The sequence below is a fragment of the Klebsiella sp. CN_Kp073 genome (assembly GCF_040065495.2).
Classification (GTDB): domain Bacteria; phylum Pseudomonadota; class Gammaproteobacteria; order Enterobacterales; family Enterobacteriaceae; genus Klebsiella; species Klebsiella aerogenes.
The window spans coordinates 1,893,439-2,007,767 of record NZ_CM198051.1 but is presented as its reverse complement, the minus strand read 5'-3'; the positions used below and the strand labels follow the sequence as shown (position 1 = coordinate 2,007,767).

Here is a 114,329-nt window from a genome sequence, read left to right as displayed (position 1 = left end):
GGTACGCAGAGCAGCGCCTGATGCTGATAATCAAATGGGCTGGGCAACAGCAGCGTCTGCGCGTCATCAATGCCGAGACGAGCGGTAAAGTGGTGGAGATCGTCGTTCACCGACAGCGTCGCCGAGGTAAAGATCCAGCTCCCCGACTTTTGCGCCATCACCTCTTTAAACTTCTCTGCCACCGTTAACGGCGTCAAGGCGAGGGTAAAATGACGCGACGTGCATTCATACCAGTAGCTATAGCCAGGCTGATTGATTTCTTTGAGCCGCTTCAGGCGCCCGCGGTAGAGCGTCGCGCGCTCGAAGGCGGCGTCGAGCAGCGCCGAGCGGCCAAGGGAGAGTTTGGCAACGTCGTAACACAGTTCAAGCGCGTCATCGAGCAGCAGCAGCGCGCGCTGAATGTGGCTATCCGCCAGCAGATCGCGCAGGTTGCCGCGATAGCCCGGATCGCCCAACTGCAAACGGAAATCCTGCGCGCTTTGCGCCAGACGATCGGCGCATTTTTGCAGCTGTTGGGTATCTTTTAGTTCGGTACGGTAGGCAATGGTGATGTCTTTGGCCAAATCCAGTAGCTGGCGGCTGGAGAGCGACTGGCCAAAATACTGGCTGGCGATATCCGGCAACTGATGGGCTTCATCGAATATCATTACTTCCGCTTCGGGGATCAGTTCGGCAAAGCCGCTCTCCTTCACCACCATATCGGCAAGGAACAGGTGATGGTTGACCACCACTACATCCGCATCCATCGCCTTCTTACGCGCTTTCACCACAAAACAATCTTTGTATAACGGGCAGTCGCTGCCGAGACAGTTATCGTTAGTGCTGGTCACCAGCGGCCAGGCCTGAGAATCTTCGGCGACGCTGGCGCAGGTGCTGATATCGCCATCCTGCGTCTGATTAGACCAGGAGCGCAGAAGAATAACGTCACTTAACGTTTGTACCGGCAGATCGCCGCCCGCCAGCGCCTGCTGCTCAAGGCGTTCAAGGCACAGGTAGTTTGAGCGCCCCTTTAATAGCGCCAGTTTACCGGTGAATTTCAGCGCTTTGGCGACGGTCGGCAGATCGCGGCTATAGAGCTGATCCTGCAGCGCTTTCGAACCCGTGGAGATGATCACCTTTTTCTTCGCGCGCAGCGCGGGCGCCAGATAGGCGTAGGTTTTACCGGTGCCAGTCCCTGCTTCCACCACCAGCGGCCGGGAGGCTTCAATAGCTTCACTCACCGCTATCGCCATCTGGCGCTGCGGTTCACGCGGCTTAAATCCCGGTATCGCCATGGCCAGCTGGCCGTCTGCTGCAAAATCGTCGATCACGTTGCCCCCTGGTTATTTGGACAGTGATTATGTCAGGGAGGATGGCGTTTCGCCAGCCCGGGTAGTGACGCGGGCGGAACATTGTGGCAGTCTTGCCGCAGCCAAATGGATAGAACAAAGAGGAAAGATAAATGACAATTACGCGTATTGATGCCGAAGCCCGCTGGTCTGATGTGGTGATTCACAACCAGACTATCTACTACACCGGGGTGCCGGAAAACCTCGACGCCGACGCGTTTGAGCAGACCGCCAATACCCTGGCGCAAATTGACGCGGTGCTGGAAAAACAGGGCAGCAATAAGTCACGTATTCTTGATGCCACCATTTTCCTGGCCAACAAAGATGATTTTGCGGCGATGAATAAAGCCTGGGACGCCTGGGTGGTTGCCGGTCACGCGCCGGTGCGCTGCACCGTACAGGCAACCCTGATGAAGCCGCAGTATAAAGTTGAGATCAAAATCATCGCCGCGGCGTAATTACTCGTCTTCGTCGTCATCTTCGAAGCGCGCTACGATCCGGTCGCCGGTATGCGTGGCGCGCAGTTCATCAGCCACCAGGGCGATTGCCTGGCCGCTGCTCATCCCCTGCGCCATCAATTCCTGAATACGTTCGACCGCTTTTTGCTGTTGCTCATGGCTCAGCGAAGGTAAACCTGCAAACATCACTCACTCCTGCTACATTGTGGGGCGTAATTATTTCACGCCGTCCGCCATTTCGCCAGTGGGCGGCACATTAGGATCGAGGTTAATGTTGTCCCCCGCTATTATTACCCTGCCCTGGCGCCCGGATGCCGCCGAACGCTATTTCGCGCCGTTAAGCGCCACGCCGTGGGCGATGCTGCTGCACTCCGGCTTCGCCGACCATCCGTATAGCCGTTTCGATATTATCGTCGCCGAACCGCGCGCGACGCTGGTTACCCGCGGCGAGCAAACCTGTGTCTGCGACGGTGAAGGCGAATTTGTCTCGCAGGACGATCCGCTACAGCTGCTGCAACAGCAGTTGGATCGCTGTCAGTTAACGCCGCAGGCCGATGAAAACCTGCCGTTTCTCGGCGGCGCGCTGGGGTTATTCGGCTACGATCTTGGCCGTCGCTTTGAACGTCTGCCGACGCAAGCGCAGGCTGATATCGCCCTGCCGGAGATGGCGGTCGGCATTTATGACTGGGCGCTGATCGTCGATCATCAACGCCAGCAGGTGTCGTTGCTCAGTTACGACGATCCGCAACAGCGCCTGCAGTGGCTGGAGTCGCAAACATGTGAGCCGGGTGAAGCATTCGCCCTGACCTCCTGCTGGCAATCGAATATGAGCCGCCAGCAGTACGGCGAAAAATTCCGCCAGGTGCAGGCGTATCTGCGCAGCGGCGACTGTTATCAGGTCAACCTGGCGCAGCGTTTCCAGGCCCGCTACCGCGGCGACGAATGGCAGGCATTTTGTAAGCTTAATGCCGCTAACCGTGCGCCGTTCAGCGCCTTCATTCGCCTGCCGGAAGGGGCGATTTTAAGCCTGTCTCCGGAGCGATTTATTCAATTGCATCAGGGTGACATCCAGACGCGCCCCATTAAAGGCACGCTGCCGCGACTCGATTCCCCGCAGGAGGACGCACGCCAGGCGGCGACGCTCGCCAACTCGCCGAAAGACCGCGCCGAGAATTTAATGATTGTCGATCTGATGCGCAATGATATCGGCCGCGTCGCTGTGCCGGGCAGCGTTCGCGTACCGGAACTGTTTGTGGTCGAACCGTTCCCGGCGGTGCATCACCTGGTGAGCACCATCACCGCACGATTGCCTGCTACGCTTGATGCCAGCGATCTGCTGCGCGCGGCCTTCCCTGGCGGCTCCATTACCGGTGCCCCGAAAGTTCGCGCCATGGAGATTATCGATGAACTTGAACCGCAGCGACGCAACGCATGGTGCGGCAGCATTGGATATCTCAGCTTGTGCGGCAATATGGATACCAGCATTACTATCCGTACGATCACCGCCTGGCAGGGCCAACTGTACTGCTCAGCGGGCGGCGGTATCGTGGCGGACAGCGAAGAAGCCGCGGAATATCAGGAAACTTTTGATAAAGTTAACCGTATCCTGCATCAACTGGAGAGCTAGAACATGGCGGCTAACGCCCTCGATCTGGACGACTTTCTTTCCCGTTTTCAACTGCTGCGCCCGCAGCCCTCGCCGCAGTCGCTGAACCAGCGCCAGGCGGCGGTACTGGTGCCGATTGTCCGGCGCCCGCAGCCGGGGCTGCTATTGACCCAGCGTTCGCCGCTGCTGCGCAAGCACGCGGGCCAGGTCGCCTTCCCCGGAGGCGCAGTTGATAACACCGACGCTACATTGATTGCCGCCGCGCTGCGCGAGGCGCAGGAAGAAGTGGCGATCCCGCCGGAAGCCGTGGAAGTGATCGGCGTGCTGCCGCCGGTCGACAGCGTCACCGGCTTTCAGGTGACGCCGGTGGTCGGCATAATCCCCCCGGACCTGCACTATCATGCCAGTCAGGACGAGGTGTCTGCGGTGTTTGAAATGCCGCTGGAAGAGGCGCTGCGCCTGGGTCGCTACCACCCGCTGGACATCCATCGGCGCGGTAATTCTCATCGCGTCTGGCTATCGTGGTACCAACATTATTTTGTCTGGGGAATGACCGCCGGCATTATTCGCGAGCTGGCGCTGCAAATCGGCACTCGCCCTTAGCTATAATAAGTAATGCGAAGCCGCTCGCACTATTAGTAAAACCAAGGTTATCCATTAGTTTAATTCATGTGAATAGTTAAGCTGACAACCCGGTTCCCTCTTACACTATGCGCAGTTATTACATCGTTACCGCAACCGCGGTAACCCTGTCAGGAGTGTTATCGTGATTAGTATATTCGACATGTTCAAGGTGGGGATTGGTCCCTCATCTTCCCATACTGTAGGGCCGATGAAGGCCGGTAAACAGTTCGTCGATGACCTGGTCGAAAAGGGATTGCTTAATGAAGTGACGCGCGTCGCCGTTGACGTTTATGGGTCGCTTTCATTAACCGGCAAAGGCCACCACACGGACATCGCCATTATCATGGGGCTGGCGGGCAATCTGCCTGCAACGGTCGATATTGACGCGATCCCGGCATTTATCCGCGACGTTGAAACTCGCGGCCGTCTGCTGCTGGCAAACGGGCAACACGAAGTCGACTTCCCGGCGGATGACGGCATGCGTTTTCGTAGCGACAACCTGCCGCTGCACGAAAACGGCATGACCATCCATGCCTGGGCCGGCGAGAAAGAAATCTACAGCAAAACTTACTATTCAATCGGCGGCGGTTTTATCGTCGACGAAGAGCATTTCGGCAAAGAAGACGCGAGCGAACTGCAGGTTCCGTATCCGTTTAAGTCGGCGCAGGAAATGCTGGGCTACTGCAAGGAAACCGGTCTGTCGCTCTCCGGCATGGTGATGCAAAACGAACTGGCGCTGCACAGCAAGCAAGAGATCGAAGCCTATTTCGAAAACGTCTGGCAAACCATGCGCGCCTGTATCGATCGCGGCATGAACACCGAAGGCGTGCTGCCGGGGCCGCTGCGCGTGCCGCGTCGTGCTTCGGCTCTGCGTCGCCTGCTGGTCGCCAGCGATAAACTGTCTAACGATCCGATGAACGTTGTCGATTGGGTGAACATGTTCGCGCTGGCGGTCAACGAAGAGAACGCCGCCGGCGGCCGCGTCGTTACCGCGCCGACCAACGGCGCCTGTGGTATCGTTCCGGCGGTGCTCGCCTATTACGATCACTTTATCGAGTCCGTCAGCCCGGATATCTATATTCGCTACTTTATGGCGTCCGGCGCGATTGGCGCGCTGTATAAGATGAACGCGTCCATTTCAGGCGCTGAAGTCGGCTGTCAGGGCGAAGTCGGCGTCGCCTGTTCAATGGCGGCGGCGGGCCTGGCTGAACTGCTCGGCGCCAGCCCGGAGCAGGTTTGCGTGGCGGCGGAGATCGGCATGGAACATAACCTCGGCCTGACCTGCGACCCGGTCGCCGGACAGGTTCAGGTGCCGTGCATCGAACGTAACGCTATCGCCTCCGTGAAGGCGATTAATGCCGCGCGTATGGCGATGCGCCGCACCAGCGAACCGCGCGTCTCTCTCGATAAAGTTATCGAGACCATGTACGAAACGGGTAAAGACATGAACGCCAAATATCGCGAAACCTCTCGCGGCGGCCTGGCGATCAAAGTGCAGTGTGACTAAAACTCATCTGTGAAATGCGCCCTTTCCGGGCGCATTTTTCTTTTTCTCCCACCAACTTATCTTACCCACTACACTTGCTTTAAGCCGGCTGTTACTCTTATTCCTCTATTTAGCCGACAGGGCGCCGCGCATGCAAAATGCACAGAAGGTCATTTCGACATATCGCCGCAAGCGCATTCTGGTGTGCCTGGCCGTTGCATTTCTGACGCTTGCCGTCACCCTGACAATCCGATTTATTTCACAGCGTAGCCAAAATCAGCAGCGTATCCAGACGGTGACCCGCAATATGGTGATCGCGATGGACAATATCCTGCAACCGCTGGCGGCAAAACACGCTACCCTGCTAAGTATGGTCGGCAAACCCTGTCAGGATGTACATCTTGAACTGCGTAAAACCGCAGCCACGCTACAGACCGTGCGCTCAATCATCCTTGTTCAGTCCGGGATGGCCTACTGCTCCAGCATTTTTGGCCCGCGCCATGTGGCCATTCATCAGCTACAGCCCACACTGCCGACGGTAAAGCCGCTGCTGGCCTTTTCAACCGACAACTCACTGCTCAAAGGCACGCCGGTACTGATCCAGTGGTATCCCTCCTCCGTGAGCGGCGCCGACGGCGCGTTGTTAATTATTAATATCGAGCTGCTTGGCGAATTGATTCTCAAAGAAAAATCATCGCTCATAAGCGACATCAGCCTCACGGTAGGCAACAAGAGCTTTCTCAGCGATGTCGGCGTCGTCGAAAGTCATCAGTTGCCGGGTCTGCCGATAATTTACCGGCAAAGTTCCAGCCAGTTCCCCTTTACCATCAACATCAGCGGCCCGGGAGCCTCCGCGGTGGCCTTAGAAGAGCTGCCCGCTGAATTACCGCTGGCGCTGATGTTCAGCCTGTTGATGACCGGTATCGCCTGGCTGACGACCGCAGGACGAATGACTTTCTCGCGCGAAATAACCCTGGGTATCGCCGCCCACGAGTTCGAGGTATGGTGCCAGCCGCTGCAGGATTTACGCACCCAGCAGTGCTGCGGCGTGGAAATTTTGCTGCGCTGGAACAATCCGCGCCGCGGCAATATCTCACCGGATGTTTTTATTCCTATTGCTGAAGGCTACAACCTGATAGTCCCCCTGACCCGCTACGTCATCGCCGAAACCGCCCGCCGGCTACATTATTTCCCGCAGGATGCCAATTTTCATATTGGTATTAACGTGGCGGCGCGTCATTTCAGTAATGGCGAACTGCTGCGCGATCTGCACACCTATTGGTTCAGCGCTAATCCGGTACAGCAGCTGGTAGTCGAGCTGACTGAACGCGATGTCCTGCGTGAGGGCGATCACCACATGGCGGAGCACCTGCATTTTAAAGGCGTCCAGCTGGCCATTGATGACTTCGGCACCGGCAACAGTTCTTTGTCCTGGCTGGAAAAACTCCGCCCGGATGTACTGAAGATTGATAAGTCTTATACCGGCGCCATTGGCATTGATGGCGTCAACGCGACGGTGACCGATATGATTATCGCCCTGGCGCACCGGCTCAAAATCGTCACCATTGCCGAAGGGGTCGAAACTCAGGAACAGAAGATTTACATGCGCAGCCACGGCGTGGATTTACTACAGGGATATTATTATGCCCGCCCGTTACCGGTAGAGGATTTTCCGCGCTGGCTGGCGGAGGAGAAGCACCGTCTGGCGGCGACCGGGGGTAAAAAACAACCCGCCGGGCAAGTTTAGCCCGGCGGGTTCGACATTACTCTTCTTCGTCGTTATCGTGTACGGTTTTAATAACCCGTACCAGATCGACGCGGTAATCGTTCGCTTCAACAATGGTAAACTGCAGCGGCGGCAGTTCCACAACATCGCCTACCCGCGGGATATGGCCGTTCGCGGAGATAACCAGCCCGGCAACGGTAGCGATATCATCGTCTTCGTTGACCAGGTCGTCCAGCCCCAGCGCCTGCTGCAGCGCGTGGAGGTCGGTTGAGCCTTTGATTAACCACCCCTCGCCATCCAGCACAATTTCCGGCGTTTCATCCGCATCCGGGAACTCACCGGCAATCGCTTCCAGGACGTCCAGCGGCGTCACCAGCCCCTGCACCACACCAAATTCGTTGGTGACGATGACAAAGCTACCGCGCGCCCGGCGCAGCACGCCCAGCAGGTTGATCGGGTCCAGCGTTTCCGGCACCACAATCGCCGGAGAAGCGGAAGCCATTGCGGCAACGTTCTCGCCCGCTTCCAGCGCCACCAGCATCTCTTTGGCGCGTACAATACCGATGATTTCATCAAGCTCGCCGCGGCAAACCGGGAACATGCTGTGCGGAGATGAAAGCAGCTGGCGACGAATTTCTTCTTCGCTCTGCTCAGCATCCACCCAGCTAATTTCGCCTCGCGGGGTCATGATGCTGCGCAATGAACGCTGCGCCAGGGTCAGCACGCCGTTAATCATATAGCGTTCTTCTTCAGCAAACGCGCCTTCCGGCACCGGCACTGCCGCCGGGCTATCACTATCGTGCGCGACGGCCGCCTGTTTGCGACCGCCCATCAGGCGCAGAATCGCATCAGCGGTACGCGCGCGCAGCGGCAACGTCGACTGGTGGCGGATAAAGTTACGCCGCGCCACCTGGTTAAAGAACTCAATGGTTATCGAGAAGCCAATCGCCGCGTACAAATAGCCCTTAGGAATATGGAAGCCAAAGCCTTCTGCCACCAGACTCAGACCAATCATCAGCAGGAAGCTCAGACACAGCACGACAACCGTCGGGTGCTGGTTCACGAAGCGGGTTAACGGCTTCGAAGCCAACAGCATCAGGATCATCGCGATGACAACCGCAGCCATCATCACCGGCAAATGGTTCACCATGCCGACGGCGGTAATCACCGCATCAAGCGAGAAGACGGCATCCAGCACCACAATTTGTAGCACTACCACCCAGAAGCTGGCATAGCCTTTGCCGTGGCCGGCATCATGCTGGCGGTTCTCCAGTCGTTCATGCAACTCTGTCGTCGCCTTGAATAGCAGGAAGATACCGCCGACCAGCATGATCAGATCGCGCCCGGAGAACGAAAAATCGCCTATGCTTATCAAAGGCTTGGTCAAGGTGACCATCCACGAGATAACCGAGAGCAGCCCCAGACGCATTATCAGCGCCAGCGACAGGCCGATGATACGTGCCTTATCACGCTGTTTTGGCGGCAGTTTATCGGCAAGGATGGCGATAAAGACCAGGTTATCAATACCCAGAACAATTTCGAGGACCACCAGCGTCAGCAGGCCAGCCCAAATGGTGGGATCCATTAAGAATTCCATGAGCGGCTCCCGTTAACGACAGCGGTAGTCATCGCGATGTCATGCACCGGCGAAACAATAGTTGCTGGTAAAAAAGCGTGTGAGGTAGAGGCGGCAGACGAGTGCCTGAGGGTGAAAAGACGTCGATGACGGTCCATACGGCGGGCTATGCCCTATACTCCTGAGTAATTAAACGGAAGCTAAACATAGCAAAATATAGCGCAGAATTGGCAAAAATTTACCTGTCTTTGCAATAGCTAAGGCTATTTTTTGCGCTGCGAAATTATTGATTATCGAAGCGTAATTTACGGAGCTCCATCACATTAATTATTTTTTCACTATCTAAAATAATTCGCGGTAGTAATTAAATTAGATCTTACACCCTTACTGAATCGATTTTTCCACAAGAGTGATTCAGGATGTATCAGACCAGATGATGCATTCACCATAATAACGGAGGTAGCAAGTGACGATTGCTATTGTAATAGGCACACATGGTTGGGCTGCAGAACAACTGCTGAAAACCGCAGAAATGCTGTTGGGCGAGCAGGAAAACGTTGGCTGGATCGATTTCGTTCCCGGTGAAAACGCCGAAACGCTGATCGAAAAGTACAATGCACAGCTGGCAAAACTGGATACCACAAAAGGCGTGCTGTTCCTCGTCGATACGTGGGGCGGTAGTCCATTCAACGCGGCAAGCCGCATTGTTGTTGATAAAGAAAACTATGAAGTGATCGCTGGCGTCAACGTCCCGATGCTGGTCGAAACCTTCATGGCCCGCGATGACGATCCGTCGTTTGGTGAGCTGGTGGCGCTGGCGGTGGAAACCGGTAGCGAAGGCGTGAAAGCGCTGAAAGCCAAACCGGTTGAAAAAGCGGCACCGGTGCAGGCGGCCGCGCCAAAAGCGGCGACACCCGCTAAACCGATGGGTCCAAATGATTACATGGTGATTGGCCTGGCGCGTATCGATGACCGTCTTATCCACGGCCAGGTTGCGACCCGCTGGACCAAAGAGACCAACGTCACCCGCATTATCGTGGTCAGCGATGAAGTCGCCGCCGATACGGTGCGTAAAACGCTGCTGACCCAGGTGGCTCCTCCGGGCGTGACCGCTCACGTTGTTGATGTCGCGAAGATGATCCGCGTTTACAACAACCCGAAATACGCCGGCGAGCGCGTCATGCTGTTATTTACCAACCCAACGGACGTTGAACGTATTGTTGAAGGCGGCGTGAAAATTACCAGCGTCAACATCGGCGGTATGGCTTTCCGTCAAGGTAAAACGCAGGTGAATAACGCGATTTCGGTCGATGAAACCGATATCGAAGCATTCAAAAAACTGAATGCCCGCGGTATTGAACTGGAAGCGCGCAAAGTTTCCACCGACCAGAAACTGAAAATGATGGATTTGATCGCCAAGGTGGATAAATAACCCGGCGCTCGCGAGCCAATTTTCACTTTAAGACTTAATCAACAGGAGAAGTACAATGGAGATTACCCTTCTTCAGATTGTGCTGGTGTTCATCGTCGCGTGTATTGCGGGTATGGAGTCGGTACTTGATGAATTTCAGTTCCACCGTCCTCTGGTCGCCTGTACCTTAATCGGCGCCGTTCTCGGCGACATGAAAACCGGTATCATCATCGGCGGTACGCTGGAAATGATCGCCCTGGGCTGGATGAACATCGGCGCGGCGGTTGCGCCTGATGCCGCGCTGGCGTCCATTATTTCTACCGTACTGGTTATCGCCGGCCACCAAAGCATCGGCGCCGGTATCGCGCTGGCTATCCCGCTGGCGGCGGCAGGCCAGGTTCTGACCATTATCGTGCGTACCATCACCGTTGCCTTCCAGCACGCGGCGGATAAAGCCGCTGAAAACGGTAACCTGACGGCCATCTCCTGGCTGCACGTTTCCTCGCTGTTCCTGCAGGCGATGCGTATCGCCATCCCGGCGGTTATCGTAGCCATCTCTGTCGGCACCAGCGAAGTTCAGGGTCTGCTGAACGCTATTCCGGAAGTGGTAACTGGTGGTCTGAACATCGCGGGCGGTATGATCGTCGTCGTCGGTTACGCGATGGTCATCAACATGATGCGCGCGGGCTACCTGATGCCGTTCTTCTACCTCGGTTTCGTCACCGCGGCCTTCACCAATTTCAACCTGGTTGCGCTGGGTGTGATTGGTGCCGTCATGGCCATTCTCTACATTCAGCTGAGCCCGAAATATAACCGCGTAGCGGGTGCCCCGGCTCAGGCGGCTGGTAACAACGATCTCGATAACGAACTGGACTAACAGGTGAGCGAAATGGTTGATATGACTAAAAATACCACCGAGAAAAAACTCACTCAGAGTGATATTCGTGGCGTGTTCATTCGTTCTAACCTGTTCCAGGGTTCATGGAACTTCGAACGTATGCAGGCGCTGGGCTTCTGCTTCTCTATGGTTCCGGCAATCCGTCGTCTGTACCCTGAGAACAACGATGCGCGTAAGCAGGCTATTAAGCGTCACCTTGAGTTCTTCAACACCCATCCGTACGTCGCGGCGCCGGTACTCGGCGTAACCCTGGCGATGGAAGAGCAGCGTGCTAACGGCGCGGAAATCGACGATGGCGCAATCAACGGTATCAAAGTTGGCCTGATGGGGCCGCTGGCAGGCGTCGGCGACCCGATCTTCTGGGGTACCGTACGCCCTGTATTCGCCGCGCTCGGCGCCGGTATCGCGATGAGCGGTAGCCTGCTCGGTCCGCTGTTATTCTTTATCCTGTTCAATGCCGTGCGTCTGCTGACCCGCTACTACGGCGTAGCATATGGCTATCGTAAAGGCGTGGACATCGTTAAGGATATGGGCGGCGGCTTCCTGCAGAAACTGACTGAGGGGGCGTCAATCCTCGGCCTGTTTGTCATGGGAGCTCTGGTCAACAAATGGACGCACGTTAATATCCCGCTGGTGGTTTCCACTATCACCGGTCAGGATGGTCAGACTCGTGTGACCACCGTGCAGACCATCCTTGACCAGCTGATGCCGGGACTGGTGCCGCTGCTGCTGACCTTCGCCTGTATGTGGCTGCTGCGTAAGAAAGTCAACCCGCTGTGGATCATCGTTGGCTTCTTCGTCATCGGTATCGCCGGCTACGCGGTCGGCCTGCTGGGTCAATAATCGTCACGTTGTAGGCCGGGGACAGCTTTGTCCCCGGCTTTTTTTTAGCGTTAAAACGTGCGCCTGTGCGAAGGCCCACGCAGTCTGGAGGATCAATGGCAATCACGGAGCTGGTGCTCATTCTGTTTATCGTCGCCCTGGTGGCTTTCGCTATCTACGACCAATTCATCATGCCGCGCCGCCATGGCCCCACCCTGCTGTCAATCCCCCTGCTGCGTCGTGGACGGGTCGATGGGATGATTTTCGTCGGCCTGACGGCAATTCTCATCTACAACAATATCGCCAGCCACGGTGAAATAATCACCACCTGGTTATTATCTGCGCTGGCATTAATGGGGCTATATCTGTTTTGGATCCGTACGCCGCGAATTTTGTTCAAAAAGAGCGGCTTTTTCTTTGCCAACGTGTGGATTGAATATCCGCGGATTAAAGCGATGAATTTGTCGGAAGACGGCGTACTGGTGATGCAATTAGAGCAGCGGCGCCTGCTTATTCGCGTACGAAATATCGACGACCTGGAAAAAATATACAAACTACTTGTTACCAGTCAATAAGTTACAGATATAGCCTGCGCTATATTTTCGTCATTTATTGCTGTCGGAATATATAGCCATGGCTATATTTACTCACCTATCCTCGTTATATTATTTAACCAATCCTTCACTTAATATTTTAAATGAAAATCGTTATCATTTATTGTTGCTAATATTATTTTTCTGTGATTGTTTTATCTTCTAAAAATATGTTAAGGTTGCGCCCGTCGTTGGGGAGTAGCCGATTTTCCGCAGGTGGAAAATGTACGTGTCAACATACTCGTTGCAAAACGTGGCACGTACGGGTTGAGCGGTCGTTCAATCAGGCGAGACCATAGATACATCACTGCTGTACGTTATGCTCAAGCTCCGCGTATGTTTACTGGGGGCAGCGATGTGTCATATGGATATTCCCCGGTCAGGACACGCTCATGAACATATCTGCCACTATTCTTCTTGCCTTCGGCATGTCGATGGACGCGTTTGCCGCTTCTATCGGTAAAGGCGCCACCCTGCATAAACCTAAGTTCTCCGAAGCGCTGCGTACCGGTCTTATATTCGGCGCGATCGAAACCCTGACGCCGCTGGTCGGCTGGGGCCTGGGCATGTTGGCGAGCCAGTTTGTGCTGGAGTGGAATCACTGGATCGCGTTCGTGCTGCTGGTGTTTCTCGGCGGGCGAATGGTCATTGAAGGTTTTCGCGGCGGTGATGACGAGGAGTGTGAAGCGCCGCGCCGCCACGGCTTTTGGCTGCTGGTGACCACCGCATTCGCTACCAGTCTTGATGCAATGGCGGTCGGCGTGGGTCTTGCTTTCCTGCAGGTCAATATTATCGCCACCGCGCTGGCTATCGGCTGCGCCACCTTTACCATGTCGACGCTGGGAATTATGGTTGGCCGCTTTATCGGCCCGCTGCTCGGCAAACGGGCCGAAATTCTCGGCGGTATTGTGCTAATCGGTATCGGCGCACAGATTCTGTGGAGCCATTTCGCCCCTTAGCGCTTACGCTTCGCGCTGCCAGCAGTGGATCATGAAATCGGTCTGGCAGCCAAAAGTTTCCTGCTCGCGCAGTGACTCACGAACTTCCGGTTTCGCTCGCCAGGCAAACGGCGTCATCTGCAGCAATGCTTCCGCCTGCGCGCCGCTCAACTGCATCGGATACGCTAACTGCTGCTCATGACGCAACGTAAAGCCCGGCATTGCCTCCCGGTTCTGTTCATGCAGACGAACTTCATCGTAGATCAGCCCTTTCAGCTCCATCAAATGGCGCGGCCCCGGCGTAGCGGTAATCACCCAACCGCCGGCTTTTACTACACGCGCTAATTCGTCCGCGTTACAGGGCGCATAAATACGCACGACGGCATCCAGAGAGCGATCGGCAAACGGCAATCGTTGGCTGGAAGCCACGCAGAATTCGACCTGCGGGTAACGTTTAGCGGCGGCGCGGATCGCCGACTTTGAGACGTCGAGGCCGAAACTGCGTGCGGCAATGGCGGCGAAAGCATGCGTGTAGTATCCCTCGCCGCAGCCGATATCCAGCAGCTCGCCCGGCGCGAAAGTCCGCAGATAGCCGCAAATCGCCTCACGCAACGGTTGATAATAGCCGCCATCAAGGAAGGCGCGACGCGCCTGCATCATCTCAGCGCTATCGCCCGGGTCACGTGAACGTTTGAACTGCACCGGCAGTAAATTGACATACCCTTCCTTTGCCAGATCGAACTGGTGCCGCTGCGGGCAAATATAGCTATTTGCGCTGCGGCTAAGCGGCGCGTGGCATAGTGGGCAGGTATAAGACATGATAACTCCGGTGGCGCTGAAAGGGCGAAAGTGTAGCGCTATTCGCCCTCGCAGACCACTGTTACAACGCGGGAGCCAGATCCTCGCGGTTATGCATGACGATAAGATTCTCAGAGCCTTGCGGCATACCGTCTGGCATCACGTTTTCCAGACGTAACACATCGCCCATGATCTGGCTGAACACCGGCGCGGATACCGCCCCACCGTAGTATTTACCGTTGCTGGGGTCGTTTATCACCACCACCAGCGCAAACTTCGGCTGACTGGCCGGCGCCACGCCGGCGGTGTAGGCGACATATTTATCGATATATTTTCCGTCAGGGCCAATTTTCTTCGCCGTGCCGGTTTTCACCGCTATCCGATAATCACGTACCGCCGCTTTTGTACCGCCGCCGCCCGGCAGCGCCACGCTCTCCATCATATGTTCAACTTCATGCACGATCTCTTGCGGCATGACTCGCGTACCGATGACAGGCGGGTCGATACGGGTTATCGACAGCGGGCGCTCAATACCGTAACCGCCGATCGTTGCATAGACATGCGCCAGCTGCAGCGGAGTTACCATCAGTCCATAGCCAAAAGCGAAGGTGGCGCGATCCAGCTCACCCCAATAACGGCGATGCGGCATTAACCCGGAGCTTTCGCCGGTCAAGCCAAGCCCGGTCGGGTCGCCAAAGCCAAAGGCCTTATAAGTGTCGATCAAGTGTTGCACCGGCATTGCCAGTGAGAGGTGCGAAACTCCTGTATCGCTCGATTTTTGCAGGATACCGGTGAGCGTCAGCTCGGGATAATAACCCACGTCGCGGATGCGATGACCATCAAGCGTAAAGGGATGGGTATCGACGACGCTATCCGGCTGCACGATACCCTGCTGTAACGCGGTCATAATCACCAGCGGTTTGACCGTTGAACCCGGCTCAAAGGTATCGCTGATAGCGCGATTTCGAAAATCATCGAGCTGGGCGCTGTCGCGGTTATTAGGGTTAAAATCCGGGTAGCTGGCCATCGACAGGATTTCGCCGGTATCAATCTTGATCAACACCGCCGCGCCTGATTCCGCCTTATTCCAACGCACGGCATTATCCAGCGCATCCTCCGTGACCGTTTGCAGCCGCTCGTCGATACTAAGTTGCAGGTTATGTGCCGGAACGGGGGCCTGCTCGGTAATATTTTCTATCACATGACCGTGGCGGTCTTTGCGCACCAGCCGACGCCCAGGCGTGCCCATGAGCTGTTTGTTAAAACTTTTCTCAACTCCCTCAATCCCCTGATTATCTACGTTGGTAAAGCCCAGCAGGTTGGCGGCGACGTGTCCGGCCGGATAAAAACGGCGGGACTCATCGCGCAAATAAACGCCCGGGAGATGCAATTTATCGATCCAGTCGGCCTGTTCCGGATTAACCTGGCGCGCCAGATAGAGGAATCGGGCATGGGGATGCGACTGCACCCGATGAGAGAGCTCAATAAGATCGAGATGCAATGCTTCCGCCATAGCCTGCCAGCGCGGGCCATAGCCGACGCCGCCCTTCTCCAGCATGGTCTGTGGATCTATCCAGATTGCGCTTACCGGCACGCTCACCGCCAGCGGGCGTCCTTCACGATCGCTGATAGTTCCGCGCATTACGGCAATGGGTTCTTCGCGCAGCGAACGCATATCCTCTTGTTTAACCAGATTATCCGGAGAGACGATTTGCAGCCAACCTACCCTCGCCAGCAGAAATCCAAGACATCCCAAAATCGCCACACACAGCAACCCAAAACGGATAGGGAGAAAATTTGTGGCGGACTTACTTTTATTCTTTTGCACCGTAGCTCCAGCATTATTTTGCAACCACCTGATTTAACAGAAAATTGGCAAAACAGACTGCTAAACAGTGCTAATAAGGGTGATGTTTTGCAACAAAGCGCGTCGGAGGGGAAATATTGGAAATACTTTGCAACAGATGCTAAAAAGCCCCGCAGTAGCGAGGCTTTCTTACAAGATGAGTGGTCTTGAATCAGATAGCAGTTACGTTAACTGCAGCCGGACCTTTCTGGCCGTCCTGAATTTCGAACTCAACGTTCTGGCCTTCAGCCAGAGTTTTGAAGCCGTTACCCTGGATTGCAGAGAAGTGTACGAACACGTCTTTGCTGCCATCAGCCGGAGTAATGAAGCCAAAACCTTTAGACTCGTTGAACCACTTAACTTGACCTTTAATCTTTGCCATTTGCAAAATTCCTTAAACTGTTTTCTTCACCCGCAGGTGCTTACATAGATAAAACTGACACATAACTGCATGAGGCACTAATATAAGGTTCGGCAGAGAAGCGGTATTCAACGACAACGTGTTTACTCAGGACTTCTTTACTGAAAATGCCACACATAAACAGAACTGTACCTCGTTTAACCCGAAACGTGTTATCACACACAACGTAAATAATGGCAAGCCATTTTTAAACGTGTCACGATCGTTCGCACAAATTATCAGGAAATCATTTGATCGCCTGCACATTTATGCGTCTTTGCCGCGCCTGGCTTATCTTTGCATTGTTACCAAACAAACAATAACGTATGCCTGATAAATGCAACTTTTTTACCATAGCTCAACAACTTCTGTTCGTCCAGGTACGTACGTATACGAACTGCCATATTTAAGGGGGCGCAGCGGCGTATTGTGCATAATGATGCGAAAATGGCGCTGAAGAACAAGAGGAAATCGCCTGAACTATGCCAGTAGTAGAGTTAATTAAACCGCTAACTCGTTACGACACAAATATTCGCTAAAATAGACGTTAATAATGAAACATTAATGACAACGTATTGCCAGCAAGCAATAGAAACGTTTCGTTATTACTTTTTTTGATTAGCTCAAAAGATTATTCAATATGTGAAATAGAGCATGGATGTTTAATCCATTAAACGGAAACAGTTTGAGGCGGAATAAGGGATTATATAAGAATAAGTTATAGCTAAATTTTATGACACTCACAGGCGCGCACATGATGTGCACACCTGTTCATCAACTTAACGTTCGGCAACGAGACGAATGAAATCGTCGTCGTTTTTCTCCTTCTCAGTCGCTGAAGGTTCAGCAACCTCTTCTTTCTCCGGCTCATTGGCTTCACAGAGACGGCGCAGCAGCGCATTCTGCCGCTTTTGTTGATCCAACAGCGACTGCAGCAGTTCGATTTGCTCATTGCTACGTGAACTGGCGCGATTCACAAAGAACCACAGCAGCAACCCCACCAGCAGCAGTACAACGGAAAGCGCCAGAGACGCCAGACTTACAATCCCAGGATTCAATAACTCACTCATTTCACCACCTCAAAGAGAAGGCGTTCATTCTACCACCCGCGCGGCAGAAGAAAATCCGTCGGCACAAAAATGTCTTACCAGGGGATGAACTTGTTAATAGCGCAAATACCGCTGAAAAATTGCACATCCTGATCGCACATTACGTTAAGCATCTGAGTCCACAGCAGTAAACAGCCCGCTATGACAACAATCAGCAAAACCCAGCGTAATTTTTTCACTCCACTCTCCGTACCATAATCAGATGTTGCCAGGATAACACGGCCTTCTTAAACCGCGGCTAACTGTAATACGAAAGGCGAGTTTAGGAATCATAGACTTGTATCAAATAATGTTCGTGCCAGAATAAACGTCAGGATCATACAAATAACGAGGCAACAATGCGATTGATCATTCGCTCTATTGTCATACTGGCGATCGTCTGGATTGGCGTATTATTAAGCGGTTATGGCGTATTAATTGGCAGCAATCAGAATGCTGGCGGGCTGGGACTACAGTGCAAATACCTGACGGCGCAAGGCATCACCACCGCACAATATGTTCACTCTGATAGCGGTATTATCGGCATTACCAACTGCCCGATTCTGCGCAAAAGCGTGAAGGTTATCGATCAGGGTTAATACAAGTGGAGCTACAGCATCGCGCTGTAGCTCCCGCTGACTATCAGAACGGATAATTGTTATAACCCATCTGCTCGGAAATCTTACGCGCGGCGGCATGCAGCATCGCCACATACTCGTGCAAACGTTCTTCAGAGAAGCGCAGCGTCGGGAAGGAAATACTCAAGCCGGCAATCACCACGCCAAAGCGATCGAAGACCGGCACCGCAATACAGCGTAATCCTTCTTCCTGCTCCTCATTGTCTTCGCCATAGCCCTGCTCGCGCACCTGGTCCAGCACTTTCAACAGCTCGCTGGTATCGGTAATGGTTCGCTCGGTGCTACGTTTGTACTCCACGCCCTCCATGATTTGCTCGACTTCCGCCCGCTCGCGCCACGCCAGCAGCACTTTACCAATGGCGGTGCTATACAGCGGATTACGACGACCGATACGCGAATACATCCGCAGGTTATACATGGAATCAATTTTGTGGATATAAACGATGCTGTCTTCATCCAGCGCGCCGAGGTGAATCGTCTCTTTAGTCAGACGCGAAATTTCGCGCATCTGGATATCCGCGCTGCGGATCAGATCAACGTTCTGCAATGCCCGCGCGCCAAGCTCGAACAACTTCAACGTTAAAGAATATTTCTCAGACTCGCCTTCCTGTGCGACATAGCCCAGCGACTTCATAGTCTGTAAAAAACGATACACCGTGCTTTTAGACATCATCACACGCTGTGACAATTCGGTGATACCAATCTCACGCTCTTCGCCCAAAGCCTGCAGGATGCCAAAAACTTTTAATACTGAAGAGACAGAATCTGGCTGTTTATCCATATCAGCAGCTGCCATTGTTCACCTCATCGTAACTGTTTTATAAAATTCAGAACTGTTTTTTATTATAAATTCACATTATGACCGTCGCAATCGTTGTTCTGCGAGTTGGTTACAAATCTGCGACTTATGGTTGAATAATCAATGCTAAAATCATTAATCAGAAAATAGTTTCCTCTAAGACTTAAACTTCACATGGATAACAAATTTTTGGATGGCCTGCCGGCGCCGCAGCGCTACGGCGCCATTCTGACGATTGTTTTAGGCTTGACGATGGCCGTACTTGATGGCGCTATCGCCAACGTCGCCCTGCCGACGATTGCCACCGACCTCAATGCTTCGCCGGCATCGTCAATCTGGATAGTCAACGCTTATCAAATCGCTATTGTCATCGCCCTCCTACCGCTATCGTTTCTTGGCGATATGGTTGGCTATCGGCGCATCTATAAAATCGGTCTGGTGGTATTTACTATCACCTCGTTGATTTGCGCACTTTCCCGAAGCCTTGAGATGTTGACGCTGGCGCGAGTGGCTCAAGGTTTAGGCGGCGCGGCGCTGATGAGCGTCAACACGGCGCTGATTCGCCTTATCTATCCTAAAAGGCAGCTAGGACGCGGAATGGGCATCAACTCTTTCGTTGTCGCCGTATCCTCCGCCGCGGGGCCAACCATTGCCGCCGCTATTCTTTCGCTCGCCTCCTGGCAATGGCTGTTTTTAATCAACGTACCGCTGGGGATTATTTCTATTTTCCTCGCTATGCGTTTTTTGCCGCCCAACAGCGCCGCCAGCAAAATTACCCGTTTCGATCTGCCGAGCGCGATCATGAACGCTCTCACCTTCGGGCTGCTCATCACGGCGCTCGGCGGCTTTGCCCAGGGGCAATCCGGTTATCTGGTGCTCGCGGAAGTCATCGCCATGCTGATTATCGGCTTCTTCTTTGTGCGACGGCAGTTGCGCATGCCGGTACCACTGCTACCCGTTGATTTACTGCGAATTCCGATCTTTTCGCTCTCTATCTGCACCTCGATCTGTTCATTTTGCGCCCAGATGCTGGCGATGGTATCCCTGCCCTTTTTCCTGCAAACCGTTATCGGACGCAGTGAAGTAGAGACCGGGCTGCTGTTAACGCCGTGGCCATTGGCGACCATGGTGATGGCCCCTCTGGCGGGTTACCTGATAGAGAAAGTTCATGCCGGGCTACTGGGGGCAATGGGGTTGCTGATCATGGCCTGCGGCCTGTTTGGCCTTGCGCTATTACCCTCTTCCCCTTCCGACCTCGATATTATCTGGCGGATGGCGCTGTGCGGCGCGGGCTTCGGGCTGTTTCAGTCGCCAAACAACCATACTATTGTCTCCTCCGCGCCAGGCCATCGCAGCGGAGGCGCCAGCGGCATGTTAGGTACCGCACGCTTACTGGGACAAAGTAGCGGCGCCGCGCTGGTCGCCCTGCTGTTTAACCTGGCGGGCGATAGCGGCACCCATACCGCGCTTCTGCTGGCAGGCGCCCTGGCGGTGGTTGCCGCCGCCATCAGCGGGCTACGCGTAACTCAACCGCGCGCCGCCTGATAACGCACAGCCAAAAAAAATCCGCAGCCCGAAAGCTGCGGATTTTTATTTTCAACGTCTGCACGCCAGATTATTTCAGGTATTCCCCGCTGCGCAGCGCTTCAATGCGTTTATCCAACGGCGGGTGGGTCATGAACAGTTCGCTCATCGACTTCGCTTTACCGTTGATACAGAACGCCATCATGCTGCTCGCTTCCTGCGGTTCATAGCTGGTTTTCAAGCGCTGCAACGCAGCAATCATCTTCTCACGGCCGACCAGTTTGGCGGAACCAGCATCGGCGTGGAATTCACGGTAGCGCGAGAACCACATGGTAATGATGCTGGCGAGAATACCGAACACCAGCTCCAGTACGGTAGCGACCGCAAAGTAGATAAGCGGGTTACCGTTGCTGCTTTCGCCTTCATCTTCACGATTACCGCCGAGGAAACCAGCCGCAATCTGCGCGATAACGCGGGAGATAAAGATAACGAAGGTGTTCACTACCCCCTGAATCAGCGTCATGGTGACCATGTCGCCATTGGCAATATGGCTGATTTCGTGAGCGATAACGGCTTCCGCTTCATCACGGCTCATATTCTGCAGCAAGCCGGTGCTCACGGCGACCAGAGAAGCGTCGCGGCGCGCGCCGGTAGCGAAGGCGTTAATGTCCGGGGCGTGATAAATCGCCACCTGCGGCATGCCGATGCCCGCCTGCTGCGCCTGCTGCGCGACGGTGTTCATCAGCCAACGCTCAGTTTCGTTACGCGGCTGCTCGATAACTTCCCCACCAACCGACTTCAGCGCCATCCATTTCGACATCAGCAGCGAAACGATCGAGCCGCCAAAACCAAACAGCAGCGCCATGATCAACAGGCCAGTCATGCTGCTCGACTGGATCCCCGTCAGGCTAAGCACCAGGCCAAATACCACCATGACTGCCAGGTTAGTCAGCAGGAAAAGCGCGATTCGCATCATAATATTCTTTTTACCTCGATTTAACAAAACGCACTATGCGATACCCATATCGTATGGGTCAGATGCTAATTTTCAACTATCAGGCCCTGCTAAGTCACGAGAAAGACACAACTTTACATTTTGTAGCATATCGCTGACACCCTGAGAGAGTGTTGACATTTTTGTTGAATAAAGTCGACGGGCAGATGAAGACAGAAAAAGAAACGGGCACAATCACTTGTGCCCGTTGAGGAGTTATTTGCTAACCGGCGGCTCTACCGGAGGCTGAGCTTTTTCCTGTTGCGCCAGGTCAATGGCGATATGCACGGTCTCATCAAGATACGGATCCGGTTCCTGATAATCCTTCGGCAGATCGTCAATCTTTTTGAGCAGCGGCTTGCCTTCGCGTTTCAGGCGATCGTTCACTCGCGCCAGACGAATTGCATCATCTTCTTCATTCTCTTTCTCACGCTGCGCGTAGTTCAGAGAAACAATATTGCGCTTGTCTTTCATAGCGTTAAAGCGCGCAATATCCTTCATGATGTACTGGAATTCCGGATCTTTCGCGATACGGTCTTCATGGCGCTTAAGCAGTTCAGGTTCGAACGGTTTCATATCGCCCGACTTCACATAGGTCGCCGGATCGATACTATCCCACGGCAGCGCGTTATCTTCATACTGCTCGCCGGTATCGCGATCTTCTTTACCGGTTGGCATCATGATGTCCGGAGTAACCCCTTTACGCTGAGTGCTGCCGCCGTTAATGCGGTAGAACTTCTGGATGGTGTACTGTACGGAACCTAACGCCGGCCATTCCGGGCGCAGCATCTGATCGTAGATACGGTTTAGCGAACGATACTGCTGAACGGTTCCTTTACCAAAGGTCTGCTCGCCGACGATAAGCGCACGGCCATAGTCCTGCATCGCGGCGGCAAAAATTTCCGATGCCGAGGCGCTGAAGCGATCGACCAGGACCACCAGCGGACCTTTATAGTAGACGACACCGTCGGTATCGCTATCTTCGCGAACCTTACCGTTGTTATCACGCACCTGCACCACCGGGCCGGATGGGATAAACAGACCAGAGAGCGAAACCGCCTCCGTCAGCGCGCCACCGCCGTTACTGCGCAGATCGATGACGATGCTGCTGACATTCTGTTTTTCCAGCTTCTGCAGTTGCACTTTGACGTCATCGGTCAGGCCAACGTAGAAGCCCGGGATATCCAGCACGCCGACTTTTTCTTTACCGACGGTTTTGACCGACATCTTAACCGCACGGTCTTCAAGACGAATACGTTCGCGGGTCAGAGTAACAATTCGGGTTTTCGCCCCTTTGCCAGCCGGCAGAACTTCCAGGCGAACTTTGCTGCCCTTCGGCCCTTTGATCAGCGCGACAACATCGTCCAGCCGCCAGCCGATGACATCGACCATGCTCTTACCCGGCTGACCGACGCCGACGATACGGTCGCCAACGCTAATCGCTTTGCTCTTCGCCGCAGGACCACCGGCAACCAGTGAATTGATCACCGTATAGTCGTCGTCCATTTGCAGCACCGCGCCAATACCTTCCAGAGACAAGCTCATTTCAGTATTGAACTGTTCGGTGTTACGCGGGGAGAGATAGTTGGTATGCGGGTCGATTTCGCGCGCAAAAGCGGTCATTGCCAGCGAGAAGACGTCTTCGCTGTTGGTTTGGGCCAGGCGACGAATCGCAAACTTGTAGCGACGAGTCAGGGTTTCACGAATTTCTTTCTCGTCTTTACCCGCCAGCTTCAGGCTTAGTTCATCGAACTTCACCTTGGCGTCCCACAACGCGTTAAGCTCGGCTTCATCCTTCGGCCACGGCGCCTTGCTGCGATCGAGATTGAAGTTGTCGTTGCCGGTAAAATTCATCGGACGATCCAGTACCTTTAGGGCGTACTGGTAACGCTCAAAGCGACGCTTCTGCGCGAGGTTATACAGGTCGTAGAAAACGTCCAGTTTACCGCTGCGCAGTTCGTCGCCGATTTTATTTTTTTGCGCCGCAAACTGAGAAACGTCGCTGGCCAGCAGCACGTTATGGCTGTAATCCAGCAGATTCAGATAGCGGTCGAAAATTTTTGCCGAAAAGGCGTTGTCGAGATCAAACTGCCGATAATGGGAACGAGTAAAGCGCGAGGTAACGCGCTCACTCACCGTCGCGTGCTGCGGCTCTTCTTTCAGCACGGGAATTTGATCGACTCGGGTGATATCGTCCACGGCGAAGGCATGGCCTGCTATTGCTAGCAGGCCCGCAAGCGCGGTGAGCTTAAAAAGTTTGTTCATGCCTGGCCCGGCCTCCGTTTCAGAACACCAGGTGTTCTGCGCGTACAATCATTGACATACCAGAAGTCAGCTGTACACGAACGCCATCTTTGGTGATTTCCACAACGGTGGCGTCCATTGCGTTGTTGCCTGCTTTCACCTTCAGAGCCTGACCGACGCTCAATACAGAGACGTCAGACACCGGGGTAAGGCGTTGCTCTTCACGCGGTGCTTTGGCAGCTGCAGGACGCGGCTTACGCTGTTCACTACCTTCTTTACGGCGAGCCTGCGGCTGAGGACGCGGTTTACGCTCGCGGCGTGCCCCTTCTTCCTGCTGGCCTGCCGCGGCAGCGGCTTCGCGCTTCTTCGCCTGCTGGCTGGCGCGCTGCGCCTGAACGCGGGCTTTGGCTTCTTCGAGCTGCTGACGGGCGTGAGCAACGTGTTGCTCTTCCAGTTCGCCGCACGGGTTGCCGTCGAGATCGACGCGAATCGCTCCCGCTTTCACGCCGTACAGATAACGCCAGCTCGAAGTATAAAGACGTAAGGCAGCGCGCAGTTGGGTTTTGCTGAGATTCATCTCGCCGCCAACTCGCTCTACAAGATCCTGAAAAATACCGATTTTCAGGGGGCGCGCTTCGCCTTCAGCGCTGAAACACTGAGGAAAACGTTCGGCCAGAAACGCGATTACTTCTTTACTGCTATTCAACTTAGGTTGATTTTCCATGAAATTTCCTGATTACAACGGACGTAGCCAACAAGCCGCAGGCATGAACAGGCGTCATTATAATGACGTCATCGCTAAATGCTACGTTATCCGTTGATTATCCTGCGACGTGGGCACAGATTTTTTGATAATCGGTCGCCGCAATCAGCGTTTCAAGGCGCGAGACCAGCTCTGCAAGCCCCTGTTCGTCTTCTGCGGTGAAGCGGGAATACGCCGTGCTATCGATATCCAGTACGCCGATAATCTGATTATTCACCTGCAACGGAAAGACGATTTCCGAATTGCTGGCGGCGTCACAGGCGATATGGCCATCAAAGGCATGGACATCTTCCACGCGCTGGACGCGGTTCTGCGCCACGGCGGAACCGCACACGCCGCGGCCGACAGGAATACGTACACAGGCCAGCTTACCCTGGAACGGCCCCAGCACCAGCGTGTCGCCTTCCAGCAGGTAAAAACCGGCCCAGTTGACCTCTTCCAGGCGTTCAAACAACAACGCGCTGGTATTGGAGATCATTGCCAAAAAACTGGTTTCGCCTGCCATAAGCGCCTGGAAATCGCGGTTCAGATCCGCGTAGAATTCTGTTTTGTTCATTTTTTAATCACTTAGTTGTCTTACTATCTCATCTGCAGATGCCTACTAAAATAAGCATTAAATGCCTTCGGGCTCAAGATGAATTCATTCCTGGGTTAATATAGTGGGATACATTCATTCCCGAACGTAATAAATGCTGATAAAAACACCCTCAATCACGCCGACGAAGAAGATTACCGTTCATTCGGTCAGTTCGCCAACGCCGCATGCGCACTATCAGCGCTGTACGCAGTGCGACATGCTGTTCCGCATACCGGTTGTGAAAAGAAATCAATGCGCCTGGTGTCCGCGGTGCAACGCGAAAGTACGCGACGGCCGCGATTGGTCCCTCTCCCGGCTTGCCAGTATGGCGTTTACGATGATGTTGCTGATGCCGTTCGCCTGGAGCGAGCCGCTGCTGCGTTTGCATCTGCTCGGCGTGCGCATTGACGCTAACGTCCTGCAGGGGATCTGGCAGATGACCAACCAGGGCGACCCCATTACCGCCGCGATGGTGCTCTTCTGCGCCGTGGTTGCGCCCGTCCTGCTGGTGGTATCCATCGCCTACCTTTGGCTTGGCAACGTGCTGGGGATGAACCTGCGTCCGGTGCTGCTGATGCTCGGCAAACTGAAAGAGTGGGTGATGCTGGACATTTATCTGGTCGGTATCGGCGTCGCCTCCATTAAGGTCCAGGACTATGCCTTCCTGCAGCCCGGCATCGGCCTGATCGCCTTTATCGCGCTGACCCTACTCAGCATCCTGACGCTCATCCACATGAACGTTGAAGAGTTGTGGGAGCGTTTTTATCCCGAACGACCGGCAATGCGCTACGACACCAATCTTCAGGTTTGCACCGGCTGTCACTATACCGGTTATCGCGACTCCCGCGGCCGCTGCCGCCGGTGCCATACTTCGCTGCATCATCGCCGGCCGCAAAGCCTGCAGCGTAGCTGGGCGGCCCTGATTGCGTCGCTGGTTTTCCTGCTGCCGGCCAACCTGCTGCCGATATCGATAATCTACGTCAATGGCTCGCGCCAGGAAGATACGATTCTTTCGGGCATTATTTCACTTGCCAACAGCAACATCGCTATCGCCGGCGTAGTGTTCATCGCCAGTATTTTGGTACCATTCACCAAAGTTATAGTGTTATTTACCCTGCTGGTCAGCATACAATTCAAATGCGAACAGGGGCTACGTACGCGTATCCTGCTGCTGCGGCTGATTACCTGGATCGGCCGCTGGTCGATGTTGGATCTGTTTGTTATCTCATTAACCATGTCGTTGATAAACCGCGATCAGCTCCTGGCTTTTACCATGGGGCCGGCGGCGGTGTACTTCGGCGGCGCGGTGATTTTAACTATCCTTGCAGTTGAATGGCTGGACAGCCGCTTACTTTGGGACGCTCATGAGTCAGGAAACGCCCGCTTCGCCGACTGAAGCCAAAATAAAAACCAAACGTCGTATCTCGCCATTCTGGTTGTTGCCGGTCATCGCGCTGATGATTGCCGGATGGCTCATCTGGACCAGCTTTGAAGGCCGGGGAACGACGATTACCATCGATTTCCAGTCCGCAAACGGGATTGTTCCGGGGCGTACACCTATCCGCTATCAAGGGGTAGAAGTTGGTACGGTACAGGATATCTCTTTGAGTAAGGACCTCAGCAAGATCGAAGTTTCCGCCAGCGTGAAGAGCGATATGAAAGACGCGCTGCGCAAAGACACCCAGTTCTGGCTGGTGACGCCAAAAGCTTCACTGGCCGGCGTTTCCGGGCTGGATGCGCTGGTCGGCGGTAACTATATCGGCATGATGCCGGGCAAAGGCGAACCGGAAGATCACTTCGTCGCCCTGGATACTCAGCCAAAATACCGCATCAACAACGGCGAACTAATGATTCATCTGCAGGCGCCGGATCTCGGCTCGCTGAACAGCGGCTCGCTGGTCTATTTCCGTAAAATTCCGGTTGGCCGGGTGTATGACTACACGCTCAACGCCAACAATCAGGGGGTGACGATTGATGTATTAATCGAGCGTCGCTTCACCAATCTTGTTAAAAAAGGCAGTCGGTTCTGGAACGTCTCCGGGATTAAAGCCGACGTCAGCCTGAGTGGCGCCAAAGTCCAGCTGGAAAATCTCTCCGCGTTAGTTAACGGCGCCATCGCCTTTGACTCGCCAGACGACTCCAAAGCGGCGGCGCAAAACGACGAGTACAACCTGTATGAGGATCTGGCGCACAGCCAGCGCGGCGTGCTGGTGACGCTGGAGCTGCCCGACGGCGATGGGTTGAAGGCGGGCTCTACGCCGCTGATGTACCAGGGGCTGGAAGTGGGTCAGTTAACCAAACTCAATCTCAATCCCGGCGGTAAAGTTAGCGGTGAGATGACCGTCGACCCGAGCGTGGTCACCCTGCTTCGGGATAAAACGCTGATTCAAATGAAGAAGCCGAAAATCTCGCTGGATAACCCAAGCGTCAGCGCCCTACTCACCGGCAACACCTTCGAACTGGTACCCGGTGACGGCGAACCGCGCAATCACTTTATGGTTATGCCAGCCGATAAAGCGCTGCTGGATGAGCCTAACGTCGCCACCGTGACGTTATCGGCGCCGGAAAGCTATGGCGTTTCCGCCGGCCAGCCGCTGATGCTGCACGGCGTGAAAGTGGGCCAGGTACTGGAACGCAAGCTAACCGCAGAGGGTGTCACTTTCCAGGTCGCCATTGCGCCGGAGTATCGCAATCTGGTACGCGGCGATAGCAAATTTGTCGTCAACAGCCGCCTTGATGTGAAAGTTGGGCTGGATGGCGTGCAGGTACTCGGCGCCAGCGCCAGCGAATGGGTTGATGGCGGGATCCGCATCATCCCCGGCGAAAAAGGGGAAATGCAGAGCCGCTATCCGCTGTATGCCAACCTGGAAAAAGCGCAGGAAAATAGCCTTAGTGAAATCCCAACCACCACGCTAAGCCTTTCTGCGGAAACGCTGCCCGATGTGCAGGCAGGCTCGGTAGTGTTGTATCGCAAATTCGCCGTCGGCGAGATCATCTCGGTGAAGCCGCGCAGCAACGCATTCGATATCGATCTGCATATCAAACCGGAATATCGCCATTTGTTGACCAATAACAGCGTCTTCTGGGCCGAAGGCGGCGCAAAGGTAAAACTCGACGGTAATGGGCTAACCGTGCAGGCGTCACCGCTGGCGCGCGCGCTGAAAGGCGCCATCAGCTTCGATAACCTCAGCGGCAGCAGCGCCAACGCGCGCTTGAACAATAAGCGTATCCTCTACGCCTCCGAAACCGCTGCCCGCGCGGTGGGCGGCCAGATCACGCTGCACGCTTTCGATGCCGGTAAAATGGCGGCGGGTATGCCGATTCGCTACCTCGGTATCGACATCGGCCAGATCCAGTCGCTGGAACTGATCACGGCAAAGAATGAAGTTCAGGCCAAAGCGGTACTTTATCCGGAGTATGTTGGCACCTTTGCCCGTGCCGGGACGCGTTTCTCGGTGATTACGCCGCAGATCTCTGCCGCCGGCGTTGAACATCTGGACACGATTTTCCAGTCTTATATCAACGTTGAACCTGGCCGTGGTTCGCCGCGCCGCGACTTTGAGATTCAGGACACCACCATCACCGACTCACGTTACATCGATGGCCTGAGTATTATCGTCGAAGTGCCGGAAGCCGGTTCGCTCGATATTGGTACGCCGGTGCTGTTCCGCGGCCTGGAAGTGGGCACCGTGACCGGGCTGACCCTGGGTTCAATGTCCGACCGCGTAATGGTTAAGCTGCGTATCAGTAAGCGTTATCAGTACTTAGTGCGCAACAACTCGGTGTTCTGGTTGGCTTCCGGCTATAGCCTCGACTTCGGCCTGATTGGCGGCGTGGTGAAAACAGGAACCTTCAACCAGTTTATTCGCGGCGGTATCGCCTTTGCCACGCCGCCGGGAACGCCGCTGGCGCCGAAAGCGCAGGATGGCAAGCACTTCCTGCTGCTGGAAAGCGAGCCGAAAGAGTGGCGCGACTGGGGAACGGCGCTACCTAATTAATTCCCAATGTCCCATAAGCGCCCCGGTGTCCCGCTCCGGGGCGTTTATGGTAAACTGCGCACCCTTTTTTCTTGTGGTGCGCTGCTCGTGGCTCAAAACGCTGTCTATCTTCCGGAACCCTTCCTCGCTCAAATGCGTGCGGCTATGCCAACGCATCTCTCTTTCGATGACTTTATCGCCGCCTGCCAGCGTCCGCTGCGTCGCAGTATCCGCGTCAATACGTTGAAGATTACGGTCGCTGATTTTCTGCAACTGGTCGCCCCTTACGGCTGGCAGTTAACGCCGGTTCCGTGGTGCGCCGAGGGTTTCTGGATCGAGCGCGATGACGACGATGTATTACCGCTGGGCAGCACCGCCGAGCATCTGAGCGGGCTATTTTATATTCAGGAAGCGAGCTCGATGCTGCCGGTAGCGGCGCTGTTCGCCGATGGGAACATGCCTGAGCGAGTGATGGACGTCGCCGCCGCGCCGGGTTCCAAAACGACGCAAATCGCCGCTCGCATGGGCAATCGCGGCGGGATTCTGGCTAACGAATTCTCCGCCAGTCGGGTGAAAGTGCTGCACGCCAATATCAGCCGCTGTGGCATCACGAACGTTGCCCTCACCCACTTCGACGGGCGCGTCTTCGGCGCCGCTCTGCCTGAGTGTTTCGATGCGATTTTGCTCGACGCCCCCTGCTCGGGCGAAGGGGTAGTGCGTAAAGATCCTGATGCGCTAAAAAACTGGTCGCCAGAAAGTAATCAGGAGATTGCCGCCACCCAACGTGAGCTCATTGACAGCGCCTTTCACGCTCTGCGTCCTGGCGGCACCCTCGTTTACTCCACCTGTACACTGAACCGTGAAGAAAACGAGGAAGTGATAAACTGGCTCCTGCAGACCTACCCGCAGGCGGTAGAAGTCCTGACGCTGGATTCACTGTTCCCACAGGCCCGCGAGGCGCTCACCGACGAAGGCTTCCTGCACGTGTTCCCGCAGATTTTTGATTGTGAGGGTTTTTTCGTTGCCCGCCTGCGTAAAACCGCCTCTATCGATCCGCTGCCTGCGCCCGGCTATAAAGTGGGTAAGTTCCCTTTCGCGCCGATGAAAGGACGTGAGGCAGCGGCTGTCACCGCAGCCGCCAACGCCGTTGGCCTGCATTGGGGAGAGCATCTTCATCTGTGGCAGCGTGATAAAGAAATCTGGCTGTTCCCACAGGCGCTGGAAGCGCTAATCGGCAACGTCCGTTTTTCGCGCATCGGGATCCGCCTCGCTGAAACGCATAACAAAGGCTACCGCTGGCAGCATGAAGCAGCGATCGCGCTTGCCGCGCCAGAGGAGCCGTTTGAGCTCACCTTAGCGGAAGCGGAAGAGTGGTATCGTGGACGCGATGTCTATCCCGAGGCGCCGCCGCGGCAGGATGAAGTGATTGTCACGTTCCAGGGAACGCCATTAGGACTTGCCAAGCGTGTGGGATCGCGGTTGAAAAACAGTTACCCCCGCGAACTGGTGCGCGACGGCAAACTCTTCGCTGGAAAGTCGTGACCGCGCGCCAAAAAGCGCACTTTTTGACTGGCGATTTACTCCCCGTTGTCTACGCTGAAAAATGACGGCCTAACTGGTCGTACCACAACTCAGCAGACAAACGGGGTGAATGATGAGTAAAACTAACGTACGAATCGGCGCGTTTGAGATCGACGACGCCGAGCTGCATGGCGAGTCACAGGGTGAGCGAACGTTAAGCATTCCTTGCAAATCCGATCCTGACTTATGCATGCAATTAGACGCCTGGGATGCCGAAACCAGCGTTCCCGCCATTCTTAATGGCGAACATTCTGTGCTTTACCGCAAACATTACGATCGCCAATCCGATGCCTGGGTCATGCGCCTTGCCTGACTCAAATGAACCCGTCGCCTGAGACGGGTTATTTATATCCCTCCCCCGCTGCGCTAACTTCCCCTACACTTACCTTATGTTCATTCGCTAATGAGGGCAGGATGTTTGCCTTAGTATTATTCATTTGCTATCTGGACGGCGGGTGCGAAGACATCGTAGTGGATGTCTATGATAACGAACGACAATGCCTCGTCGCTATGGACGACCAACGAATTCGCCAGGGAGGCTGTTTCCCGGTAGAAGATTTTATCGACGGCTTCTGGCGACCGGCGACGGAATACAGCGATTTTTAAGCGGCTCACTGCAGCTGCACCAGCGTTAGCTCTCCGCCAAACACCGCGCCGGTGTCAATGTAGTGTTGGTTATCGCTATCGTAACGGCGTTTAAGCGGCGTATGGCCAAACCAAAAGTGATCCGCCCCGACAATCTCACCGTGCCGCCCCGCCAGATGATCGGTTAAACGCTGGCGGCCCCAGAGCACCTGATGTTCGTCCACGGGCAACTGCCAATGATAAACGCTGGCGGGATAGTCGGCATGGGCAATCACGTGGGTGGTATCCTGACAGCGGAGTTCAATGATTAACGGCACATCCCGGCAGCGGTTAAACAGCAAATCAGCCAACCGTTTCTGTTCTTGTGAGGCGGTTGGATACCACTCGCCACCGTTCATCGTCCACAGTGCCATTTCCCCGCTCGCCAGCGCATCCAGCGCCATTTGCTCATGGTTACCGCGCACCGCTCTGAACCACCGGCAACGCAGCAACCCCAGACATTCCACGCTTTGCGGCCCACGGTCAATCAGATCGCCAACAGAAATAAGAAGATCCTGCCAGGGATCAAATTTAAGCTGGCGCAGCTGGGACATTAATAAAGCAAAACAACCATGTAGATCGCCCACCAGCCAAATATTACGCCAGGTGCTACCTGCCAATCGCTGATACATATTTCACCCCCTCTGTTAATTATACAAAATATGTCTGAAAAAGAGGTTGAAAATTCATACGTCAATCAACGTTAAACAAGGCGTAAATATAGTCTGGCGAACCATTAAGCTTTTCCCGCGAGATCCGTAAAATAAAAATAAAATAATGACGAGGTATGACATCGTGACGGACAATAGCCTGCATTCATCATGCACACTGCAGCAACGCTCAAATTTGATTGCCGATCTCGTAATGGGGCGTATCACGCCTGCGCCAATCTGGCAAAAACGCAACTTTCGGCTCAAATTCTTGTTGCGTACGGCATTATTTTATCAGCCGACCCGAGAAATGCTGGACACCCTTTCGGCACGTAGTGATTTCCGCCAACTGTTGGCTGCGCAGGCTACGCTTCCAGGTAAAGTACATCGTCAGTATTTAGTGCGCGATCTAAACGCGCGTCAGCGTTCCCAGGCCATCATCAGCCACTATCAGTACGTCGACTCGTTGGGCGAAAACCGGCTGGCGATGGCCATGATATCGCCGTCAGAACTACCGTTACTGACCCTGTCCGCTAAAGATGATGCGGCCTTTACGCTCTTTGCCTCGTCAGCCGGGAAAGCAGAGCGGGAAGGTGAAACCACCCTTTGGCTTCGCGATAGCCATCACCAGTTGTTGGCCAGCGTCACGTTTAGCGTAATCCGCCACCAAGGGCAGTGGCAACTGGTCATCGGCGGCCTGCAGGGGCCCCGCCGCCATGTTTCTCATGAGGTGATTAAACACGCGACCCGCGCCTGCTACGGCCTGTTTCCCAAACGTCTGCTGCTGGAATTCATCTGGCTGTTGGCCGGCCAAAGCAATATTCAGGCTATTTACGCCGTTAGCGATAATGGCCACGTATTCCGCGCGCTGCGCTATCGTTTAAGCAAAGGCCGGCACTTCCATGCCAGCTATGATGAGTTCTGGCAATCAATTGAAGGTGTGCGTGAGGATAGTTACCGCTGGCGCTTGCCGCTGAAACTGGAAAGAAAATCGCTGGAAAGTATCGCGAGCAAGAAGCGCGCCGAATATCGCCGCCGTTTCCAGCTAATGGATGAGATGGCCGTACAGGTGGCTAATCTGCTAAGTGTAAAATAAATATTCACGTCTTATTACGAAAAAAATTCGCCGTTTTAAATAACGGCGTTTTCATTTGTACATTCTTTGGTTAATATCGTGGCCTGTTGATAATCGGTTTAAGTTGGCCATTGACCCATGAGTAAAACTGAGATTTTCCTGCTGCTGGTTATCCTGCTTATTTTAGGCAGTGCCCTGTGGTTTATTTTCAGTGACGAGATATGGGTATTGGTTAGCTATCTGGAAACCTTACTCTATCCATCATTAATCGCCCCAGAATAAATGCAAACATGCTGACTTTGCCAGGACTTCATTCTGGCTGTATCAATTGGCGGCAGAAGGTCTTCACTTCCCAAAGAACCGCATTAATTGCATAACATTCCATCATTGCCTCATTTTATTTATCATACAAATATGTATACTAATGACTTCCGATGTAGACCCATCCTTCACCTGCACTATGGGTCTGGTTGTGTGCAGGTGTCTTCTTTCCGGGCGTGATCTTCAACGTAACCCGTTCTTCCCGCCGTTTTACAGCCTATACCGACAACAAAATGAGCGTATCGCGAATTGCAACTTACGGAATAGCTGCGTTCTCAACGGTCCTCATACGAAGAGCTACGATGTAAAACACTTTTAGCATTAATTTTAGACAATGCTCAGTCTGGATAGAGGGGGGACAGGCTCTGAAAGCCACATCGGGAATCGGATATCTGATTATCATTATTCCCGGATTATCTCATGAACCACTGCTCAAATAAGAGCATCTAGTTAATTTAATTCAACCTCAGCAATATATTATTCACGCACTGAATGTTAATAAAATTAAACATACATGCGTGATATATAAATAGCTAAACAAACCTATTAATCCATATTAAATTTTTTCTGAAAAAGTAACAAAAAAAATGAACATCTAAAACAATAAATCCATAACCATTTGATAATAATGAAAAATAAAACATATCGCAATAATTACTAATACTTGTAGATTACCAACCCCTCTTATTTATGCTGAGAGACTGCATTGTAAGTGATAACATCTGCGGAAATTCTTCCCTTCAGATTATTGATTAAATGAACAGCAAACAAGAAATAGTATCGATACATTACCTTCGAGGTATAGCAGCATTATTAGTCGTATTACTTCACATCTCCTGGTATATGGGTGATGAATGGGGACATCTATTCGATGCCGGAAGGATTGGTGTGGATATATTTTTTATAATCAGTGGATTTATTATTGCCTATGCTACAAAAAATGGTAATGAAAATACGGCTTTATTCCTGGGAAAAAGGATTGTGCGAATTTACCCTTGCCTTTTTATTGTCTGGGTATTCTATTGTTTAACAGTGTTTCGCGACATTAATCTATCAACCATGATTAAGTCCTTACTTTTGTTTCATAAAGATTACTCTACTCCCGCTCCTGCTTATGACTTTAACCTGATGGGAACCCCATGGACATTAACCTATGAAGTTTATTTTTACATTGTATTTTCAGTAGCTATGAAAGCATCACAAAAATACAGATCTGTGCTATGCTCTCTGTTCTTAATAGCATTAACAGTTATATCCCAAATTACATATAATGGTACTTTTGAGTTCAACCGATATGTGTCAGCAAATATATTAGTACAACATTGGTATCAGGTGCCAATCAAAATCATTAGCACCACAATCACCTGGGAATTCATTGCTGGGATGGCACTTTTCGAACTGAGAGGTTGGCTTGTAAAATATAGGAGCAAACTCTTTGAACAGGCTTTAATAATATTGTCAACGATATATTTGACAATGTTATATGTCAATGGCGGCCATGGTTTAATATTCAAATCTGGTATTTTTTATGGGGCATTTTTGATATTCTTCACGGCCCTATACTTTGAAGCCGGGAATGCCATTTTCAAAAACAAGTTCCTGCATTTTCTGGGCAATATTTCATATTCAATGTATCTTATTCATTATGCAATAAATCAGTACATCAGAATTCATACCAACTGGATTTGGAGTGATATCCCTGGGATCATAAAAGTCGCGGCTATACTCAGCCTGACTTTCGTCTTCTCTTATTTATCATATCGACTCATAGAATTACCCGCGATGAAGATGTTTAAATACTATATAAAAAGACATTCTGTTAAAGCGAGTGAGACCAAGTTGGCCGTATAAAAGAGGGCTGCCCCTCTCTACAATAGTTTACTCATCAAAAATTCACGTTTTCACTAAAGTGACATTTCGGGTATCGGAGTTGCCGTTGCGACGCGACGGCAATTTTTATGTAAAAATAATGTTAAGCAGGTTTTGGTTGTGATATAAGGGAGAAAGCTCAACGTTCAGCCGTATGAGCATTAACAATGGATGTGTATAACTCGCTGAATAATAGATAAAAAGAGACCGAACACGATTCCTGTATTCGGTCCAGGGAAATGGCTCTTGGGAGAGAGCCGTGCGCTAAAAGTTGGCATTAATGCAGGCTAAGTCGCCTTGCCTTATAAGAATAGTTGACTGTGTCAGCTTTTCCAGTCCGCGACAAAAGCGGTTGAAAAATTGCTGACAAAATCCGTTGCGCCAACAAAAAACCGCCGCGTTTTTCCACAAGACGCAGGCGGTTTTTTATCTTTAAAACAACGTGATATAGGTAATTATCAGCAGAGCTTTTGCGCTCGTTCGATAAACGGCGCCAGACTCATTTTTTGCCCCGGATGCTGCGGATCGTCAGCCAGGATGATTGAAATCGGCTGCGCGGTAGTCTTACCGGCCTTCACTTCCTGCTCGGCGACATCATTCAGCGGATACTGCACCAGGGTGCTCGGGTTAATCACATAAAGCGCATTACCCGGGCGGCAGGTTAACATCACCTCTTCGCGGGTGAAGGCCCAGTTGTCCTTGCCCATTTCAAAACGGCTCACGGTAATCACCTGTGGCGCCGCCAGCGCGGCGCCTGAGCTTGCCAGTAACAACATTGTCAGAACGATTTTTTTCATCATTTAGCCAGTTAACTCAATTAGGTTGCCAGGTCGCGAACAGGCTGACGGCGAGGATCGCCAGCGCGGCAAGCGCCATTTCCAGCTGTGTAGTGCGTAAAATAGTCCGTTCCGCCCATGCGCCTTCGCCTGACATTCGCGGTACCAGAACATACCTGTTCACCAGCGCAATTGCTACCATCGCGGCGACCAGCGCACATTTGAGCAACAACATCGCTCCCCACGGTGAATCGCCAATCAGCCGCCCCTGTATTAATAGCGTATTGCCAATTCCGCTGGCAATCGCGCCAGCCACGGCCAGATGCCCATAACGTGAAAAACGCATCATGGTGGTTATCGCTACCTGACGCCAGCGCCCGCGCGCCAGCCGCAGGCAATAGACAAATGGCAACAGCCCGCCGGCCCAGGCAGCGACGCAGAACAGATGTAGCGCGTGATTGGTGCGCTGTAGCGCGCCGAGCCAACCGTCGTTCATCGCCGCATGCCCCACGCCGGCCATTAACAACAACTGCGCGCAAAATAGCAGTAACAGAAGACGCGCCGGGCGGCGTGGTTTGAGCCACGCCACCGCCAGCGCAATCCACGCCAGCACCATTTGCCAAAGCCAGACGCCGCCGAACTGCGTCCCGATAACAGCCCTCCAGATTGCAGGTCGCCAGACATCCCCCCAGCCATCGGCCATCAACCCGCCTTGTGCCATCAGCATCAAGGTGGCTGAAATAGCGCTAATCATTAGCAGGTAGCGCAGCAAAGGATAAAAACGCTGCATCAGCAGACGACGCAGCGAGGCTGGCGCCCACCATGCGCCGTACAGCGCGCAACCGAAAGCCGTCATCAATGAGATGAAGTGGACAAACCGCAGGCCGACATACACTCCCGTCAGCATGGTTTACTTCACGCTGAAGTGGTATTGCCCTTTGGTCTTATGGCCGTCAACGGAGACCACATGCCACGCTACGGTATACTCGCCCGCCGCCAGCGGTTCAGTCAGCGGCAGCGTTAATTGCGCCTTATTACCGTCGCTGCGGGCCAGCTTGCCGGTAGCGACAGGTTTATTCTGCGGGCCGCTGAGGGTCACACCACTGAAGGAGAGCTCGACGCCTTCACTAAACGTTAACGTGAGCGACTGCGGCGACGCGGAGACCGTCGAATCGGCCGCCGGGATTTGTTGTTGCAGATGAGCATGAGCAAAAGCGCTGGCGGTGGTTAACATAGCGCTGAAAAATACGGCGGCGTATAGCGCGCGTCCGGCGATGTTTCGCATAAACGTCATTCCTTTTTGTTATGTATGTTGGACAGAGAATAACCCTGTATAATGGCATAGTCGAGCTAAGCATCCGGGACTTGCCTTTCAGCGTCACGCTTAGTAACTTTTGCGCCGTAATGAAGGAGGTACTGATGGCAAATAATCTGGCAAAAATTTCGCAAGATGAAATGGACAAGGTCAACGTTGATCTCGCGGCGGCCGGCGTCGCATTTAAAGAACGCTACAATATGCCGGTCGTTGCCGACCTCGTCGAGCGAGAGCAACCGGCTCACCTGCGCGACTGGTTCCGTGAACGTCTGATCGCGCACCGTCTGGCATCCGTGTCACTTTCCCGCCTGCCGTATGAACCGAAAGCAAAATGATTGCTCATTCCTTGAGGATCCCCCCATTGGCATCCGCCGCGCATTCCTTTACGCTGGTGTTTTTGGCGAGGAGTAAGCCATGCTGCGCGTAATCGATACCGAAACCTGCGGTTTGCAGGGCGGCATTGTCGAAATTGCCTCCGTCGATATCATCGACGGCCACATAACGAATCCCATGAGTCATCTGGTGAGACCTGACCGCCCTATCAGCCCGCAGGCGATGGCTATCCACCGCATCACTGAAGAAATGGTGGCCGATAAGCCCTGGATTGAAGAAATCGTACCGCAATACCAGGGCAGTCCATGGTATGTCGCCCATAACGCCAGCTTTGATCGCCGGGTATTACCGGAAATGAACGGCGAGTGGATTTGTACTATGAAGCTGGCGCGCCGCCTGTGGCCGGGAATTAAGTACAGCAATATGGGGTTGTATAAGTCGCGCAAGCTAAGCGTAGCCACCCCACCGGGTTTGCATCACCACCGCGCGCTGTACGACTGTTATATCACCGCTGCCCTACTGCTGGATATCATGCAGGTTTCCGGCTGGTCACCGGATGAAATGGCCGACATTACCGGCCGACCGGCGCTGCTGACTACCTTTACCTTCGGCAAATATCGCGGCAAAGCGGTGTCGGAAGTGGCGGAAAACGATCCAGGCTATTTACGTTGGCTGTTCAATAACCTGGACCGAATGAGCCCTGAACTGCGGCTGACCCTCAAACACTACCTCGGCGAGTAACGCTACACTTCTACCTTGCCGGGCAAGGTGCCTTGCGCGAGGGCGATTAAAAAGGCGTACTCCAACGCCACGCCCTCGTAGCTTTTAAACCGTCCCGACTTACCGCCATGCCCGGAATCCATGTCGGTACATAACAGCAGCAGATTGTCGTCGGTTTTCAGCTCGCGTAGCTTCGCCACCCATTTTGCGGGTTCCCAGTATTGCACCTGCGAATCATGCAGCCCGGTGGTCACTAACATATGCGGATAAGCCTGGGCTGAGACGCCATCATAGGGGCTATAGCTCTTCATATAGTGATAATAGGTTTCGTCCTGCGGGTTTCCCCACTCCTCAAACTCACCGGTCGTGAGCGGAATAGATTCGTCGAGCATGGTGGTCAGTACGTCAACAAACGGCACCTGCGCCACTACGCCATGGAACAACTCCGGTCGTTGGTTTATCGCCACGCCCATCAGCATGCCGCCGGCGCTGCCGCCCATGCCATAGCATAATTTAGGGTCGCCATATCCCTGCGCCAGCAGCGCATCGCAGACGTCCAGATAATCGTTAAAGGTATTCTTCTTGTTGAGGAATTTGCCGTCTTCATACCACTGCTGGCCAAGTTCGCCGCCGCCGCGAATATGGGCTATTGCAAAGACAAAACCGCGATCCAGCAGGCTCAGACGGCTGGCGCTAAAATCGGCGTCCATGCTGGCGCCGTAAGAGCCATAGCCGTACACCAGTAGCGGGTTGGCCCCTTTACGAAAGTGTTCGCGGTGATAGACCAGCGATACCGGCACCTCCACGCCGTCACGCGCTGTCACCCACAAATGTTCGCTGCGATAACAGGCAGCGTCAAAGCCCTGCACTTCCTGTTGTTTGATAACCCGCCGCTCGCCGGTATCCATATCCAGCTCAAATAGCGTATCCGGGGTCGTCATCGATGAATAACCATAGCGCAGCCTTGACGTTTCCGGTTCCGGATTATAGGCAAGCCACGTGACGTAGGCGGGATCGTCAAAAGCGATGCCAACCACTTCTCGCGTTTTACGGTTGATCTGCCGCAGGCTGGTTAAGCCCCGCAGGCGTTCCTCGACCACCAGCCAGTCGGTAAACAGGGTAAAACCTTCGAGCATCACGTCAGGACGTGCTGGGATCAGCGTCTGCCACTGGTCTTCGTCGCGGAGCACGGTGCGGTAAAGCCCGAAGTTTTTGCCCTCGCGATTAGAGCGCAGATAAAACGCGTGCTGATAATGGTCGAGGCTATATTCATGATCCTTGCGTCGCGGCAAAAAGCACACCGGTTCGGCGTCAGGAAGCTCCGGATTAAGGAGTAACACTTCACTGGTGGTGGCGCTGGCAAGATAAATAACCACAAACTGCTGGGAGGTGGTTTTATGCACGCTGACGTAAAACGTGTCGTCTTTCTCTTCGTAGACCAACACATCGTTATCCGCGCTAGTGCCAATGGCATGCCGCCAGACCTGATACGGCAGCAGCGTGGTCGGGTGCTTACGCACATACCACAAAAAACGAGAGTCATTACTCCAGGCAAATCCTGGCGTGACGTTTTCCAGGATCTCAGCCGACCATTCGCCGCTGCTCAGATCCTTAAAACGTAAGCCGTACTGACGGCGGGAAAGATAATCTTCCGCCACCGCCATCAGTTGGTTGTTCGGCGCGACGCCTAATCCGCCGAGAGTATAGAATTCGCTCTTCGCCGCCCGTTGGTTGGCGTCGAGCAAAATCTCCCATTCATCCCACTCTTCTTTGAGCACCGATTGACGTTGGTAAATCGCGTATTCACAGCCTGGTTCATAGACCTGGCGATAGCGGTAGCCATTTTTGCTATAAGGAGCGGAGACCTCCCGCTGCGGAATGCGATCGATGATTTCCTTCAGCACCCGCTCCTGCAGGCTGCTTTGTGTATCCATCACCTTTTTGCCGTAGTCATTTTCCTGATGGAGATACTCCAGCACTTCCGGGCGCGCGCGTTCGTCATCGCGTAGCCAGTAGTAGTTATCGATGCGAGTGTCGCCATGTAGCGTCATGGCGTGGGGGATCCGTTTGGCTTTCGGTAGCATGCGTTATTCTTCTGCGTCTTATTATGGAATCACAAAATCACTCAGGGCGCCGAGCGCCCTGAACGATGTCGTGTCTATAAGGGTGGCAAAAGTGGCCAGCGATGCAAGCGAAACGCTCTCTTTTAAGAATCAAGCGCCTGCTTTTGCGCCTGAACATCGCGTTCTATCTCCTGACGAACGTCCTCAGGCAGCTTGAGCGCATCGCCGAGCGCATCCAGATAGCTGCGCTCCATAAAATGGTCGATATCAATTACCGCGCAGCTGAGGTAGTAGATTTCCAGCGCTTCTTGCCCATCGCGCACGCTTTGCGCCAGCCGCTGCGGGTCGAGCGGCTGGGTTAAAACCCTGTCGATCAACACTCGGCCCTGCACGTCGATGTTCGCCGCGCGCAACTGCTCTTCTATATGCTGACGTTCACGTTCGTCAATATGACCGTCGCTTTTGGCGGCAAAGACTAGCGCGGTAATCAGCCGCTCGCTGCGCGCATCAAGCACAACCGGTTCCTGGGCAACCGCGGTGGATGTCCGCATTGCGATATCCGCCTGCTGACCGCGCATTTTTTGCTGATATTTATTCCACAGCACGCTGCCTGCCACCGCGCCGCCGCCAACCAGCAGCGCGCCAGTGCCATATTTCGCCAGCAGCTTGCGCGATGATTTGCTGGCGACCAACAAACCCGCAAGGCCGCCCAATGCGCCGGGCAGCAGGTTTTTAGCGGATGAAGACTTTTCAGCGGAAACGGAATCGCCCTGCTGACCCAGCAGGGACTGAAGTTGATTAAGCCAGTTAGCCATAACATTCCTCATAGCGCGAGATGCGATGCCATCAGCCTAAACGACGAGACGTCAGGAAATGTTATGGCTGGCTAAAGATGCGAAAATTTCCGTTGCGCCCGGTTATCAGGCGGCCTTTGCTTTGCGCGGCTTTTTCGCGGCGCCTTCTTCGGCGGCACCAGGCTGAGCCTCGTCCTCTGTAGGCGCAGACTCCGGCATTTCTGCCGCCGCCTCAGCATGATCTTCTGCTTCCGGCAATTTCCCTGACTTCAGAATGTGGTGTAAGGCGTCTTTGCGCTCGGCCAGCCACATCGACATATTGTCACGCTGAGCTTCATCTAATTCCAGCGGGCACGCGACCAGCCAGTCATTGAGCACCTCAGCCAAATCGAGCATTTTGTCGTAAGCATCGGCCTCTTTTTTGCTGGCAAAAGACATTTTTTCCTCACCTTCACGGATCACGACGTATTTGATTTCAACCGCCATTGTGCAGCCTCTTTATACTGTATTTATATACAGTATATCAAATTTCGCCGCCGTTCTCAACTTACGCGTATAAAGACAGACGCAAACGTTTTCGTTTATAATGCGCGGCATGTTCTGTTTACGCTGAGAGTAGGTTATGACTTTATTAGGTACCGCGCTGCGCCCCGCGGCCACGAAGGTAATGTTGTTAGGTTCCGGCGAGCTCGGAAAAGAAGTCGCCATTGAATGCCAGCGGCTGGGTATTGAAACCATCGCCGTCGACCGCTATCCCGATGCGCCGGCGATGCAGGTGGCCCATCGTTCGCACGTCATCAACATGCTGCACGGCGACGCGCTGCGTGAACTGATCGCCTTAGAAAGGCCAGATTATATCGTGCCGGAGATCGAAGCCATTGCCACCGACACTCTGGTTGAACTTGAACAAGCCGGGCAAAAAGTGGTGCCAACCGCGCGGGCCGCGAAACTCACCATGAATCGCGAAGGCATTCGCCGGCTGGCGGCAGAAGAACTGCAGATCCCCACCTCTGCCTATCGTTTTGCCGACAGTGAAGAAGGGTTCCGCGCCGCCGTCGCCGAAATTGGTCTGCCTTGTATCGTTAAGCCGGTAATGAGTTCCTCGGGTAAAGGCCAAAGCTTTATCCGCTCGGCTGACCAGCTCAGCGCCGCCTGGCAACACGCCCAACAGGGCGGGCGCGCAGGCGCCGGACGCGTCATCGTCGAAGGGGTGGTAAATTTTGATTTTGAAATTACGCTGCTCACCGTCAGCGCCGTCGACGGCGTCCACTTTTGCGCCCCGGTAGGCCATCGTCAGGAAGATGGCGACTACCGTGAATCCTGGCAGCCGCAGCAGATGAGCGATCTCGCGCTGCAACGCGCGCAGGAGATCGCCCGCAAAGTGGTGCTGGCGCTGGGTGGATATGGGCTCTTCGGCGTTGAATTGTTCGTTTGCGGCGATGAGGTTATCTTCAGCGAAGTCTCCCCTCGCCCACACGATACCGGCATGGTCACTCTGATCTCGCAGGATCTATCGGAATTCGCCCTGCACGTTCGCGCCTTCCTTGGCCTGCCGATCGGCGCCATCCGCCAGTATGGCCCAGCGGCATCGGCGGTGATTTTACCGCAGCTAACCAGTGAGAATGTGACCTTTGGCAATCTGCATGCCGCCGTTGGCGCGGGTCTGCAGTTGCGGCTGTTCGGCAAACCGGAAATCGCCGGCGCGCGTCGCCTGGGCGTTACGCTGGCGGTTGCTGACAACGTCGATGAAGCCATCAGCCGCGCCAAAAACGCTGCCGCCGCGGTTGTCGTGAAGGGATAAAAAAAAGCCCGGTCGCTCACGCGGGCCGGGCTTCTGTCATTTAAGGCGCAGAAATTATTTCGCGCCTTCTACCGCTTCACGAGCCAGCTTAGTGATACGCTCGTAATCGCCAACCTCCAGCGCGTCGGCCGGAACCAGCCAGGAACCGCCGATACACAGCACGCTGTTCAGCGCCAGGTAATCGCGATAGTTCGCCGGAGAGATACCGCCAGTCGGGCAGAAACGAATGTGACCGAACGGACCCGCAATCGCCTGCAGCGCTTTCACGCCGCCGTTCGCTTCCGCCGGGAAGAATTTGAATTCTTTCAGACCATACTGCATGCCCAGCATCAGTTCGGAAACGGTGCTGATCCCCGGGATCAGCGGGATAGTACCTTCGCCGGTCGCCGCTTTCAGTAGGGACTCGGTCAGGCCCGGGCTAATAGCGAACTGCGCGCCTGCTTCAGTTACGGCTTTCAGTTGCTCAACGTTGGTCACGGTGCCGGCGCCGACAATCGCCTCCGGCACTTCTTTGGCGATAGCGCGGATAGCTTCCAGCGCGCACTCGGTGCGCAACGTGACTTCCAGAACGCGTACGCCGCCTGCAACCAGCGCTTTCGCCATCGGCACCGCGTGTTCCAGCTTTTTCACCACGATAACCGGTACGACCGGGCCGTTAGTCAGGATTGCTTCTGCAGTTGTTTTCCAGTTTTTCATCAGAGTTTTCTCTCGCCAGATCTACAAATCGAATCGTCTTAAAAAGTGATGCAGGTTGCGCCCTGCTCGGCTCCGGAGAGCTTCTCGCGCAGCGCGCCGAACATCTCGCGGCCGGTACCGACCCGCGAACTGCTCAGGTCAGGAATATGCGGCTGGCGGGCGGCCAGTTCGGCTTCATCGACCAGCAGGGTCAACTCGCCGGTCTGCCCGTTAACGCGAATCATGTCGCCATCGCGAACTTTCGCCAGCAAGCCGCCATCGTAGGCTTCAGGAGTAACATGGATGGCTGACGGTACCTTGCCTGATGCGCCGGAAAGTCGACCATCGGTGACCAGCGCAATTTTGAAACGGCGGTCCAATAATACACCAAGTGGCGGCATAAGTTTATGTAATTCTGGCATGCCGTTCGCTTTCGGCCCCTGATGGCGTACAACGACTACGCAATCTTTATCCAACAGTCCCGCTTCAAACGCCGGCAGTACGTCGTGCTGGCTCTCAAAGACGACCGCTGGCGCTTCGATAATCTGGTTCTCAACCGGCACCGCGGAGGTCTTCATTACCGCACGACCGAGGTTACCGCTCAGCACTTTGGTACCGCCATGGCGGGAGAACGGTTTCTCGAAGGTAGCAATGACCTGATCGTCAAGCGGCGCGGTCGCCCCTTCACGCCAGTCCAGTTCGCCGTTATTCAGCCATGGTTCCATGGTGTAACGGGACAGGCCGAAGCCGGCAACCGTGTTGACATCTTCATGCAGCAATCCGCCTTTTAGCAGCTCGCGCACCAGTACCGGCACGCCGCCTGCCGCCTGGAAGTGGTTAATGTCCGCCGGACCGTTTGGATACAGACGCGCCAGCAGCGGCACCACATCAGAAAGATCGGAGAAATCATCCCAGTTAATGATAATGCCCGCCGCGCGCGCCATCGCTACCAGGTGCATCGTATGGTTGGTGGAGCCGCCGGTCGCCAGCAGCGCAACGATACCGTTGACCACCACTTTTTCGTCAATCATTTTACCCAGCGGCATCCACTCATTGCCGTTGCCGGTCATGCGCGTCACCTGACGCGCGGCGGCGCTGGTCAGCGCTTCACGCAGCGGAGCGTCCGGGTGAACAAACGAGGAACCTGGCAGCTGCATACCCATGAACTCAACCACCATCTGGTTGGTGTTGGCGGTACCGTAGAAGGTACAAGTGCCCGGCGCATGATAAGAGGCAGCTTCGGATTCAAGCAGCGCCATACGGTCAACCTTACCTTCGGCATACAGCTGACGAATACGCACTTTCTCTTTATTCGGCAGACCGCTGGCCATCGGGCCGGAGGGAATAAACACCGACGGCAGATGACCGAAGGAGAGCGCCGCCATGGTCAGACCGGGAACAATTTTATCGCATACGCCAAGATACAATGCGCCGTCGAACATGTTATGCGACAGGCCGATGGCGGCGGACATGGCAATCACTTCGCGGCTCAGCAGCGACAGCTCCATGCCATCCTGACCCTGCGTCACGCCGTCACACATTGCCGGTACGCCGCCGGCCACTTGCCCTACCGCATTGGCGGAGTGCAAGGCTTTGCGAATGATATCCGGATAATGTTCATAAGGCTGGTGGGCGGACAACATATCGTTGTAGGAGGTGATAATGGCGATGTTGTTGCGCAACATGCTCTTCAGCGACGCTTTATCTTCTGACTGACAGGCGGCAAAACCGTGCGCCAGGTTACCGCAGGCCAACTGCGAGCGATGGACGGTATCGCTTTTGGCTTGATTAATCCGTGCGAGGTAGGCTGAGCGGGTTTCGCGCGACCGTTCGATAATGCGATTTGTTACCCGTAACATTGTCGAATTCATAGAGGCTCCTCAAAATTTATCTGTCCGGCCACCGCGCGATGACGTCGAAGAATAGTGTAAATGGCACCACCACTGGGGCTCAGGGGCAAAATGTCTACAGGCAGTGTAATAAAAAAAGCCCCGGGGGTGAATCCTCCCGGGGCTTAAAAGATTAAAAATTATGCGCCAGACTGCGCCAGATCATGTTACCGGTAAAATAACTCTCCCGGATTAACGATACACTTACTCGAATTCGTTCCAGGAACGGCCATCGCGAGTGATCATCGCCACCGACGCCACCGGGCCCCAGGTACCTGCCTGATAAGGCTTCGGCGCGTCGCCGTCAGCCGCCCATGCGCCGGTAATGGAGTCAACCCACTTCCACGCTTCTTCCACTTCATCGCGACGCACGAACAGCGCCTGGATACCGCGCATGGTTTCCAACAGCAGGCGTTCGTAGGCATCCGCCAGGTGAGTTTGATTGAAGGTCTCGGAGTAGCTCAGATCCAGTTTGGTGATCTGCAGATTATGCTTGTGATCGAGGCCTGGAACTTTGTTAAGCACCTGAATATCAACACCTTCATCCGGCTGCAGACGAATGGTTAGTTTGTTCTGCGGCAGCTCCTGCCAGGTCTCTTTGAACAGGTTCAGTTCCGGAGTTTTGAAGTAAACCACCACTTCGGAACATTTGGTCGGCAGACGTTTACCGGTACGCAGGTAGAACGGAACCCCAGCCCAGCGCCAGTTATCGATATCCACGCGGATGGCCACAAAGGTCTCCGTATTACTGGATTTGTTAGCGCCCTCTTCTTCCAGATAGCCCGGTACTTTTTTGCCTTGCGCAAACCCGGCGGTGTATTGACCACGGACGGTTTTCTCACGCACGTTCGAGCGATCGATTCGGCGTAGCGATTTCAGCACTTTTACTTTTTCATCGCGGATGCTGTCGGCAGTTAGATCCGACGGCGGCGACATGGCGATCATGCACAGGATCTGCAGCAGATGGTTCTGGATCATGTCGCGCATCTGCCCGGCTTGATCGAAATAACCCCAGCGGCCTTCAATACCCACTTCTTCCGCCACGGTGATTTCAACGTGGTCAATGGTGCGGCAGTCCCAGTTATTAACAAACAAGGAGTTAGCAAAGCGCAGTGCCAGCAGGTTCAGTACCGTCTCTTTACCCAAATAATGGTCGATACGGTAAACCTGGCACTCTTCGAAATACTCGCCCACCTGGTCATTAATTTCCCGGGAGGTTTCCAGCGAGGTACCGAGCGGTTTTTCCATCACCACCCGCGCGGGTTTGGCATTCAGCTTTGCTTCGCCCAGGCCTTTGCAGATGGCGCCGAAAGTGCTTGGCGGCATCGCGAAGTAGTTAATGGTGACCCGGTTTTCCTGATCCAGCATTTCGCCCAGACGGGTGAAGCCGCTGGTATCGTTGACATCAAGATTACAGAAGTCCAGACGACCGCTCAGGGTATCCCATAAACCTTCGTCGATTTTCTCTTTCATGAAGGTTTCTAACGCTTCACGCACTACTTTGGTATAAGCGTCTTTATCCCAATCGGCGCGACCAACGCCGATGATGCGGGTTTCAGGATTAATCTGGCCAGCCTTTTCAAGCTGATACAGGGAAGGCAACAGTTTACGGCGCGCGAGGTCACCTTTCGCGCCGAAAATGACCAGATCGCATGCCTGGGCCGTTTGCGTTACCGCCATGTCATTCTCCTCAGTTGATAGTCTGGTGCTTATGCCAGGCTAAATTTGTAATTTTCTTACGCTGCACTGTACTGTGTTTACGAATTTCCTGAAACCCTTAGCGGTGCTTTCCCGACGTTACCGCACATAGAGGAAAAGCGTTCGCCGACAAATTGGGCATCAGGCTAAGAATGTTCGTTGTTTCGTCTGGTTTTCAGTTAGTAAAATACGACTCTGATCATGTAATGAAAAAAAACGACATTTTTTCTCGTCATTCCTCACCGCTTCTGATTGCGGAGGGGTATATTCTTGCTAAAACGCCTGATGATTTCACCCATTAATGAAATCGTTTCCATTGATGAGCGCCTGTTAACAATGAACATGCTGGAAAAAATCCAGTCCCGACTGGAAAACCTTAGCAAATCTGAACGCAAAGTGGCGGAAGTCATTCTTGCCACCCCGGCGCAGGCCATTCACTCAAGCATAGCGGCCCTGGCGCTGGAAGCCGGCGTCAGCGAGCCGACCGTAAACCGATTTTGTCGCAGTCTGGAAACCCGGGGTTTCCCCGATTTTAAACTGCATCTGGCACAAAGTCTGGCACACGGTACCCTCTATGTTAACCGTAATGTCGATGAAGACGACAGCGTCGAATCCTATACGGCGAAAATTTTCGAATCGGCGATGGCCAGCCTCGATCAGGTACATCATGCGCTGGATATGTCGGCGGTCAACCGGGCAGTCGATCTGCTTACCCAGGCGAAGAAAATCTCCTTCTTCGGTCTGGGGTCCTCAGCCGCCGTCGCGCATGACGCCATGAATAAATTTTTCCGTTTTAACGTCCCGGTCATCTACTCCGACGATATTGTCCTGCAGCGCATGAGCTGTATGAATTGTAACGATGATGACGTGGTGGTCATCATTTCACACACCGGGCGCACCAAAAGCCTGGTTGAACTGGCGCAACTGGCGCGTGAAAACGATGCCATGGTCATTGCCATTACTTCAGCCGGCACCCCGCTGGCGCGGGAGTCGACGCTGGCCATTACTCTGGACGTCCCGGAAGACACCGATATTTATATGCCGATGGTGTCGCGTCTGGCCCAGCTCACGGTAATTGATGTGCTGGCGACCGGCTTCACCCTGCGCCGCGGAGCAAAATTCAGAGATAACTTGAAGAGGGTCAAGGAAGCGCTCAAGGAATCGCGCTTTGATAAAGAACTACTCATTAGTAGTGATAAACAATAATAGTCATTATAAGTCAGAGACCAATTATGTCCCGGCAGCGTAGCAGTTCCGCCCATTAGCGGATTCGGCGCTACCGAATCCATGTTCACGCAACACCAAAGTTGTTTCAGTCAACGGAGTATTACATGTCCAGAAGGCTTCGCAGAACCAAAATCGTAACGACCTTAGGCCCGGCAACTGACCGCGATAACAACCTCGAAAAGGTTATCGCCGCGGGCGCTAACGTCGTACGCATGAACTTCTCTCACGGTACCCCGGAAGATCACCAGCTCCGCGCAGACAAAGTCCGTGAAATTGCAGCAAAACTGGGCCGTCACGTAGCAATTCTCGGCGACCTGCAAGGGCCGAAAATCCGCGTCTCTACCTTCAAAGAAGGCAAAATTTTCCTCAACATTGGCGACAAATTCCTGCTCGACGCCAACCTGGGTAAAGGCGAAGGCGATAAAGAAAAAGTCGGCATCGACTATAAAGGCCTGCCGGCGGACGTCGTTCCAGGCGATATCCTGCTGCTCGACGATGGTCGCGTGCAGCTGAAGGTCCTGGAAGTACAAGGGATGAAAGTGTTCACCGAAGTTACCGTTGGTGGCCCGCTATCTAACAATAAAGGTATCAACAAACTCGGCGGCGGGCTGTCTGCTGAAGCGCTAACCGATAAAGACAAAGCCGATATCATTACCGCCGCAAAAATTGGCGTTGATTACCTGGCGGTCTCCTTCCCGCGCTGCGGCGAAGACCTGAACTACGCTCGCCGTCTGGCCCGCGACGCTGGCTGCGATGCGAAAATCGTCGCTAAAGTCGAGCGTGCGGAAGCGGTCTGCGACCAGGATGCCATGGACGACGTTATTCTCGCCTCCGATGTGGTGATGGTTGCTCGCGGCGATCTCGGTGTGGAAATCGGCGATCCGGAACTGGTGGGTATCCAGAAAGCGCTGATCCGCCGCGCTCGCCAGCTTAACCGCTCGGTCATCACCGCCACGCAGATGATGGAATCGATGATCACCAATCCGATGCCGACCCGCGCGGAAGTTATGGACGTAGCGAACGCCGTGCTGGACGGTACCGATGCCGTAATGCTGTCCGCAGAAACCGCTGCCGGCCAGTATCCGTCAGAAACCGTTGCCGCGATGGCGCGCGTGTGCCTGGGCGCGGAGAAGATCCCAAGCCTCAACGTTTCTAAACACCGTCTTGACGTCCAGTTCGACAACGTCGAAGAAGCGATTGCCATGTCGGCGATGTATGCGGCCAACCACCTGAAAGGCATTACCGCGATTATCACCATGACCGAGTCCGGCCGCACCGCACTGATGACTTCGCGTATCAGTTCCGGCCTGCCGATTTTCGCCCTCTCCCGTCACGAGCGTACTCTGAACCTGACAGCGCTCTATCGTGGCGTGACGCCGGTACATTTCGACAGCCATAACGACGGCGTTGCCGCCGCGCACGACGCGGTTAACCTGCTGCGTGATAAAGGCTATCTGGTCTCCGGCGACCTGGTGGTCGTCACCCAGGGCGACGTGATGAGCACCATCGGTAGCACCAACACCACCCGTATCCTGACCGTTGAGTAATCATCTTCAGAGACAGGAAAGCCTCCTTACGGAGGCTTTTTTATGCTTGTTATCCTGGTAAATACAGGCATCACAACATGCCGGCGATGGTAGCATACGGAAATGTTTTGTAGGCCCGCGCAAGCGCAGCGCCGACGGGCAATATCCGCGGATAAGGAGCCGCTTTTGCGCCGGATGGCGGCTGCGCCTTATCCGGCCTACGGTCTGGTAAATGCAGGCGCCGTAGCCCTGCTCAGCGCAGCATACAGCTTACTTCTTCGGAAACAGTTCTTTGCGCTTATAAGGCTCAGTTTCACCCGGCTTACGCGTCTTCAGCAGTTTCAGGATCCAGGTATACTGTTCGGTGTGCGGCCTGACGAAAATCTCAACCTCTTCGTTCATACGGCGCGCAATCGTCGTGTCATCGGCTTCCAGCAGATCGTCCATCGGCGGGCGCACCAGTACCGTCAGGCGATGCGTTTTACCGTCATACACCGGAAATAGCGGCACTACGCGCGCGCGGCAGACTTTCATCAGACGGCCAATCGCCGGAAGAGTCGCTTTATAAGTCGCGAAGAAATCAACAAATTCGCTGTGCTCGGCGCCGTGATCCTGGTCGGGCAGATAATAGCCCCAGTAGCCCTGGCGCACCGATTGAATAAACGGCTTGATACCATCGTTACGCGCGTGCATCCGCCCGCCAAAACGACGGCGTACGGTGTTCCAGACGTAGTCAAATACCGGATTACCCTGGTTATGGAACATCGCGGCCATTTTTTGCCCGCCTGAAGCCATCAGCATCGCCGGAATATCCACGCCCCAAGCGTGCGGCACTAAAAAGATGACCTTTTCATTATTACGGTGCATCTCGTCAATGATCTCTTTCCCTTGCCAGTCAACGCGGGACATCACGCGCTGCGGATCGCGCATGCCGAGTTCGGCCATCATCACCATTGCCTGCGGAGCAGACATATACATCGCATCGATGATAGCTTCACGCTCTTGTTCGCTTTTTTCCGGGAAGCAGTACAGCAGGTTAATCTGCGCCCGACGGCGGGAGCTTTTTGCCAGACGGCCGACAAAACGCCCCAGTTTTCCGAGAATAGGGTCGCGGAAAGAGGGAGGCGTCAGCGCGATTCCGGCGAAGGCGAAAACGCCCAGCCACGCGCCCCAGTAGCGCGGCAGTAAAAAAGATTTCTCAAATTTGGGGATAAATTCAATGTTATTTTTTTTCGTTTCCATGCCCGGTCCGCAGAAGTTCTGCTTAATCAATAAAGATAATGGCTTAGTTTAGCGACACGTCACTCATCGCACAAAAGAAAAAGCCGGCGCATATCAGGCGCCGGCTTTCAGTGAAGATAATTCAGACTAATCAAAGCGCAGCTGTGGGATAACCTCTTTGGCCTGCGCCAGGTAATCCGTACGGTCGGAACCGGTTAAACCTTCGGTACGCGGCAGTTTCGCCGTCAACGGGTTAACCGCCTGCTGGTTGATCCAGACTTCATAGTGCAGGTGCGGGCCAGTAGAACGCCCGGTGTTGCCCGACAGCGCGATACGATCACCGCGTTTCACTTTCTGCCCCGGTTTCACCAGCAGCTTACGCAGGTGCATATAGCGGGTGGTATAGGTGCGGCCATGACGCACGGCGACATAGTAACCTGCCGCGCCGCTGCGTTTCGCCACCACCACTTCACCATCGCCGACGGAAAGCACCGGCGTGCCCTGCGGCATAGCGAAGTCAACGCCGCGATGCGGCGCGACGCGCCCGGTCACCGGATTCAGGCGACGCGGGTTGAAGTTAGACGACACGCGGAACTGACGCGAGGTCGGGAAGCGCAGGAAGCCTTTCGCCAGACCCGTACCGTTGCGATCGTAGAATTTGCCATCTTCGGCACGGATCGCGTAATAATCTTTGCCATCGGAACGTAAACGCACGCCCAACAGCTGGCTCTGCTCGCGCTTGCCATCAAGCATTTCACGCGACATCAGCACCGAGAATTCATCACCTTTTTTCAGCTTACGGAAGTCCATCTGCCACTGCATCGCTTTGATGACCGCGCTGATTTCCGTACTGGTAAGGCCAGCATCACGGGCGCTGGAGACGAAGCTGGCGCCAACGGTACCTTTCAGGACATTGTTGACCCAATCCCCTTTCTGCAGCTCGCTGCTCATTTTAAAGCCATTGGCGACGCGGTTATAGGTACGCGTCTCGCGGCGCGACATCTCCCACGTCAGGCTTTGCAGGTCGCCATCGGCGGTCAGCGTCCAGGAGAGCTGTTGACCAATTTTAAGGTTGCGCAGTTCTTTATCAGCAGAGGAGAGTTGAGCGATATCGCCCATATCAATACCGTACTGATTAAGAATACTGCTCAGCGTATCGCCGGTGGAAACCACATATTCATGGCCGCCGGAGTCGCTATCGGATTTATCGTCGAGCTCATCCTGCGGGATAGCTTCTTCTTCCTGCGGCGCCTGATCGATGGGTTCAGAGGCTTCCGGCAGCAGAGAGCGGATTTCGCTTTTTTCCAGCTCAATCGTTCTGACGATCGGGGCTGATTCCGGGTGGTAGATGTAGGGCCGCCAGACGGCGACCGCTAAAGTCAGGACGCTCAACGACCCCAGCATAACGCGATGGGGTCGCGGCAAGTTGTTGAATGCCTGAGTGACAGCGCGGGCTATCTGTTGCACGTATTCACTTCCTCGTTAATCTCCTTTCAGGCAGCTTGAATACTGATGCCCCAACTGGCTCAGGAACTGCGGGTAACTGTCTTTACCCAGCTTAATTCCGATTCCAAGTGGATCCAGGGTTCCCATGCGCACGGAGGTCCCCCTGGCAACAGCTTCGATAACCGCTGGCCTGAATTGTGGCTCAGCAAAAACGCAAGTCGCTTTCTGCTCAACCAACTGTGTTCTTATTTCGTGTAAACGCTGCGCACCAGGCTGGATTTCAGGGTTGACGGTAAAATGCCCCAACGAGGTCAAACCGTAATGTTTTTCGTAGTAGCCATAGGCATCATGAAAAACGAAATACCCCTTACCTTTCACCGGCGCCAGCTCGTTACTCACCTGTTTGTCGGTTGCGGCTAATTTTGCCTCAAATTCCTTCAGGTTGGCGTCAAGTTTGGCTCGACTCTGCGGCATAAGTTCCAATAATTTATCGTGGATTGCAACCGCTGAGAGCCGCGCTATCTCTGGGGAGAGCCACAGATGCATATTGTAAATGCCGTGATGGTGATCGCCGTCACTTTTTTCGCCATTAGCATGTTCGTGACCATGTTCGTCATCGTCATCATCCGTCCCTTTCATGAGCAACGGTTTCACCCCATCCAACTGGGCGATGGTGACCTTTTTCTGCTCCGCAATGCTTTGCGTTGACTTGTCCATAAAGGCTTCCATTTCTGGACCAATCCATACGACTAAGTCTGCGTTCTGTAAGCGTTTTACATCCGATGGACGCAGGGAATAATCATGCTCGGAAGCACCATCAGGCAGTAAAACCTGGGTATCCGTCACGCCATCGGCGATGGCGGAAGCGATAAAGCCAAGGGGTTTCATGGAAGCGACGACGGCTGCATGAGCAACCGGAGCATGAGCGAACAAAAAAGCGGCGCTAAGTCCAGCGCAAAGAAGCGTATTTTTATGTAACATAATGCGACTAATCATCGTAATGAGCGAAAGTGATGTGATATTATAACATTCAATCGCTAGTGCAACCCCTAATTTGACATGACGAATCTTGTAACGCTGGAAAAAGTCGCGGTCGTCTACGGCCAGCGGCGCGTGTTGTCTGACATTTCGCTAACGCTAAAACCAGGCAAAATTTTAACGCTTCTTGGCCCAAACGGCGCCGGGAAATCGACGCTGGTGCGCGTGGTACTAGGCCTGGTGACGCCGACCGAAGGTGCTATCCAGCGCGAGAAAAATCTGCGTATCGGCTATGTGCCGCAAAAACTGCATCTTGATGCTACCATGCCGCTGACGGTCAGCCGCTTTATGCGCCTGCGTCCCGGTACCCGCAAGCAGGATATTATGCCGGCGCTGCAGCGTGTGCAGGCCGGGCATCTAATCGATGCGCCAATGCAAAAGCTCTCCGGTGGCGAAACCCAGCGCGTTTTGCTGGCGCGCGCCCTGCTGAATCAACCACAACTTCTGGTGCTGGATGAACCGACCCAGGGCGTCGACGTCAATGGTCAGGTGGCATTGTATGATTTAATTAATCAACTGCGTCAGGAGCTGAACTGCGCGGTCTTAATGGTTTCCCACGATCTCCACCTGGTGATGGCCAAAACCGATGAAGTGCTGTGCCTGAATCAGCATATTTGCTGCTCCGGAACTCCGGAAGTGGTCTCGATGCATCCGGAGTTTATCTCCATGTTCGGCCCGCGCGGCGCGGAACAGCTGGGCATTTATCGTCACCAACATAATCACCGCCACGACCTGCAGGGGCGGATTGTACTGCGTCGAGGAAATGGCCGCTGATGATTGAATTACTGTTACCCGGCTGGTTAGCCGGCATGATGCTCGCCTGCGCGGCAGGCCCCCTGGGTTCGTTCGTGGTCTGGCGGAGAATGTCCTACTTTGGCGATACGCTGGCGCATGCTTCGCTGCTTGGCGTGGCGTTTGGTCTATTGCTCAACGTTAATCCGTTTTATGCGGTTATCGTGGTCACGCTGCTGCTGGCAGGCGGGCTGGTATGGCTGGAGAAACGCCCGCACCTGGCGGTCGATACCCTACTCGGTATTATGGCGCACAGCGCGCTATCGCTCGGTCTGGTGGTGGTGAGCCTGATGTCAAACGTTCGCGTTGACCTGATGGCCTACCTGTTTGGCGATCTGTTAGCCGTCACGCCGGAGGATTTAATTTCCATCGCCATCGGCGTGGTGATCGTCATTGCGATTCTGCTCTGGCAGTGGCGCAACCTGCTGGCGATGACCATCAGCCCTGATTTAGCGTTTGTTGATGGGGTGAAGTTGCAGCGGGTTAAGCTGCTGCTGATGCTGGTGACGGCATTGACTATCGGCGTGGCAATGAAGTTCGTAGGCGCGCTGATCATCACTTCGTTGTTGATAATCCCGGCCGCTACCGCCCGCCGTTTTGCCCGCACGCCGGAACAGATGGCCGCGGTAGCCGTTGGTGTAGGTATGCTGGCGGTGACCGGCGGTTTAACCTTCTCGGCGTTCTACGATACCCCTGCAGGCCCTTCGGTTGTGCTCTGCGCAGCGGCGCTGTTTGTTCTGAGTATGACGAAGAAAGCGGCGAGTTGATTGAGAGGCTACCCGGTAGCGGAAAGCTACCGGGTTTTATCAGGGCATTTCCGGCGGGGTAATACCGAAGTGATTCCAGGCGCGCACCGTCGCCATTCGGCCACGCGGCGTGCGCTGCAGGAACCCCTGCTGAATTAAGTACGGCTCCAGCACGTCTTCAATGGTTTCCCGCTCCTCGCCGATAGCCGCCGCGAGGTTATCGAGGCCGACCGGACCACCAAAGAATTTATCGATCACTGCCAATAGCAGCTTGCGATCCATATAGTCAAACCCTTCGGCATCCACATTGAGCATATCCAGCGCCTGAGCGGCGATCTCAGCGGAGATAGTGCCATCGTGGCGCACTTCGGCGAAGTCGCGTACCCGGCGCAGCAGACGGTTGGCGATACGCGGTGTACCGCGCGCGCGACGGGCCACTTCCAGCGCCCCTTCCTCGCTCATCTCCAAACCCATATGACGGGCGCTGCGGCCTACGATATGCTGCAGGTCCGGCACTTGATAAAACTCGAGGCGCTGCACGATACCAAAGCGGTCGCGCAGCGGCGAAGTCAATGAACCGGCGCGGGTAGTCGCGCCAATCAGGGTAAACGGCGGCAGGTCGATTTTAATCGAGCGTGCGGCCGGGCCTTCGCCAATCATGATATCCAGCTGATAATCTTCCATTGCCGGATACAGTACCTCTTCCACTACCGGCGAAAGACGGTGGATCTCATCAATAAACAGAACATCATGCGGCTCAAGGTTGGTCAGCATTGCCGCCAGGTCGCCGGCCTTTTCCAGCACCGGGCCGGAGGTGGTACGCAGATTCACGCCCATTTCGTTGGCGACGATATTAGCAAGCGTGGTTTTCCCCAACCCTGGTGGGCCAAAAATCAACAGGTGATCGAGCGCATCGCCGCGCAGTTTCGCCGCCTGGATAAAGATCTCCATCTGCGAACGCACCTGCGGCTGGCCGACATATTCTGCCAGTAATTTGGGGCGGATAGCGCGGTCAGCGGCCTCTTCAAAGCCAATGCTGTCGCCTGATACCAGCCGATCTGCTTCAATCATCCCTTACCTCACAACGCCGCGCGCAGCGCTTCGCGAATTAGCGTTTCACTGTTGGCGTCCGGGCGAGCGATTTTGCTCACCATTCGGCTGGCCTCTTGTGGTTTATAGCCCAGCGCCACCAGCGCGGCAACCGCTTCTTGCTCCGCATCGTCGGCAGTTGGGCCGGCAGGCGTGGTCAGCACCAGATCGGCGGCCGGAGTAAACAGGTCGCCATGCAGGCCTTTAAAGCGATCTTTCATCTCGACAATTAAACGTTCGGCGGTTTTCTTGCCGATACCAGGCAGTTTCACCAGCGAGGCAACTTCTTCACGCTCAACGGCGTTCACAAACTGCTGCGCCGACATGCCGGAAAGGATAGCCAGCGCCAGCTTCGGCCCGACGCCGTTGGTTTTGATAAGCTCTTTAAACAGCGTGCGTTCCTGCTTGTTGTTAAAGCCGTACAGCAGCTGCGCGTCTTCACGCACCACAAAATGGGTGAAGACGATGGCTTCCTGCCCGGCTTCCGGTAGCTCGTAGAAGCAGGTCATCGGCATATGGACTTCATAACCTACGCCCCCGGTTTCCAGTAATACCAGCGGGGGTTGCTTTTCGAGAATGATGCCTCTGAGTCTGCCTATCACGTAGCGCTCCTGAATAAAGGGCCGAAAGTCTAATGCGTTATCATAAAAAAAGGCTGGATGAATATCCAGCCTGATTTGTGATTATCGTAACCGCCCTCGCGCCAGATTGAGCCGGGTCTCGCTAATCTGAGCCAGGTTCTGACTGAGGTGGCAATGGGTGATGGCGATGGCCAGCGCATCCGCCGCATCCGCCTGCGGATTTGCCGGAAGTTTCAGCAAGGTACGCACCATATGCTGTACCTGGCTCTTTTCCGCGCTACCGATGCCGACGACGGTTTGCTTAACCTGGCGGGCGGCGTACTCAAAGACCGGCAGGTCCTGGTTCGTCGCCGCGACAATCGCCACTCCGCGCGCCTGCCCAAGCTTCAACGCCGAATCGGCATTTTTCGCCATAAAGACCTGCTCGATAGCGAAATAGTCGGGCTGGAACTGGGTAATAATTTCGGTGACGCCGGCGTATATCAGCTTCAGCCGCGACGGCAGATCGTCTACTTTGGTGCGGATACATCCGCTGCCAAGGTAGCTCAACTGCCGCCCGACCTGGCGAATCACGCCATAACCGGTCACGCGTGACCCCGGGTCAATGCCGAGAATAATGGCCATCACGCGCCTCCAGTAATAACTCACCCGCAATACCGGCTACCGGCATCACAGCGTTGCGGCAACCTCATCAGAGATTTCGCCGTTATGATACACTTCCTGCACGTCGTCGCAGTCTTCCAGCATATCAATAAGACGCAGCAGCTTCGGCGCGGTTTCCGCATCCATATCCGCTTTAGTCGACGGGATCATTGAGACTTCAGCAGCATCGGCTTTCAGGCCAGCGGCTTCCAGCGCATCACGCACCGCGCCCATCTCTTCCCAGGCGGTGTAAACGTCAATGGCGCCGTCGTCATAGGTAACAACGTCTTCAGCACCCGCTTCCAGCGCGGCTTCCATGATGGTGTCTTCGTCGCCTTTCTCGAAGGAGATCACGCCTTTTTTGCTGAACAGATAGGCCACGGAGCCGTCGGTTCCGAGGTTACCACCGGTTTTGGTAAAGGCGTGGCGTACTTCGGCGACGGTACGGTTACGGTTGTCGCTCAGACATTCAACCATTACCGCAGTGCCGCCCGGGCCGTAACCTTCATAAATGATGGTTTCCATGTTCGCGTCTTCATCACCGCCGACGCCGCGCGCAATGGCGCGGTTCAAGGTGTCGCGAGTCATGTTATTGGACAACGCTTTATCTACCGCCGCGCGCAGACGCGGGTTGGATGCCGGATCGCCGCCGCCCAGACGCGCAGCGGTGACCAGCTCGCGGATGATTTTAGTAAAGATTTTACCGCGCTTGGCATCTTGCGCCGCTTTGCGGTGTTTGGTGTTGGCCCATTTACTATGACCTGCCATAAAAAACTCTCCAAAAAAGCCGTCTTCCCGCGACAAACGCCGCGGGAAGTTATCCGGCGTTAATTACAAATTCTTCAATCGCCTGCCGGTTGCTCCACGATTTGGTTAGCGCGGCGGCATCCGACGCGCTAACCCAGCGGTAATCCAGATGTTCAGTGAAAACAATCTGGCGCTCATGGGGCAGCGCAAGACGGAACCAGAATTCCGTATTGCGCTCGACGCCCGGCGCATAGCGATGACGTAAGTGAGAAAATATCTCGAACTCCACCGTACGCTGACAGTCAATTAAGGCCAGTTGCTCGCGAGCAACGTCAATGGCGACCTCTTCCTTTACTTCGCGCGCGGCGGCCTGCAACGCGGTTTCCCCCTCTTCCAGACTGCCGGTAACCGACTGCCAGAAAGCGGGATCGTCGCGTCGCTGCAACATCAGCACCCGCTTCGTATCTTCGGCGTAAATTACCACCAGAACGGAGACGGGCAGCTTGAATGACATCTTAGTTGTTCTCCGGAGACTCTTTTGCCTCTTTCGCCACAACCTGAATACCCAGTTCGCCTAACGCGGCAGGATTCGCGAAGCTCGGCGCTTCGGTCATCAGGCACGCGGCAGCCGTCGTTTTCGGGAAGGCGATAACGTCACGGATGTTATCGGTACCGGTCAGCAGCATGGTCAGGCGATCGAGGCCAAACGCCAGGCCGGCATGCGGCGGCGTGCCGTACTTCAGCGCATCCAGCAGGAAGCCGAATTTTTCACGCTGTTCTTGTTCGTTAATGCCCAGAATGCCAAACACGGTTTGCTGCATTTCACCGCTGTGGATACGCACCGAACCACCGCCGACTTCGTAGCCGTTGATGACCATATCGTAGGCGTTAGCCACAGCGTCTTCCGGAGCGGCTTTCAGCTCGGCGGCAGTCATATCTTTCGGCGAGGTGAACGGATGGTGCATCGCGGTCAGGCCGCCTTCGCCGTCGTCTTCGAACATCGGGAAGTCGATAACCCACAGCGGCGCCCATTTGGTCTCGTCGGTGAGATTCAGGTCTTTGCCCAGCTTCAGACGCAGCGCGCCGAGGGCATCGGCAACCACTTTCTTGTTGTCAGCGCCGAAGAAGATCATGTCGCCGTCCTGCGCGCCCGTGCGCTCAAGGATAGCTTCGACGATTTCAGCGTTGAGGAATTTCGCCACCGGGCTATTGATGCCTTCAAGGCCCTTCGCACGCTCGGTCACTTTAATATAGGCCAACCCTTTCGCACCGTAGATCTGTACGAATTTGCCGTATTCATCAATCTGTTTACGGGTCAGCGCCGCACCGCCCGGTACGCGTAAGGCAGCAACGCGGCCTTTGGCGTCGTTAGCCGGGCCGGAGAAGACGGCGAATTCGACCGCTTTCACCAGATCGGCTACGTCTACCAGTTCCATCGGGTTACGCAGGTCCGGTTTATCGGAACCGTAACGACGCTCCGCTTCGGCAAAGGTCATCACCGGGAATTGACCGAGGTCTACGCCCTTCACGTCCTGCCACAGCTTACGAACCAGATCTTCCATCACTTCACGCACCTGCGGCGCGGTCATGAACGAGGTTTCAACATCAATCTGAGTAAATTCAGGCTGACGGTCGGCACGCAGGTCTTCGTCGCGGAAGCATTTGACTATCTGATAGTAACGATCGAAACCGGACATCATTAGTAGCTGTTTGAACAGCTGCGGAGATTGCGGCAGCGCGTAGAATTTACCTTTATGGACGCGCGACGGCACGAGGTAGTCACGCGCGCCTTCCGGTGTGGCTTTAGTCAGCATCGGGGTTTCGATATCGAGGAACCCGTGATCGTCCATGAAGCGGCGCACGAAGCTGGTGATTTTGGCGCGGGTTTTCAGGCGCTGAGCCATTTCCGGACGACGCAGGTCCAGATAGCGGTATTTCAGGCGCGCTTCTTCGGTGTTGACGTGGTTGGAGTCCAGCGGCAGCGCTTCCGCGCGGTTGATGATGGTCAGGTCAGACGCCAGCACTTCGATTTCGCCGGTGGCCATCTCGCGGTTGACGTTGCGCTCTTCACGCGCACGCACGGTGCCGGTGATTTGGATGCAGAACTCATTACGCAGTTCGGAAGCCAGTTTTAATGCATCCGCACGATCCGGATCGAAAAACACCTGCACGATGCCTTCACGGTCGCGCATATCGATGAAGATAAGGCTACCGAGATCACGACGACGGTTGACCCAACCACACAGGGTCACTTGCTGCCCCACGTGGGACTGACGTAGCTGTCCGCAATATTCTGTACGCATGAGATATCCCTTAACTTAGCCGCAGGCGGATGTTGCCTGCCATGCAGGCGACGAGGTCGCAGCTTTGCTGAATGTCACTACTGAATGAAAAAAGGCGGCTATTATACTGGAAATTCTGTCTGACGATAAGCCCGACGCAGTTTGTACGCTGCTTTGCTGCGCGCTTATTGCTTGTGCTCACATAAATTAACAAAATTTGTTACCCTTGAGCCGAATTAGCAACGGTATTGTAGCGGCCTGACAAGATAACAAGATACGGGGATACCATGTTAGAACTCAATGCGAAAAAAACCGCGCTGGTCGTTATTGACCTGCAAGAAGGCATTTTACCCTTTGCCGGCGGCCCGCATCGCGCCGACGAGGTGGTGACGCGCGCGGCAAAGCTGGCTGAAAAATGTCGTCAACAGGGTTCGCCCGTCATCATGGTTCGCGTCGGCTGGTCCGCCGATTTCGCTGAAGCGTTAAAACAGCCGGTAGATGCCCAGGCTGGCGCCGCGAAGCTGCCTGAAAACTGGTGGGTCTATCCGCCGGCGCTTGGCAAGCAGGATAGCGATCTTGAAGTGACGAAACGTCAGTGGGGCGCGTTCTACGGTACCGATCTTGAACTGCAACTTCGCCGCCGCGGTATCGACACCATTATCCTTTGCGGTATCTCCACGAATATCGGCGTGGAATCCACCGCTCGCAATGCCTGGGAACTCGGTTTCAATCTGATCATCGCTGAGGATGCGTGCAGCGCCGCCTCCGCCGATCAGCATCAGGGCAGTATGACGCATATCTTCCCGCGCATCGCCCGCGTGCGCAGTACTGAGGACATTCTCGCCGCCTTATGATTTATATCGGGCTCCCGCAATGGTCGCACCCTAAATGGGTGCGCCTTGGCATCACCGGCCTTGAAGAGTATGCCCGCCATTTTAACTGCGTGGAGGGTAATACCACCCTGTATGCCTTACCAAAGGCCGAGATAGTCGATCGCTGGTATCAACAAACTCACGATGATTTTCGGTTCTGTTTCAAATTCCCGGCCACGATTTCACATCAGGCGGCACTGCGCGACTGCGACGATTTAAGCCACGAATTTTTTACTCGTCTGGCGCCGCTGGAATCGCGCATCGGCCAGTACTGGTTGCAGTTGCCCGCCACCTTCGGGCCACGAGACCTCCCTGCCCTGTGGCATTTTCTCGATACGCTACCGAAAAACTTCACCTACGGCGTTGAAGTTCGCCATCCCGAGTTTTTCGCCAAAGGCGATGCCGAACAGCAGCTTAATCGCGGGCTACACCAGCGCAACGCCAATCGAGTTATCCTCGATAGCCGCCCGGTGCATAGCGCCGTCGCGCGTAATCCGGCGATGATCGACGCGCAGAAAAAGAAACCCAAAGTCCCGGTTCACGCGGTCATGACCGCGGAGCAGCCGATGGTGCGCTTTATCGGCAGCGATGATATGGCGCAGAATCGCGAATTGTTTCGCGTCTGGCTACAGACGCTGCCAAAATGGCATCAGTCGGCCACGCCGTGGCTGTTTTTGCATACCCCGGATATCGCCCAGGCGCCTGAACTGGTAGATACTTTATGGGAAGACCTACGCGCGGTGCTGCCGCAAGTCGGCGCCGCACCGTCAATTCCGCAGCAATCCTCGCTTTTCTGATATCCTGCTATGATAGTCGGAGCCACCTGACATAATTAAAGGGAGTTTTGGGTATGGTCAGCGCGCTGTATGCGGTTTTGGGTGCGTTATTGTTAATCAAGTTTTCCTTCGACGTGGTACGTCTGCGCATGCAGTATCGCGTCGGCTATGGCGACGGCGGTTTTAGCGAACTACAGGTCGCCATTCGCGTTCATGGCAATGCCGTGGAATACGTCCCCATTGGGCTTATCTTGCTGCTGTTTATGGAAATGAACGGCGCGCTAACCTGGATGGTGCACGTTTGCGGTATTTTGCTGATTGCCGGGCGCCTGATGCACTCGTACGGTTTCCATCATCGCCTGTTCCGCTGGCGGCGTTCCGGAATGAGCGCCACCTGGTGCTCGCTGTTGCTGATGGTGCTGGCTAACCTGTGGTATATGCCCTGGGAGTTGGTTTTCTCCCTGCGTTAGCGCACAATACGCCGTTTTCGTTTTTTCGGGTTTAACGTTATGTCTCACCGCGATACGCTTTTTTCCGCGCCGATTGCCAGTCTCGGCGACTGGACCTTTGATGAACGGGTAGCCGAAGTCTTCCCGGATATGATCCAGCGCTCTGTTCCTGGTTATTCCAATATTATTTCGATGATCGGCATGCTGGCTGAGCGTTTTGTTCAGCCAAACACTCAGGTTTACGATCTTGGCTGTTCGCTCGGCGCCGCGACGCTTTCCGTGCGCCGCAATATTGCGCACCCGGGGTGCAAAATTATCGCCATTGATAACTCCCCGGCGATGGTAGAACGTTGCCGTCGTCATATTGATGCCTATAAAGCGCCAACGCCGGTTGAGGTTATCGAGGGCGATATTCGCCATATCGCCATTGAAAATGCCTCGATGGTCGTGCTGAACTTCACTATTCAGTTCCTCGAACCGAGCGAACGTCAGGCGATCCTTGATAAAGTCTATCAAGGGCTAAATCCGGGCGGCGCGCTGGTGCTTTCCGAAAAATTCAGCTTTGAAGATGCCAACGTCGGCGAACTGCTGTTCAACATGCACCATGACTTCAAGCGCGCCAATGGCTATAGCGAACTGGAAATCAGCCAGAAACGCAGCATGCTGGAAAACGTGATGCTGACCGATTCGGTTGAAACCCATAAAGCGCGCCTTCGTCAGGCCGGATTTGAACATGCCGAACTGTGGTTCCAGTGCTTTAATTTTGGTTCGTTGGTGGCGGTTAAATCCGAGGAACGGGCATGATCGACTTCAGTAATTTTTATCAGTTGATCGCGAAAGGGCCGCTCTCCCACTGGCTGGAAACCCTGCCCGCTCAGGTCGCGGCCTGGCAACGCGAAGCGCTGCACGGTAAGTTTCGCGAATGGGAACGCGCCGTTGAGTTTCTGCCCGAGCTGGCGCCCTGGCGTCTCGATCTATTGCATAGCGTCACGGCGGAAAGCGAAACGCCACTCAGCGAAGGCCACCAGCTGCGAATTGAAAATCTGCTGCGAAACCTGATGCCGTGGCGTAAAGGCCCTTATTCGCTGTATGGCATTAATATCGATACCGAATGGCGTTCCGACCTGAAATGGGAACGCGTGCTGCCGCATCTTTCCGATCTCACCGGTCGTACTATTCTTGATGTCGGCTGCGGCAGTGGTTATCACATGTGGCGAATGATTGGCGCCGGCGCGCATCTGGCGGTCGGTATCGATCCAACCCAGCTGTTCTTATGCCAGTTTGAAGCGGTACGCAAACTCATCGGCAACGATCAGCGCGCGCACCTACTGCCGCTAGGCATCGAACAACTGCCGGCGCTGGAAGCTTTTGATACCGTCTTTTCGATGGGAGTGCTGTATCACCGCCGTTCCCCGCTGGATCATCTGTGGCAGCTCAAAGATCAGTTAGCCCCCGGCGGCGAACTGGTACTGGAGACGCTGGTCGTTGAAGGTGATGAGAACACCGTGCTGGTGCCAGGCGACCGCTACGCGCAAATGCGTAACGTTTATTTCATTCCTTCCGCCGCCGCGCTAAAACAGTGGCTGGAGAAGTGCGGATTCATCGATGTGCGCATTGTTGATACCTGCGTCACCACCAGCGAAGAGCAGCGCCGCACCGAATGGATGACGACGGAATCACTCGCCGACTTCCTCGACCCGCATGACAGCAGCAAAACGCTGGAAGGTTACCCCGCGCCGCTGCGCGCGGTGATCGTCGCCACTAAACCAGAGACGCAACAGTCGCTGGCGAAAAAAGCGGCCGCGGCCAGGGCGTAATTCACCTCAGCCGACCACTGGCCCTCGTGGGATAAAAAAAGGCCCCTGTTGAAATTGCAGGGGCCTGGTACGGGCAATCATCATATTGGGCGACATGATGTGCAGCAAAAAACGGTTAGCTTCGCGGGCTAATCCCGCGCGGCAGAAATAATCTGTTTCATTTCCGCCACCGCTTCGCCGTTAACGGCATAGCGGCAATATTCATCGGCATCTGCGTCGGTGGACATCGATAACCCCGGATTACGAAAGCGCATCGGCGATGGCAACCACTGCCCCGCTGAGCTATGCACCTCTTTGAGGCCTGCCTGTAGAAACTTTTGCAGATTGGCAGCCCGCACTCCCGCTCCGGCCATAATGATTGGAGTATCGCCCAGCGCAATTAGTTCCATAATTTTTGCAAGACCTTGTTCCGCCGTTGGCCGTTGACCGGAAGTGAGGATGCGAGCAACGCCCAGTTCAGCAAGCGCATGCCAGGCCTGACGCGGGTCGGCGCACATATCAAAGGCGCGATGGAAGGTCACCGCCAGCGGACCCGCCGCCGCCATAATTTTTCGCATACGGGGGATATCCACCTGGCCGTCAGCATCGAGCACGCCAATCACCAGACCAGAAAAACCCAGATCTCTGACCGTCGCCACATCATCCAGCATGGCGGCAAATTCACCCTCGGTGTAACAAAAATCGCCGCCGCGCGGACGGATAATCGGATGAACCGGAATCGAGATATTGTCTCGCACCGAACGCAGCACGCCCAACGACGGCGTTAACCCGCCCTCCTGCGGCGCGGCGCAAAGTTCAATGCGATCGGCGCCGCAGCGCTGCGCCTCAAGCGCGCATTCCATGCTATAGCAGCAAACTTCCAGCAACATCGATTCCTTCTCCATTTTCATCACGGGCAGCACAGCATGTCACGATTTTTCCCCGCAGACGCCGCGCGGCTTCACACTGTTAAGTATCGGTTCGCTCGCTGGCGACGATTTGCTCGATCGACCAGGGATGGAATTTGATGGTCACTTTGCCGTCCGTGACCGCAAGCGTCGGGTTCGGCAAGCGTTCACGCTCCCCTTTCGGCGAGCTGGTTTTTACGAAAATTCCCGGCTGGCTGAGCCCGTCATCGGAAAGCAAGGCCAGCGCGCGAGCGTTGAGGGTTTCCGGCTCGCCCGGCAGAACGATTTCGATATGTTCCCAGCCTTCGTGCGGATAGCGTTTTTCCCCCGGCCATGGCAACTCCACAACCGTAAAGCGCCAGTGGGCGACACAAATAGGTTCGGCAAGCTTAAATAAGCAAATGGGGCGGCCATTAATGATATTTTCCGATAACAACGCGCCGCAACGCTCCAGCCCCTGCCGCCAGCGTTCCGCCGTAGTATTTTGATGACAGCGCAGCGAGATATGGTCGGCGTCCAGCGGCGCAAGCTCCAACCCCAACCGTTCGGCCAGCGCTTGCAGCGCATCGCTAAAACGCGGTAAATCCGCCGAAATATCTTTCAGTTCATCAATTTGCTGCCAGTTCGCCATCTTGCGCCTCGGTCATTGCTAAAAAGGCTAATTTATCCTGTTTCGCCGCCCCGACCAACCGCCAATCCGCGCGCCTGAACAACGAATGGTTATTCATTAAGCGTGCCGCTTTACAACTTGCGCGCGGTGCTGACGGCTGGGCGCAAATGCAGTATACTCCCGCCTTAATTTGTCCATGTTCCGGCGCCGCCCCACAGGGGTTCTCGCGCCTTAAAAGTAAGGTATTCCGGTGAATATTCAGGCTCTTCTCTCAGAAAAAGTCAGCCAGGCCCTGATCGCGGCAGGCGCGCCTGCCGATTGCGAACCTCAGGTCCGCCAGTCAGCAAAAGTTCAGTTCGGCGACTATCAAGCCAATGGCGTGATGGCAGTGGCCAAAAAACTGGGCATGGCGCCGCGACAACTTGCAGAGCAGGTACTGTCTCATCTCGATCTGAACGGCATTGCCAATAAAGTCGAAATCGCCGGGCCGGGCTTTATCAATATTTTCCTCGATCCGGCCTTCCTGGCGGAAAACGTCAATCTCGCGCTGCAGTCCGAGCGCCTGGGCGTGGCGAAACCACAGCCGCAGACCATCGTTGTTGACTACTCCGCGCCGAACGTGGCGAAAGAGATGCATGTCGGCCATCTGCGTTCAACCATCATCGGCGATGCCTCGGTACGTACTCTGGAATTCCTCGGCCATCGCGTTATCCGCGCCAACCACGTCGGTGACTGGGGTACCCAGTTCGGGATGCTGATCGCTTATCTGGAAAAGCAGCAGCAGGAAAACGCCGGCGAAATGGCGCTGGCCGACCTCGAAGGTTTCTACCGCGAAGCGAAAAAGCACTATGACGAAGACGAAGCGTTCGCCGAGCGCGCGCGTAGCTACGTGGTTAAGCTGCAGGGCGGCGACGAGTACTTCCTGCAGATGTGGCGTAAACTGGTCGACATCACCATGTCGCAAAACCAGATCACCTACGATCGCCTGAATGTCACCCTGACTCGCGATGATGTGATGGGTGAAAGCCTGTACAATCCGATGCTGCCGGGGATCGTTGCCGATCTGAAAGCAAAAGGTATGGCCGTCGAGAGCGAAGGCGCGACCGTGGTCTTCCTTGATGAATACAAAAACAAAGAAGGCGAACCGATGGGCGTCATCATCCAGAAAAAGGATGGCGGCTACCTCTACACCACTACCGATATCGCCTGCGCAAAATACCGTTATGAAACGCTGCATGCCGACCGCGTGCTCTACTACATCGACTCTCGTCAGCATCAGCACCTGATGCAGGCATGGACCATTGTCCGTAAAGCCGGCTATGTGCCTGAATCCGTACCGCTGGAACACCACATGTTCGGCATGATGCTCGGGAAAGATGGTAAACCGTTTAAAACCCGCGCCGGCGGTACCGTCAAACTGGCCGATCTGCTGGACGAAGCGCTGGAGCGCGCACGCCGCCTGGTGGCCGAGAAGAACCCGGATATGCCTGCCGATGAGCTGGAAAAACTGGCCAATGCGGTGGGTATCGGCGCGGTGAAATATGCTGACCTGTCGAAAAACCGTACTACTGATTACATTTTCGACTGGGATAACATGCTGGCGTTCGAAGGTAATACCGCGCCTTACATGCAGTATGCCTATACCCGCGTGCTGTCGGTGTTCCGTAAAGCCGGTATCGACGAAAGCGCGCTGGCTGCCGCGCCGGTGGTTATTAGCGAAGATCGCGAAGCGCAGTTGGCTGCCCGCCTGCTGCAGTTCGAAGAAACGCTGGCCGTCGTCGCCCGTGAAGGTACTCCGCACGTAATGTGCGCCTACCTGTACGATCTGGCCGGTCTGTTCTCTGGTTTCTACGAACACTGCCCGATCCTCAGCGCCGAAAGCGAAGAGGCCCGTAATAGCCGCCTGAAACTGGCGCTGCTGACGGCGAAGACGCTGAAGCTGGGTCTTGATACTCTGGGCATTGAGACCGTAGAGCGGATGTAAAAAACAAACCCGGTGAAAGCCGGGTTTGTTTTATTAGTCGCCCCGGTACGCGCAACGCGGCCGGGGAGTCTATGCCGCTATCAGAAATACTTGCGCAGATATTCCGTCAGACAAAGAATCGCCATCGCCTGGCCGTACGGCATCGACGTCAGCGGAATTTGCCGATAAAAATCAAGATCGGAACCCATCCCGGTACCAAACGAGGTTTGCAGCAGTTCCCCCTCTGGTGAAATATTTCGCACAATCCCGCGTATCGCCTTTTCGGCAACCTCGGTGTACTCCGCCCCGACATAACGCTTGCGTATCGCTTTCAGGATGCCGTAAGCAAAGCCCGCCGTCGCTGACGCTTCAAGGTAGGAATGCGGATCGTCGAGCAGGGTATGCCAGAGGCCGCTCTCATCCTGACAGTCAGCTAACGCGGCAATTTGCGCATTCAGTACCTGTAGCAGATAGCGGCGCACCGCACTCCCCTCTGGCAAATCCACCAGCTCAAGGAAGTCCGGGATAACGATGGTGAGCCAGCTGTTACCCCGCGCCCAGCGCGCACGCGCAAAGTTGTGCCGACCGTCGTAATTCCAGCCGTGGAACCACAGGCCAGTCTCTTTGTCCATCAGGTTCTGTACATGCAGCAAGAACTGATAGGTTGCTTCTTCAATGTAGTGCGGACGATTTAGTAATTTACCGATTTTGGCTAGCGGCAGCACCGTCATCATCAGCGTGTCATCCCACATCTGCTGATGGTTCTCTTCCGCCAGGGTAATGTGCTGCATGCCTCCCTGCTCGGTGCGCGGCATCTCATGCATCGCCCACTCGGCCCAGCTATCGAGCCACGGGAGATACTCCTGACGCCCGGTCTCTTCATAGCGATAAGCCAGCGTCAAAAACGGCGCCATGGTATTAACGTTTTTGGTGGTTGCCCCTTCGGCGAAGCGGTCGGCGAACCAGCCGTCAATGATATCGCGCATGGCGGTATCGCCGGTTTGTTGATAATACTGGTAGATGCCGTACAGCCCAACGCCGTGGGTCCATTCCCAACCGGCCCAACCTTTGGTATCGATGACTCGCCCGTCGTCCAGCCGCAGTAAAAATTGCCCGCTTTCATCCTTAATATTCACCAGGTTTTGCGTCACATTACGGATCAATGCCTGAAGCTCGCTGCGAGCGATAAAGCGCTCAGGCTGACGCAATAATGGGCTATGTTTGACCGGCCAAACTTTCATGTTCTTAACCTCTGGTATATGTCGAATTCAAAGCACCGCCCTGATTCAGCGCCGGGGCGGCAGGTTTATTGCGATTCAGGTAACCAATATTGTTATTGCCCCACAGGCATTCGTAAGGCATCCCCGCCAGCTGCTCAACCACCGCGCGGTTTTCCGCTGTCGCCCGCTCGGGCTGTGCGTAACCGACATCGCGCATCATTAGCGTCTCGGCGCGCAGCACGCTATGCGTATGCAGATTGAGTTTAAAGCGCAGGGAGACCAGGAAGCCGCAAGCCAGCACCACCAACGTACCGACGCTAAGGATCAACAGAATGGTATGACTCACGCCTTCCGGCTGAATTTTTTGCCCGGAGACAAAGCCCGATAGTTGCATGATGATGCCAACCAGCATCACCGCCCCCGCCTGCGACGCTTTGCGGGTCAGCGTCATGATACCGGCGAAAATACCCTCCCGACGCTGGCCGGTAATGACTTCGTCGACGTCGGCAATATAGGTGTAGGTATTCCACGGCACGTAATTAATGCCGCCGCGCCCCAGGCCCGCGATAGCAGAAATGAGCAGCAATAATGAATAGACATCGCTCAGCCCCGCGTAATAAAGCACGGCATAAGAGAGTGAACTCAAACCGAACAGCACCACTACCATGCGGTATGAAGGCGCCGGGCCAAAGCGGATGCAGAGCGGGATCATGGCGATGACCGCGATAAACTGGAAGATAGCCATCGTGCCGAGTAAGTTAGAGGCGACGGAGGCATCCTGCATCAGCACAAAGACCACATAATAGGTAAACACCGCATTGAAAACGTCCTGCGCGATGTAACCGCCCAGATACATACCAAGATGCTGGCGGAAGATTTTAATGCGCAGCGTAGAGCTAAGCTCAATAAACAGCCGGTTAAGACTCTGCGCGAGGGTTAAATTGCGTTTTTCTTCTTCTGCGCGCAGCGCCGCTTCAGACCACGCTTCCCGAGGGCGCTCCCAGGTAAAAAACCAGACGAAGGTCAGCATCAGGGCGCACAGCACCGAAAAGACCAGGCTTGCATAAAAAAATGAGCTGGCGTTGTCTTTACCCAGTTGGGTGAGCAGAATCCCCGGTAAAAACGAGGCTAATATCGCCGACATCTGCGCCATGGAAATACGCGCGCCTGAAAATTTGGTCTTCTGTTTGAAATCATCGGTCATCTCCGGCACCAGCGTCTCGTAGGGCACCAGAATCATGGTATAGACAATATCAAACAGCAGATAAGTCGCGAGGTAATACCAGAACCCCATATCGCCTACCCACATCATTGAGTAGCTAAAGACACAGGGAATACCGAGCAAAATAAAAAATTTGCGTCTGCCGAATCGCTTACCCAGCCAGGTAGAGCCAAAGTTATCGGTTAAGAAGCCCATCAGGGGGCTAACGACCGCGTCGAGTACGCGCGCGGTGGCGAAAATGAGCGTCGCCTCAATGGGTGATAGCCCGCAGAAAGTGGTGTAAAAATAGAGTAGCCATGCTGCGGTAAGCGCGGTAGTTCCCGCGCCGAGAAAATCGCCGGAACCATAGGCGAGATAATTAGCCAAACCGATTTTTCGTGTTTTCATCGCCGTAAATCCTGTCTCTTTTTTATTAGATAACTTCGGCCTTACCAGGCTATACCGAAGTTTTGCGGATACATGGCTACAGTAAGATCATGAAAACCGGCTTACCTTTGCATTTTTGCCAGTACTAATCATTCAGTGGCAAAAAAACAAAGGGCCGGGCAACATGCGTCACCGATTTATAAAACAGCGTTTCTTTTAAAGCAAAAGAGAGAATCATTTTTGCGAGTCGGCTGCCAGAATCTGATATCACACGGCCGGAGAAAGGCGTTTTTAACCGCGCGAATACCCCTTGTGGAAAGATGGAATTAGGAGTAAAGAAAGTAGAAAGATCCCGTTGCGTATCTCAAGGAGGCTAGATGCCCTACTCTCATCTGTTAGTCGCCGTCGCCCCAACGCCGGAAAGCCGCATGTTGGTCAATAAAGCGGTGTCTATCGCACGTCCGCTTAATGCGCAGGTCAGCCTGATCACGCTGGCGACAGATCCGGAAATGTATAATCAGTTCGCCGCGCCGATGATGGAGAATTTGCGTGAGATTATGCAGGAGGAGACTCGTAGCTTTCTTAATGAACTCGCCGCCCAGGCGGACTATCCCATCAGTAAAATGACCATCGCCAGCGGCGAACTTTGTCATCACGTGAAGGATTTTTGCCGTCAGCATCACGTCGACCTGGTAATCTGCGGCAACCATAACCAGAGCCTGTTTTCCCGCGCAACCTGTTCAGCGAAGAATATCGTCGGCAGCAGCGGAGTCGATGTGCTGTTGGTTTCCCTGGAATAAGCTGATGCCGAAGCATCAGCCATTTTGACTACGCGGAGGGAGTAACTACGGTTGGCTGCTGGCAGCTATCTTCATGCGACTTTACACGCTTTAGATCGGCAACGAACTGCGCCTGCCAGTTATCAATATCATTATTCTCGATCGCCTTGAGCATTTTGCCATGGCGAATAATTCGCTCCGCAAGCGGCATAGTCAGAGCGCGGTCCAGCGCCGCCGCCACTTCATCGCGATCGTAAGGGTTGACGATGAGCGCGGAAGTCAGTTCATTCGCCGCGCCAGCGAACTGCGATAGCACCAACACCCCAGGGTTTTCAGGGTCCTGCGCGGCGACAAACTCCTTGGCCACGAGGTTCATGCCATCGCGTAGCGGCGTGACCAGCCCCACATCCGAATAACGAAATACCTTCATGAGTAGTTTGCGATCGAAGTGCTGATTCAAATAATACAGCGGCGTCCACCCCAGTTGACCATAGTGGCCGTTGATTCGCCCGGCGGCCGTTTCCAGTTGATGGCGGATATCCTGATAAGCCTGAACATCGCCCCGCGAAGTGGGCGCTATCTGGGTATAGCGAATTTTTCCACGATGCTGCGGGTAGTTTTCCAGCAGCGCCTCGTAAGCCTGAAAACGCTCCGGCAGCCCCTTGGAGTAATCCAGGCGCTCAACGGAAAAAATATTCTTAACTCCTTTTAGTTCAGCTTTCAATTGAGCCAACTTCGGCGGCAGCGGCCCGCTGGCGCTGCGCGCGACTTCCTGAGGTTCGATGCTTATCGGATAGACGGCAGTACGGAACGTCTTACCCCAGGCACGGTATTGCTGGTGACCCACTTCGCACAAGGTCGTTTGTTGGGCGACGCAATCAACAAATGCCTGCCGGTCGTTTTCGGTCTGAAAGCCGAGTAAATCATAATCACAAAGCTGTTCAAGAAGCTCCGCATGTGGAGGTAAAGCGTTGAATATTTCAGGCGTCGGAAACGGAATATGCAGGAAGAAACCGATGCGGTTTTTGACGCCGTTTTTGCGTAATTCACTGGCAAATGGCAATAGGTGATAATCATGAACCCAAATCATATCGTCGTCGGCTAGCAGCGGCAGCAGCTTTTGCGCCACAGCGGCGTTAACGCGCAGATACCCCTCCCACGCCGGACGCTGAAAATTGACTAAGTCGAGACGATAGTGAAACGCGGGCCATAGCACCGCATTGGAAAACTGATTGTAGTAGAGCTCGTGATCTTCTTCGCTAAGGTTGAATGAGGCCCAGGAAATATCCCCTTTACTCACCTTCTTCAACGGCTGGCTATCATCGCCGATCTCCCCACTCCAGCCAAACCACGTGCCGCCGCTCGCCTTCAGCGCACCTAAAATACCCACCGCCAGGCCGCCAGCGCTGGCCTTTTTATCATTCGGCGTTGCAATACGGTTAGATACTACGACTAAACGACCCATGGTCATCCCTCCCGTTAGTGAATACATCCAGGCATTGCGTATTGTCGACGACGTGACGTAACCACTGATGTACGGCGGCAACATTTGCCAGCCGCCAGCGCGCCTGTGTGTCGCCTTGTCCAACTTTTATCGATACTCCGCCTAATTGATTAACCATAGTAAAACCCGCCTCATCAGTCAGGTCATCGCCGATAAATACCGGCTTTCGTCCCGCAAAAGGCGCTTCCCGCATAAACGCGGCAATCGCTTCACCTTTGTTAATCCCGCGCGGTTTGATCTCAACGACACACTTCCCTTGCTGAATGGCCAGAATCGGATAATGCTGCACGATATCCTGCGCCAATGCCAGGATGGCGCTCTGGTGTTGTGGCGCCTGGCGATAGTGCAGCGCAAAAGCGATGCCTTTATCTTCCAGTTCACTGCCAGGCAGCGCCTGTAGCGCCGAAGTTAATGCTTCGCCGACCTCACGGCTCAGCGCCGGCGGTAGTGATACATCATGTCTTTTTCCATTGATATCGCGGCGTTCAGCCCCGTGGACGCCGGCAAGCGGCAATCGCCAGTGACGGGTAAGTGCGTCGAGCTCTGCGAGTGAGCGCCCTGAAATCAATGCCACAGCGTCATGTTGCTGCTGTGCCAGTAATCGCAACATCTGAAGGACGTCTTCGGGGATAACAACCTGATCGGGATGAGGTTTGATATCGGCAAGCGTGCCGTCAAGATCCAGAAAAAATGCGTGGTTTCCGGTTAGCTCAGGCGGTACAGATATCTGGTCAGCCACCCTGTATTCCTCCTTATCATGGCCAGCATTACGCTGGTTGTTAACTAATTGTTAGCCATGTAAGTATAGACAGTGTGACCAGCCTCGCCATTTTTGATAGTCACCGCCAGCGCAGCGGGCGCTGGCGGGACATTATGAGTAGACTTAAAAGTTGCGCTCAATTAATGCGAACGTTTCGCTTTTTGCTTGTAACGGTCGAAGATAACCGCCGCCAACAATATCACCCCGCGGACCACATATTGCGAGAATGGCGAGATGTTCAGCAGGTTCATCGCATTCTCTACGGTACCCAGAATCAGGATCCCGGCCACCACATAAGAGATCTTACCGATCCCGCCTTTTAGCGATACGCCACCCAGTACGCATGCCGAGATCACAATCAGTTCATAACCAATTGAGGTCATAGGCTGACCACTGGTCATGCGCGAAGCCAAAATGATCCCCGCCGCCGCCGATACCAAACCTGAAAGAACGAAGATGATAATCTTGGTACGAACCACCGGTACCCCTGCCAGACGCGCAGCCTCCTCATTGCCTCCTATTGCCAGAGTATTGCGGCCAAAGGTGGTTTTATTCAGCAGCAGTCCAAAGACAATCAGGCAGGCAACCGTCAGCCAGATAGGCGCCGGCAAACCTAACCAGTTGGCATAGCCCAGGGTGAAGAAACGTTCATCCTCAATGCCAACCGCTTTACCATCGGAAATAATATAGGCTAGCCCGCGGACAATTTGCATGGTGGCCAGGGTCGTGATTAGCGCGTTGATCTTCAAACGCGCAATAACAAAACCATTCACCAGCCCGCTGACCGCCCCTAATAGTAATCCTGCGGCAATACCAATCCACAGGCTTTCGGTGAGATTAATCACCACCGCTGTTGTCACACCGGCGCAGGCAATCACAGAAGCAACTGACAAATCAAAATCGCCTGAAGCCAGGCAGAACAGCATTCCGCAGGCGACCATTCCCGACATGGAAATCGCCAGCCCTAATCCTTTCATGTTGACGAAAGAAGCAAAATTGGGAACAAAGATCACGCAGCCGATGAATAACACGGCGAAGACCACCAGCATTCCAAACTGATCCCAGATTCGGCCGAAACTGAAAGAGGATCGGGCAGCGCTGGGTGTAGTTACAGATGACATCATTCACTCCTTACTCAGGCTACGGCCTGGCTGACTTTAGGCATTGCAAGGCTCAGCGCCTGCTGTTCATTCGCGTCTTCATGCAGCAATTCACCGGCCACTTCACCTTCGCGCATGACGACGATGCGGTCGGCGACGCCGAGCACTTCTGGCAGGTCGCTGGAGGCAAAAACGACCGCCACGCCAGAAGCCGCCAGCGCATAGATAACGTTGTAGATTTCATGCTTTGCGCCAACATCAATGCCGCGGGTCGGTTCATCAAGCAGGATGACCTTCATCTCTTCCGACAACCAGCGACCAAGAATAGCCTTCTGCTGATTACCACCGGAAAGATTCATAATTAACTGCCCAGCTCCTGGGGTTTTAATATTGAGCGATTTGATATGTTGTTCGGCATTACTCGCTTCCCAGGCATTGTTAATCAGGCAGCCGGCATGAATATGCTTACGCCGGGCGCTGATATTGATGTTGTCGCGCACCGAATGTACCGGAATGATGCCCTCGGCTTTGCGATCCTCCGGACACAGCATCATTCCCGCCTGAATCGCCTGCGCGGGTTTGCGAATATTTATCGCCTGACCATCGATATAGACCTGACCGCCGGTAATTCTGCTGCCGCCAAACAGCCCTTTCATTAATTCACTGCGTCCGGCGCCGACCAGACCAAACAGGCCGACAATTTCACCGCTGCGTACCGATAAACTGATTGGCATTCTGACGCCCGGCGCTTTAACCTCTTCGAGCCGCAGCCGCTCACTGCCATATTCACGCGCTTTCCAGCCGTAGATATCGCCAAGATTACGACCCACCATCGCTTGCACGAGCACGTCGTGGTCCACCAGCCGCATGTCATCGAAGGTACGCACGTAGCGGCCATCTTTAAACACGGTAATGGCATCGCTGAGAGCGAAAATTTCCTCCATACGGTGTGAGACATAAATAATCACTCGCCCTTCTTCACGTAGCTCGCGAATGACGCGAAAAAGGTTGTCGATTTCCCGTGCGGAGAGTGAACTGGTAGGCTCATCAAACGCGATGATCTTCGCGTTACGCGCCAGCGCCTTGGCAATTTCCACCATCTGCCACTGGCCGATCGACAAATACTTCAGCGGCGTCTCCGGGTCGATATCCAACCCCAGATGTTCTAACTGCAGCCGCGCTTCATAATTCAATAAAGACCGGTTCACAATGCCGCCTTTATGCGGCAACTGACCAAGATAGATATTTTCGGCAACGGTCATTTCCGGGATAAGATGCAGTTCCTGATAAATAATCGCCACGCCGGCATTTAGCGCCGCGGTGGTATTACTAAATGCCATCTGCTGGCCATCAATTTGCAGATACCCGGCAGTCGGAATGTAGTTACCGCTGAGAATTTTTAAGAGGGTGGACTTCCCGGCGCCGTTTTCACCCATCAGCGCGTGGATCTGCCCGCGATAGCAGTCAAAGCTGATATCAGACAGCGCTTTAACGCCCGGGAACGTCATGGTGATGCCGCGAAATGAGAGATAAGGGGTAGATTGTTGCATAACGACTCCGCTCTACTACGCATAACCTCCCGCCAGGGCGGGAGGCGGAATGAACCCGGCCTTACAGCCCTTTCTTCGCCAATTCTTGCTTAAAGTTATCGCGGGTAATCAGCACCACGTCGGTCACGGCGGTAAATTTCGGCGGCTCGGTCCCTTTGGTCACCCAGTTGTAGAGCATCTCACTGGTTTTATAGCCATGAATGTCCGGGCTTGGCAGCAAAGAGCCATAGAACCCCGTCGGCTGGGCTTTCGAAAGTTCGTTCACCGCGTCAACGCCGTTAATGCCGATACCGATAACATCCGGCGCTTTAAAGCCCTGGCCTTCAGTCGCACGTACGCCACCCAACACGGTGTTATCGTTCATGCCAACAATTAACCAGTGTTTGACCTGAGGGTGCTGAACCAACATGGAGTTGCCCGCATCGAAAGCCCCTGGGATATCATTAGATTTGGTTGGCACGCGATAGATCTGTTTTTCCGGGAAACCCGCCGCTTTCAGCGCGTCGATCGAACCGGTAGTACGGCGGCGGGCGGTATCCAGTTCATCGGCGGTAATCGCCATCACGCCGGTATCTTTCACGTCCCAGCCGCGTTTTTGCATCTCTTTATACAATTCCTGCCCCTGACGAGCGCCGATTTCGCTGGCGGCCATCATGACCAGCGGCACGCTCTCCATCGGCTTACCTTTGGCATTAACAAACTGATCGTCGACGGTGATAACTTTCATGTCATAGCCGCGTGCCTTGGCAACAATCGCCGACCCCAGTTTTGGGTCCGGCGTGCAGATGACAAATCCCTTCGCGCCGCTGGCGGCGAGGCTGTCGATCGCATTAAGCGTTTTTTCGCCATCCGGTACCGCGATTTTAATGACATCAAAGCCCAGGTCCTTGCCGGCTTTATCAGCAAATTTCCACTCGGTCTGGAACCAGGGTTCCTCTGGTTGCTTCACCAGAAAACCGAGCTTGAGGTTTTCAGCCATAGCTGATTGTGACATAACCGCCGCGAGGCCAATGGCCGCCAGCGCTTTAGTGAATTTGTGCATGGTAAACTCCAGCTTTATTTCGCTTTTCTGTAGGGAAAAATCGGACTTAAATTTTTTATCGGTCTTAAAACAAGGCATTAGAAAAAACGCAATCAACATTGCCGTTGTTAAAATAGTTTTAACTGGAAATTATTTATCCATACGAGAGCGTCATCACACCGCAGAATTACAGTAATTGCGTACATAAATTCAGCAAAAAATGACATAAAAAAAACGCTAATTGTCAGACAATTAGCGTCATGCGTGACATAATAATCCATATCATCAGCAGACTTATCCTTGTGGCTGCGTCGACGCTATCCCAGGCGACTCTGGCCTTCTATTCTCAGCCAGCATAGACGTTATTCTTCTACCCCCTTACAAAAATGATCTATCACAAATTCATTCTCATCTCGCTATTTTCGAATAATGAATAAGCTATGATCGATATATGAAATTATCGTTAAATCAACTTTATTAATACAAATTAACTAGCCCTACGAATAATTAAACATAAGCATTTAAATTCAGATGGTTACAATACAATAATTACAAAAAACCAATTTAAACAATCGCTAAGCTGATGTTGTAACAAATCGTAAATTACCCGTGTTGAGAGTTTCCTTATTCTATATACAAGGGTATTCTTAATGTGTCGGCAGAAACAAATAAATGGTTAAGTGCAAATGGAAAGCACCGTATTTATTTCCTGCCCATTGCATTGCGCCTGCTGTATTCGCCTGTGCAAGGCGATGGTAGCGCGTCATACTTCCCTTGCGGATAAATAAGGATATTGTTATGGCAGTTCCAGGAATGGTTCAGAAATTAAATACCCAGATTAATCTTGAGTTTCACGCCTCAAATGTTTATCTACATTTAGGCGAATGGTGCGCGCAGCAGCGCCTGAACGGTACCGCAACCTTCTTACGTACCCGTGCGCAATCCAGCGTGACGTTAATGATGCAGGTTTTTGACTATATGAAAAAGGCCGGGGCCTGGCCAATAGTGAAAGCCGATGAAAGCTATCCCCCACAATGCTCAACGCTTGAAGAGGTGTTTGCCAAAACCCTTGAAGAGTATCAGCAACGTAGCAACATGCTGTCCGGTCTGGCGCAGGAAGCAAAAGCGCAGCACGATGACACAACGTGGCGTTTTTTGACGCTGCTGGAGAAAGAACAGCAGCAAGATGGACTTTTATTGCAAACCGTCCTTGATGAAATACGGACTGCAGATAAAGCCGGGCTCGGTATGGAGCAAACGGACCGTCGACTTCTCAATCTCATCTCGCCTCAACACCACTAATTGAATCCGGCCGTTCCTGACTGGAACGGCCGGGCAATCAACTGCGCAGTGATAAATCTAGTGCGCTTCACCCTGCGGGGTAAACTTCAGCTCAATCAATGCAATTGCTTTTTGTACTGCGCGCAGCGTAACCGGATCCGCCGAAGCAGGGCTGCTCGCAAAATCAATCGCTTTTAACTGGGCCGCCATTTTTTCGCGCACTTCGACCGGGGCGATAACGTCAATCACATCGAGGATTTGTTTGATGACCAGCTGGCATGCAACGACATCAGATACCAGCTCATCTTGTTCAGTGAAAGGTTGAGACATTTTTTACTCCTATTTTCAGGAGCGTAATAGTAACCTAAATCGCACCAGATAAAAAAACATGTGCGGGAGCGGCGAAAAGAAAACGTACCGCAAAGATACTTATTCACTTTGCTATGGCAACGACTCAATGGGTACAACAACAATTACGCCGAAAGCAGGCGCTTTTTCCGCCCCGGCATTATTGGTGGCTGGCGCTTTCTTTATGGAGTTTCTCGATGGCACGGTCATCGCTACCGCCCTGCCTGATATGGCGAAGGATTTTGGCGTAGCGGCGGTCGCGCTTAATATCGGCATCAGCGCCTACCTGATCACCCTCGCGGTGCTGATCCCCGCCAGCGGCTGGATTGCCGACCGCTTCGGCGCGCGAAAAGTGTTTACGCTGGCACTAGCCATTTTTACCCTCGCCTCCGTTTTCTGCGGTTTATCGCGCAACATCGAAAGCTTTGTGACAATGCGCATTCTACAGGGCGTCGGCGGCGCGCTAATGGTCCCCGTCGGGCGACTGGCGGTGTTGCGCGCCACGCCCAAAGATCAGCTCATCAAGGCAATAGCCACGCTGACCTGGCCGGCATTGGTCGCACCGATAATCGGCCCGCCGCTCGGGGGCTTTATTACCAGTTACGCCAGCTGGCACTGGATCTTTTTTATAAACGTGCCGCTTGGGCTACTGGCGATGGCGCTCTCGCTACGCATCATTCCCAGCATCCGTGAAGAAGAACGCCGCCCCTTCGACCTCCCCGGTTTTGTGGCGACGTCATTGGCAATGATAAGTCTGGTGGCAGCTATGGAACGGCTCGGCGACCAGCAGCCACAAAGTTGGCAAACGCCGGCGCTCCTGGCGACGGGTATGGGATGTATGGCTTTTGCGCTACGTCATTTCCGCCGCGCCGCCTGGCCAATGGTACGGTTGGACGCTCTGCAGGTTCCGACTTTCCGGGTAACCATGTACGGCGGTTCACTGTTTCGCGCCTCGATAAGCGCCGTCCCGTTTCTGCTTCCGCTATTATTCCAGGTAGGGTTCGGTATGGATGCTTTTCATTCCGGGCTACTGGTGCTGGCCGTTTTCGTCGGCAATCTCACTATCAAGCCCGCAACCACGCCGCTCATCCGCTGGTTGGGTTTTCGCCGCTTATTGCTGATTAACGGTGCGCTGAATGTCGCCTCGCTACTTGCCTGCGCGCTGTTAACGCCGCAAACGCCGGCATGGCTGATAATGTTGATCCTCTATCTTGGCGGGGTGTTCCGTTCCATCCAATTTACCGGCGTCAGTACGCTCGCTTTTGCCGACGTTCCTTCCGCTCAGATGAGTTATGCCAATACGCTGTTCAGCACCGCTTCACAGCTGGCGGTTGGGCTAGGTATCACTCTCGGCGCCATCGGCATCCGCATCGGTGAACAGTTGAGCGAGTGGTTTAACCTGACGACTCTACCGGGAATTGATTACCGTATGGCGTTTGTCTTTATTGCGCTGATTTGTTTGGTAGGGATGGTTGATACGTTGCACCTTACGCGAGATGCTGGCAGCACGGTATCCAGCAAAGAAAAACCATAGCAAACAGACCTGCACATGGATGCAGGCCTGTTTGAAAAGCCCTATCAACCAATAATCTGGCGGACAAAAGCTTCGATTTCTTTATCCTGGCAGTTTTCGAAGAAGCATTGCTGGAACCGCGGCCCGGAAACGGCGGTTTTTACCAGTTCCGGATCGATCGCCCGCAGGGTATCAAGATAATTTTCTTTCACCACCGCCGCTTTCACTGTGTTGAGGATGCCCGCGTTGCGTACCTGCGGTTCTTTGCGCTCAGGCGGATAACCTTCGCCATTGCGGCCCGTAAAGGCCTTCTCGAAGATAAAGCGCACGTTCAACTCCGCCCCCCAGCCAAAGCCTTTAGCAAAAGGCAGCGACAACGCGTTACCGTTGTTGATTTGGGCAAACAGGAAGGCATCCGCAGGGTCAATACAATAACCACAGACCACCCCTGGATGAATATTCAATGACATCAACGCGCCCTGACCTGTGCCGCAACCGGTCACCACGAAATCGACCGCTTTAGCGTTCAGCAGGATGCTGGCCATGATCCCCAGATGAATGTAGGTCAGATGATGGTCCTGTTCATCACTCATTCCCACGTTGTAAACCGGAAAGCCTTTCTCATCAGCAACGGTTTTCAACTCGTTGAGAATGATGGCGTTTTTGCTGGCCTGGCTGTTTTCCATCATCAGTGCGATTTTCATGCTTCACTCTCCTGAAAGCTGTGCGGGAGCGGCCCGCGAGTTCATTAGCGTTATCAGGACTCTACTACTTCATAAATGCATTTTCAAACTTTATGAAAAGCTGTTTTATAAATTACGTAGCGCTTCACACTTTAAGATCCGAGGCCCACGTACCGCCACCTTTGCCTCTGCGCCTAACGATGAGTATGTTGTCGTTGGGCTATCACTGACAGAATAATTATTAAATTAAAAGCATTCTCATCCTTTAATATATTGCCAATGCGTTTTATTCCCATTTGCATTTTTAATAATTAAATTTTTTAATTTACTTTTTGCAAATAAATAACTAACAAATTATAGTGGCGCCACACTATGTTTTATTCTTTATTTCCGGAGTGGACGCCATGCTGAAAGCAGAAATGATCGAAAAACTTAATGAGCAAATGAATCTTGAGCTTTATTCTTCTTTGCTTTATCAGCAGATGAGCGCATGGTGCAGCTACCATAGCTTTGAAGGCGCCGCCGCGTTTCTCCGCCGCCACGCGCAGGAAGAAATGACGCACATGCAGCGCCTGTTTGACTATTTGACCGATACCGGTAGCCTGCCGCGCATTAATGCCATTAGCTCGCCGTTTGCCGAATATACTTCACTGGATGAACTCTTCCGCCAGACCTATGAACATGAACAGTTAATTACGCAAAAAATTAATGAACTGGCGCATGCGGCGATGACCAATCAGGATTACCCGACCTTTAATTTCCTGCAATGGTATGTTGCTGAGCAGCATGAAGAAGAGAAATTATTCAAATCTGTTATTGATAAACTGACTCTTGTCGGTAAGAGCGGTGAAGGCTTGTACTTTATCGATAAAGAACTGGCAACCCTCGATACACAAAACTAATTCCCGCTGCGGCGGCTGCTGGCCGCCGCGTGTTCAATGACGGCAGATTTTACTTTCGCTGGTATTGAAGCCCTCTTCCACCGCAATAAATTTACCTTTCCGCTGCAAAAAAGCCACCAGTTGCGCCGCATCCAGCCCCTGCGCCGAACAGGTGTGAAAGCGCGCATCAATACCAAATTGCGTCTTAATTGCCGCTTCGAGACTGGCAACGCTGTACGATTCGCCCGATGCGATCATCATCTGTAATACTTCATGACCGTGAATAGATGACATAGCTCCTCCTGTAAAAACGTGCAGCATATATGAGTCTGCGCCTGGCGGCTTTGCGCCAGCGCAGTGTTTTCTGCCCGCCAGAAGTGTAAAGTTTTAATTACACACAATGTAACCTTCATTTGACGAAATCACTCATTTCACATACTCTGCGCGGCATAATTATTTGTCCATTCATTCACAGATAGAGAAAAGCGTGAAGAACCGCACTCTGGGTAGTATTTTAATCGTTGCAGGCACCACAATTGGCGCCGGTATGTTGGCGATGCCGCTCGCTTCGGCGGGAGTGGGTTTTGGCGTCACCCTGGTATTACTGATCGCGCTGTGGGCGCTGATGTGCTATACCGCCCTGCTGCTGCTGGAAGTCTATCAACATGTCCCTGCGGATATGGGGTTAGGCTCACTGGCGGCGCGCTATCTCGGCCGCTACGGCCAATGGGTCACCGGTTTCTGTATGCTATTTCTGATGTATGCGCTAACAGCGGCCTACATCAGCGGCGCCGGGGAACTACTGGCCTCCAGTCTGAATCAGTGGCTAAACTGGAGCCTGCCGCCTTCTGCTGGCGTATTGCTCTTTACCGGCATTGGCGGCGCGGTGGTGTGCATCGGGACCTCGCTGGTCGATCTGTTTAACCGCTTTTTATTTAGCGCCAAAATTATCTTCCTTGCGGTGATGCTGGTGCTGCTGCTGCCGCATATTCACCAGATAAATCTCCTGACCCTGCCGTTACAGCAAGGCCTGGCGCTGTCCGCTATACCGGTGATTTTCACCTCGTTTGGTTTTCATGGCAGTATTCCAAGCATCGTTAGCTATCTGAATGGCGATATTCGTAAGCTGCGCCGCGTCTTTATCATCGGTAGCTTTATTCCGCTGGTCGCCTATATTTTCTGGCAACTCGCCACGCTTGGCAGCATCGACTCTCCGGCCTTTACCGCCGTGCTGGCGAAGAATTCCGGCCTGAACGGCCTGCTGGCAGCAATCCGCGATGTTGTCGCCTCGCCGCATGTAGAAGTGGCGGTACATCTGTTTGCCGACTTCGCGTTGGCCACGTCTTTCCTCGGCGTCGCATTGGGTTTGTTTGATTACCTGGCAGATTTGTTCCAGCGTAAAAACACGCCTGCAGGACGTATTCAGAGCGGCATCATCACTTTTCTGCCGCCGCTGGCGTTCGCCCTGTTTTATCCGCAAGGTTTCGTGATGGCGCTGGGATACGCCGGCGTGGCGCTCGCCGTACTGGCGCTGATGCTGCCATCATTGCTGGTGATGAAGAGCCGTAGACTGCACCCGAAGGCGACATGGCGTGTACCCGGCGGCTCGATAGCGCTGTGGCTGGTGTTGAGCTGTGGAGTGGCGATTGTGGTCATTCAATTCTGTATTGTGGCGGGATTATTACCCGCAGTCGGATAAACAACAGGGGCCATTTGGCCCCTGTTGTTATTTAGCTAAGCAACACTGCTTATACTTTTTGCCGCTACCGCAGGGACAAGGATCATTACGCCCCACCTTGGTCTCATTTCTTACCGGTTGCTGCACGGCCGTCGGCTGAGCGTTTTCCATCCAGTAATTATATAAAGCCAGCGCCGCGGGCTTAATACTATCAATGCTTTCGACAAATTCGTCAGCCGTCAGCGTATCGAGCGCTTCGAAGCGTTCTTCCGTTCCGTGTAGCGCAATGGCATCAAGCTGCGGCTGCAGTTCAGCGGGTAACGTCGACCAATCACTGAGAGCAACGCCACGCATGTAGCCGAAGCACCACTCTTCAACAATAGTCAGCTCCTGCCCTTCAAACTCACGGGTGCCGAACAGGGGATCAAACTGCTCCGGATAGTCAGCCAGGCGTTCGGCGATGTCGCTCATATGCTGCAGGGTCAGGTTGACGAAACGGTCGCGCTCGCGATCGTTAGCCCAGCGCGGTACGTTATCCGCTCCGCCCCAGATAGCCAGCAGCCACTGCGCTGGTTCAATTTCGCTCGGTCCGGATAAGATAGCCGTCAGCAGACCATCAAGTTCAGAGACATCAAGGATGGCGCCTTCGGTGGCATATTTCGACAGGATCTCATCCAGCCACTCGAGTTCGCTTTCGTTCAGGGGTCCGGTTTTCATTAACAGGCTCATGATGGTAGAAAAATGGCGCTTACAGTAGCGAAAACGGGAGGAGAAAACCACCCGCTCTCACTATCACAGGTGAATTTATTAACGCCGGGCAGGCCCGGCGGAGAATCAGTTACATATCTTTAATGATATTAGCACGCATCACTTCGTATTCACTTGCGCTAATGACGCCGTCATCAAGCATTTTCTTAGCTTGCGCCAGCCGATCTCTAACATCATCCGCGGCAGAACTCTTACCCATCGTGTTACCACCGACATTGTCGTCGTTCTGTTCATCGCCAAAGCGGTTGCTGCCAATGGTGCCACGGGTGAAAATCATCCAAATCGACATCACCAATGCGGCCAGGCCGCCCAGCGCAATCACCCATACCCATACTGCGGCTCTACCCTCTTCGACGGTGGCGGCAATACCAATCAGGCCGATTAGCATAATGCCGTACGGCGCCAGCAACCACCAACCGGACTTATTGAGATCGTGCAGACGGCGCACCGCAACCGCGATCCCCGGAATGATAATGATTAACCCGAAGATACCGCCAACGACAGGAATCAATCCCAGGATCGCGGACAAAATAAAGTTAGCAATGGTAAAAACCACATATTCCTGGCGCGCGGAGCGGCCGCGGAACGTAGCGTATTTTCGAAAACAGTTCCCGTAGCTTTCAAGCAACGTGGCCATAAGATCCCTCATATATAATTATCATTGCCATTAAGGCTTCACATACCCAAAAGATATCAATACAGCGTTAACATTAACGCCAGTGATATATTACCTTAAATAGTTTGTGAATTTCCTGATAAAAATAGGTAAGGGAAACGCAGTTAACTTCAGCGTAGACCCAGCTTATCCATAACCGATTTAACTTCGTTAATGGCCTCCGCGGAGAGTGAGACCAAAGGTCGTGGTAAACACTCTACTTCGGTCAGTTCGAGAATAGAGGCGGCGGCGGCAATCACTTTCAGACTGCCGTGCAGTCTAAACAATGCCCATAATGGCTCCAGACGCTCGCTTAATACCGATGCCAGCTGCCGATCGCCGCTCAGCGCTGCCGCGGTAATATTTTGGGCAATTTCCGGGAACAGGCCACCGCAAACTGAATACCACAAGTTACAGCCGGCGTTTAACCCTGCAGCGGCAAATGCGTCGCCGCTGACGCCAATACTGACTCGCTGCGGCACGAGCTGACGAAGCGTAGCGACTCTGACACCAACCTGATCATCCGGCAAACCGGGGATCTTTATTGATGCAATATTAGCTAACGAGGCAATACGCTCAACAAGCGCATCAGAAAAGATCCTGTGGGTGGTACGCGGGTTATCATAAATGCAAATGGGTACCGACACATGGCGATCAACCGTCTGGAACAGGGTGAACACCTCGTCATCCGCCAGAGGCTGGTAATTCAACACTGGTAGCAGCAACGCGTCCGCCCCCGCCTGCTGAGCATCCTCTGCAAGACGTAAAATAGTATCCGTCGCCATCGCACCTATCCCGACCATCATCGGGATCCCTTGCGTATGCTGCTTTGCCGCCAACACAACCGTTTTGCGCTGCTCGCGGTTCAAATAGGCATAGCTGCCGGTCGAGCCCAGGATGCCCAGAGAATCAACTCGCGCCGAAACCAGACGATCGATAATTTTTATCAGCGCGCGGCTATCTACTTCATTGTCGCGCAGCGGCGTCAGTGGAAAAGCACACAATCCGGTAAACATATTTCCCCTACTCCTGTTGCCTGGTTCGAAAATCCCATTAAGCGTAGCAAGCACCGCAGGTTTTGTCATAGGACAAATAACGCTATAGCGCTGTGAGTCTATCTCAGCGGGTGGGGGAGGATGTCAGAAATGATGTCAGGAAATGACGCTTCAGAAATGAAAAAACCACCCGGAGGTGGTTTCACGACACTGCTTATTGCTTTGATTATTCTACTTTATCCCAATGGTACCCGGAGTGGGACTTGAACCCACACAGCGCGAACGCCGAGGGATTTTAAATCCCTTGTGTCTACCGATTCCACCATCCGGGCTCGGGATATAAAGTGGAGGCGCGTTCCGGAGTCGAACCGGACTAGACGGATTTGCAATCCGCTACATAACCGCTTTGCTAACGCGCCTTTAATACTTAAACACCCGCTACTGCCGATGCTTTTAATTTGGAGCGGGAAACGAGACTCGAACTCGCGACCCCGACCTTGGCAAGGTCGTGCTCTACCAACTGAGCTATTCCCGCATCATCAAGTAGATTAGCTAATCACTTGATTTTGTTATCGTCTGGAAGACTGTGCCGCCGTTCGATGCGTTGCATTCTACTTATCTCACGCGGTGAGTCAACGGTATTTTTCGCAACTTCGTCTCGTTTGCTGAAATTTGCGTCGAAACGATCACTGTTCAAGCAAATCGCCGCGCGCAGCGTTCAAATATTGTAGCATTGACCACAGCGTCAACACCGCAGCAACCATGAACAGAACGATACCAGCCCATTCCACCCACATATTCGGCCGCCACAGCATCCAGACCAGCGCCGCCATCTGGGCTGTCGTTTTCACTTTACCAATCCATGATACGGCTACGCTGCTGCGTTTACCCAGCTCTGCCATCCACTCACGAAGTGCAGAAATAATAATTTCACGTGCGATCATCGTCGCTGCCGGCAATGTCACCCACCAGGTATGATAGTGCTCGGCGACCAGCACCATGGCAATCGCCACCATCACTTTATCCGCGACTGGATCAAGGAAGGCGCCAAAACGCGTGCTTTGGTTCCAGCGACGCGCCAGATAACCATCGAACCAGTCGGTAACGGCAGCAACAAAGAAAATTAACGCGCAGACGAAAGGCGCCCAGCTAAAAGGCAGATAGAACGCCAGCACGAAAAACGGTATCAAAATAACGCGAAACAGAGTGAGCAACGTAGGAATATTAAATTGCATGGTAACAGGTAACTATATGTTGTAAGTGTAAATTAGCCCTATGGTGCTACAGAGCCCCTAATGTTTCAACGAGTAGAAGATCTTTTCTGCCAGTCCGTGAGATATCCCCGGTACTTGCGCAATTTCTTCTACACTGGCTTTCTGCAAACCCTGCAGACCACCCATATATTTCAACAACATCTGTCGGCGTTTTGGACCAACGCCGTCGATCGTTTCAAGAGAACTGGTACTTTTCACTTTTGCCCGTTTTTTACGGTGCCCAGAGATAGCATGATCGTGCGACTCATCGCGAATGTGCTGGATAACATGTAAAGCAGGAGAATCCGGCGGCAGACTAAACCCCTCGCCTTCAGGTTCAAAGAATAATGTCTCCAGTCCGGCTTTACGATCGCTCCCCTTTGCTACTCCCAGCAGCAGCGGATGATTTTTGTCCCACGGTACATCCAGTTCGGCAAATACGGTTTTGGCCTGGCCAAGCTGGCCTTTACCGCCGTCGATCAGGATGACGTCCGGGATTTTGCTCTCTTCAATGGCTTTACCATAGCGGCGACGCAATACCTGATTCATTGCCGCGTAATCATCGCCAGGCGTAATACCGGTAATATTGTAGCGGCGGTATTCCGCCCGCAGCGGACCATTGCTATCAAACACCACGCAGGAAGCGACGGTTTGCTCCCCCATGGTATGGCTGATATCAAAACACTCCATCCGCTTCACCGCAGGCAGTTTCAGTAACGTCGCCAGGGCCTGCAGACGCTGGCTGACCGTTGATTGCTGCGACAGTCTGGTGGTAAGCGCGACAGCGGCGTTGGTACGCGCCAGCTTCAAATAGCGCGCGCGATCGCCGCGGGGTTTGGTCTGCACATTCACCCGACGACCGGCAAGCTCGGAAAGCGAATCGGCAAGCAGGGTTTTATCGCCAAGGTTGAAATCGAGCAATATTTCCCCCGGCAGTGTTCGCATCTGGCTACCCTGCAGGTAGAACTGGCCTACGAAGGTTTCCACTACCTCCCCCAACTCAGTGCCACCCGGAACTTTCGGGAAATAACTGCGGCTACCGAGTACCTTACCCTGACGAATAAAAAGCACATGCACACAGGCCATTCCGGCATCAAACGCCACGCCAATCACATCCAGGTCGTCGCCAGTATTGGAAACAAACTGTTTCTCCGTCACCCGACGTACCGCCTGAATCTGATCGCGGATACGGGCGGCTTCTTCAAATTCAAGCGCCTGACTGGCCTTTTCCATACGGGCAATTAGCTGGGTCAATACCTGATCGTCCTTGCCAGCAAGGAACAGGCGCACATATTCCACCTGCTGTTCGTACTCTTCTTCACTCACCAACCCGGCGACGCATGGCCCTAAACAACGACCAATTTGATATTGCAGACAGGGACGCGAACGGTTGCGATAGACGCTGTTTTCACACTGGCGAATGGGGAAGATTTTTTGCAGCAGCGCGAGCGTCTCGCGGACGGCATAACCGTTAGGGAACGGGCCAAAATATTCGCCTTTGGCGTGTTTAGCGCCGCGGTGCATCGCCAGTCGTGGATGGGTGTCGCCGCTGAGAAAAATAAAAGGATAGGATTTATCGTCGCGCAACAGCACGTTGTAACGTGGCTGGTACAGCTTAATATAGTTATGCTCAAGCAGTAGCGCTTCCGTTTCGGTATGAGTAACGGTTACGTCAATTTGCGCGATCAACGCCACCAGAGCCTCGGTTTTACGCGAAGCCAGGTTGCTGCGAAAATAGCTGCTAAGCCGCTTTTTCAGATCTTTGGCTTTACCAACATAAATGACGGTACCGCCGGCATCATACATACGATAAACGCCCGGTTGGCTGGTAACCGTCTTGAGGAAAGCTTTTGCGTCAAAAACATCACTCACTGACTTGCTAACGACTCCGCATTGCACAGGCCATGGCGAATTGCCAGGTGAGTAAGCTCCACGTCGCCATGAATGTTTAGTTTACTGAACATTCGGTAACGATAGCTATTCACCGTCTTGGGACTCAGGTTTAACTGTTCTGAGATCTCATTGACCTTTTGGCCCTTGGTGATCATCAGCATAATCTGCAATTCGCGTTCAGACAAACTGGCAAACGGCGATTCCGTTTTTTCCGGTTCAATCTGACTGAGCGCCATCTGTTGGGCAATATCGGAAGCGATATAACGCTGACCCGAAGCAACGCAACGAATCGCATTTACCACTTCCTGCGGGGCTGCGCCTTTGCTTAAGTAACCGGCGGCGCCAGCTTGCATAACCTTCGCAGGCAGCGGATTCTCAGTATGCACGGTCAACATGATCACTTTGGTATCGACAATAGAGCGCGCAATTTTACGCGTCGCTTCAAGCCCCCCGATACCCGGCATGTTCATATCCATCAGGACGACGTCCACAGGATTCGCACGGCACCACTTCACGGCATCCTCGCCGCAGCAGGCCTCACCGACAACTTTAATCCCTTTTATATCTTCCAGAATGCGTCGTATCCCTGCGCGCACTAGTTCGTGGTCATCAACAAGAAGTACGTTGATCAAAGGAATAATCTCCAGAATTAGGGATAACGCTACTGATAGTTTATCTCACATATATTACCGGGTTTTATCGTAACTTTAAAAGCCCAAAAAGTGTCCTGGAGAAGATTTCTATCCCATTTATGGCAATTTGTCTCCACACCAGGTGGAAACCTATACAGAACATATAGTTGGATTATGTTTCTTTTTTAACATTCCCCCTACAGAAGGAGCAAAAAAAGCAACAGAACAGCTCGCGGATAAATACGGTTCGAAGGATGTAACAATAATTAACTTCTCCCAAAAACAGCGGCAAAAATTAACGACGACCGTTAAGATGAACAGATATTATTCAGTAAATTTAACCGCTCAGCGCCCGAAACCTGGAACACAAATCACGCGCTCCTTTTTTTTCTACTGCTTGTGGTATACTGCGCCGCCTTAACATTTAGTATTGCGCAACAGCGCCGATAGCAAACGAGGATATCGATGAGCACACCAGATTTTTCCACTGCAGAAAATAATCAACAACTGGCGCAGGAGGTCTCCTGCCTGAAAGCGCTACTGACGCTAATGCTTCAGGCTATGGGCCAGGCGGACGCAGGCCGCGTGATTATTAAAATGGAAAAACAAATCGCGCAGATGGAAGATGAGGCTCAGGCTGCCGTATTCTCCAGCACCGTTAAGCAAATTAAACAAGCTTACCGTCAGTAAGAAAGGACCGGCTGAAAGTTATCACTGACAGCCGGTTTCACGTCTGACACGCAGAACGAACGATTCGCTCAAATTAATCCTGTTGCGACGGCATAACAGGCGATTTGCGTTTTGTTGGGCGCGTTAAATTTGCGCTGCATATTCTTCTGATGAAAATTGACCGTATTTTCTGAAATAGACAATATCATCGCCACCTCGGCGGAAGTTTTCCCTTCTGCGGTCCATTTGAGAATCTCCAGTTCGCGTCGGCTAAACTTCATCTCCGGCGGCATTACCATCTCATCCTCCAGCCGCAACAGCGCCAGCAGGCTGAGTTCGGTGAGCGTTCTCAGGCGCAATTCTAATTCGTCCTCCTGATAAGAACCCGGTTGCGCATTTTTCGCGGAAACCGATAAGAAGCCCAACGCATGATTTGGCAAGGTAAGACACTGCGTCACACCTTTATTTAAACCATGATCGCGCGCGCCATTCCATAATTCCGGCGTATCGCAAAAGAGCTGGTCATTCCACGGCAAATGTCCACGGAGAAAATTTTCTCTGCGCAATACCGGGTCAACAGCAAAATAATTCTCCGCCTGATAATGAGACATCCAGGCCTGAGGATAAGTTGATTGCAGCGTGAGTTTCGGACGCGTAAAAGGCACCGGATGGCGCACACAAAGTGCGTAGTAGTCGTATTCCAGCGCCTCTGTTTGTTGCTGGAGCAGGTTATAAACCGAATCCCCATCATGAGTTGACTGGAATTGTTGCAGCATTTCCCGCCGCCAGCTGAAAAAATCAATGTCCCTCATAACCTACCAAATAACCCCTGATTGATAATCATTATTATAAATACATAAAACTAACACATAAATCTTATTTATATGTATAAAATAACGTAGCCATCGCATTATTCGATTTTCGCTGACGATTATTTATCGAACTCTGGAGGAAAATATGCTCTCGCCGTCCTCGTCTATGCAGCTCTTTTCCCGGATGTGGCAAGACTTTAGCGCAAGCCCTGTCCCGCCAATCGAGTTCCGCCACCCAGGGGCTTTATCTTCTTGTTTTGCTGTCAGTGATTTTGCTGCCGCCTCAATGGGGATCGCCGCCGCTTACCTTGCCCGCTTGTGCTCATCATCCGCCACGCCAAGAGTGGATCGTCGGCTCGCGTCATATTGGTTTTCAGCCAGCGCCAAGCCGCACAATCGCCCAATACAGCAGCTTTGGGATCCATTAGCGGGAGATTATCAAACGGAAGATGGATGGATCCGACTGCATACGAATGCCGCCCATCACAGAATCGCCGTGGCGCAGATTCTGGGGCAACATGCGACGCGGCAAATGCTGGCTCAACAAGTTCGTCAATGGCGCTCGCATGCGTTGGAACAAGCGGTGGTGGAAAATGGCGGTTGCGCGGCGGCGATGCGCAGCGCGGAAGAGTGGCGAGCCCATCCGCAAGGCATCGCCGTCAGCCGGCAGCCGCTGCTGATAGAAGCAGATTTACCGCCGGGACCGTCGGTTGTTTGGCCTCTCTCCTCCTCCCGTCCTTTGTCAGGAATCAGGATACTGGATTTAACCCGGATTATTGCTGGCCCAGTCGCAACACGTTTTCTCGCGGGATTAGGCGCTGATGTATTACGTATCGATCCGGTCGACTGGCATGAACCCACGCTCGAAGAAGAGATTACGCTGGGTAAGCGCTGCGCCCGATTGAATATAAAAAAACAAATCGATAAGCAACATTTAATCACGTTACTCTCGCAAGCCGACGTCATTGTTCACGGTTACCGCGCTGACGCGTTGGATGCGCTAGGCCTTGATTGTCATACCAGAGCCGCTTTATCGCCGGGAATTGTTGATGTTTCATTGAATGCCTGGGGATGGGAGGGTCCATGGAGAAACCGACGTGGTTTCGACAGTCTGGTGCAAATGGCCTGTGGTATCGCTCATGCCGGTCAACGCTGGCGCGACGCGGATAAACCAATCCCGCTTCCGGTACAAGCCTTAGACCACGCGACGGGGTATCTGATGGCTGCTGCGGTATTAAAAGGGATAGGACAACGCATAGAGAGCGGCAAAGGTTATCGTGCGCGGCTGTCATTGGCGCGCGTCGCCGCCACCCTGATGGAGTGGCCAGGCGCACGGCATGAGATGCCTTTCGCGCCGCTGCAACGTCGTGATTTTCAACCTGCGATGGAGTGGTCGACATTTGGTCTGGCTGAACGGCTCACATTTCCCATCCGCCTGTCGGGTACGCCCATTATCTGGTCACGACCGCCCTGCCGTTTAGGGTCGGCCGCGCCAGAATGGTAACATTTACTGCATTAAAAATTTCTCAAGGAACTGACGCGTCCGCGGCTGCTGAGGATTAGCAAATAGCTCTCTGGCCTTACCTTGTTCGACGATACGTCCCTGATCCATGAAAATGGCGCGGTCGGCGACATCACGAGCGAAGCTCATCTCATGGGTCACAATAACCATGGTACGTTTCTCCTGCGCCAGCTGGCGTATGGTGTTGAGCACCTCGCCCACCAACTCAGGATCCAATGCAGAAGTCGGCTCATCAAAAAGGATAACGTCCGGGCGCATTGCTAACGCGCGGGCAATTGCCACACGCTGCTGCTGCCCACCGGATAAACGACGCGGATAGCTATTCTCTTTTCCCGACAACCCCACCTTTGCCAGCAGCTCACGCGCCAGAGAAATGGCCTCGTTCTTATCTTCGCCTTTTACGATAACCGGCCCTTCAATAATATTTTCCAGCACCGTACGATGCGGAAACAGATTGAAGTTCTGAAACACAAAGCCAACATGCTGACGCAGGCGGCGGATCAACCCTTTTTGCTGGCTAATACTACGCGACGTATCGATAGTCACATCACCCACGCGAATGGTACCGCTTTCGGGGTGCTCAAGCAGGTTAATGCTGCGCAACAGCGTGGTTTTACCGGAGCCGCTAGGACCGATAATTGCCACCACTTCCCCTTCCTGAACCTCGAGATCGATACCGTGCAGCACGGTCTGCCCGTGGAATTTCTTCACCAGTTTTTTGACTTCAATCGCACTCATTTTGGATCACGCTCCTGGCGATTCAGCTGATTTTCAAAATAATTCTGCAAGGTTGAGAGTACGGTCGCCATCACCCAATAGATCAGCGAGGCGGCCAGATACATCGTAAAGACCTCCAGCGTACGCGAGGTAATTAACTGCGCCTGACGGAACAGTTCGGGTACCTGAATCGTCGCCGCCAGCGAAGTATCTTTGACGAGGCTGATAAAGCTGTTAGAGAGCGGCGGCAGCGCCACGCGGGCAGCCTGGGGTAAAATAGCCCGTCGTAAGGTCTGCCACGGCGTCATACCGATACTCGCTGCCGCTTCCCACTGCCCTTTATCTATAGAGGCAATTGCCGCTCGCAACGTTTCCGCCGCATAGGCCGCGGTATTCAACGACAGGCCAATCATCGCCGCCGGAATAGGATCCAACTCAATGCCGAACTGCGGCAGACCGTAATAGATCATAAACAGTTGAGCAATCAACGGAGTTCCGCGGAAAATGGAGATATACATCCGCGCCAGCCATCTTATCGGCCAGATTGACGACATGCGCATCAGTGCGAGGATAAAGCCCAGCAGCAGACCAAAGAACATGCCGCCGATGCTCAGTTGTAACGTAAAAACCGCGCCCTTTAACAGGTATGGTGCGGAATCAATGACCAGTTGGATACTTTCGTGCATTCTATTAATTCTGCATTAAACGTGCGGATGATAAGCAAACAGCGCTGGTGCGCCGCCAGTATGGATAAACAGAATCGGCCCCTCATCCTTAAAGCGATTCTGATTAATGCCGTCAATCAGACCGGCCATAGCCTTGCCGGTGTAGACGGGATCCAGCAGGATACCTTCCAGCTGCGCCAGTAGTTTCACCGCTTCCAGGCCTTCTTCATTGGGCGTACCGTATCCGGGAGCGAAATAATCATCCCACAAGGTAATTTCCGCTTTGGCCTGTAATTCAAGGCTATTCGCAACGGCTTGCTGCAGCGCAACCACTTTCGGCAACTGGTCGGCAACGCTACGTGACACGGTCACCCCAATTAATTCTGCGTTCGGCATTAGCTGTTCCAGGCCAACGGCTAGCCCTGCGTGAGTACCCGCACTACCGGAGGCGACCACTACCGAGGAGATCTCCACCGCCCCTTCACACTGCTGGGCGATTTCCAGCGCGCTTTCGACATACCCCAACGCGCCAAGGGCGTTAGAACCGCCAACCGGAATGACATAAGGGCGATATCCCTGCGCTTCAATACGAGTCGCCAGCTCCTCAAGCTGCGCGTTAGGATCGGTCAATGCATCGCACATCTCGACCTGAGTATTGAACAGATCCAGCAGCAGGCGGTTACCGTTGGTCAGATAATTTTCAGCACGAGTGCCTATCGGATTTTCCAACAGCGCGACGCAGTGCAGACCCAGTTTCGCGGCGACGGCCGCCGTCTGACGCACATGGTTGGACTGAATGGCTCCAGCGGTAATCAGCGTATCAGCGCCCTCGCGCAGCGCATCAGCGGCAAGAAATTCCAGCTTGCGCAGTTTATTTCCGCCCATCGCCATGGGGGTAACATCATCACGTTTAATAAATATATCCCGCCCGAGATGATCGGACAGGCGCGGTAGATATTCGAGCGGCGTCGGCGCGCCAATAAATTCCAGGCGCGGAAAACGCGTTAAATTTTGTAGTGACATGGCACCTCCAGACTCAGTTATCCTTATTATGCACGCAGTTGCGTGCGAAATAAAAAAAGGCGCCATTATCAGCGCCTTTTTTCATCTGCAGACGTTACTTAGTGACGTCAGCACCAAACCATTTTTCTGAAAGCGCCTTCAGGCTGCCATCTTTCTGCATATCGGCAATGGCGGTGTCCACCGCTTTCAGCAGATCTTCATTACCTTTACGCAACGCCACGCCGGATTCCTGACGGGAGAATGCTTCACCGGTTACGGCCAGGGTATTGTTGGTTTTCTTCACTAAATCCAACGCTGCCAGGCGATCGACCAGAATAGCGTCAATACGGCCTACGCGCAGGTCCTGATATTTTGTCGGGTCATCATCGTAGGTACGAATATCAACGCCCTGTACATTCTGGCGCAGCCACTCTTCATAATTGGTGCCCAGGCCAACGCCGACTTTTTTGCCTTTCAGGTCCGCTGCGGTTTTAATCACGCCTTCGTTACCCTTTTTCACCAGCGCCTGAATACCAGAAATAGTATACGGGGTGGAGAAGTCGTATTTTTTCTTACGCTGGTCGGAAATAGTGACCTGGTTAATCACCACATCAATTCGTTTGGAATCAAGTGAAGCCAGCATACCGTCCCATTTAGTAGGTTTGAGGTCCGCTTTCACACCGATGTGTTTCGCCAGCTCATTGGCAAACTCAACTTCAAAACCGGTCAGTTTGCCATCATCACCTTGATAACTAAATGGCGGGTATGTGCCCTCCAGGCCAACGCGCAGCGTGCCGCGCTCTTTGACCTGATTAAGCAGATTTTCAGCGGCGAAAGTTTTCACGCTCACACCAGCCATCAATGCTACGGCCATTGCGCCCATCAGCGCCTGACGACCCAGAAGTGCTAGTTTCATAGATACCCCGAATATGATGAGATTTTCGTGTAGTGTAAGGCGTTTAGCAGTAGCCTACCAACATCTATCCGCTACATCTTATGCCAATTTATTATATATGCAGCCATTTAGGGTATAGCGAAAAAGCAACGAAATTATTCATATTTGCCAGTTATCTCCCATACTGCAAAGGTCAGCTTGATGACGCCAGGAGCATGGAAGATGAAAAATCCCACGTTGTTGCAATGTTTTCATTGGTATTACCCGGAAGGTGGCGAGCTATGGCGGGAAGTAGAAGCCCTTGCGCCAAATCTTAACGAAATTGGCATTAATATGATTTGGTTGCCGCCCGCCTATAAGGGCGCCTCCGGCGGTTATTCGGTTGGCTATGATAGCTACGATCTTTTCGACCTCGGGGAATTCGATCAGAAAGGATCGGTTGCCACCAAATATGGCGATAAGGCCCAGTTATTGGCGGCAATTAAGGCGCTAAAAGAGCATCAAATTGCCGTCCTACTTGATGTCGTCGTTAATCATAAGATGGGCGCCGATGAGAAAGAACGCATTCGCGTACAACGCGTTGATGAACAGGACCGCACGCAAATTTCGGAAGAAATCATCGAATGTGAAGCCTGGACTCGCTATACCTTCCCTGCCCGTGGTGGACAATATTCACAATTCATCTGGGACTATAAATGTTTTAGCGGTATCGACCATATCGAAAATCCCGATGAAGATGGCGTATTCAAGGTGGTTAATGACTACACCGGCGACGGCTGGAACGATCAGGTCGACGATGAAATGGGCAACTTCGATTATCTCATGGGCGAAAATATCGATTTCCGCAACCATGCCGTCACCGAGGAGATAAAATACTGGGCCCGCTGGGTCATTGAACAGACTGGCTGCGATGGTTTTCGCCTTGATGCCGTCAAACATATTCCGGCATGGTTTTATAAAGAGTGGATTGAGCACGTACAGAGTTCCAGCGAAAAACCACTCTTTATTGTTGCCGAATACTGGTCGCATGAGGTGGATAAACTACAGCAGTATATCGATCTTGTAGACGGTAATACCATGCTGTTTGATGCACCACTGCAGATGAAATTCCATGAAGCCTCACGTCAGGGGCGCGATTACGACATGAGTCAAATCTTTACCGGCACGCTGGTTGAAGCCGATCCCTTCCATGCGGTTACGTTGGTGACGAATCATGACACTCAACCGCTTCAGGCGTTGGAAGCGCCGGTCGAAGCCTGGTTTAAGCCGCTAGCCTATGCGCTGATTTTACTGCGTGAAAACGGTGTTCCCTCGGTATTTTACGCCGACCTGTTCGGCGCAAGCTATGAAGATACCGGCGGAGATGGCCAGACTTACGCCATCGAGATGCCGGTTATCGAGCAACTTCATGAGCTCATCGACGCCCGTCAGCGTTTCGCCCACGGCGTACAAACGCTGTGGTTCGATCACCCTAACTGTATTGCCTTTAGCCGCAGCGGTACCGATGAGCACCCGGGCTGCGTGGTGGTACTTTCTAACGGCGATGATGGCGAGAAAACGCTGCCGCTTGGCGAGAATTACGCCAATAAACGCTGGAAGGATTTTCTTAATAATCGCCAGGAGATGATTGAAACCGACGACGAGGGCAATGCCGTATTTACCTGTAACGCTGGTAGCGTCAGCGTCTGGGTCATTGAAGAGGTGCTTTAAAGCACACGGGCCGGCTTAAGCCGGCCCGCCAAAAATCGATTATGGCGCGGTTTTACTCGCCGCCTGGTTCTTTTTCCAGGCCTCTTCGCACTCCGGCGTTAAGCGCTCGACGCGGGTTAACGTCATTCGGTCATATTCCAGCGTATTTCCATTACGTTCAATAGGATAAATATCAAGGCTGCTGGTCACATTGTAGACCTGGTCATCGCGGTTCATTAATTTACCCGGCTCAGCAATCACCCGCTGCCACTGACGGCAATCGAGGGTATCCCCGTCTTTAGTGACGATAAACGTCGCAATCGCCTCAGGGCTTACCATCGCGCTTTGCGGTCCCTTCGATTGCCAGAACCCTTCCAACCCTGCAGGCGCTGGCGCTTTAACCACTGCCTGATAGGTATCAACCTGTACGCATCCGGCCAAAGCAAGCAGCGCGCCAGCCATAACAATCTTTTTCATCATCCATCCCACAAACCGATAAAAAAGTATTGTGGCATTAAAGCGTTAAGGCCGCCACCCCTGCACGATGTGCCCGTTGCTTAACCTCACCGCCAATCCCGGCATTTACTCTTACCGATTATTATTAGTTGTATGAAACATGAATGAAAAATGCATTTTTTGAATACAACACCGATAACATCCATTTAATTGACTGCCGCCTCATAAGGATAATCCGAAAATAAATTGAAATAGTCGCGACGCCATGCCCCAGCGCCGGGCATTATTACTGTCAGGAACTGATTATTCTTTTTCTATGGCTTTACTTTAAGAATATTCCTGGCAAATTATGAGTATTATTAGCAAATAGTTTAGTCTGGCTAATGCTTTCCGCATAAAGTCAGGCGTTATAAAAATGGACTTCATCACACGGCCAGGCGCCAGATGAATTATCGTTACGTGTTGATTGAGGATGGGTCATGTCAACGATTATCATGGATTTGTGCAGCTATACCCGGCTAGGTTTAACCGGATATCTGGCAAGCCGGGGAATAAAGAAGCGCGATATCATTGAGGTGCGTAGTGCACTAAGTTTGAAGGAGCGCTGCGAATCACTGCGTCCGGCGGTTGTGTTTCTCAACGAGGACTGTTTTATACATCACGAAGAGAGCAACCAACTTATCCGCGACATCATTACCACCAACCCCGATACCTTATTTGTTATTTTTATGTCCCTGGCAAACATCCATTTTGACCACTATTTACTTGTGCGCAAGAATCTACTTATCAGTTCAAAATCGCTAACGCCGAAAGACCTTGATAACATTCTGGGTAATTATCTACAAACCGATACCGCCAATAATCTAAACCCATTACGCACCCGCATTCCTACTTTATCGCTCAGTCAGGCAGAATCGAATATGCTGCAGATGTGGATGGCCGGGCACGCGACTTCACATATTTCAAGACAGATGAATATCAAAGCAAAAACCGTCTCGTCACATAAAGGTAATATTAAGAAAAAGATCCAGACGCATAATAAACAGGTGATTTATCATATTGTTCGATTGGCTGAAAACATTACTTCCGGCATTTACGTCAATATGCGCTGATGGCAAACTGGCGGGTATCGCCGCCAGTTTCTGAATCGGACCTACTCAGCTTTCTCAACAAAAATGCCGTCCGGGTGCCCCACTTCATTGAAAAACCAGATCCCCAGCGGGTAGTCTTCCAGCGCCACAAGATACATGGTTCCTTCACTAAACGACTCAATTGCCAGTACTACCCCCGAACGACGTGGGCCACCGTCGGTCTTTACCGTGACACGATCGTTTACCTGCATAACTCGCCTCCTCTCGTTTTGAGCCAGTGTAGAACAAAACCTGCCTTCACGCAGCGTTCAGCCAGCGCAACTGGCGTTTTTATAGACCGTCTATACTTAAAGAGGCCCTGTCAGAGCCGAGCGAGGTAGTGATGATGAAATCCGCTAAAGACCGCGGTGTGACGAATACAGACGGGATTGACGTTAATGTCGATGCCCTGCTGGCGGCGATCAATGAGATAAGCGAAAGCGAAGTACATCGTAGTGAAGATGATCCGCACCATGTCAGTATTGATGGTCGCAACGAACACACCTGGCGCGAGCTGGCTGAAGCTTTTGAGCTTGATATTCATGACTTTAGCGTGACTGAAGCCAACCGTTAAGCACAGGTGAAAAAAATCCCGACTCGCAGGAGTCGGGATCAAACTTGCTAATGCAAGAAGCACTTGAAAATTCGTTACACCGGGAAATCCGATGCATGGAAGACATTATCCTCAATTATTTTGCATGACAAGAAGTATTGATGATGAGAATTATTGAGAAATGCGGCTTATATTTACATCCAATTTAATAACCCAGGCGTGACAAGGCTTGCCCCTTATCGTTCTGTTACGAACGGTGCGCCGAAGCGGTGAGTTTTTTAGGAATTTTCCTATACCGAAGAATATCAACGCGGCAGAAAAGGTGAGCAATTTCACATTATCGAGTCCTATCCAGCCGAACAAACCCGGTTACGTCCATTCTGCTTTGCCAGATACAGGCGATGATCGGCAATCGACTGCAGCTCCTCAAAGTTAAACTCCTCTGATATCTCGCTACTACTAACCCCCAGCGAGGCGCTGATCCGTAGACTAACGCTGTTGTGCAATAATATCTCCCGGCTATGGATACGCAGACGAATACGCTCAGCAATCGCGCGTGCTTGCGACAGTTGCGTGTTGGGTAGAACGATACAGAACTCTTCGCCGCCAACGCGGCCGGCAATATCCTCCTCGCGGATCTGCCCCATAATGGTGCTTCCCACCAGCGTTAAAACGCGGTCTCCGGCCTGGTGTCCGTGTTTATCATTAATACCTTTAAAATAATCCAGATCCAGCTGAATGACGGATATGGGCTGATTATTCCGCCGGCAGTTTCGGGCCGCCGCAATCGCCCTCTCAAACAGGGCGCCGCGATTTAACAGCCGTGTTAAAGCATCATGCCAGGCCTGCCATTCAAGCGACGCCTGTAACACGCTCATATTGATAACCATACGGCGGATAACCAACCAGGACACGATCAGCATGAGGGTAAACATTAACCACATCAGGGTCAGGGCGATGGAAATCGTCCCGAAATCACCACGCACGCCCTCCTTCAGGGTATGAATATGCAATAGTAGGCCGTCAAAGTTACGGATCTTTTCCCAACTGATATAACGGGTTAACTGGCGTATGCCACCATGGTTATCATTGGCCAACGCATAGCGCAGTTTTTCTTGTTCCTCGGGCGAGAGCGGCGTCAGCACATCATCCGGCGCCGAAGAGGCCAGCAAGTTGAGCTGCTTGTCATACAGCTGATACTCGCCCATCTGGCCTCCTTTTACCGCACTGACGAGAAAATTCTGCAGGTCGCGGATGGAAAAATCCATCGCCAGCACGCCCAGCCAGTAGTGCTCATAATCCAGAGGAATCGAGGCCGTAACCACCTGCGGTTGCGTATACCCATCTTCCTGCTGGGTGGTTTGCCAGAGGATCCCTCGCCCCGGATTATCACGCTGGGTTTGCCGCATAAACCATGCTGACCCCGTATCTCGCGAAAACTGCGCCAGCACCTGGCTTGAACTGCGCGGAGCATCGGTGGTGGTGTAAAAGCCGCTGCGAGAAACGTAGGACATGCGCTCGCTGAAGATTCGGTTATTGTTGGTCAAACGCAGAAGATAGCCAAGCTCAAGGGTAGCCATCAATTCATTGCTGGCCTGAGGATTGTTACGCGACAACAGGTCATCTGCGTCGACAAAAGAATCGGAGACTCCGTATACCGTCAGGGTACGCCGGTTGTTTAGCTCGACTGACCAGATAGGATCGTGACGTTTACTGATGTACTCCTGCTCGGCCCGGCGCAGAATGGCGAAATCCAGCGGGTTCTCCAGCGCCGATTGCATGCTGTTGCGGAAAAAGAGCAGCCGATTAAGATTAAATTGCAACAGCCCATCCATTTCATGGGCCACGTTCTCAAGATTATTACGTTGATTGGCGACGTAGGCCTCTTCCAGTACCCGGATTTCTCGCCAGATGAGTAACGTAGAAAAGAACAGCACCACGATGAAACAGATATTAACCACACGCCCCGGATTGAAGAGGCGACGGAACTTTTTTGGCCACAGCGGCTTATCCATTATTTACTCGCAGTACGGTCAAAGAAACCAACGACATCAACGCTCCTTGTCCGAACGTAATCAATATAAAAAGCGCCCGCACCAGCGGGCGCTGCACATCTAATTATGCTGCGAACGTTGCCCTTCGCCGCGGACCAGCTCATCTTCACGGAAGGCTTCACGCTGTACGACGTGACCGTCATACCACCGGCACTCCACCATGTCGCCGGCGATGCCGGTGACGACCATTCGCGGCCCGCCGCTTTTCCGTCTGACTTCATCACTGACCAACAAGACCATTTTTGCCTCCGGTATCAGGGAGAAACAGTTTCACCTTAGACGACGCCGGCCCATCTTGCGTAACCGGCGCTGGGATTTATTTCGCGTTACCGCGCAATGCGGTTATCGCTTTTACGACGCCAAAGACGATAGCGCCAATGATAAATCCTAGCACCAGATTAGCGACCACAGGCATTATGGATGCCAGTATTCCGCTCAGCCCATGGGCAAGATTTTCGATGAAATGATGCAGCGGCGCTACGCCGTGAACCACGATACCGCCGCCAACCAGAAACATCGCCAGGGTACCGACGAAAGTCAGAATTTTCATCAACCGCGGCGCGATGGCCAGGAGAGCTTTTCCTATCCATTGTGCCAGTACGCTTTTTTTCTCTACCAGCCAATAGCCCATGTCATCCAGCTTGACGATGACGCCCACCAGGCCGTAAACCCCAACGGTCACGAGGATGGCGATACCGGATAAAATCAGGATCTGATTAAGCAATGGCGCATCAGCCACAATACCCAGGGTTATCGCGACGATTTCGGCTGATAAGATAAAATCGGTACGGATCGCTCCTTTTACTTTATCGCGTTCAAAGGCCTGCGGATCCTGGGCTGCGAGCGTTTCCAGACGCTGCTGACGCAGTTTCGGGTCTTCCTTATTCTTACGCGCATGCAGGTTATGCAGCACTTTTTCAAAGCCTTCAAAACAGAGAAAAGCGCCGCCGAGCATCAAAAGCGGCGTAATAGCCCAGGGAATAAATGCGCTGATGAGTAACGCCAGCGGCACCAGAATCACTTTATTCAGAAACGAGCCTTTTGCTACCCCCCATACTACCGGGAGCTCGCGGTTGGCCCTTACGCCAGTGACCTGCTGCGCATTGAGAGAAAGATCATCGCCCAGTACGCCAGCCGTTTTCTTGGCCGCCAGTTTTCCCATGACGGAGATATCGTCCAGCAGCGTGGCAATATCGTCCAATAAGGTTAAAAGACTACTTCCTGCCAAAATGTACTTCCTTCAATTTCTGTTTATGAAACATAGAGTATGAGGCAAAAGCGCCCTCTCGCCCAGAGATGTCACTAGTCAACAAAAAAATAACAAAAAAATCACATTGAAAGCGCTCGCCAGCACGTTAGTTTTCACGTTAACTATATGTCCCCTTTCTATCTTTTTCGTCGTGAGGAAGTATGTCTACCCGTCAACTGTTACCCCTAATCGGCGCGCTGTTTGCGCTGTATATCATTTGGGGTTCAACCTATTTTGCTATCGCGATTGGCGTCGCCAGTTGGCCGCCGTTGATGATGGCCGGGATCCGCTTTCTCTCTGCTGGGGGCGTGTTGCTCATCTATTTGTTGGCCACCGGCCATAAACTCCCGGCCCGCCGGCCGCTACTTAATGCTGCACTGATTGGCATCCTGTTGCTCGCTGTCGGTAATGGGTTCGTCACCCTTGCAGAACATCAGCATGTACCATCAGGTATCGCTGCGGTAATGGTCGCCACCGTACCGCTGTTTACGCTCTGTTTCAGCCGTTTTTTTGGCATTGCCACACGCAAGCTGGAATGGTTCGGTATCGCGATCGGCCTGGCGGGAATTGTGATGCTCAATAGCGGCGGCAACCTCAGCGGTAACCCCTGGGGCGCATTGCTGATTCTGATTGGTTCCCTGAGCTGGGCGTTTGGCTCGGTTTACGGTTCGCGTATTGAATTACCAACCGGGATGATGGCTGGAGCGATCGAAATGCTGGCGGCAGGGATTGTGCTGTCTGCGGCATCGGGGCTCTCGGGGGAGAAACTCACTCAAATGCCGTCCTGGTCCGGTATTTTTGCTGTTGCTTATCTGGCCATTTTTGGCTCGCTTATTGCCATTAACGCCTATATGTATCTGATACGTAACGTAACGCCGGCGGTTGCTACCAGCTATGCCTATGTAAACCCGGTTGTCGCCGTGCTACTGGGAACCGGGTTTGGCGGCGAAAGTCTCTCCTTGATCGAATGGCTGGCGCTGGCGGTGATTATTTTCGCGGTCGTGTTGGTGACGCTGGGTAAATATCTCTTCCCTGCCCGTTCAACCGTTACGCCTTGTCAATCGGATCGATAATACCGATGCCGTGAGTGTCGATCTGCGCGCAATCCCCGCCGCCGCAGATCCACTCCTCCAGACGCTCGTTTAGGGCTTCATCGCTTAATTTCAGCCTCCCGCGGAGCGCGCACTCCCAGACAATAAGCACCCGCCAACCTTGTTCTACCAACAGCGCCAGGTCGCGGCGATCGCGCTGCACGTTAGCACCAATCTTTTTTAGCCAAAAATCGGTGCGCGTCGCCGGTACTTTAAACAGATAGCAGTGGTGATGATGCCAAAAGCAGCCGTGGGTGAAGATAACACAGCGGTAGTCAGGCAGCAGAAAATCAGGCCGCCCAGGAAGCGATGCCGCCTGAACGCTAAAAGTGAACCCGGCCTGCGTCAGTAGCGCCGCCAGCCGCTTCTCAATAGCCGTATCGCGGGTAGCGATAGCGCGCATATTTTTACTACGCGTGGCCTTATCGTGAACGTCCGCCATCGCTCTCTCCGGCAACACGTTGCTTTACCGCGACGGCAATTCGCGGCGCCAGCAGCTTCGCCACCGCGGCAAACACCGGAACAATCACCGAGTTGCCAAACTGGCGATAGGCCTGAGTATCGGAAACCGGAATACGAAAACGGTGCTCTCCCGGCGCTTCGAATCCCATCAACCTTGCGCATTCGCGCGGCGTTAAGCGCCGCGGGCGACGCAGTTGATTCTGAGGATCGTCAAAATGCTTTTCGCCTAATGCCTTATCCCAACCGCGATCCACCAGGATCTCAGCGCCATCTTTGTAGTAGCGAGCAGAGAGCGTTCGCGCGACGCTGCCAGGATGAGTCGGGTCGACCAGACCGTAGCCAAAACCGTTGCCACGCGCCTGATGTTTACGCGCGTACCGGTAAAGATACTTCCACAGAACCGGCGTCAGGATGAATTTAGCATCGACGGTCGGATCCAATAACTCACCGAAGGTTGGCCGCTGCGGCGGATACAAACTGGCGATATCGCGCAGCGTAAATCCTTCATGCAACTGTAAGTCACGACGGAAACCCACCAGCACAATACGCTCGCGGTGCTGCGGCAGGAAATGACGCCCATCGATAACTTTGGGATCCTCGGCGCCCGCATGATCGGCATCCGCCACCTCATAGCCAAGCTCATCCAGCGTTTGCATGATAATGCGGAAGGTTCTTCCTTGATCGTGACTCTTCAGATTCTTGACGTTTTCCAGCACGAAGATCGGCGGACGGCGGGCGGCAATAATTCTGACGACATCAAAAAACAGTGTTCCCTGAGTTTCACAGGCAAAACCATGGGCGCGTCCCATGGCATTTTTCTTTGATACCCCGGCGAGGGAAAAGGGCTGGCAAGGGAAGCCCGCCAGCAGCACATCATGTTGCGGGATCGCCTCGCGGATAGACTTCGCCGCCTCTTCATCACTGATATCGCTGCGCTGGCTGAGAGTGATTTCGCGGATATCGGCGTTAAAGCTGTGCTCCTGTGGATCGCAATACCAGTTAGCTTTATAGGTACGAACAGCGTGTTTATTCCACTCGCTGGTAAATACGCACTGCCCGCCAATAGCTTCAAAGCCGTGGCGAATGCCGCCGATGCCGGCGAAGAGATCGATAAAACGAAACGCATAGTCGGGATGATGGCGCGGCGGAATCGGTAAAAGGCTCGCCAGATGCGCACACTCCGCGTTCGTCAACCGGCTTGCCGCACGGCTCACCGTCGCCACCCGTTTGACTATCGCCGGGCTCCAGTGCTGATCGCCAACAGCAACCAGCTGTGCAACCAGGGTTTTGACATCATATATCGTCATCAGCTGGCGCAATAACGCCTGCGCGTGTTCCCCTGCCGGCTCAGACAGGAGCTTTTCTTTTGGTAAATTTTGCGGCATAACCTCAACCAGCACGGACAATTTTTGCAGAGAGTACCACAAATAGTCGCAACGGATTTAAACCGCAGGCGCAAAGCGGCGCAAAACCGCCTCATCCAACGACAGAGGGTTGCCGCGCAGTTCGGCGCTCAGCTTCGCCATAAATTGCACCAGAAATTGGGCATTATGCACCGCCAGCGCTCTCCCCTGCTCCGTTTGCATGGTCTCAGGCAGGCGTAGCAATTTACTCTGAAAATGGTCGAGGGCATATTTCTTGTCATCAAGATCGCGCTGGTCAGCAAAGGGGTCGTCAGCATCAAACAAAATAGTGTTCAACGCGCCGGAAACGGCAAAGACACGAGCCAGGCCAATCGCGCCCAGAGCCTCCAGACGATCTGCATCTTGCACAATTTTCGCCTCTACGCTTTGCGGTAATATAGCCGCACTAAAGCTATGCGCTTCAATAGCATGCATAACCGCAGGATAACGGTCGGCGGGAAAGTCGGGGAAAGCGCTTTGCAGGATAGACCGCGTTTTTTCTGCCGCCATCCGTGAGGACTGATGACGTTGAGGGTGATTTTTAGCCAGGCTGACAATATCGTGAAAGTAGCAGGCCGTCAGGATAACCAACTGGTCAGCGTCGCTATCGCCGACCAGTTGCTGCGCGGTACTCCAGACACGGCGAAAGTGAGATATATCATGAGCCGCATCTTCCTGCGCATGATGCGCATTTAACCAGTTTTCAAATCGTTGTTGCCATTCAGCTAATAACATGAGCTTTTCCTGATGCCTGGACCCGCTGTGAGCATAGCAACTTTAATCGTGCTGTTCATGTCCCTGAATTTGGGGACGCGTGTACCAGGCTATCGCCCCAAGGATGGAACCCACACCTCCCAGCACCAAGAAACCCAGTAGCGCGCCAATCCATTTGCCTGCCGTTGAACCCAATTCACCATCAATGCTGGCGCCGGGAATGCTTTGAATACGCCCCACTATCCACCAGTACCGCACCATCGCCCATACAAAGTAACCGCAAAAGGCGTAAAAAGCCCATAACGCCAGCTTTCCACCGGGGCTCCGTTTCGCTTTAGTGTCCATTAAATCCTTCTCCATACTTCAACTACTGCGCATGATCTCCAATCACACAATTGTGATGCGCGTCACATTATACAATTATCGTGCTTATCTGGAAGCATGAGTATGGTGCTGAGCGCTTTCGGCCACCCGCGAACGCAGGATTGGGTCGCTCCCTATATACTACGGATGTAGTCATGTTTTTAAATAAGACGATTTGATGAAATGTAGCGCCATTAATTATAAAATAATATTATTCCAAATGTAATTTATCAATATATAACCTGTCATGTTTTATATTATTTACAGTGCAAATGTCATTTCAATGGGTAATTTAAAAAACATTAATATCAACAAGAAAAATAAAACACCAATAAACCACAGAAATATTAATCAACTAAAGAATAAAAAATACATATATTGAATATAAAATAAATATTTTGAAATATTTTAATATCTTTTTATTACATTTTTTATTTAATTAAAAATGAACTTAAGCGGCTAGTATCAATTCGTCATTCCACAGGGAATTAGACAATTCATATTAATTATGATTAAAGGGAATACATAATGAAAAGAAAAGTATTGGCTATTATGCTGCCGGCGTTATTAGCAGCAGGCGCGGCGCACTCTGCGGAAATTTATAACAAAAACGGCAACAAGCTTGACCTCTACGGAAAAATTGACGGTCTGCACTATTTCTCTGACGATGCTTCTGAAGATGGCGACCAAACCTACGCGCGTTTAGGCGTGAAAGGCGAAACACAGATCAACGATCAGCTGACCGGCTACGGCCAGTGGGAATACAATATTCAGGCGAACACCACTGAAGATGAAGGCGCTAACTCCTGGACCCGTCTGGGCTTCGCGGGTCTGAAATTTGCTGACTACGGTTCTCTGGACTACGGCCGTAACTACGGCGTTATCTATGATGTCGAAGCGTGGACCGACGTACTGCCGGAATTCGGCGGCGACAGCTACACCCAAACTGACGTCTTCATGCTTGGCCGTACCAACGGCGTGGCGACCTATCGTAACAGCGATTTCTTCGGCCTGGTTGATGGTTTAAGCTTTGCCCTGCAGTATCAGGGTAATAACGAAAACGCTGGCTCCGGCGAAGGCACCAATAACGGCGATGATCGTAAACTGGCCCGTGAAAATGGAGACGGTTTCGGTATCTCCTCTTCCTACGATCTCGGCATGGGCATCAGCTTCGGCGCGGCGTATGCTTCTTCTGACCGTACCAACAATCAGGTGGCCGCAGCGGCCAACAGCGCTTACGCCGGCGGCGATAAAGCCGATGCCTGGACCGTGGGCGCGAAATACGATGCTAACAACATCTACCTGGCCGCAATGTACGCGGAAACCCGCAACATGACTTCCTTCGGTAAATCCACCAGCAATCTTGGCGGCGGTATTGCCAACAAGACGCAGAACTTCGAAGTTGTTGCCCAGTATCAGTTCGACGATTTCGGTTTACCGCTGCGTCCATCCGTCGCTTATCTGCAATCTAAAGGTAAAGACCTGTACAACAGCGGCGACAAAGACCTGGTTAAATACGTTGATGTGGGTATGACTTACTACTTCAACAAAAACATGTCCACCTACGTTGATTACAAAATCAACCTGCTGGACGAAGACGACTACTTCTATCGCGCTAACGGCATCGCGACTGATGACGTAGTCGCGCTGGGCCTGGTCTACCAGTTCTAAGAGCCCCGCATGACCAAAGCCTGCCACGGGCAGGCTTTTTTCGTTTTTAGCAGTCAGCCGATCGCGGCATCGGCATACATCCAGCCATTGAAGTCATTTAAACTTTCGTCCTGGAAATGGCTCCAGCCCCCACGGTTCAGGAAAGCGGGAGATTTGCTCCCCCAATAAAGTTGCCCCTAATCCGCTGTTCAGAACCTATTCTAACGACATAAAAATCAGCTAATTAATAATTTTACTATATTACATTGATTTTACATCCAGCAATATTGGGTTGGCATACGGCTCTTATGAACTATCTGGCAAAATGATTGGCACGATCGGACAGTATTTTCTCGCCCCTGCACTGATGATTATCCGGCAACTCTTCTATTCGATTGCTGGCTGGCTCTCTCCTCTCGCCCCCTACATCTCCCACGATTTCTGCACCGGGATGGAATACCCCTACAAAAATGATCGTTTTGACCGATCGATTTAACAAAATCGATCTGTCATAACAATTATCCACACGAAAAATACGCCTTTAAAATATCCCCTTCACAGGGAAGAACATTTTGTGACTCTTAAACAGGTAATAACCGGGCTGGTTTACGGCGTGGAAGTTATGTCGTGTCGCATCACAACACGTTAAACCTGTTATGAAGAGCATGACTACAGCAGGCTTAGCTGTCTGATATGCATTGATTGAAAAAACGACAAATTGGTATAATTGCAAAGTGAAATTATTTAAATGTAAACACTGCATGCGCTGCGGTAAAAAGCTAGGGTTCTTCGAAAGATTAATGGCTGAGAAAGATTATCTCTGCGATGAGTGTTGTTCTAAAGTAAGCAAATACATGTATGACAAGAGACAATAAGTTTCCAACCGCAAGGCAGGAAAACGACTCAAATTCGCATGGATAAGTCTTATGACATGTAAAATCTCATGACCCGTGAACAAAGTAATGGGGTTCGTTTTCTCTTACAATTGCGACATCAATAGCGACCAATACGGATGGTCAATAATATTGATCAGGTTTGCCATTTGGTTGCGATAGCCAGGTACTAGTATTGTAAACAATCATCTCGGTTAGTTGTTAACCGTCCATTTCAATTTTTTATCGCGCTTTAAATAATCAAAAAGAGGAATAATGGAAACAGCAAAATGCTTACAGCGGTTGGTTATGCCAAACGCCAGGTTTGGGGCTTCTGAAAGCATGTACATCAGAGGGAGCCTTTTTTCATTTTCGGGAAATATCATTACCATATTTCCCGGAGGGAAAATTTCTTTTGATACCTATTACAATGGTTTTTCCACTATTCTCTGGAAAGAAAAATGCGGAATACACGATCTCGCGTTCAATGCATCAGGCACTGGGTTAGCCAAAATCAGCGCGATGCTCATTACAGAAGAAAATTCAAAATATGAGCTAGCATCGGCGACCGTGGCACTGGATAACCTCACTCGAGAAATATTCACCCTGGATTTGGGCAACACTCTCAATCGAGGCATTATATATATTGAAATAATTCCGATAGATGGAATTGTCTCCCTTAATAGCGGGGAATGGTTTACCAAACAGTCTCCCCGCAGAGAGGTTAAGCTTGGGATATCAATTACACATTTTGATAGAAAAAAATACGTTATCCCATCAATGATGAGAATAAAGCGAGAAATATTAGAAGATGATAACTATCGCGGACTAATTGATTTTACTGTTATTGATAACTCCAATAATATAACAGCTAATGAGGCTAATGGAATTAAGGTCATTCCAAATAAAAATACCGGAGGTGCGGGTGGATTTATGAGAGGCCTACTTCATTACATTGATGAAGGTGATTTCACCCATACATTATTCATGGATGATGATGCAAGTTGTGAAGCTGAATGCATTAAAAAGACATACTCGATATTGAGTTATGCGTTAAACGACAATGCTGCAGTTTCTGGTTCGTTATTCGCAGGTGCGCGCCCCGACTCTTTAGTTGAGAAGGGAGCATTTTTTGATAGGGTATGTCATCCTATTTACTCAGGGTGGCGATTAAATGATGTGGAATCCCTGGTAAAAACAGAAACTCTAATACAATTCCCTAATTATGGCGCGTGGTGGTTCTTTGCATTCCCGATAAATCACGTCAAGAGTTTTGCATTTCCTTTTTTTGTTCGCGGTGATGATATCTTATTCGGCATGATGAACGATTTTGATATATTAACAACAAATGGCATTGCTTGTTACGCGGAGGAAGATTTCTCCTCTAAGACCTCACCGTTGACCGCCTACCTTGATACGCGAAATCATCTCGTGAATATGTTATATTTTGGCCGACCAGTTAAAGACATAATTGGTACATATATTTCATTTCATCTAAAAAGCCTGCTTGCTCATCAATATGGTAGTGCAGCCGCCATCAACCTGGCTTTCAAACATGTTTATGGCGCTCCCGATTTTTGGGAAAATAATGCAGACATGAAGGATGTTCGAGAAGAATTAAACTCTATTACTTTTAATGAAAAAATGAAACCGATATCTCCTCCAGATAATAGTGTAGAGTTTAAGTGTAATTTCGAAAAAAAATCACGACGATTTTTCAGAATTATTACGTTAAATGGATTTCTGGCGCCTTCAAAAAACAAAATTATTTATCAGGAAAAAACATCAGGCGTGTCGCTGAGACAGATTTTTAGGTACAAGAAGATCTTTTATTACGATCGAAGCACTAAAAATGGTTATATTGCTGAAGCATCAAAAAAACAGCAGGCCTTAGGGTTTATCAAGATACTCTTTAATACCTTAAAGATAATTATTACATCAAAAGCACAGCGAAAAAAATATTCAGAAGTGACTTGCAAGCTCACAACAGAAGGGTTCTGGAGAAAGATACTTCTTCGCCAATAAATACTCTTACCCTCTTATTCGAGTGAATCCTATCCCGTAAGAAAAGAGTTTTTATTCTTACTGGCTATCAACGCATCAGATCTTTTTATAGTTGCAGGAGTTGAAGTATCAACAAACTGCAACTTTTTAATGTAATCCATTCACCCCGTCAAGCTGACTATACACGCTAGCATGTTTACGATGGTAAATTCAGTGAATCGATTTTATGCAGAATAATCATCACCGCACTACACATGAAGAGGCTCTGTTACGTAAATTATCGCTCAAGTCGTGTAGTGACAAGATGAGTTCATGACCACGTTTTTACCGGTGGGTGGCTGACAACTTACCGGCCCTGACATTTTATGAGCCTGTGGGCAAACCAGTTCCCTATTCTGAAGCCTTTTAGGGTTGCCTGGTCGCGATACTTCTTACAACTGCTATTTGTGTGAAATTCACGCGAAGTTAAACAACTTTCTGCGGTGATAAAACAGAGCGTCAGGTACGGGTTTATGACCGCAAATTGACCGTTTCGCCGACACTGGAGCAACCGATTTTCGAGGATTCAGAAGATGATGATTGATAAAAATATAGCGACGGAATATACCAACAGTATACCAAGTGTGATGGATGTCGTTGAAGGGATTTGGCGTAAGTGATTGAATAGTGGCGGAGAGAGGGGGATTTGAACCCCCGGTAGAGTTGCCCCTACTCCGGTTTTCGAGACCGGTCCGTTCAGCCGCTCCGGCATCTCTCCGCTGTTGAGGTTGCTATAATGCCAGGTTCTTTGGCATTTTAATAGCTCCAGTCCCTTAAATTGAGTTCAAGTGACGACTTTGCGAGCGATATGATGTTTAAATGGCCGTGGAAAGCAGAAGAACAGACAGGCAATGGCGAAATCCCATGGGAACAAGCGGTTGCCATTCCGGTTTTAGCGAACCTCACTCAACAGGAACAGCAGCAGCTGTGCCAAATGGCGGCACGTTTTTTACAGCAAAAACGTCTGGTGCCGTTACAGGGATTTGAGTTAACCCCCCTGCACAGCGCGCGTATCGCACTCCTCTTTTGCCTGCCTGTACTGGAACTTGGCCTTGAATGGTTAGATGGCTTCCATGAAGTCTTGATCTACCCTGCCCCCTTTGTCGTCGATGACGAATGGGAAGATGACATCGGCCTGGTACATAATCAACGCGTTGTCCAATCCGGCCAAAGCTGGCAACAGGGCCCCATTATCCTTAACTGGTTAGATATTCAGGACTCTTTCGACGCCTCCGGCTTTAATCTGGTGGTACATGAGGTCGCGCACAAACTGGATTCACGCAACGGCGACCGCGCCAGCGGCGTTCCTTTTATCCCTCTGCGAGAAGTGGCTGGCTGGGAACACGATCTGCATGCGGCGATGAACAACATTCAGGATGAGATCGATTTGGTCGGCGAAAGCGCCGCCAGCATTGATGCTTATGCGGCAACCGATCCGGCTGAGTGCTTTGCAGTGCTATCTGAATATTTCTTTAGCGCCCCAGAGCTTTTCGCCCCCCGTTTCCCGGCGCTATGGCAGCGGTTCTGTCAGTTCTATCGTCAGGATCCGCTACAGCGTTTACGAGAAAACGATCTGCTGGATGAAGACGACGTGCGGATTGTTCATTAAAAGCTCGCTTTGAATTAAACTTAGCCATTCGAATCAGTTGCTTAAATTTAGCGTTGACACAAAAATGCGAGGCCAGTAGTATGCGCCTCGTTCACACGATTCCTCTGTAGTTCAGTCGGTAGAACAGCGGACTGTTAATCCGTATGTCACTGGTTCGAGTCCAGTCAGAGGAGCCAAATTTAAAAAGCCTGCTTTCGAGCAGGCTTTTTGCTTTTTAACGTTCATGGCTTAAAAACTGGCTTCCCCCGCTGAACTGCTAATATTCACCGGCATCCCGGATCGCCGCTGTAGTGCATAATCCGCACGACCGACGTTTACACCCGCTCCCTGCACAAACTCGCGTATTGCCGGGGTATACGGCAGCGGCACTTTGCGGTCTGACTCAAATTCCGAACGATTACGCGACAATGGTTCATGAACTTCCAGCCAGCGGCTGCCGTCCGGCTCGGTAGTGTACTTCACCGGCTGATCGATTATCTGTACTCGCGTGCCGACCGGCACATTATCGAACAGGTATTTAATGTCATCGTTGCGCAGGCGAATACAACCCTGGCTCACCCGCAGGCCAATGCCAAAATTGGCGTTGGTACCATGAATG

General features: G+C 52.9%; 111 protein-coding genes, 5 tRNA genes, 3 pseudogenes and 1 riboswitch (2 of these 120 only partly in view). Of the genes and pseudogenes, 49 read left to right on the top strand and 70 right to left on the bottom strand.

Annotated features, from left to right (window positions below):
- Positions 1 to 1,310: the 5' portion of a DNA repair helicase YoaA gene (gene yoaA, locus ABLV66_RS09700; RefSeq protein ID WP_047045273.1), read on the bottom strand. 601 nt of this gene lie to the left of the window's left edge; only the first 1,310 of its 1,911 coding nucleotides appear in the window; its start codon is at positions 1,308 to 1,310; its stop codon lies beyond the left edge, outside the window.
- A 131-nt stretch (positions 1,311 to 1,441) separates the two neighbouring features.
- On the opposite strand from yoaA, the gene ABLV66_RS09695 reads away from it, so the two are divergent.
- Positions 1,442 to 1,786 carry a RidA family protein gene (locus ABLV66_RS09695; RefSeq protein WP_015366047.1) on the top strand — a complete coding sequence of 115 codons (345 nt, stop codon included), beginning with the start codon at positions 1,442 to 1,444 and terminating at the stop codon, positions 1,784 to 1,786.
- On the opposite strand, the gene ABLV66_RS09690 is transcribed toward ABLV66_RS09695, so the two are convergent.
- On the bottom strand, positions 1,787 to 1,972 hold the full coding sequence (locus ABLV66_RS09690; protein ID WP_015366046.1) for a YoaH family protein: 186 nt from the start codon (positions 1,970 to 1,972) through the stop codon (positions 1,787 to 1,789).
- Between the two features lie 85 nt (positions 1,973 to 2,057).
- Between ABLV66_RS09690 and pabB the strand changes: the two genes are divergently transcribed.
- The 4 genes from pabB (at position 2,058) to pdeD (ending at position 7,249) form a co-directional block, all read left to right on the top strand.
- Complete coding sequence (gene pabB / locus ABLV66_RS09685; RefSeq protein ID WP_315710930.1) at positions 2,058 to 3,413, top strand: aminodeoxychorismate synthase component 1; 1,356 nt, start codon at positions 2,058 to 2,060, stop codon at positions 3,411 to 3,413.
- Positions 3,414 to 3,416: 3 nt separating this feature from the next.
- Complete coding sequence (locus tag ABLV66_RS09680; protein WP_015705928.1) at positions 3,417 to 3,995, top strand: CoA pyrophosphatase; 579 nt, start codon at positions 3,417 to 3,419, stop codon at positions 3,993 to 3,995.
- A gap of 163 nt (positions 3,996 to 4,158) precedes the next feature.
- A complete protein-coding gene (gene sdaA / locus ABLV66_RS09675) occupies positions 4,159 to 5,523 on the top strand; it encodes an L-serine ammonia-lyase (RefSeq protein ID WP_015705929.1) in 1,365 nt (454 codons plus the stop codon).
- A gap of 130 nt (positions 5,524 to 5,653) precedes the next feature.
- Positions 5,654 to 7,249 carry a cyclic di-3',5'-guanosine monophosphate phosphodiesterase PdeD gene (pdeD, locus tag ABLV66_RS09670; protein WP_045390398.1) on the top strand — a complete coding sequence of 532 codons (1,596 nt, stop codon included), beginning with the start codon at positions 5,654 to 5,656 and terminating at the stop codon, positions 7,247 to 7,249.
- Between the two features lie 16 nt (positions 7,250 to 7,265).
- Here the strand turns inward: pdeD and yoaE are convergent, their stop codons facing one another.
- Positions 7,266 to 8,825, bottom strand: a complete 1,560-nt coding sequence (gene yoaE / locus ABLV66_RS09665) for a CNNM family cation transport protein YoaE (protein WP_045390395.1) — start codon at positions 8,823 to 8,825, stop codon at positions 7,266 to 7,268.
- 445 nt (positions 8,826 to 9,270) lie between these two features.
- On the opposite strand from yoaE, the gene manX reads away from it, so the two are divergent.
- From manX to mntP, 5 genes are all read left to right on the top strand, one after another.
- Entirely contained in the window at positions 9,271 to 10,236 is a 966-nt protein-coding gene (gene manX / locus ABLV66_RS09660; protein WP_063416438.1) for a PTS mannose transporter subunit IIAB, read from the top strand.
- A 55-nt stretch (positions 10,237 to 10,291) separates the two neighbouring features.
- A complete protein-coding gene (locus ABLV66_RS09655) occupies positions 10,292 to 11,092 on the top strand; it encodes a PTS mannose/fructose/sorbose transporter subunit IIC (protein WP_015366039.1) in 801 nt (266 codons plus the stop codon).
- A gap of 12 nt (positions 11,093 to 11,104) precedes the next feature.
- The gene (locus ABLV66_RS09650) at positions 11,105 to 11,956 is read left to right on the top strand and encodes a PTS mannose transporter subunit IID (RefSeq protein ID WP_015366038.1); all 852 of its coding nucleotides are present in this window, start codon (positions 11,105 to 11,107) and stop codon (positions 11,954 to 11,956) included.
- A gap of 95 nt (positions 11,957 to 12,051) precedes the next feature.
- Positions 12,052 to 12,510: a DUF986 family protein gene (locus tag ABLV66_RS09645; protein ID WP_047077763.1), complete on the top strand. Its 459-nt coding sequence runs from the start codon at positions 12,052 to 12,054 to the stop codon at positions 12,508 to 12,510.
- Between the two features lie 199 nt (positions 12,511 to 12,709).
- Positions 12,710 to 12,859: riboswitch (yybP-ykoY riboswitch) on the top strand.
- 61 nt (positions 12,860 to 12,920) lie between these two features.
- A complete protein-coding gene (mntP, locus tag ABLV66_RS09640) occupies positions 12,921 to 13,487 on the top strand; it encodes a manganese efflux pump MntP (RefSeq protein ID WP_045390386.1) in 567 nt (188 codons plus the stop codon).
- A gap of 3 nt (positions 13,488 to 13,490) precedes the next feature.
- On the opposite strand, the gene rlmA is transcribed toward mntP, so the two are convergent.
- The 6 genes and pseudogenes from rlmA to mgrB form a co-directional block, all read right to left on the bottom strand.
- Complete coding sequence (gene rlmA, locus ABLV66_RS09635) at positions 13,491 to 14,285, bottom strand: 23S rRNA (guanine(745)-N(1))-methyltransferase (RefSeq protein WP_047077762.1); 795 nt, start codon at positions 14,283 to 14,285, stop codon at positions 13,491 to 13,493.
- Positions 14,286 to 14,346: 61 nt separating this feature from the next.
- Positions 14,347 to 16,092 (bottom strand): peptidoglycan DD-transpeptidase FtsI2/PBP3(PARA), encoded by a 1,746-nt coding sequence (gene ftsI2 / locus ABLV66_RS09630; RefSeq protein WP_045390382.1) that lies wholly within the window; start codon positions 16,090 to 16,092, stop codon positions 14,347 to 14,349.
- A 190-nt stretch (positions 16,093 to 16,282) separates the two neighbouring features.
- On the bottom strand, positions 16,283 to 16,492 hold the full coding sequence (gene cspE, locus ABLV66_RS09625) for a transcription antiterminator/RNA stability regulator CspE (RefSeq protein WP_001062678.1): 210 nt from the start codon (positions 16,490 to 16,492) through the stop codon (positions 16,283 to 16,285).
- 12 nt (positions 16,493 to 16,504) lie between these two features.
- Positions 16,505 to 16,649 (bottom strand): annotated as a pseudogene (locus ABLV66_RS09620) (DUF2627 domain-containing protein).
- Between the two features lie 640 nt (positions 16,650 to 17,289).
- Positions 17,290 to 17,580, bottom strand: coding sequence for a YebO family protein (locus ABLV66_RS09615; protein WP_348875940.1), 291 nt, complete (start codon positions 17,578 to 17,580; stop codon positions 17,290 to 17,292).
- Between the two features lie 74 nt (positions 17,581 to 17,654).
- Positions 17,655 to 17,798 (bottom strand): PhoP/PhoQ regulatory lipoprotein MgrB, encoded by a 144-nt coding sequence (mgrB, locus tag ABLV66_RS09610; RefSeq protein WP_015366032.1) that lies wholly within the window; start codon positions 17,796 to 17,798, stop codon positions 17,655 to 17,657.
- Between the two features lie 159 nt (positions 17,799 to 17,957).
- Here mgrB and ABLV66_RS09605 point away from each other — a divergent pair, with 159 nt between their 5' ends.
- Positions 17,958 to 18,197, top strand: coding sequence for a YobH family protein (locus tag ABLV66_RS09605; RefSeq protein WP_015705933.1), 240 nt, complete (start codon positions 17,958 to 17,960; stop codon positions 18,195 to 18,197).
- Between the two features lie 43 nt (positions 18,198 to 18,240).
- Here ABLV66_RS09605 and kdgR read toward each other — a convergent pair whose 3' ends face one another.
- Entirely contained in the window at positions 18,241 to 19,032 is a 792-nt protein-coding gene (gene kdgR, locus ABLV66_RS09600) for a DNA-binding transcriptional regulator KdgR (protein ID WP_045390378.1), read from the bottom strand.
- 177 nt (positions 19,033 to 19,209) lie between these two features.
- On the opposite strand from kdgR, the gene ABLV66_RS09595 reads away from it, so the two are divergent.
- The gene (locus ABLV66_RS09595; RefSeq protein ID WP_348875941.1) at positions 19,210 to 20,580 is read left to right on the top strand and encodes an MFS transporter; all 1,371 of its coding nucleotides are present in this window, start codon (positions 19,210 to 19,212) and stop codon (positions 20,578 to 20,580) included.
- Between the two features lie 70 nt (positions 20,581 to 20,650).
- Here ABLV66_RS09595 and htpX read toward each other — a convergent pair whose 3' ends face one another.
- The 4 genes and pseudogenes from htpX to msrC form a co-directional block, all read right to left on the bottom strand.
- Positions 20,651 to 21,535, bottom strand: a complete 885-nt coding sequence (gene htpX / locus ABLV66_RS09590; RefSeq protein WP_045390374.1) for a protease HtpX — start codon at positions 21,533 to 21,535, stop codon at positions 20,651 to 20,653.
- A 234-nt stretch (positions 21,536 to 21,769) separates the two neighbouring features.
- Positions 21,770 to 23,818 (bottom strand): carboxy terminal-processing peptidase, encoded by a 2,049-nt coding sequence (gene prc, locus ABLV66_RS09585; protein WP_047045293.1) that lies wholly within the window; start codon positions 23,816 to 23,818, stop codon positions 21,770 to 21,772.
- A gap of 19 nt (positions 23,819 to 23,837) precedes the next feature.
- On the bottom strand, positions 23,838 to 24,521 hold the full coding sequence (gene proQ / locus ABLV66_RS09580) for an RNA chaperone ProQ (RefSeq protein ID WP_015366026.1): 684 nt from the start codon (positions 24,519 to 24,521) through the stop codon (positions 23,838 to 23,840).
- An 81-nt stretch (positions 24,522 to 24,602) separates the two neighbouring features.
- A pseudogene (gene msrC / locus ABLV66_RS09575) lies at positions 24,603 to 25,116 on the bottom strand (free L-methionine (R)-S-oxide reductase MsrC).
- 133 nt (positions 25,117 to 25,249) lie between these two features.
- Between msrC and yebS the strand changes: the two are divergent.
- From yebS to ABLV66_RS09550, 5 genes are all read left to right on the top strand, one after another.
- Entirely contained in the window at positions 25,250 to 26,533 is a 1,284-nt protein-coding gene (gene yebS / locus ABLV66_RS09570) for a membrane integrity lipid transport subunit YebS (RefSeq protein WP_047045296.1), read from the top strand.
- Positions 26,502 to 29,135, top strand: coding sequence for a PqiB family protein (locus ABLV66_RS09565; protein ID WP_045390368.1), 2,634 nt, complete (start codon positions 26,502 to 26,504; stop codon positions 29,133 to 29,135). The genes yebS and ABLV66_RS09565 overlap by 32 nt, the downstream gene beginning before the upstream one ends.
- A gap of 87 nt (positions 29,136 to 29,222) precedes the next feature.
- Positions 29,223 to 30,656 (top strand): 16S rRNA (cytosine(1407)-C(5))-methyltransferase RsmF, encoded by a 1,434-nt coding sequence (gene rsmF, locus ABLV66_RS09560; RefSeq protein ID WP_074165435.1) that lies wholly within the window; start codon positions 29,223 to 29,225, stop codon positions 30,654 to 30,656.
- Positions 30,657 to 30,768: 112 nt separating this feature from the next.
- The gene (locus tag ABLV66_RS09555; RefSeq protein ID WP_015705939.1) at positions 30,769 to 31,008 is read left to right on the top strand and encodes a YebV family protein; all 240 of its coding nucleotides are present in this window, start codon (positions 30,769 to 30,771) and stop codon (positions 31,006 to 31,008) included.
- A 101-nt stretch (positions 31,009 to 31,109) separates the two neighbouring features.
- Positions 31,110 to 31,301, top strand: a complete 192-nt coding sequence (locus ABLV66_RS09550) for a YdfD/YebW family protein (protein ID WP_047045307.1) — start codon at positions 31,110 to 31,112, stop codon at positions 31,299 to 31,301.
- A gap of 5 nt (positions 31,302 to 31,306) precedes the next feature.
- Here the strand turns inward: ABLV66_RS09550 and pphA are convergent, their stop codons facing one another.
- A complete protein-coding gene (pphA, locus tag ABLV66_RS09545; RefSeq protein WP_047077760.1) occupies positions 31,307 to 31,951 on the bottom strand; it encodes a protein-serine/threonine phosphatase in 645 nt (214 codons plus the stop codon).
- A 145-nt stretch (positions 31,952 to 32,096) separates the two neighbouring features.
- Between pphA and ABLV66_RS09540 the strand changes: the two genes are divergently transcribed.
- From ABLV66_RS09540 to ABLV66_RS09530, 3 genes are all read left to right on the top strand, one after another.
- On the top strand, positions 32,097 to 33,065 hold the full coding sequence (locus ABLV66_RS09540; RefSeq protein WP_047045312.1) for a VirK/YbjX family protein: 969 nt from the start codon (positions 32,097 to 32,099) through the stop codon (positions 33,063 to 33,065).
- A 117-nt stretch (positions 33,066 to 33,182) separates the two neighbouring features.
- A complete protein-coding gene (locus tag ABLV66_RS09535) occupies positions 33,183 to 33,326 on the top strand; it encodes an Ecr family regulatory small membrane protein (RefSeq protein ID WP_348874664.1) in 144 nt (47 codons plus the stop codon).
- Between the two features lie 795 nt (positions 33,327 to 34,121).
- Positions 34,122 to 35,216 carry an acyltransferase family protein gene (locus ABLV66_RS09530; RefSeq protein WP_348875942.1) on the top strand — a complete coding sequence of 365 codons (1,095 nt, stop codon included), beginning with the start codon at positions 34,122 to 34,124 and terminating at the stop codon, positions 35,214 to 35,216.
- Between the two features lie 476 nt (positions 35,217 to 35,692).
- On the opposite strand, the gene ABLV66_RS09525 is transcribed toward ABLV66_RS09530, so the two are convergent.
- Genes ABLV66_RS09525 through yobA form a run of 3 tightly spaced genes read right to left on the bottom strand, consistent with a single transcriptional unit; the run spans position 35,693 to position 37,295 of the window.
- Positions 35,693 to 36,034, bottom strand: a complete 342-nt coding sequence (locus ABLV66_RS09525; protein ID WP_348875944.1) for a YebY family protein — start codon at positions 36,032 to 36,034, stop codon at positions 35,693 to 35,695.
- A 13-nt stretch (positions 36,035 to 36,047) separates the two neighbouring features.
- Positions 36,048 to 36,917 carry a copper homeostasis membrane protein CopD gene (gene copD / locus ABLV66_RS09520; RefSeq protein WP_045390338.1) on the bottom strand — a complete coding sequence of 290 codons (870 nt, stop codon included), beginning with the start codon at positions 36,915 to 36,917 and terminating at the stop codon, positions 36,048 to 36,050.
- Positions 36,918 to 36,920: 3 nt separating this feature from the next.
- On the bottom strand, positions 36,921 to 37,295 hold the full coding sequence (gene yobA, locus ABLV66_RS09515; protein ID WP_045390336.1) for a CopC domain-containing protein YobA: 375 nt from the start codon (positions 37,293 to 37,295) through the stop codon (positions 36,921 to 36,923).
- 134 nt (positions 37,296 to 37,429) lie between these two features.
- Between yobA and ABLV66_RS09510 the strand changes: the two genes are divergently transcribed.
- Positions 37,430 to 37,660, top strand: a complete 231-nt coding sequence (locus ABLV66_RS09510) for a DNA polymerase III subunit theta (protein WP_015366007.1) — start codon at positions 37,430 to 37,432, stop codon at positions 37,658 to 37,660.
- A 79-nt stretch (positions 37,661 to 37,739) separates the two neighbouring features.
- On the top strand, positions 37,740 to 38,399 hold the full coding sequence (gene exoX / locus ABLV66_RS09505) for an exodeoxyribonuclease X (protein ID WP_348875945.1): 660 nt from the start codon (positions 37,740 to 37,742) through the stop codon (positions 38,397 to 38,399).
- Between the two features lie 2 nt (positions 38,400 to 38,401).
- On the opposite strand, the gene ptrB is transcribed toward exoX, so the two are convergent.
- The 3 genes from ptrB to ABLV66_RS09490 form a co-directional block, all read right to left on the bottom strand.
- Positions 38,402 to 40,462: an oligopeptidase B gene (gene ptrB, locus ABLV66_RS09500; RefSeq protein ID WP_348875946.1), complete on the bottom strand. Its 2,061-nt coding sequence runs from the start codon at positions 40,460 to 40,462 to the stop codon at positions 38,402 to 38,404.
- Positions 40,463 to 40,584: 122 nt separating this feature from the next.
- On the bottom strand, positions 40,585 to 41,256 hold the full coding sequence (locus ABLV66_RS09495; protein ID WP_348875948.1) for a tellurite resistance TerB family protein: 672 nt from the start codon (positions 41,254 to 41,256) through the stop codon (positions 40,585 to 40,587).
- A gap of 105 nt (positions 41,257 to 41,361) precedes the next feature.
- A complete protein-coding gene (locus ABLV66_RS09490) occupies positions 41,362 to 41,721 on the bottom strand; it encodes a YebG family protein (protein WP_045390327.1) in 360 nt (119 codons plus the stop codon).
- Between the two features lie 136 nt (positions 41,722 to 41,857).
- Between ABLV66_RS09490 and purT the strand changes: the two genes are divergently transcribed.
- On the top strand, positions 41,858 to 43,036 hold the full coding sequence (purT, locus tag ABLV66_RS09485; protein ID WP_348875950.1) for a formate-dependent phosphoribosylglycinamide formyltransferase: 1,179 nt from the start codon (positions 41,858 to 41,860) through the stop codon (positions 43,034 to 43,036).
- A gap of 54 nt (positions 43,037 to 43,090) precedes the next feature.
- Here purT and ABLV66_RS09480 read toward each other — a convergent pair whose 3' ends face one another.
- From ABLV66_RS09480 to zwf, 3 genes are all read right to left on the bottom strand, one after another.
- Positions 43,091 to 43,732 carry a bifunctional 4-hydroxy-2-oxoglutarate aldolase/2-dehydro-3-deoxy-phosphogluconate aldolase gene (locus ABLV66_RS09480; protein ID WP_348875952.1) on the bottom strand — a complete coding sequence of 214 codons (642 nt, stop codon included), beginning with the start codon at positions 43,730 to 43,732 and terminating at the stop codon, positions 43,091 to 43,093.
- 38 nt (positions 43,733 to 43,770) lie between these two features.
- On the bottom strand, positions 43,771 to 45,582 hold the full coding sequence (edd, locus tag ABLV66_RS09475; RefSeq protein WP_047066814.1) for a phosphogluconate dehydratase: 1,812 nt from the start codon (positions 45,580 to 45,582) through the stop codon (positions 43,771 to 43,773).
- Between the two features lie 222 nt (positions 45,583 to 45,804).
- Entirely contained in the window at positions 45,805 to 47,280 is a 1,476-nt protein-coding gene (zwf, locus tag ABLV66_RS09470) for a glucose-6-phosphate dehydrogenase (RefSeq protein ID WP_045390321.1), read from the bottom strand.
- Between the two features lie 319 nt (positions 47,281 to 47,599).
- On the opposite strand from zwf, the pseudogene ABLV66_RS09465 reads away from it, so the two are divergent.
- Both ABLV66_RS09465 and pyk read left to right on the top strand, forming a co-directional pair.
- A pseudogene (locus ABLV66_RS09465) lies at positions 47,600 to 48,504 on the top strand (MurR/RpiR family transcriptional regulator).
- A gap of 125 nt (positions 48,505 to 48,629) precedes the next feature.
- A complete protein-coding gene (gene pyk, locus ABLV66_RS09460) occupies positions 48,630 to 50,072 on the top strand; it encodes a pyruvate kinase (protein ID WP_045390319.1) in 1,443 nt (480 codons plus the stop codon).
- Between the two features lie 249 nt (positions 50,073 to 50,321).
- On the opposite strand, the gene lpxM is transcribed toward pyk, so the two are convergent.
- From lpxM to znuA, 3 genes are all read right to left on the bottom strand, one after another.
- Positions 50,322 to 51,293, bottom strand: a complete 972-nt coding sequence (gene lpxM / locus ABLV66_RS09455; RefSeq protein ID WP_045390317.1) for a lauroyl-Kdo(2)-lipid IV(A) myristoyltransferase — start codon at positions 51,291 to 51,293, stop codon at positions 50,322 to 50,324.
- Positions 51,294 to 51,419: 126 nt separating this feature from the next.
- Positions 51,420 to 52,739, bottom strand: a complete 1,320-nt coding sequence (gene mepM / locus ABLV66_RS09450) for a murein DD-endopeptidase MepM (RefSeq protein ID WP_045376156.1) — start codon at positions 52,737 to 52,739, stop codon at positions 51,420 to 51,422.
- 15 nt (positions 52,740 to 52,754) lie between these two features.
- Positions 52,755 to 53,699 carry a zinc ABC transporter substrate-binding protein ZnuA gene (znuA, locus tag ABLV66_RS09445; RefSeq protein ID WP_045390494.1) on the bottom strand — a complete coding sequence of 315 codons (945 nt, stop codon included), beginning with the start codon at positions 53,697 to 53,699 and terminating at the stop codon, positions 52,755 to 52,757.
- Positions 53,700 to 53,777: 78 nt separating this feature from the next.
- On the opposite strand from znuA, the gene znuC reads away from it, so the two are divergent.
- The gene (gene znuC / locus ABLV66_RS09440) at positions 53,778 to 54,530 is read left to right on the top strand and encodes a zinc ABC transporter ATP-binding protein ZnuC (RefSeq protein WP_015705955.1); all 753 of its coding nucleotides are present in this window, start codon (positions 53,778 to 53,780) and stop codon (positions 54,528 to 54,530) included.
- Positions 54,530 to 55,315, top strand: a complete 786-nt coding sequence (gene znuB / locus ABLV66_RS09435) for a zinc ABC transporter permease subunit ZnuB (RefSeq protein WP_047077751.1) — start codon at positions 54,530 to 54,532, stop codon at positions 55,313 to 55,315. The genes znuC and znuB overlap by 1 nt, the downstream gene beginning before the upstream one ends.
- Before the next feature lie 39 nt (positions 55,316 to 55,354).
- Here znuB and ruvB read toward each other — a convergent pair whose 3' ends face one another.
- From ruvB to aspS, 6 genes are all read right to left on the bottom strand, one after another.
- Positions 55,355 to 56,365 carry a Holliday junction branch migration DNA helicase RuvB gene (gene ruvB / locus ABLV66_RS09430; protein WP_015365990.1) on the bottom strand — a complete coding sequence of 337 codons (1,011 nt, stop codon included), beginning with the start codon at positions 56,363 to 56,365 and terminating at the stop codon, positions 55,355 to 55,357.
- Between the two features lie 8 nt (positions 56,366 to 56,373).
- Positions 56,374 to 56,985 carry a Holliday junction branch migration protein RuvA gene (gene ruvA, locus ABLV66_RS09425; RefSeq protein ID WP_015365989.1) on the bottom strand — a complete coding sequence of 204 codons (612 nt, stop codon included), beginning with the start codon at positions 56,983 to 56,985 and terminating at the stop codon, positions 56,374 to 56,376.
- A gap of 81 nt (positions 56,986 to 57,066) precedes the next feature.
- Complete coding sequence (ruvC, locus tag ABLV66_RS09420) at positions 57,067 to 57,588, bottom strand: crossover junction endodeoxyribonuclease RuvC (RefSeq protein WP_015365988.1); 522 nt, start codon at positions 57,586 to 57,588, stop codon at positions 57,067 to 57,069.
- A gap of 45 nt (positions 57,589 to 57,633) precedes the next feature.
- Complete coding sequence (locus tag ABLV66_RS09415) at positions 57,634 to 58,374, bottom strand: YebC/PmpR family DNA-binding transcriptional regulator (protein ID WP_015365987.1); 741 nt, start codon at positions 58,372 to 58,374, stop codon at positions 57,634 to 57,636.
- A gap of 49 nt (positions 58,375 to 58,423) precedes the next feature.
- Complete coding sequence (gene nudB, locus ABLV66_RS09410; RefSeq protein ID WP_015365986.1) at positions 58,424 to 58,867, bottom strand: dihydroneopterin triphosphate diphosphatase; 444 nt, start codon at positions 58,865 to 58,867, stop codon at positions 58,424 to 58,426.
- 1 nt (position 58,868) lies between these two features.
- The gene (gene aspS, locus ABLV66_RS09405; RefSeq protein ID WP_020078458.1) at positions 58,869 to 60,656 is read right to left on the bottom strand and encodes an aspartate--tRNA ligase; all 1,788 of its coding nucleotides are present in this window, start codon (positions 60,654 to 60,656) and stop codon (positions 58,869 to 58,871) included.
- A 266-nt stretch (positions 60,657 to 60,922) separates the two neighbouring features.
- Here aspS and ABLV66_RS09400 point away from each other — a divergent pair, with 266 nt between their 5' ends.
- From ABLV66_RS09400 to cmoB, 5 genes are read left to right on the top strand one after another with little or no spacing between them, the layout of a single operon-like run.
- Entirely contained in the window at positions 60,923 to 61,489 is a 567-nt protein-coding gene (locus tag ABLV66_RS09400) for a hydrolase (RefSeq protein ID WP_213797646.1), read from the top strand.
- Positions 61,486 to 62,304: a DUF72 domain-containing protein gene (locus tag ABLV66_RS09395; protein ID WP_047066811.1), complete on the top strand. Its 819-nt coding sequence runs from the start codon at positions 61,486 to 61,488 to the stop codon at positions 62,302 to 62,304. The genes ABLV66_RS09400 and ABLV66_RS09395 overlap by 4 nt, the downstream gene beginning before the upstream one ends.
- Before the next feature lie 53 nt (positions 62,305 to 62,357).
- Complete coding sequence (locus tag ABLV66_RS09390) at positions 62,358 to 62,753, top strand: MAPEG family protein (RefSeq protein ID WP_015365982.1); 396 nt, start codon at positions 62,358 to 62,360, stop codon at positions 62,751 to 62,753.
- Positions 62,754 to 62,792: 39 nt separating this feature from the next.
- Positions 62,793 to 63,536 carry a carboxy-S-adenosyl-L-methionine synthase CmoA gene (gene cmoA, locus ABLV66_RS09385; RefSeq protein WP_015365981.1) on the top strand — a complete coding sequence of 248 codons (744 nt, stop codon included), beginning with the start codon at positions 62,793 to 62,795 and terminating at the stop codon, positions 63,534 to 63,536.
- Positions 63,533 to 64,549 (top strand): tRNA 5-methoxyuridine(34)/uridine 5-oxyacetic acid(34) synthase CmoB, encoded by a 1,017-nt coding sequence (cmoB, locus tag ABLV66_RS09380; RefSeq protein ID WP_045390306.1) that lies wholly within the window; start codon positions 63,533 to 63,535, stop codon positions 64,547 to 64,549. Before cmoA ends, cmoB begins: the two co-directional genes overlap by 4 nt.
- 128 nt (positions 64,550 to 64,677) lie before the next feature.
- Here cmoB and cutC read toward each other — a convergent pair whose 3' ends face one another.
- Entirely contained in the window at positions 64,678 to 65,418 is a 741-nt protein-coding gene (cutC, locus tag ABLV66_RS09375; RefSeq protein ID WP_348875955.1) for a copper homeostasis protein CutC, read from the bottom strand.
- Between the two features lie 79 nt (positions 65,419 to 65,497).
- Positions 65,498 to 66,067, bottom strand: a complete 570-nt coding sequence (locus tag ABLV66_RS09370; protein ID WP_047045558.1) for a VOC family protein — start codon at positions 66,065 to 66,067, stop codon at positions 65,498 to 65,500.
- Between the two features lie 229 nt (positions 66,068 to 66,296).
- Here ABLV66_RS09370 and argS point away from each other — a divergent pair, with 229 nt between their 5' ends.
- Positions 66,297 to 68,030, top strand: coding sequence for an arginine--tRNA ligase (gene argS / locus ABLV66_RS09365; protein WP_113373564.1), 1,734 nt, complete (start codon positions 66,297 to 66,299; stop codon positions 68,028 to 68,030).
- Between the two features lie 80 nt (positions 68,031 to 68,110).
- Here argS and bglB read toward each other — a convergent pair whose 3' ends face one another.
- Complete coding sequence (gene bglB / locus ABLV66_RS09360) at positions 68,111 to 69,250, bottom strand: beta-galactosidase BglB (protein WP_047045553.1); 1,140 nt, start codon at positions 69,248 to 69,250, stop codon at positions 68,111 to 68,113.
- A gap of 4 nt (positions 69,251 to 69,254) precedes the next feature.
- Positions 69,255 to 70,838 carry an MFS transporter gene (locus tag ABLV66_RS09355; protein WP_045390297.1) on the bottom strand — a complete coding sequence of 528 codons (1,584 nt, stop codon included), beginning with the start codon at positions 70,836 to 70,838 and terminating at the stop codon, positions 69,255 to 69,257.
- Positions 70,839 to 71,194: 356 nt separating this feature from the next.
- Between ABLV66_RS09355 and uspC the strand changes: the two genes are divergently transcribed.
- Entirely contained in the window at positions 71,195 to 71,617 is a 423-nt protein-coding gene (gene uspC, locus ABLV66_RS09350; protein WP_045376202.1) for a universal stress protein UspC, read from the top strand.
- 28 nt (positions 71,618 to 71,645) lie between these two features.
- Here uspC and otsA read toward each other — a convergent pair whose 3' ends face one another.
- The 5 genes from otsA to ABLV66_RS09325 form a co-directional block, all read right to left on the bottom strand.
- Positions 71,646 to 73,061, bottom strand: a complete 1,416-nt coding sequence (otsA, locus tag ABLV66_RS09345; RefSeq protein ID WP_045390293.1) for an alpha,alpha-trehalose-phosphate synthase — start codon at positions 73,059 to 73,061, stop codon at positions 71,646 to 71,648.
- Positions 73,036 to 73,839, bottom strand: coding sequence for a trehalose-phosphatase (otsB, locus tag ABLV66_RS09340; protein ID WP_348875957.1), 804 nt, complete (start codon positions 73,837 to 73,839; stop codon positions 73,036 to 73,038). Before otsB ends, otsA begins: the two co-directional genes overlap by 26 nt.
- Positions 73,840 to 74,000: 161 nt before the next feature.
- Positions 74,001 to 74,981: an L-arabinose ABC transporter permease AraH gene (gene araH, locus ABLV66_RS09335; RefSeq protein WP_045390289.1), complete on the bottom strand. Its 981-nt coding sequence runs from the start codon at positions 74,979 to 74,981 to the stop codon at positions 74,001 to 74,003.
- A gap of 14 nt (positions 74,982 to 74,995) precedes the next feature.
- Entirely contained in the window at positions 74,996 to 76,510 is a 1,515-nt protein-coding gene (gene araG / locus ABLV66_RS09330; protein ID WP_047045549.1) for an L-arabinose ABC transporter ATP-binding protein AraG, read from the bottom strand.
- Positions 76,511 to 76,571: 61 nt separating this feature from the next.
- On the bottom strand, positions 76,572 to 77,552 hold the full coding sequence (locus ABLV66_RS09325; protein WP_045390492.1) for an arabinose ABC transporter substrate-binding protein: 981 nt from the start codon (positions 77,550 to 77,552) through the stop codon (positions 76,572 to 76,574).
- A gap of 777 nt (positions 77,553 to 78,329) precedes the next feature.
- On the opposite strand from ABLV66_RS09325, the gene ABLV66_RS09320 reads away from it, so the two are divergent.
- A complete protein-coding gene (locus ABLV66_RS09320) occupies positions 78,330 to 78,833 on the top strand; it encodes a non-heme ferritin-like protein (protein WP_047045546.1) in 504 nt (167 codons plus the stop codon).
- Positions 78,834 to 78,890: 57 nt separating this feature from the next.
- Here the strand turns inward: ABLV66_RS09320 and ABLV66_RS09315 are convergent, their stop codons facing one another.
- Positions 78,891 to 79,142, bottom strand: a complete 252-nt coding sequence (locus tag ABLV66_RS09315) for a DUF2766 family protein (RefSeq protein ID WP_063416468.1) — start codon at positions 79,140 to 79,142, stop codon at positions 78,891 to 78,893.
- Positions 79,143 to 79,269: 127 nt separating this feature from the next.
- On the opposite strand from ABLV66_RS09315, the gene ABLV66_RS09310 reads away from it, so the two are divergent.
- Complete coding sequence (locus ABLV66_RS09310; RefSeq protein ID WP_316423104.1) at positions 79,270 to 80,694, top strand: MFS transporter; 1,425 nt, start codon at positions 79,270 to 79,272, stop codon at positions 80,692 to 80,694.
- 44 nt (positions 80,695 to 80,738) lie between these two features.
- On the opposite strand, the gene ABLV66_RS09305 is transcribed toward ABLV66_RS09310, so the two are convergent.
- Positions 80,739 to 81,377, bottom strand: a complete 639-nt coding sequence (locus ABLV66_RS09305) for an RpiB/LacA/LacB family sugar-phosphate isomerase (protein ID WP_047045541.1) — start codon at positions 81,375 to 81,377, stop codon at positions 80,739 to 80,741.
- 383 nt (positions 81,378 to 81,760) lie between these two features.
- On the opposite strand from ABLV66_RS09305, the gene ftnA reads away from it, so the two are divergent.
- Positions 81,761 to 82,258 (top strand): non-heme ferritin, encoded by a 498-nt coding sequence (gene ftnA, locus ABLV66_RS09300; protein ID WP_047045539.1) that lies wholly within the window; start codon positions 81,761 to 81,763, stop codon positions 82,256 to 82,258.
- Between the two features lie 33 nt (positions 82,259 to 82,291).
- Here ftnA and ABLV66_RS09295 read toward each other — a convergent pair whose 3' ends face one another.
- The gene (locus ABLV66_RS09295; RefSeq protein ID WP_047045536.1) at positions 82,292 to 82,531 is read right to left on the bottom strand and encodes a YecH family metal-binding protein; all 240 of its coding nucleotides are present in this window, start codon (positions 82,529 to 82,531) and stop codon (positions 82,292 to 82,294) included.
- Between the two features lie 193 nt (positions 82,532 to 82,724).
- Between ABLV66_RS09295 and tyrP the strand changes: the two genes are divergently transcribed.
- On the top strand, positions 82,725 to 83,936 hold the full coding sequence (gene tyrP, locus ABLV66_RS09290) for a tyrosine transporter TyrP (protein ID WP_047045532.1): 1,212 nt from the start codon (positions 82,725 to 82,727) through the stop codon (positions 83,934 to 83,936).
- Between the two features lie 27 nt (positions 83,937 to 83,963).
- On the opposite strand, the gene ABLV66_RS09285 is transcribed toward tyrP, so the two are convergent.
- From ABLV66_RS09285 to uvrY, 9 genes are all read right to left on the bottom strand, one after another.
- Complete coding sequence (locus ABLV66_RS09285; protein WP_047045528.1) at positions 83,964 to 84,632, bottom strand: YecA/YgfB family protein; 669 nt, start codon at positions 84,630 to 84,632, stop codon at positions 83,964 to 83,966.
- A gap of 121 nt (positions 84,633 to 84,753) precedes the next feature.
- Positions 84,754 to 85,320 (bottom strand): DUF805 domain-containing protein, encoded by a 567-nt coding sequence (locus ABLV66_RS09280; RefSeq protein ID WP_045390263.1) that lies wholly within the window; start codon positions 85,318 to 85,320, stop codon positions 84,754 to 84,756.
- Between the two features lie 149 nt (positions 85,321 to 85,469).
- Positions 85,470 to 86,354 (bottom strand): dihydrodipicolinate synthase family protein, encoded by an 885-nt coding sequence (locus tag ABLV66_RS09275; protein WP_047045526.1) that lies wholly within the window; start codon positions 86,352 to 86,354, stop codon positions 85,470 to 85,472.
- 224 nt (positions 86,355 to 86,578) lie between these two features.
- Positions 86,579 to 86,665, bottom strand: a tRNA-Leu gene (locus ABLV66_RS09270).
- A gap of 13 nt (positions 86,666 to 86,678) precedes the next feature.
- A tRNA-Cys gene (locus ABLV66_RS09265) sits at positions 86,679 to 86,752 on the bottom strand.
- A 40-nt stretch (positions 86,753 to 86,792) separates the two neighbouring features.
- A tRNA-Gly gene (locus ABLV66_RS09260) sits at positions 86,793 to 86,868 on the bottom strand.
- A 151-nt stretch (positions 86,869 to 87,019) separates the two neighbouring features.
- Positions 87,020 to 87,568 (bottom strand): CDP-diacylglycerol--glycerol-3-phosphate 3-phosphatidyltransferase, encoded by a 549-nt coding sequence (pgsA, locus tag ABLV66_RS09255; protein ID WP_045390257.1) that lies wholly within the window; start codon positions 87,566 to 87,568, stop codon positions 87,020 to 87,022.
- A gap of 57 nt (positions 87,569 to 87,625) precedes the next feature.
- Positions 87,626 to 89,458 (bottom strand): excinuclease ABC subunit UvrC, encoded by a 1,833-nt coding sequence (uvrC, locus tag ABLV66_RS09250; protein WP_047066799.1) that lies wholly within the window; start codon positions 89,456 to 89,458, stop codon positions 87,626 to 87,628.
- On the bottom strand, positions 89,455 to 90,111 hold the full coding sequence (gene uvrY / locus ABLV66_RS09245; RefSeq protein WP_015705978.1) for a UvrY/SirA/GacA family response regulator transcription factor: 657 nt from the start codon (positions 90,109 to 90,111) through the stop codon (positions 89,455 to 89,457). Before uvrY ends, uvrC begins: the two co-directional genes overlap by 4 nt.
- 465 nt (positions 90,112 to 90,576) lie before the next feature.
- Between uvrY and ABLV66_RS09240 the strand changes: the two genes are divergently transcribed.
- Positions 90,577 to 90,801, top strand: coding sequence for a DUF2594 family protein (locus tag ABLV66_RS09240; protein ID WP_015365908.1), 225 nt, complete (start codon positions 90,577 to 90,579; stop codon positions 90,799 to 90,801).
- 68 nt (positions 90,802 to 90,869) lie between these two features.
- On the opposite strand, the gene sdiA is transcribed toward ABLV66_RS09240, so the two are convergent.
- Positions 90,870 to 91,592, bottom strand: a complete 723-nt coding sequence (gene sdiA / locus ABLV66_RS09235) for a quorum-sensing transcriptional regulator SdiA (RefSeq protein WP_045390253.1) — start codon at positions 91,590 to 91,592, stop codon at positions 90,870 to 90,872.
- 145 nt (positions 91,593 to 91,737) lie between these two features.
- Between sdiA and ABLV66_RS09230 the strand changes: the two genes are divergently transcribed.
- Positions 91,738 to 93,096 carry a CoA transferase gene (locus ABLV66_RS09230; RefSeq protein WP_348875959.1) on the top strand — a complete coding sequence of 453 codons (1,359 nt, stop codon included), beginning with the start codon at positions 91,738 to 91,740 and terminating at the stop codon, positions 93,094 to 93,096.
- 3 nt (positions 93,097 to 93,099) lie between these two features.
- On the opposite strand, the gene tcyN is transcribed toward ABLV66_RS09230, so the two are convergent.
- The 4 genes from tcyN to tcyJ form a co-directional block, all read right to left on the bottom strand.
- The gene (tcyN, locus tag ABLV66_RS09225; RefSeq protein WP_045390250.1) at positions 93,100 to 93,852 is read right to left on the bottom strand and encodes an L-cystine ABC transporter ATP-binding protein TcyN; all 753 of its coding nucleotides are present in this window, start codon (positions 93,850 to 93,852) and stop codon (positions 93,100 to 93,102) included.
- Positions 93,849 to 94,517, bottom strand: a complete 669-nt coding sequence (gene tcyL / locus ABLV66_RS09220) for a cystine ABC transporter permease (protein ID WP_020078444.1) — start codon at positions 94,515 to 94,517, stop codon at positions 93,849 to 93,851. The genes tcyN and tcyL overlap by 4 nt, the downstream gene beginning before the upstream one ends.
- A gap of 15 nt (positions 94,518 to 94,532) precedes the next feature.
- Positions 94,533 to 95,519 carry a D-cysteine desulfhydrase gene (gene dcyD, locus ABLV66_RS09215; RefSeq protein WP_045390247.1) on the bottom strand — a complete coding sequence of 329 codons (987 nt, stop codon included), beginning with the start codon at positions 95,517 to 95,519 and terminating at the stop codon, positions 94,533 to 94,535.
- A gap of 94 nt (positions 95,520 to 95,613) precedes the next feature.
- Positions 95,614 to 96,414: a cystine ABC transporter substrate-binding protein gene (gene tcyJ / locus ABLV66_RS09210; RefSeq protein WP_045376245.1), complete on the bottom strand. Its 801-nt coding sequence runs from the start codon at positions 96,412 to 96,414 to the stop codon at positions 95,614 to 95,616.
- A gap of 201 nt (positions 96,415 to 96,615) precedes the next feature.
- Here tcyJ and amyA point away from each other — a divergent pair, with 201 nt between their 5' ends.
- Positions 96,616 to 98,103 (top strand): alpha-amylase, encoded by a 1,488-nt coding sequence (gene amyA / locus ABLV66_RS09205; RefSeq protein ID WP_045390244.1) that lies wholly within the window; start codon positions 96,616 to 96,618, stop codon positions 98,101 to 98,103.
- Positions 98,104 to 98,142: 39 nt separating this feature from the next.
- Here amyA and yedD read toward each other — a convergent pair whose 3' ends face one another.
- Positions 98,143 to 98,562, bottom strand: coding sequence for a lipoprotein YedD (gene yedD / locus ABLV66_RS09200; protein ID WP_196796492.1), 420 nt, complete (start codon positions 98,560 to 98,562; stop codon positions 98,143 to 98,145).
- Between the two features lie 455 nt (positions 98,563 to 99,017).
- On the opposite strand from yedD, the gene rcsA reads away from it, so the two are divergent.
- Positions 99,018 to 99,650, top strand: a complete 633-nt coding sequence (gene rcsA / locus ABLV66_RS09195) for a transcriptional regulator RcsA (RefSeq protein WP_348875961.1) — start codon at positions 99,018 to 99,020, stop codon at positions 99,648 to 99,650.
- Positions 99,651 to 99,691: 41 nt separating this feature from the next.
- Here rcsA and dsrB read toward each other — a convergent pair whose 3' ends face one another.
- Positions 99,692 to 99,880, bottom strand: coding sequence for a protein DsrB (gene dsrB / locus ABLV66_RS09190; protein ID WP_015365898.1), 189 nt, complete (start codon positions 99,878 to 99,880; stop codon positions 99,692 to 99,694).
- Positions 99,881 to 100,014: 134 nt separating this feature from the next.
- Between dsrB and yodD the strand changes: the two genes are divergently transcribed.
- Entirely contained in the window at positions 100,015 to 100,242 is a 228-nt protein-coding gene (gene yodD, locus ABLV66_RS09185; protein WP_045390235.1) for a YodD family peroxide/acid resistance protein, read from the top strand.
- Between the two features lie 326 nt (positions 100,243 to 100,568).
- On the opposite strand, the gene dgcQ is transcribed toward yodD, so the two are convergent.
- The 3 genes from dgcQ to ABLV66_RS09170 form a co-directional block, all read right to left on the bottom strand.
- On the bottom strand, positions 100,569 to 102,236 hold the full coding sequence (gene dgcQ, locus ABLV66_RS09180; RefSeq protein ID WP_047045512.1) for a cellulose biosynthesis regulator diguanylate cyclase DgcQ: 1,668 nt from the start codon (positions 102,234 to 102,236) through the stop codon (positions 100,569 to 100,571).
- Positions 102,237 to 102,335: 99 nt separating this feature from the next.
- Positions 102,336 to 102,515, bottom strand: coding sequence for a YodC family protein (locus tag ABLV66_RS09175; RefSeq protein WP_045390229.1), 180 nt, complete (start codon positions 102,513 to 102,515; stop codon positions 102,336 to 102,338).
- 76 nt (positions 102,516 to 102,591) lie between these two features.
- Positions 102,592 to 103,503 carry a DUF808 family protein gene (locus tag ABLV66_RS09170; protein ID WP_045390227.1) on the bottom strand — a complete coding sequence of 304 codons (912 nt, stop codon included), beginning with the start codon at positions 103,501 to 103,503 and terminating at the stop codon, positions 102,592 to 102,594.
- A 182-nt stretch (positions 103,504 to 103,685) separates the two neighbouring features.
- Here ABLV66_RS09170 and yedA point away from each other — a divergent pair, with 182 nt between their 5' ends.
- On the top strand, positions 103,686 to 104,597 hold the full coding sequence (gene yedA, locus ABLV66_RS09165) for a drug/metabolite exporter YedA (protein ID WP_045390224.1): 912 nt from the start codon (positions 103,686 to 103,688) through the stop codon (positions 104,595 to 104,597).
- Here the strand turns inward: yedA and ABLV66_RS09160 are convergent.
- The 4 genes from ABLV66_RS09160 to drpB are packed head-to-tail and all read right to left on the bottom strand — an operon-like array spanning position 104,572 to position 107,539.
- A complete protein-coding gene (locus ABLV66_RS09160) occupies positions 104,572 to 105,057 on the bottom strand; it encodes a very short patch repair endonuclease (protein ID WP_045390221.1) in 486 nt (161 codons plus the stop codon). The genes yedA and ABLV66_RS09160 overlap by 26 nt on opposite strands.
- The gene (locus ABLV66_RS09155; protein ID WP_047045510.1) at positions 105,038 to 106,462 is read right to left on the bottom strand and encodes a DNA cytosine methyltransferase; all 1,425 of its coding nucleotides are present in this window, start codon (positions 106,460 to 106,462) and stop codon (positions 105,038 to 105,040) included. The genes ABLV66_RS09160 and ABLV66_RS09155 overlap by 20 nt, the downstream gene beginning before the upstream one ends.
- Positions 106,463 to 106,519: 57 nt before the next feature.
- A complete protein-coding gene (locus ABLV66_RS09150; RefSeq protein WP_045390215.1) occupies positions 106,520 to 107,215 on the bottom strand; it encodes a phosphohydrolase in 696 nt (231 codons plus the stop codon).
- Positions 107,216 to 107,257: 42 nt separating this feature from the next.
- Positions 107,258 to 107,539, bottom strand: a complete 282-nt coding sequence (gene drpB, locus ABLV66_RS09145) for a cell division protein DrpB (protein ID WP_045390212.1) — start codon at positions 107,537 to 107,539, stop codon at positions 107,258 to 107,260.
- Positions 107,540 to 108,085: 546 nt separating this feature from the next.
- Between drpB and ompC the strand changes: the two genes are divergently transcribed.
- The 3 genes from ompC to ABLV66_RS09130 all read left to right on the top strand — a co-directional run bounded on the left by ompC (position 108,086) and on the right by ABLV66_RS09130 (position 112,104).
- The gene (gene ompC, locus ABLV66_RS09140) at positions 108,086 to 109,228 is read left to right on the top strand and encodes a porin OmpC (RefSeq protein WP_213797641.1); all 1,143 of its coding nucleotides are present in this window, start codon (positions 108,086 to 108,088) and stop codon (positions 109,226 to 109,228) included.
- Positions 109,229 to 109,968: 740 nt separating this feature from the next.
- Positions 109,969 to 110,082, top strand: a complete 114-nt coding sequence (locus tag ABLV66_RS09135; RefSeq protein WP_497527753.1) for a DUF4428 domain-containing protein — start codon at positions 109,969 to 109,971, stop codon at positions 110,080 to 110,082.
- Positions 110,083 to 110,355: 273 nt separating this feature from the next.
- The gene (locus tag ABLV66_RS09130; RefSeq protein WP_047045506.1) at positions 110,356 to 112,104 is read left to right on the top strand and encodes a glycosyltransferase; all 1,749 of its coding nucleotides are present in this window, start codon (positions 110,356 to 110,358) and stop codon (positions 112,102 to 112,104) included.
- A gap of 646 nt (positions 112,105 to 112,750) precedes the next feature.
- Here ABLV66_RS09130 and ABLV66_RS09125 read toward each other — a convergent pair.
- A tRNA-Ser gene (locus ABLV66_RS09125) sits at positions 112,751 to 112,840 on the bottom strand.
- A gap of 90 nt (positions 112,841 to 112,930) precedes the next feature.
- Between ABLV66_RS09125 and mtfA the strand changes: the two genes are divergently transcribed.
- Together mtfA and ABLV66_RS09115 are read left to right on the top strand one after the other, a co-directional pair.
- Positions 112,931 to 113,731: a DgsA anti-repressor MtfA gene (gene mtfA, locus ABLV66_RS09120; RefSeq protein WP_161801904.1), complete on the top strand. Its 801-nt coding sequence runs from the start codon at positions 112,931 to 112,933 to the stop codon at positions 113,729 to 113,731.
- 100 nt (positions 113,732 to 113,831) lie between these two features.
- A tRNA-Asn gene (locus ABLV66_RS09115) sits at positions 113,832 to 113,907 on the top strand.
- A gap of 52 nt (positions 113,908 to 113,959) precedes the next feature.
- Here the strand turns inward: ABLV66_RS09115 and ldtA are convergent.
- A protein-coding gene (gene ldtA, locus ABLV66_RS09110) for a L,D-transpeptidase LdtA (protein WP_348875963.1) crosses the window boundary here: on the bottom strand, positions 113,960 to 114,329 show its end. It continues 572 nt past the right edge of the window; only the last 370 of its 942 coding nucleotides appear in the window; its start codon lies beyond the right edge, outside the window — the gene reads right to left on this strand; its stop codon occupies positions 113,960 to 113,962.

Coding starts and splice junctions, on each gene's coding strand:
- ABLV66_RS09695 (WP_015366047.1), top strand. CDS start 1,442: ATGACAATTACGCGTATTGATGCCGAAGCCCGCTGGTCTGATGTGGTG.
- ABLV66_RS09690 (WP_015366046.1), bottom strand. CDS start 1,972: ATGTTTGCAGGTTTACCTTCGCTGAGCCATGAGCAACAGCAAAAAGCG.
- pabB (WP_315710930.1), top strand. CDS start 2,058: ATGTTGTCCCCCGCTATTATTACCCTGCCCTGGCGCCCGGATGCCGCC.
- ABLV66_RS09680 (WP_015705928.1), top strand. CDS start 3,417: ATGGCGGCTAACGCCCTCGATCTGGACGACTTTCTTTCCCGTTTTCAA.
- pdeD (WP_045390398.1), top strand. CDS start 5,654: ATGCAAAATGCACAGAAGGTCATTTCGACATATCGCCGCAAGCGCATT.
- yoaE (WP_045390395.1), bottom strand. CDS start 8,825: ATGGAATTCTTAATGGATCCCACCATTTGGGCTGGCCTGCTGACGCTG.
- ABLV66_RS09655 (WP_015366039.1), top strand. CDS start 10,292: ATGGAGATTACCCTTCTTCAGATTGTGCTGGTGTTCATCGTCGCGTGT.
- ABLV66_RS09650 (WP_015366038.1), top strand. CDS start 11,105: ATGGTTGATATGACTAAAAATACCACCGAGAAAAAACTCACTCAGAGT.
- ABLV66_RS09645 (WP_047077763.1), top strand. CDS start 12,052: ATGGCAATCACGGAGCTGGTGCTCATTCTGTTTATCGTCGCCCTGGTG.
- mntP (WP_045390386.1), top strand. CDS start 12,921: ATGAACATATCTGCCACTATTCTTCTTGCCTTCGGCATGTCGATGGAC.
- rlmA (WP_047077762.1), bottom strand. CDS start 14,285: ATGTCTTATACCTGCCCACTATGCCACGCGCCGCTTAGCCGCAGCGCA.
- cspE (WP_001062678.1), bottom strand. CDS start 16,492: ATGGCAAAGATTAAAGGTCAAGTTAAGTGGTTCAACGAGTCTAAAGGT.
- ABLV66_RS09615 (WP_348875940.1), bottom strand. CDS start 17,580: ATGAGTGAGTTATTGAATCCTGGGATTGTAAGTCTGGCGTCTCTGGCG.
- ABLV66_RS09605 (WP_015705933.1), top strand. CDS start 17,958: ATGCGATTGATCATTCGCTCTATTGTCATACTGGCGATCGTCTGGATT.
- kdgR (WP_045390378.1), bottom strand. CDS start 19,032: ATGGCAGCTGCTGATATGGATAAACAGCCAGATTCTGTCTCTTCAGTA.
- ABLV66_RS09595 (WP_348875941.1), top strand. CDS start 19,210: ATGGATAACAAATTTTTGGATGGCCTGCCGGCGCCGCAGCGCTACGGC.
- htpX (WP_045390374.1), bottom strand. CDS start 21,535: ATGATGCGAATCGCGCTTTTCCTGCTGACTAACCTGGCAGTCATGGTG.
- prc (WP_047045293.1), bottom strand. CDS start 23,818: ATGAACAAACTTTTTAAGCTCACCGCGCTTGCGGGCCTGCTAGCAATA.
- proQ (WP_015366026.1), bottom strand. CDS start 24,521: ATGGAAAATCAACCTAAGTTGAATAGCAGTAAAGAAGTAATCGCGTTT.
- yebS (WP_047045296.1), top strand. CDS start 25,250: ATGCTGATAAAAACACCCTCAATCACGCCGACGAAGAAGATTACCGTT.
- ABLV66_RS09565 (WP_045390368.1), top strand. CDS start 26,502: ATGAGTCAGGAAACGCCCGCTTCGCCGACTGAAGCCAAAATAAAAACC.
- ABLV66_RS09555 (WP_015705939.1), top strand. CDS start 30,769: ATGAGTAAAACTAACGTACGAATCGGCGCGTTTGAGATCGACGACGCC.
- ABLV66_RS09550 (WP_047045307.1), top strand. CDS start 31,110: ATGTTTGCCTTAGTATTATTCATTTGCTATCTGGACGGCGGGTGCGAA.
- pphA (WP_047077760.1), bottom strand. CDS start 31,951: ATGTATCAGCGATTGGCAGGTAGCACCTGGCGTAATATTTGGCTGGTG.
- ABLV66_RS09540 (WP_047045312.1), top strand. CDS start 32,097: ATGACGAGGTATGACATCGTGACGGACAATAGCCTGCATTCATCATGC.
- ABLV66_RS09535 (WP_348874664.1), top strand. CDS start 33,183: ATGAGTAAAACTGAGATTTTCCTGCTGCTGGTTATCCTGCTTATTTTA.
- ABLV66_RS09530 (WP_348875942.1), top strand. CDS start 34,122: ATGAACAGCAAACAAGAAATAGTATCGATACATTACCTTCGAGGTATA.
- ABLV66_RS09525 (WP_348875944.1), bottom strand. CDS start 36,034: ATGATGAAAAAAATCGTTCTGACAATGTTGTTACTGGCAAGCTCAGGC.
- copD (WP_045390338.1), bottom strand. CDS start 36,917: ATGCTGACGGGAGTGTATGTCGGCCTGCGGTTTGTCCACTTCATCTCA.
- yobA (WP_045390336.1), bottom strand. CDS start 37,295: ATGCGAAACATCGCCGGACGCGCGCTATACGCCGCCGTATTTTTCAGC.
- ABLV66_RS09510 (WP_015366007.1), top strand. CDS start 37,430: ATGGCAAATAATCTGGCAAAAATTTCGCAAGATGAAATGGACAAGGTC.
- exoX (WP_348875945.1), top strand. CDS start 37,740: ATGCTGCGCGTAATCGATACCGAAACCTGCGGTTTGCAGGGCGGCATT.
- ptrB (WP_348875946.1), bottom strand. CDS start 40,462: ATGCTACCGAAAGCCAAACGGATCCCCCACGCCATGACGCTACATGGC.
- ABLV66_RS09495 (WP_348875948.1), bottom strand. CDS start 41,256: ATGGCTAACTGGCTTAATCAACTTCAGTCCCTGCTGGGTCAGCAGGGC.
- ABLV66_RS09490 (WP_045390327.1), bottom strand. CDS start 41,721: ATGGCGGTTGAAATCAAATACGTCGTGATCCGTGAAGGTGAGGAAAAA.
- purT (WP_348875950.1), top strand. CDS start 41,858: ATGACTTTATTAGGTACCGCGCTGCGCCCCGCGGCCACGAAGGTAATG.
- ABLV66_RS09480 (WP_348875952.1), bottom strand. CDS start 43,732: ATGAAAAACTGGAAAACAACTGCAGAAGCAATCCTGACTAACGGCCCG.
- edd (WP_047066814.1), bottom strand. CDS start 45,582: ATGAATTCGACAATGTTACGGGTAACAAATCGCATTATCGAACGGTCG.
- zwf (WP_045390321.1), bottom strand. CDS start 47,280: ATGGCGGTAACGCAAACGGCCCAGGCATGCGATCTGGTCATTTTCGGC.
- pyk (WP_045390319.1), top strand. CDS start 48,630: ATGTCCAGAAGGCTTCGCAGAACCAAAATCGTAACGACCTTAGGCCCG.
- lpxM (WP_045390317.1), bottom strand. CDS start 51,293: ATGGAAACGAAAAAAAATAACATTGAATTTATCCCCAAATTTGAGAAA.
- znuA (WP_045390494.1), bottom strand. CDS start 53,699: ATGTTACATAAAAATACGCTTCTTTGCGCTGGACTTAGCGCCGCTTTT.
- znuC (WP_015705955.1), top strand. CDS start 53,778: ATGACGAATCTTGTAACGCTGGAAAAAGTCGCGGTCGTCTACGGCCAG.
- znuB (WP_047077751.1), top strand. CDS start 54,530: ATGATTGAATTACTGTTACCCGGCTGGTTAGCCGGCATGATGCTCGCC.
- ruvB (WP_015365990.1), bottom strand. CDS start 56,365: ATGATTGAAGCAGATCGGCTGGTATCAGGCGACAGCATTGGCTTTGAA.
- ruvC (WP_015365988.1), bottom strand. CDS start 57,588: ATGGCCATTATTCTCGGCATTGACCCGGGGTCACGCGTGACCGGTTAT.
- ABLV66_RS09415 (WP_015365987.1), bottom strand. CDS start 58,374: ATGGCAGGTCATAGTAAATGGGCCAACACCAAACACCGCAAAGCGGCG.
- nudB (WP_015365986.1), bottom strand. CDS start 58,867: ATGTCATTCAAGCTGCCCGTCTCCGTTCTGGTGGTAATTTACGCCGAA.
- aspS (WP_020078458.1), bottom strand. CDS start 60,656: ATGCGTACAGAATATTGCGGACAGCTACGTCAGTCCCACGTGGGGCAG.
- ABLV66_RS09400 (WP_213797646.1), top strand. CDS start 60,923: ATGTTAGAACTCAATGCGAAAAAAACCGCGCTGGTCGTTATTGACCTG.
- ABLV66_RS09395 (WP_047066811.1), top strand. CDS start 61,486: ATGATTTATATCGGGCTCCCGCAATGGTCGCACCCTAAATGGGTGCGC.
- ABLV66_RS09390 (WP_015365982.1), top strand. CDS start 62,358: ATGGTCAGCGCGCTGTATGCGGTTTTGGGTGCGTTATTGTTAATCAAG.
- cmoA (WP_015365981.1), top strand. CDS start 62,793: ATGTCTCACCGCGATACGCTTTTTTCCGCGCCGATTGCCAGTCTCGGC.
- cmoB (WP_045390306.1), top strand. CDS start 63,533: ATGATCGACTTCAGTAATTTTTATCAGTTGATCGCGAAAGGGCCGCTC.
- cutC (WP_348875955.1), bottom strand. CDS start 65,418: ATGTTGCTGGAAGTTTGCTGCTATAGCATGGAATGCGCGCTTGAGGCG.
- ABLV66_RS09370 (WP_047045558.1), bottom strand. CDS start 66,067: ATGGCGAACTGGCAGCAAATTGATGAACTGAAAGATATTTCGGCGGAT.
- bglB (WP_047045553.1), bottom strand. CDS start 69,250: ATGAAAGTTTGGCCGGTCAAACATAGCCCATTATTGCGTCAGCCTGAG.
- ABLV66_RS09355 (WP_045390297.1), bottom strand. CDS start 70,838: ATGAAAACACGAAAAATCGGTTTGGCTAATTATCTCGCCTATGGTTCC.
- uspC (WP_045376202.1), top strand. CDS start 71,195: ATGCCCTACTCTCATCTGTTAGTCGCCGTCGCCCCAACGCCGGAAAGC.
- otsA (WP_045390293.1), bottom strand. CDS start 73,061: ATGGGTCGTTTAGTCGTAGTATCTAACCGTATTGCAACGCCGAATGAT.
- araH (WP_045390289.1), bottom strand. CDS start 74,981: ATGTCATCTGTAACTACACCCAGCGCTGCCCGATCCTCTTTCAGTTTC.
- araG (WP_047045549.1), bottom strand. CDS start 76,510: ATGCAACAATCTACCCCTTATCTCTCATTTCGCGGCATCACCATGACG.
- ABLV66_RS09325 (WP_045390492.1), bottom strand. CDS start 77,552: ATGCACAAATTCACTAAAGCGCTGGCGGCCATTGGCCTCGCGGCGGTT.
- ABLV66_RS09320 (WP_047045546.1), top strand. CDS start 78,330: ATGGCAGTTCCAGGAATGGTTCAGAAATTAAATACCCAGATTAATCTT.
- ABLV66_RS09315 (WP_063416468.1), bottom strand. CDS start 79,142: ATGTCTCAACCTTTCACTGAACAAGATGAGCTGGTATCTGATGTCGTT.
- ABLV66_RS09310 (WP_316423104.1), top strand. CDS start 79,270: ATGGGTACAACAACAATTACGCCGAAAGCAGGCGCTTTTTCCGCCCCG.
- ABLV66_RS09305 (WP_047045541.1), bottom strand. CDS start 81,377: ATGAAAATCGCACTGATGATGGAAAACAGCCAGGCCAGCAAAAACGCC.
- ftnA (WP_047045539.1), top strand. CDS start 81,761: ATGCTGAAAGCAGAAATGATCGAAAAACTTAATGAGCAAATGAATCTT.
- ABLV66_RS09295 (WP_047045536.1), bottom strand. CDS start 82,531: ATGTCATCTATTCACGGTCATGAAGTATTACAGATGATGATCGCATCG.
- ABLV66_RS09285 (WP_047045528.1), bottom strand. CDS start 84,632: ATGAAAACCGGACCCCTGAACGAAAGCGAACTCGAGTGGCTGGATGAG.
- ABLV66_RS09280 (WP_045390263.1), bottom strand. CDS start 85,320: ATGGCCACGTTGCTTGAAAGCTACGGGAACTGTTTTCGAAAATACGCT.
- ABLV66_RS09275 (WP_047045526.1), bottom strand. CDS start 86,354: ATGTTTACCGGATTGTGTGCTTTTCCACTGACGCCGCTGCGCGACAAT.
- pgsA (WP_045390257.1), bottom strand. CDS start 87,568: ATGCAATTTAATATTCCTACGTTGCTCACTCTGTTTCGCGTTATTTTG.
- ABLV66_RS09240 (WP_015365908.1), top strand. CDS start 90,577: ATGAGCACACCAGATTTTTCCACTGCAGAAAATAATCAACAACTGGCG.
- sdiA (WP_045390253.1), bottom strand. CDS start 91,592: ATGAGGGACATTGATTTTTTCAGCTGGCGGCGGGAAATGCTGCAACAA.
- ABLV66_RS09230 (WP_348875959.1), top strand. CDS start 91,738: ATGCTCTCGCCGTCCTCGTCTATGCAGCTCTTTTCCCGGATGTGGCAA.
- tcyN (WP_045390250.1), bottom strand. CDS start 93,852: ATGAGTGCGATTGAAGTCAAAAAACTGGTGAAGAAATTCCACGGGCAG.
- tcyL (WP_020078444.1), bottom strand. CDS start 94,517: ATGCACGAAAGTATCCAACTGGTCATTGATTCCGCACCATACCTGTTA.
- dcyD (WP_045390247.1), bottom strand. CDS start 95,519: ATGTCACTACAAAATTTAACGCGTTTTCCGCGCCTGGAATTTATTGGC.
- tcyJ (WP_045376245.1), bottom strand. CDS start 96,414: ATGAAACTAGCACTTCTGGGTCGTCAGGCGCTGATGGGCGCAATGGCC.
- amyA (WP_045390244.1), top strand. CDS start 96,616: ATGAAAAATCCCACGTTGTTGCAATGTTTTCATTGGTATTACCCGGAA.
- yedD (WP_196796492.1), bottom strand. CDS start 98,562: ATGATGAAAAAGATTGTTATGGCTGGCGCGCTGCTTGCTTTGGCCGGA.
- rcsA (WP_348875961.1), top strand. CDS start 99,018: ATGTCAACGATTATCATGGATTTGTGCAGCTATACCCGGCTAGGTTTA.
- dsrB (WP_015365898.1), bottom strand. CDS start 99,880: ATGCAGGTAAACGATCGTGTCACGGTAAAGACCGACGGTGGCCCACGT.
- yodD (WP_045390235.1), top strand. CDS start 100,015: ATGAAATCCGCTAAAGACCGCGGTGTGACGAATACAGACGGGATTGAC.
- dgcQ (WP_047045512.1), bottom strand. CDS start 102,236: ATGGATAAGCCGCTGTGGCCAAAAAAGTTCCGTCGCCTCTTCAATCCG.
- ABLV66_RS09175 (WP_045390229.1), bottom strand. CDS start 102,515: ATGGTCTTGTTGGTCAGTGATGAAGTCAGACGGAAAAGCGGCGGGCCG.
- yedA (WP_045390224.1), top strand. CDS start 103,686: ATGTCTACCCGTCAACTGTTACCCCTAATCGGCGCGCTGTTTGCGCTG.
- ABLV66_RS09160 (WP_045390221.1), bottom strand. CDS start 105,057: ATGGCGGACGTTCACGATAAGGCCACGCGTAGTAAAAATATGCGCGCT.
- ABLV66_RS09155 (WP_047045510.1), bottom strand. CDS start 106,462: ATGCCGCAAAATTTACCAAAAGAAAAGCTCCTGTCTGAGCCGGCAGGG.
- ABLV66_RS09150 (WP_045390215.1), bottom strand. CDS start 107,215: ATGTTATTAGCTGAATGGCAACAACGATTTGAAAACTGGTTAAATGCG.
- drpB (WP_045390212.1), bottom strand. CDS start 107,539: ATGGACACTAAAGCGAAACGGAGCCCCGGTGGAAAGCTGGCGTTATGG.
- ompC (WP_213797641.1), top strand. CDS start 108,086: ATGAAAAGAAAAGTATTGGCTATTATGCTGCCGGCGTTATTAGCAGCA.
- ABLV66_RS09135 (WP_497527753.1), top strand. CDS start 109,969: ATGCGCTGCGGTAAAAAGCTAGGGTTCTTCGAAAGATTAATGGCTGAG.
- ABLV66_RS09130 (WP_047045506.1), top strand. CDS start 110,356: ATGGAAACAGCAAAATGCTTACAGCGGTTGGTTATGCCAAACGCCAGG.
- mtfA (WP_161801904.1), top strand. CDS start 112,931: ATGATGTTTAAATGGCCGTGGAAAGCAGAAGAACAGACAGGCAATGGC.